This window comes from Williamsia sp. Y712, from assembly GCF_059445525.1.
The window spans coordinates 112,723-222,938 of record NZ_JCAIUN010000001.1 but is presented as its reverse complement, the minus strand read 5'-3'; the positions used below and the strand labels follow the sequence as shown (position 1 = coordinate 222,938).

Sequence of the window (110,216 nt, the reverse complement as noted above, 5' to 3'; positions counted from 1 at the left end):
CGTTTTCACCCTCGGGTGTGGCGTGACGGCAAACCCGAGCTCGGTCCGCGGGTCTGGCTGCGGTGGGAACCGTTGCTGATCATCGAGGGCGTGTCGAGTGCTCGGGTGCCGGTTCGCAGCCATCTCAAACGTGCGCTCTGGCTCGACGGTGGCACGGAAGAGCAGCGACTGGAACGTGGGGTCGCGCGTGACGGCGAGGCGCAGCGTGAAAACCTACGCCGCTGGCAGGATTTCGAGCGCGGCTGGTTTGCCGTCGACCGCACCCGCGACTATTGCGAGGTCGTTCCCGAGTGCGTGCTGGGGTCTGCGACGAGCTGAGCGGGGCTCAGGCGGCTGTCACGGCCGACGACCGGGAGCGGCCTGATCATCAGCTCGCCGGGGCTCCGGTGTTGTCCTCGGCCAGGCACACTGATCGAAGTACGTTGTGGTACACGATGAGTCCGTAGGTGTTCGGTGCGTTGATCAGACTGCCCGGGTTCGGTATCAGCTGCGTCAACTGCTCCGTGGTCAGCGTGGGAAGCAGTAGCTGCAACACCGAGGCCGTGGCCGGCTTGCTCTGGGTGTAGGCCAGGCTGAAGACGTGGGTGCTCAGCGCGTAGGCGTAATAGCCCGCGGTCATGGATTTGGTGACGGTGAGGTCCGATAGCGGGACGGTCTCGGACATATCTGCACCGCCGAGGTAGTTGCCCACCAGGCCGGTGATGGCCTGGGTCGGCGCACCGCCCACATAGGGGACGAGACCGAGTCCGAAGTCCATCAGTGTCTCGATGGTTCCGAAGTCCGCAGGATCTTCCGGGATGAGGTTGTGCGGCACCTGCGCCCGGCTCATGAAGTCCCGCAGCCGCGCGGTCTGGTCGGTAACCTGCGCTCCGGTCTTTGCATCGGTGGTGGCCTGCAGATAATGGGAGGTGCGGTCGACGATCCGGGACAGCGGCAGCGATCCCACCGAGGGGCAGGTCTTGTCTTCGGCGATCAGTACCTGTCCGGCGATGTCGGTGAGTATCTGTGGCACTCGATTCGGGAAGCGGAGGTCTTTCACGGGCTGACCGGCCCGGTCCTTCTGGTCCTGGGTGACCGAGACGATGCAGGCATCGAGGAGCGCGGCGCTCAACGCTTCTTTGACCACGTTGATCGCCATCGAACCAAGGCTCAGCGGCAGAGAGATCAACAGTCCGAGGCTGACGGGGCCGATAGGCATGATCGGCGGAATGGTCCCTGCCACCAGCGTCATCGGGATGATGACGGTGATGTAGAGGTAGAGGTACACGGTCTCGACGGCCTGCGACAAGGTCATGTTCTCGAGGGTGATCGCTTCGTACTCGGTGCCGTTCCGGATGTTCATCAGCTGCGTCAGGATGTACTGCGACAGCGGGTCCCGGTATTGGAGACTCGGGGAATCCTCGGACGCGCCGAGCCCGACCGGGTGGTTCGAGATCGCCAGCGACGACACGCGCAGGCCGTCCATGTCACGGTGGGCGTCGGCCTTGATCGAGGCGGCGTCCCGCTTCACCTGCTCGGGCATCTGGGGTAGCAGCGAGTCGAAGACGGCATCGTAGATTCCGCCGAGGGTCGCAAAATTCGAGCCGACACACTCTGTCGGAGCGGCGCTCGGAGGGGATGTCGACGGTTGCACCGGCGCGGCGGTCGCCGAACCCACCTGGCCGATCACACCGCTGCTGCCGAAGGTCACGAGCGTCAAACTCAGGACCAACGTCGCGACGCCGGCGTGGAGAAGACGTCGCAACGGCTTGTGTGGCCGAGCTGACAAGACGGTCCCCGATCTGTTGACGCCCGCACAAGCGCGCACGCGGCATAAGCGTTGAATTCATCACTGGATGCAAAGCCAGCATAAGAATCGCACAGCCTGGCGAAAGTGTGGAGTGGCGCACCGAAATTCACGATGCGCAACCATGATTCGGTGAACTCTAGATTTGTCTCGACATCCATACCCCGCATCGACGCCCGGTTCCGGGCTGTAGCGGGTCTGTCAGGCAGTTGGACGGGCCAACAGCTTGCATACGGTGGCGTCGGAGACCTGCTCGAAACGTTGGTACCACTGGCCAACGGCCCGGAAATCGGCGGGCGTGCTCACGCAGACGAGGTCGTCGACCAGCGGTGTGATCTCGGAGATGGCCGACTGCGGTGCGACACCCACAGCGACGATCAATCGTGCGGGCTCCAGCAACCGGGCGGCCTCTATCGCCGCCCGCATGCTCGCTCCGGTGGCGAGTCCGTCGTCGACCAGGATGGCGATCCGGTCGGCCATGGCGATCGGAGGCCGGCCGGCGCGGTACTTCTGCTCACGTCTGGCGAGCTCGTGGGTCTCGGCATCGACGATGTCGCGAAGTTGCTGGTCGGTGACGCCGAAATCGGAGACCACGCGTCGGCTGATGGCCGGAGTACCGCCGAAGGCCACCGCGCCCAACGCCAACTCCGGATTGCTGGGGACACCGAGCTTGCGGATGATGCAGGCGTCGAGTGATGCGTGCAGTGCAGCGGCGACCTCCCACGCGACCGGTACCCCACCGCGGGCGAGGCCGAAGACGGTGACCGCGGGATTGTCGACAAGACCGGCATCGCGGGCGATCAGCGCTGTGGCCAGCATCTGACCGGCCTCGCTGCGATCTCGCAACGTATGACCCCGGTCGCTCCATGGTTGTCGCGTGACCGGTCACCTCCGCCGGCTATTACAGGAACTGTGCCTTCGTGATGCAGGTCTTTCCATTCTGCACGATCACCTCGTACACGATGCGGGATTGGTTCACGGCGTCACCGGATTGCCAGGACGCTGCGACCAGAACCTGCGCCGATGGCGAGCTCGGGATGTGAGGTGTTACAGCGAGTGCTTCGAATGTGACTGTGCTGGTGCGGTTCTGGGTCCTCAGCTCGTCGGTGAACGAGATCAGATTGGGTAGCGCCGAATCTGCGAACTCGCCGCAGGTGTTGTCCTTGAACGTTGCGATTTGGGTGTCACTGGTCGCCGGGCTGATCTCGAACATGCTGCGGGTGACCGTCTCGGCGATGTCGCGGGCCTGCTGATCGTCGATCACCGGGACGGGTGGGGCGGGCGGTGCGGCATCGGAGTCGTTGTCCGGCGCGGTCAGGGTGGCCAGCGCAATGGTCAGGGCCACGACGGCAACGACGACCACCGCCAGGATGATCGCGGTGCGAATGTGATGGCCGGAACGCTCGGGGCGCTGGGGTGTGGGCGATTCGGTCATCACAGCACCTCCATCGCGCTGATACATGCCGGGACGGCAGTGCGGTCCACGGTGAACTCGATGGCCGTGGTGGCAGGCGCGGCCGGGATGTTGTTCTCGGTGGTGTCGAGGATGAAGAAGGCGAGCACCGTGGCGGTGTTCTCATCCTGCTCGACGATCCCGTAATGGGCATTGGAGGTCACCACACTGCGATTGGTGTCGGCGACGATGCGGGGCAACGTCTTTGCGGTCTCGTTCCACTGCTCGAGGGCATCTCCGCAGAGTGATGCCTGTGCTGATTTCACCGTCGCGTTGATGGTGTCCGGTGTGAAGTTGTAGAGCGATTCGGTGGTTGCCCGAACGGTGTCGACTGCTGAGGCCTGGGGCGCGGCCTCGGTCGTGGTGGGCGTCGCCGAGGCGGCATCGTCATTGCCGGTCACCGACCAGGTGATCGCCCAGGTGGCGGTCACGACCACGGCGAGAACGACAAGTCCCAGCGCGAACACCAGCGGGGCCTTTGTGGGGACACGGTTCTGTGGTGTCGTGCCACCCCGTTGTGGCGCAGTCGATTTCGGCATCGGTGTCAGCCTCGGCGGCCGGCGGCCAGACGCTCACGACGCAGACGCTCGACCTCGGGTAGGTCCAGGGGCGCGAGCTTGTCCACGCCGAGCGCCCGGGACAGCAGCAGGTCGGCGAGTTCCGGATTGCGGGCCAACGCCGGACCGTGCAGATAGGTACTGATCACCGAACCCTGTACGGCGCCTTCGATTCTTTCGCCGCCGCCGTTGCCGACGCCGTGCTTGACGCGGGCCAGCGGTCGGGCGTCGGGGCCGAGGGTGGTGCCGCCGCGGTGGTTCTCGAACCCGGTCAGAGGGGCGGTCAAGCCGGACTCCGGGAGCGGATCGGTGATGAGTTCGCCGATGCTGCGGGTCTTTTGCGGTGTGGTGGTCAGGTCGAGCATCGAGATACCGTCCACCCGTTCACCGGCCGACGTCTCGTACCAGTGTCCCAGCACCTGGATGGCCGCGCAGATCGCCAGTACCGGCCGTCCGGCTTCGGCGGCTCGTTGCAGCCCTGGGTATTTCGTCAGATGCCGGGTCGCCAGGCGCTGTGCGTAGTCCTCGGCACCGCCGAGGGTGTAGACGTCGAGGGACTCGGGCACCGGGTCGGCGAGCGTGATCTGGATGACCTCGGCGTCGATGCCGCGCATCCGGGCGCGCTGCCGCAGGATCAGGGCGTTGCCGCCGTCGCCGTAGGTGCCCATCACGTCGGGCAGTACCAGGCCGATACGCAAGGTCGATTCGCTCATGTCAGCGGATACCCTTCTCCGCGCGGTCCATTGCGATACCGAGGTCGCGGAATGCGGTGTAGTTGGCGAGCACTTCCACACGCCCCGGTGGGCAGGACGCGATCGCCGCCATCGGGTCGGCGATCGTGGTGTGTTCGGCGCCGGCGTAGAGAAGTCGCACACCGAGATCGGTGGCCCGTTCCCCGGCGGCAACCACCGCGATGTTCTCGAACTCCTCGAAACGCACATCCCAGAGCCAGCTCAGGTCCTCACCGTCGGGCACCTGGCCGTTGACCGCGATGACCAGTCCCTCGGCGTCGCGGTCGATCATCGACATGGCCTCCTGCCAGCCGGCGGGGTTCTTGGCCAGTAGTACGCGCACGCGATGCGGTCCGATCTGGTGCACGCCGTACCGGCCTGCCACCTCGCCGACCGTGCCCGCCGCTGCGGTCGCCGCTGCGGGGTCGGCGCCCATCGCCGTGGCCGCGGCGATCGCCTGTGTGGCGTTTCCGCGGTTCGCCTTGCCGGGCACGGCGAGTTCCATCGGGTGAGAGAAGCCGTTGGGTCCGTACACGTGGGTCTCGTCGAACCACCAATCAGGTTGGGGCCGTGCGAAATCGATGCCGGGGGAGTACCAGTGGTCGCCTTCGCGGACGATCGGCTCTCCGGAGCGCGGGCAGCTGACCGAGTCATTGGCCCAGCCCGCACCCGCGGCGACCCACACCACATTCGGGGCGTCGTAGGCGGCGGACGAGACGAGCACGTCGTCGCAGTTGGCGATGACGGTGGCCTGCGGATGCCGGGCGATGCCCTCGCGCAGACGGCGTTCGATCATGTTGATCTCGCCGACGCGGTCGAGCTGATCCCGGGAGAGGTTCAGCAGGACGATCGCCTCGGGTTCGACGGCGTCGCCGACGTGGGGGACGTGCAGTTCGTCGACCTCGAGGGCGGCGAGCTTCGCATTCGGGTGCAGCGAGAGCGCTGCCACGATGCCGGCGTCCATGTTGGCGCCGTCGGCCTGCGATGCGACCTCCCCGAGTGACGCGAGCGCTGCGGCGGTCATCCGGGTGGTTGTGGACTTGCCGTTGGTGCCGGTGATGATCACGCTGCGCTTGCCGCGACCCAACTCGCCGAGCAGGTCCGGATCGATCTTGAGGGCCACCAGGCCACCGATCATGGAGCCTTTGCCGCGGCCGGTCTTCTGCGAGGCCCAGCGGGCGGCTGCCGCTGCGCGCAGGGCCAGCTTGGCGCGTGGGCGGAGCCGGGTGGAAGGGCGTGGGCGGTCGTCGTCGAGCATGGCAGCGAGTTTGTCACAGGTCCCGGTGTGACCCGTGTCGAGAGTGGTCACGGCCTGGTGAGGCACTCCAAAGAGATCAGGATCGAACCAGCCGGGCGATGGCGGCGGATGCTTCGGCGAGTTTGCGTTCGGCTTCCTCACCGCCGGTCTTGGCGGCATCGACCACACAGTGCCGCAGGTGGTCATCGAGCAAACCAAGGGCGACGCTTTCGACCGCCTTGGTCAAGGCGGAGATCTGGGTGAGGATGTCGATGCAGTACTGCTCTTCGTCGACCATGCGGTGGATACCCCGGGCCTGACCCTCGATGCGCTTGAGACGGGCGAGGTACTTCTTCTTGTCGTTGATGTACCCGTGTGGGGCCGAGTGGTCGGCGTCGGTGGTCGGGATGGCAGTCATGGTGAAGATCCTAGGGTTCGCGGGCGTTGGGAGTGCGGGTGCGCAAGGCCGGTGGATCAGGCCAGTGCGCTGCCGGCAACCCATTGATCCCACGGCACGCTCCAGTCGCCGTTCTGCCACAGCTCCAGCGGTGGCCCGCCGGTGTTGCGCACCTCGACGATGTCACCGGGTACCGAGAAGTCGTAGAACCATTTGGCGTTGTCGGGGTTGAGGTTGAGGCAACCGGACGACACGTTGGTGTTGCCCTGCTGCGCGATGGTGTCGGCGAGCTCGTGCAGGTAGATGCCGTCGTTGCTGATCCGCGTGGCGTTGTAGATGGTTTCGCGGTAGCCGAGGCGGGAGTTGACCGGCAGGCCGTAGGTCGACGAGTCCATGATGACCGGGCTGGCCTTGTCCAGCACCGTATAGGTGCCCGATTGGGTCCAGAAGTGGATGGTCTGGCCGTTGACCGTTTCGGTACCGCCGCGGCCCATCGAGGTCGGCATGGTGCGTACCAGCTCACCGTTGTTGTAGACGCTGACCTGCTTGGTGGTGTCGTCGGCGATCGATACGTGAGCGTCCCCGATGGTGAACGAGGTGCTCACGTCTTCCTGACCGAACAGGTTGTCCCCGAGCTGGATTCCGTAGACATCCGCGCTGACGGTGACGGTGGTCCCCGGGGTGTAGTACTCCTGTGGTCGCCAGTGTGCGTTCTGGTCGTCGACCCAGTTCCAGGAGCCGGTGACCGGCGGGTCGGTGCGCACTGACAGCGTGCGCTGCGCGGCAGCGAGGTCGGTGATGGGTTCGTCGAAATGCGCGACGATCACCGTGCCCACGCCGTAGGTGGCGCCGTCGGCGAGCAGATTTCCGCCGGTGGTCACGAACGTCGGTTTGGTCTGGTTGCCCGGCGTGATCGTCGCGAACGAGGCGGTCTCTTCGGTGCGCTGACCGTCGTTGATCGCGCTGGCCACGATGGTGTAGTCGCGGCTGTATCCCAGTGACTCAGCGGGTTTCCAGGCAACCCGGTCGGGAGTGAAGATGCCGTCGATGACGGTCCCGTCCTCGTTGGTCATGACCACCGACTCCAAGGTGCCAAGTGAGGACTCCACCGTGACGGGGTCGGTGGGGTTGAACGAGACTTCGCCGTCACCGGGAGTGAAGGTGATGACGGGAGCGGCGGCTGCCGCTTCGGAAGACGGCCCGCCGGTTGATTCCGAGGGCGAGGTGGATGAGGAGCAGGCCGCGAGCATCACAACGATGAGCGGCAGCAACAACACCCGCAGTAGGGAGCGGATATGCATGAGACCTCCAGATAACAGGAAGGGCGGCACGCCAGAGTTCACGGAACGCGGCGTGGGGGGATGGAAGTGCTGTTTGTTCAGGGCTGTGTCTGCATCGCCTTCATGGTGTCGATCTCGGCTCGCTGGGTTGCCACGATGGTGTTGGCCATCTGGTCGACCTCTGGGCTGAGTCCGTCGGCGATCACGGTGTCGGCCATCTCGATCGCACCGATGTGGTGCTCGATCATCATCGACAGCCAGGTCTGTTCGAAATCGGCACCGTTTTTGGCGGCCAGGTCGGTCATGTCCTGATCGGTCATCAGTCCACTCATCCCGCCGGCGCCGTGGTCCATGTCGGTGCTGGGGGCCGGCTGACCCCACTGCGCCAGCCATTGCTGTAGCTGCGTCATTTCCGGTCCCTGCGCATTCTCGATGGCCGTGGCCAGCTCGATCAGCTGCGTGTTGGTGCTGCGGCCGTCGACGAGCCCGGCCATCTCCACAGCCTGCGCGTGATGCGGATACATCATCTGCGCGAACATGACGTCCGCTTGGTTGAACTGGGCCATGTTCGCTGTTGACCCGGCGCTACCCGGAGCGTTGGACATCGACGATTGCGACATCGAATCCATGTCATGGTGATCGTCGTTGTTGTCGCCGCAGCCGGCCAGCACGAGTGCGGCAACACCGAGACCGGAAACGGCGAGTTTGATACGGGTGGAATGGTTTTTGGGCGGGATGGAATGGGTCAAAGACATCGGGGATCTCCTCAGGAAAATTGTTCACGAAATCGGATGGACTGATGCGTACCTGACGGCACGCCGAAGGACGGTCACCGCAGCAGGGCGGTGAGATGCCCATCAGATCCGCAGAATCGACAATTTCTCCAAAGTGGTTGTTGCCCAGGGTGGTGCCCGGGAAGCATGCCTGCCGAACAGGCCGATGCCTGACTGGCGGGCACGTGCTCCGAAACGGTGTTTCAACAGTCGTCGAATGAGAAGCAACCCCGAGGCGATGGTGATGACAGCCATGCACATCGCCATCCCGGTATGTCCGGAGCAATTGGCGGTGCAGCTCTCCACAATCTGCGATATGCCCGACGCGGTCGGCGTCGAATGCTCGGTCATCGATCCGGCCGTCACCAGGTGTCCACCGGGGGGATGCACCATCGGTACCGAGTGCATCAGCAGCACACCGACGAGTACGGCGAACGCCGCACCGGCCATCATCAAGCCGCGGCTGTGATCGCGCCACCGGAAAGGTGCGGCGACGAGAGGTCGCGAGTCCGCGTCCACGGCCGTCGACATGCGCACCTCCCATTCTGCCGTACTTCCACGACTATTTTACCCCCCACGGGTATACCTCAATCGTGGATGAATTCCCACCATGAGCGTGATTTGTGACCCAGTCCATGCTGGTTCTGCTTGTGGCTCAGTTCATTGCATGAGTCATTCATGCAGAGCGGACCGATCCCTGCAGAGCCCCGGGAAGGGCGACTAATGCAGGGTTCCGGTCACCAGGGGTGCGATCGTGCGGCGTGCGATGTCGCGCGCGACGGCTTTGTCGTTGAGGTCGAAGCGACCGTCCGGTACCACGAGATACCCGAGGGTCAGCCGGACGATGGCGTCGGCCTGGATGGCGGGATCAGAGGGCGGGAGCAGGCAGTCTGCCTGCGCCATCGCGATGCGCGCGGCGATGAACTGGCGGCCCAACTCGATGGGCGAGGGGTCGCCGCTGGACAGGATCGCCAGGACCTCGCCACCGTGTCCCGGTTTCGGGTTGTCGCCGAGGAACCGCTTGCGCATCTGTAGGCAGGCCACGAAGGCCTCCACGATGCGCTCGGTGGGATCGGTGACCCGCAGGAAGGTGGCGGTGATCTCGGTGAGGAAAGTGCGGAGCAGCTGTGCGATCGCTGCCTCGAACACCGCGTCCTTGCTTCCGAAACGCCGGAACAGGGTCGCGCGGCTGACGCCGGACCGCGCCGCCACGTCGTCCATCGTCGCTGCCTGTGTCCCGAGCTCGGCGAGAACGCTCAAGGCGGCGTCGAACACGTCGCCATCAGCGGAATCGGCGGGTTTGTCGGATATGGCCGCGATGGCGGCTCGTTCGAACAATCGGGGCAGGGGTGCGCCGGGACGTGGCATCGGAGCAGTATCGCACTTGAGACTTATCTGTTAGTAATAGACTCATGTCCGAGCCGGCGAGTGATTCAGGTACCCGAACAGGCAATCGATGGGTCCGCTCCGCTGGGGCCCGGTTCGGTCGCCTGGACCGTATTTGGGGACCTGACATTCGTCTTGGGTGCGTCCCGCCGTCTGTTGATCGACGTGGCACATCCGGTTGTCGCCGCGGGGGTGCGCGAGTTCTCTGTATTCGAATCAGATCCGTACGGCCGTGCCGAGCGCACTCTCGACATGATCATGGGCGTTGTCTACGGGCGCGACGAGTCGTTGGCGACGGCTCGCCGGCTGCGCGATCTACATCAGAACTTCAAGGGCGCAAACTCGGACGGGTCGCGGTGGAGTGCGCTGAACCCGGAGGCCTTCCACTGGGTGCACGCCAGTCTGGTCCACGGTGTCTACACCCAGCAGAAAGTGCTCGGGCGAGGCTGGCGGCCTGGTGAGGTCGAGCAGTTCTATCTCGAAATGCGACAGGTCGGGCGTCTCTACGGCGTACGCGATCAGGACATGCCGGAGGATTGGGTGGGGTTCTGTCGCTGGTTTGACCAGATGACCGCAACGCGACTCCCTCGGCTGGTCCGACTCGTTCCGCAGGCCCGCCAGGCGATCCGGCAGGCCGAGCGCGATCTCGCCCGGAATTCCTGAGGCGTGAGCGTGGAGGTTCTTGATGTCCGTAGCGCCGACGGCACCCGGCTGCACACCGAGATCTACGGCCCGTCGGATGCGCCGATCATCGTGCTGACACATGGGATCGCGTGCGCAATAGGATTCTGGCGCAACCAGATAGAGGAACTCAGTTCCGACTTCCGGGTAGTCGCGTTCGACCATCGCGGTCACGGGAAGAGTGAGGCGCCGCGTTCGGGCAGCTACAGCCTCGATCATCTCGCCGACGATCTGCACGCCGTGCTCACCGCGACCGTTCCAGTCGGTCGCCGAGCGGTGATTGCTGGGCATTCGATGGGTGGAATCGCGGTGATGGCGTGGGCCGAAAGGTACCCCGACGACGTTCCGGCCCGAGCTCAGGCTGTTGCGCTGGTGAACACGACCTCGGGTGAGATCTTGGACAACGTGCGGTTCCTGCGGGGCCCGGCGCGGCTGATCAAGATTCGTCGACAGCTCGCGGCCGCGGTCGTACCCCTGGCCCGGCTGCCCATGCCGCGGCGAATACCGTTGCGGCGCAAGTTGTTGGCGCATGTGTCGGTCGGGATCGGTGCCGATGTGGCGATCGGTGTCGAAGTTGATGGGATGTTCGGATCCACCTCGGCTCGCGGGCGTGGTGGATACGGTGCGCTGTTGGTGGGCATGGTCGACCATGTTGATGCCGGTGCCGTGAACGTGCCGACGCTGGTCATCGCCAGCCGCGGCGACAAGATCGCGCCCATCGAACGGTCGCGTCTGATCGCCTCCCGGCTTCCGCAACTGATCGAACTCGTCGAACTCGCCGGCGGCCACTGCGGACCGCTCGAATACCCGGACGCGGTCACCGAAGCGCTGCGCGGATTGGCCCTGAGGGCGTCGCGTCCCCGGGCTGGGTGAGAACTGACGGTTGACGAACCTCAACCTACGGTCACGTAACTTACGGTACCGTAGGTTCGGTGAACATCGATATCGCAGAGGCCGACCAGGTGTATGCCCACTATCTGGACCATCAGCAGGATCGCCGCAACGCGTTGATGAAATACGGCTTCCTTGCGCTGAAGTACCGTCCACGGGTTCGCTTCGATGAAGCCGGTGCGAAGGCAACGCTGACCGGGCTGATCGAGTCCGGCGTGCGGTTGGTGATCTCCGTCAATCACATCAGCGAGGTTGATCCGTACACGGTTGCGGCAGCGGCATTTCGGTCTCCGTTGCGTTCGCTGATCGGCCGCACGCGCATCCTGGCCAAGGATGAGTTGTTCGTCGACGAGGAACTCCGTCGGAAGATCGATTCCATGGGAGGCATTCCGGTGTTCCGGGCGAAGAACCATGGAACCCGGGTCGCAGCCGAGGCGGGCCTGAAGATGATCGACACCTGCGTCGAGCGGATGTCCCGTGGGGACAGCATTGCGGTGTTTCCGGAGGGCACGTGCAATCTCGACGACCCCGCCACGGTGGCGCCGATCGGTAGCGGAGTCGCCCACATCGCGGTACGGGCAAGAAATGCCGGTTGCCGAGTCGCCCTGGTCAACATGGGACTGTCCTATCAGGGGGCAGGAAACCGAAAGCCTCTGGTGGTCATGGGAACTCCCACAGAGTTGGAACCGAAAGCGCGTCCCGCCGCCGTCGCGCGGCAGATCCGACTCGATCTGCAACGCGTCGTCAACCTCGCAAACGCCTGACTCACTGCGCAGGCGTCTACTTCCTACGGCGCCCGAATGTCTGGAAGCGGTAGAGGTAGGGCGCGATGCGGTAGAGGGGGACCGCGCGTGGCCACTCGTTGGTCCGGAAGTATGCGTCGGTGCCGCCGTCGACGAATATGACGCTGCCGCACAGGAAGTCGGCGGCGTCCGACAGCATGAAGATCACCCAGTCGGCGAGCTTGCCGGGATCGCCGAATCCGCCGACGGGGACAGGGAACTTCTTGACCGCCTTGGATTCCGTGGGCGAGGCGAGCTGCGCTTCGAGTAGGGGTGTCATGATCGCGCCCGGCGCCAGCGCGTTGAGTCGGATGCCCGCGCCTGCCCATTGTGGTGAGACCGCCTGTTGTCGCACCCAGCGGCTCACCGCGATCTTCGATGCGGCATAGGCCATCACCGAGGCGGCCTTGCCGAACATCCGAACCGATCGCACGGCCTTGTCGCTGTCACCGGCCAGGAACGCTCTGATGGCGCGACGCGGTACCGCCGGCACCGTAGTTGTGGAATTGCTCGAGAAGACAATCACTTTCGCGGCGTCAGTGGTCGCCAGTGCCTCTCGCCAGCCCTGCAATAAGTCCACAACACCGAAGTAGTTGACCTCGGCGATCAAGCGCGGGCGGTCTTTGCCCGGGCCGGGGCCGAGCCCGGCGGCGAGCACCGCACCGTTGAGTTCGCCCTCCGACCTCGCGAGAACCTCCTTGACGGCGCTCTGGCGACCAGCGGCCGTCGACAGATCGGCGATCACGTCGGCGTCCTTGAGGTCGACCCCGATGACGGTGTGGCCGGCTTCGGCAAGCTTGGTGGCCACTTCGCGGCCCATTCCCGATGCGGCTCCGGTTACGGCATACACGCCCATGGCATTACTTCCTCGACGGTCGGGGGTTGGGATTCTCGCATTAGTGGTCCAGCGGAACAGTAATGTACGCGGTGTACGCCGTCGGGGAGGCTGTTCGGCGTGAAAGGAGTGGTTACATGCTGGTCGCTGTCACCGGGGGAACCGGCTACCTCGGGGCCCACCTGGTTCGTGCGGTCCTGGAAGCCGGGCATCAGGTCCGTCTGCTGGTCACGCCCGACGAGAAGATCGATGAGTTGCTCGCGGTCCTGACTGCAGCCGGGTCCGTCGAAACCCTGGTCGGTGACGTTCGTAGCGCCGATACGGTGGACGCGCTGTTGTCCGGGACGGACGCCGTCATCCATGCCGCCGGGGTGGTCGGGACGGATGACCGGCGCGCCGAGCTGATGTGGGAGGTCAACGCGTATGCCGCAGAGGCGGTGATGCGGTCGGCCGTCGAGCGGGGGCTCGATCCGGTGGTGCTGGTGAGCAGCTACGCGGTGCTGACCCCGACCACTGATCCGATCGTCACCCTCGACACCCCGACAGCGCAGGCGCGCAGTGCCTACGGCAAGAGCAAGGGATATGCCGAACGTGCGGCCCGGGTACTGCAGGAAAGCGGTGCTCCGGTGGTGGTCACCTATCCGAGCAGTGTGGTCGGGCCTGCGCTGCACACCGCTCCGGGTGTCACCGAGCAGGGCTGGGGCACCATCGTGCGTTCCCGCTGGGCACCGCGGGTGCGTGGCGGCATGCAGATGATCGATGTCCGAGATGTCGCCGATGTGCACGCAGGCATCATCGATGCCGGACCCGGACAGGGGCCGCGCCGCTACCTCTGTGGCGGCCAGATGCTGACGTTTGACGGCATGGTTGATGCGGTCGAGGTGGGGATGGGCCGTAAGGTCCGACGGATCCCGCTGCAGCCGAACATATTTCGCCGACTGGGCAAGATGGTCGATGCCATCGGTCGATGGATTCCGGTCAGCGGCGGCTTCAGTGGTGAAGCGGCCGAGTTCCTGACCGCTGCGGTCCCCACCGACGACACCGTCACGTTGAACGATCTCGGAATGAAGTGGCGTTCCCCGGCGGATGCGATTGTCGCCACCTTCCGTCCGTAACCCCGATGATGTGCGGTTCTGGCGAACAAACGCCCAGGTAACGCCCGCCAAAACAGCACATCATCGGGGTTTGAGGTCGGCGGCCAGGGTCAGCAGTCCGGTGATCCGCGTACGCAGCGCTGCGGTGTCATCTTGGGCGGCAATGGTTGTCGAGAAGAGTGCGGCACCGGCGGCCATGATCAATATGGCCCGGGCATCATCGCGGGCGGTTCGATCACCTTCGGTGAACAGGTCGATCGCCGGATCACTGAAATGGCGCCAGAGTGACGCCCGCAGGTCGGGGTCACTCTGCAATGCGACGAGCAACCCCGGCAAGGCCGCCTGCACCTCGTCCCGTGCGAACAACAGGTGGCTGCCTTCCACCACCCACGCGATCCAGCCGCTCTGATCGGTGCCGGTGAAGGGCGCGAGGTCGGGTGCCTGGCCGAGGATCGCATGCAACACCAACTCGGCCTTGGATGACCACCGCAGTTGGACGCTGGTGCGGCTCACCCCCGCTCGAGCGGCGACCTGGCGCAGACTCATTCGGTCCCAGCCGGACTCGAGGAGGAGTTCGAGACAGGCGGCAAAGACCCGATCGTCGATCGAGTCATCGCGTGGGCGGCCGACATGCTGTCCATCGTGTTCCGCCGACCCGGTCATGTCCCAGATTCAACCAGGCCGACCGGGATTCTTCGGTGAGCTTCGCGCTATGCGGGGATCGGGGTCTCGGCCGCCGGCCGGGTCTCGGTTGTCGACTCCGGTGCGCGTCGCGCGCTCAACCCCGCGAAGCAGCCGATGATTACGACGGCGGCACCGATGATTTCCCAGGGCCTCGGTGTTTCGTCGAGGAAGATCCAGGCGGCGGTGATGCCGACCACCGGGACCAGCAATGAAAACGGCGCAACTCGTGACGCCGGGTACCGCGACATCAGGTAGGTCCACAGACCCGAACCGACCGCGGTTCCGAGCACCACCACGTAGGCGAGACCAGCGACGGCGACGAGTCCGGTGTGCGAACCCACCGTGGTGATCGCGTCGAAACCGGCCTGCGGTCCCTCGACCGCCAGGCTGAGCGCGTACAGCGGAATCGGTGGGATGACGCACATCCACAGGGTCAGGTGCAGCGCGTTGTCCGGGCGGGCCAGGCGTGACCCGATGTTGCCGAACGCCCAGCCGAGGCCCGCCACCAGAGTCAGGAGGACCGGCAGCAGGGCTGCGCTGGCGCCGTGGCTGGTTCGGTCGACGCCGATGATCACCATGCCTGCGACCGCAACACTGATGCCAAGCACCTGACGCCTGCTCATTCTTTCGCCGAGCAGCAGTACGCAGAGCAGCACGGTGAACGGTGCCGACGACTGCAGGACCAGCGAGGCGAGGCCGGTGGGCATGCCCTCGTCCATCGCGAGGAAGAGGAACGCGAACTGGACTGTGCCGAAACCGATTCCGTAGAGCAGGAGCCACCGCAACGGCACGTTGGGGCGCGGGACGAACAGGACCACCGGCACCGCCATCACAGCAAAGCGCAGGGCCGCGAAGAACAGCGGAGGGAAATGTTCGAGGCCGACGTGGATCGCCAGGAAATTCAGTCCCCACAGCAGCACAACGGTCAGGCCCAGCATGCGGTCGCGAGTAGTCACCCGTCCATGTTTAGTGGGCGGAACAGTTCAGTTCAATCTAATTATTGTGGACTAATAATGTAGAAGGACTTCACTGTTCAGGCGATTCGCACTGCCCGGAGCACCGTGTCGTTGATATGGCCGGCCCCAGCCGACGACGGGTCGACGTGACGCGGTTGGGTTCGGTCGACAAGGATCTTCCAGTTGTCATCGAGGAATGCCGCGAACTCGTGGGAGGTGTAGTAGTCGAGCGGATTGAAATCCGCTTCGCCCGAATGTGCTTCCACGTGCTTCCTGGCGTGGTCCTCGGAGAAATCGTGGCTGACCACGAACAGTGTTCCGCCGGGGGCGACCGCGTCGACGAATCGGCGGGCGGCATCATCGCCGGGCGTGCGAAGCAGTGGGAAGTAGTGCAACGACACCAGATCGAACGCGGATGATTCTGGCGGATTGCGCACCGGATCGGCATGGGTCCAGGTGATGGACGGGTGATCGTTCAGTTCTTTTGCCCGCGCGAGTGCGGCGGATGAGATGTCGACGGCGGTCACCGTCCAGCCGTGCTCGGCCAGCCACCGCGCGTCGGCGCCCTCCCCGCATCCGACGTCAAGTGCCGTACCTGGTGTGAGGTCGGCGAGCTCGCCTTCGAGTGCATGGTTCGGGTTGTTGCTCCAGACGCGATCGGTGGTGGTGTACCGGGCGTCCCAATAGGCTTCATCCATGGTTCCCAGTGTTCCTGATGGTGCAGATCGTGGCAAAGTATCTTGCCATTTCGGCAAATCCCGACCTCCCGACAAAACGGCTACGAGGTAGGCTCAGGCATGCTCGAGATGAAGAGTCAGTGTGAACTGTGTTCAGCAGCACTGGGTTTGGATGCAGCGGCGTGGATTTGCTCATTCGAATGCACGTACTGCGCGGACTGTCGCTCCCGCCTCGACGCCTGCCCCAACTGTGCCGGGGAGCTCTCCCCGCGTCCTCGGCGCGCCACCGGCTGACGCGGAATGCGGGTTGTCGGTTTGTCAGTTGGCCGGTCCCAACAGCGCAAAGCAGGCTCGCAATGCAGTGTCTTCGATGGTGGCGACGGGGCGGCCGTTCTCGACGGCGTTGGCGGTCAGCTCGTGGAGTCCGCCGAGCAGCATGATGGCCATCTCCGGGGTCACCGGATCGACTCCGGCGGCGCGCATCTGCGGGGTGTCGGTGAGGGCGATGATGGTGCGGACGAAGTCATTGATGGCTTGCTGCTGGATCGGCCGTGCGTCTTCTCCCAGTGCAGGCAACTCCCGGATCCAGCACAGTGTCATCGCCGGATGCGAATCCATCGACCGGATGTAGGCGCCGATGGCTTGCCGGATCTGATCGGTCCAATCGGCATCGGGATCGACCGAGGCCACGATGGCATCGATGTTCTGACTGTTGGTCACGTGCAGGAGCTCGACGAAGCAGCTCTCCTTCGACGTGAACTCCTGGTAGAAGGTGCGCCGCGACGTTTTTGCGTGGCGCACGATGTCGGCGACCGTGGTCGCGCGGTAACCGCGTTCGGTGATGGACTCGCCGAGGCCCTCGAGCAATCGGAGTCGGAACTCGCTGTTGCCTGCGGGGCTCGTCGGGGCCGGGGTTGCGGCGGGGTTCGGCACATCGCCACGATACGGCGCTCCGGACCCTTGCGACCTCTGGTACGTCGGCGTACCGTCTTTGTGAAACGTGACTCAGAACACTGGCGGGGAGTGGTTCGGCATGAGTGCAGTTCGACACGAGGCGACCATCGACCAAGATCGTGCCGGAGTCGCACATCTCCCGCCCGGGCTTCGGTTACCGCGGGCACTGCAGGCGCTGCCGTTCGTGATTTCCAGACGTCAGTCGATGGCATTGGCGGCCAAGCGATTTGGTCCGGTGTTCACCATCGACATACCGGTGTTCGGCAAATCGGTGGTGGTCGCCGATCCGCAGTTGGCGAAGCAGGTGTTCACCACGCCCTCGGACGTCCTGTGCAACGTCCAGCCGAACCTCAGCCGGATCCTGGGCGAGGGTTCGATGTTCGCCCTGGAAGGTGAGGAGCATCGCAACCGGCGCAAACTGCTCACGCCACCGCTACACGGCAAGGCGATCAAGGTCTATGAGCAGATCGTGGCCGAGGAGCTGGCGAAGGAGACCGCCACCTGGCCCGAGGGTGAGGAGTTCGCAACAGTCGACCCGATGATGAGGGTCACGTTGAATGCGATCCTGCGAGCCGTCTTCGGTGCCCAGGGAGAGCATTTCGACTCGCTGCGCGAGGTCATTCCGCCGATGGTCGAGACCGGATCGCGGTGTGCGACCATTCCCGACTCCGTGCAGAAGGGCCGCATCGGGCCCTGGGCTCGGTTCGGGAAATTGCGGCCCGAGTACGACTCGATCATCGCGGAGATGGTCGCCACGGCGCGGCGGGACCCGGATCTCGAAAACCGCACGGACATCATGGCTTTGATGATGCGCAGTTCGTACGACGACGGGTCGGCGATGACCACCAAAGAGATGGCCGACGAATTGGCCACACTCCTGGCCGCCGGACACGAGACCACCGCCAACACCCTCGCCTGGGCGTTTGAACGGCTGACCCGGCACCCGGAATTGGTGGCGCGCCTGACCGCCGAGGTCGCGGAGGGTGGATCCGAGCTGCGGCAGGCCACCATCCTGGAAGTACAACGCAGCCGTCCGGTGATCGACTTCGCCGGCCGGCACGTCCTGGCTGCGGAATATGAACTGGGGCAATGGCAAATCCCTAAGGGCACCACCATTCTCGTGGCGATCTCGCTGATGCACGACGACAGCGAACAGTTCCGGAACCCGAAGATCTTCGATCCGCAACGATTCGTCGGCAATCGGCCATCGGCTGCGTGGATACCGTTCGGTGGCGGTACCCGGCGCTGCATCGGAGCGGCATTCGCGAACATGGAGATGGACGTGGTGCTGCGCGATGTCCTGCGTGACTTCGAGATCGTCGGCACCGATGCCCGTTCAGAACGCTGGCACGGACGCGGAGTGGCCTATGCGCCGCGGCGCGGCGGGCGCATGGCGGTCCGGCGCCGTTAGTACCGGCACCGCGGCTAGCGTTGCGGGTATGGACCTGCAGCGCTTACGGATACTGCGAGAATTTGCCGACCGCGGCACGGTCGGCGCCGTCGCGCATGCGTTGAACATGACACCGTCGGCGGTCTCGCAGCAGCTCAAGGTCCTCGGCCGGGAGGCAGGCATCGCGTTGCTCGAGCAGGATGGCCGGCGGGTGAGACTGACCGAGGCCGGTCGGGCCCTGGTCCTGCGGGCGGACGAGGTCGTCCTGGCGGTCGATCGTGCGGCCGAAGAGATGGCGTCGTATCGCGACGATGCGGTCGGTTCCGTGCGGATCTCGATGTTCCCGTCGGGTGCCGCCCTGCTCCTGCCCGGACTCATGGAGCGGATGGGTGAGGCCGGTATTGCGTTGATCGCCCGCGATGAGGATGTGCGATACCAGGAGGCGCCGGCGTTGCTGTCCGATTCGGATGTGGTTCTCACACATCGTGACGAGCGGGCGCCGCAGGTGGTCTCGGCCCGCGTTGCAACCACGTTTGTGATGCGTGAACCCATCGACCTGGTGGTCGGTCCCGCCCATCGTCATGCCGGACGCACCGAGGTCACGCTCGGTGAACTCGCCGACGAGGACTGGATCAGTGTCCGCGATGGATTCCCCGTCGACGACGTGCTGCTGTCGCTGGCCGCGATCACCGGAGTTCAACCCCGGGTGATGCACCGGATCAACGACTTTCGGGCGATCGAGGCGCTGGTGGCGCGAGGGCACGGGATTGCCCTGATGCCGCGGTATTCCGTCTTCGACCCCAACGTTGTCCGTCTGGTGCTCACCGGCGTCCGGGCGGCGCGGGTGTACGAGGCGCTCAGTCGTCCGGGGGCGCAGGACCGCGGCGCCGTGCGTCAACTCGTCAGTGCCCTGGTCGCCGAGGCGCGCGAACTCGATTAGAGCCCTACCTGAATTTGCGCCGTCCAGCAGTGATCACTGCTGGACGGCGCAAAAAATTGCTACTGGGTGTTGGTCCGCGGTTACGGGGCCCAGGTCCGAGGTGCCTGCTCGCTGTCCTCGGCGACCTCTGCACCACCGGCAGCGCGCACCGAGCGGTTCACGGCGGAGACAACGGCCCGCAGCGATGCGGTGGTGATCGACGGCGCGATGCCGCAGCCCCACACGGTCTCACCGTTGATCTCGACCTCGACGTAGGCGGCGGCGTTCGAATCGTCACCCGAGGTGAGCGCATGCTCCGAGTAATCCAGGACCTGGATCTGATAGCCGACGGTCGACAGCGCATCGACAAAGGCAGCCAGCGGACCGTTGCCGGCTCCGGAGATCTCCTTCTCTTTGCCGTCGATCTTGACCGTGGCGGTGATCTGATCTTCGCCGCCGTCGATCTCGGCTGCATCGACACGCTGCTTGATGCGCTCGAGCGGGCGGACCGGCTGCAGGTACTCCTCGGCGAAGACGTCCCACATCTCCTTGGGCGACACCTCGCCACCCTCGCCGTCGGTGATCTTCTGGATCTCGCGACTGAACTCGATCTGCAGACGCCGGGGCAGCTGCAGGCCGTGGTCGGCCTTCATGATGTAGGCGACGCCGCCCTTGCCCGACTGGCTGTTGACCCGGATGACCGCTTCGTAGTTGCGGCCGACATCCTTCGGGTCGATCGGCAGGTAGGGGACTGCCCACGTGATGTCGTCGATGTCGGAATCTGCTGCGTCCGCATCGAATTTCATCTGGTCCAGGCCCTTGTTGATGGCGTCCTGATGGCTTCCGGAGAAGGCCGTGTAGACCAGATCGCCACCGTACGGGTGCCGCTCGTGCACACCGAGCTGGTTGCAGTATTCGACGGTCCGGCGGATCTCGTCGATGTCGGAGAAGTTGATCTGCGGGTCCACACCCCGGCTGAACATGTTCATGCCCAGCGTCACCAGACAGACGTTGCCGGTGCGCTCACCGTTGCCGAACAGGCAGCCCTCGATCCGGTCGGCGCCGGCCTGGTAGCCCAATTCTGCTGCGGCGACGCCGGTTCCGCGGTCGTTGTGCGGGTGCAGACTCAGGATCACCGAATCGCGGCGGGCCAGGTTGCGGTGCATCCACTCGATCGAGTCGGCGTACACGTTGGGTGTTGCCATCTCGACGGTGGCAGGCAGGTTGAGGATGATCGGCTTCTGCGGTGTGGGGTCGATGACCTCGGTGACCGCGTCGCAGACCTCTTTGGCGAACGAGAGCTCGGTGCCGGTGTACGACTCCGGTGAATACTCGTAGCGCCAGTTGGTGTCCGGGTACTTGAGCTCTTCGGTCTTGGCCTTGTGCGCGGCGTCGGTTGCGATCTTCTTGATCGCGTCCTTGTCGGCGCGGAAGACCACGCGGCGCTGCAGGATGGACGTCGAATTGTAGAAGTGCACAATCACATTCGCGGCACCACGGCAGGCGTCGAAGGTGCGCTCGATGAGTTCACCGCGGCTCTGCGTCAGCACCTGGATCGTGACGTCGTCCGGGATGGCGCCGTCCTCGATGATCTCGCGGACGAAGTCGTAGTCGGTCTGGCTGGCCGAGGGGAAACCGACCTCGATCTCCTTGTAGCCCATCCGCACCAGCAGGTCGAACATGCGGCGCTTGCGGGCCGGGCTCATCGGGTCGATCAGGGCCTGGTTGCCGTCGCGCAGATCCACGGCACACCACATGGGTGCGCGGTCGATGACCTTGTCGGGCCAGGTGCGGTCGGGGAGGGTTACCGGCTCGACCTCGTCGGCGAACGGACGGTATCGGTGCGCGGGCATCGCTGAGTTGCGCTGGGGATTCCATGCGGGCTGATCAGCGGGAATGGGTCCGGCCGGTTCTACGATTCGGCTGGCATTGGAAGTGAAAGCATCTGCGGCAGGCATTGGGTCAATCTCCGAGGGTGGTGGGTGGCAAGACCGGCGCGTCACAAATCCCGCGACGGGAAGCCGGTCTGGATCAGACCCCGCCGCGGCAAAGGAGAAGGAGCACGCGCTGCATGTTTGGCACTCTACTCCCGTCGTTGTCGAACTCCAAAGAGGGTCCCGTCACTGCTCGGGACCATACGAATTGCCCCAGATGTCGCTGAAGGCGACATCACTCATCGGCAACCTCGTGCGCTCGCGCCGGTCACGTTCTGCGACATCGGGGGCCAATGTGTCCGGGGCGGCGAGCTTGCCGATGGCCACCATCAGCAGTGGTCGATGGCCCGGCGGTATCGCAAACCTCTCGATCATCGCCTCGGCGCGGAACCCGCCCATCGGATGAGCATTCCATTCGCCTGCCTGCGCTTGCGTGATCATCTGCGACGCAGCCAGACCGACGTCCATGGTTGCGTAGTCCTGCATCTTCGGTTCGTCCGGAATGTCCGTAGTGCACAACAGGATCAACGCGGCCGCGGCCGGGGCCCAGGACTGGTTGCCGCGCTTGAGTCCGTCGACAAGACCCGCGAAGGTGTTGTCACCGCGCACCCCGACCAGGAAACGAACCGGCTGGTTGCCGCCGCCGGTGGGTGCCCATCGACCGGCCTCGAGGATTTCTTCGAGCTGCTTTTCGGAGATCACCGCGGCATTGTCGTAGCCGCGGGCGCTCCACCGTCCGGCCAGGATCGGATGTAGGGGCACGGTTGTAACTCCTTGTGATGGAGCCGCTTTGGCTCCTACTCGACCGGTTGCGCGGCCGGTGTGCGGGTGCGCAGCAAGACCGCGACGATGACGGCCATCGCAGCCAAGAGTGCCACGTTGACCACCGCTGTGACGTGAAGGCCGTCGACAAATGCGCTGCGTGCGGTATCTGCGAGCGTGGTCTGGGCGGACGGGTCGAGGTCCTGCGCATGATCGAGGGTTTCCGACAAGGTGTCCTTGGCCCCGGTGTTCTCGGTGTTGCGACGGAACACCATGGTGGCGACCGAACCCAGGATGGCCAGGCCGAACGCGGTCCCGAGCTCGAAGCTGGTCTCGGAGATGCCGACGGCCGCACCGCTGCGTTCGGTCGGAACCGACGACACCGCGACGTTGGAGACCAGCGAGAAGATCATGCCGTAACCGATACCGGCGATCGCCGAGCTGGCCAGATACACCCCGACACCTTCGGAGACACCGAGCCAGATCATCCCGGCGTTACCGATGGCGGCGAACGCGATGCCGATCACAAAGGCCCAGCGGACCGTGACAAGCGCCGCGATCCGGGAGGCGCTCATCGAGAAGACCGCGACGGCGATGGCCATCGGAAGACCGAGGAGGGCCGCGGTGATCACATCTCGTCCAAGCACCGACTGCAGGTAGATGCCGGTGAGGTAGCTCAAGGCGCCGAGCGTCATCATGCCCGTCAGTGCACTGCCGATCGCTGCCGAGAACCGCGCGTTGCGGAACAGTTTCAGCTCAAGCAGCGGGAACGGGGTGCGACGTTCATGCCGGATGAACAGCCACATGCCGACGATTCCGATCGCCGCAAAGACCAGCGTGGTGTTGTCGAGGCCTTCTGCCGCACCATGTTTGATCGCGTACACGAGCGGCAGGATGCCGAGCATCGACAGTGCGATGCCGAGCACGTCGAACGGGTCGGTACTGCCCGAGCGGTACTCGGGGACCAGGCGGGGAGCGAGTGCGAGGAGGATCAGCAGGACCGGCACGTTGATGAGGAACACCGAGCCCCACCAGAAGTGGTGCAGCAGAACGCCGCCGATGACCGGACCCAGTGCGGATCCGCCGGCAAAGGCCGCGGTCCAGACACCGATCGCTTTGGCGCGGGTCACGGCATTCGGGAACATGTTGCCGATCAGCGACAGGCTCGACGGGAGCAGCGTTGCGCCGCCGATACCCATGATGGCGCGGGCGGCGATCAACGATGAGGCATCCGGCGCGAAGGCGGCGACTGCGGACGCGACGCCGAAGAGTGTCGCGCCGACCAGGAGTAGTCGCCGTCGACCGAAACGGTCACCGAGGTTGCCCATCGTGATGAGCAGACCCGCGATCAGGAAGCCGTAGATGTCGACGATCCAGAGTTGCTGTGCCGCCGAGGGCGCCAGTTCGGCGCTCAGGGTGGGGATGGCGAGGTATAGGACCGAGAAGTCCATCGAGACCAGGAACACGGGCAGCGTGAGGACGGCGAGCCCGAACCACGCGCGGCGGTCGGGGCGATGATCTTTCGCCTCGGCTCCGCTGTTGGCCGGGCGGTCCGTGATGCTCACTGCACTACTCCTGGTCGATAGGGTTGGGTACAACGTACGCATATGGGTACGTTGTACGCAAAGCATTTATTCCCTGGTTCCGGAACCATCGGGAGAATGGTCAAGCGAAGGAGGTCTGCCCGATGAGTGTTGCTGATCCCGAACAGGGCTCCGAAGGGGTCAAACTGACCCGCGCCGCAGTGGTCAATGCTGCGATCGAACTCGCGGATGCCGACGGCTTCGGCGCGGTCACGATGCGCAAGATCGCCGACCGGCTCGGCGTCGGGACGATGTCGCTCTACCGGCATGTGTCCGACAAGGATGCCCTGCTCATGGCCATGTCCGACGAGATCGGTGTCCGCTTTCCCTATCCGCCTCCCGGTGACGCGAACTGGCGTCGGCGGGCATTGATCGCGGCCGACGTCGACTGGAACCTCTACCAACGCCATCCCTGGGTCCTGCTGGCGTTTGCCTCACCGCGCAGCAGCATGGGGCCGCAGAGTCTGAACTGCCTGGACTGGCTGGTGGACGCCTTCCTGGAGTTGGAGATCACCACCGCGGAGGCGACCGAGATGGCGTTGTCGCTCTGGAATCTCATCGCAGGCACGGTCCTCAGTACTGTCGCCGAGCGTCTGCTGCACGACCGGGCCGACGAGAACGGCGGACAAAGCGGATTCATGCGATTGCTGGCCGGCAGACCCGACGGCACGCCGCCGCCGCATCTGGCAGAACTCGTGGGAACCGGCAACCCGCAACTGACCGATCCGCGGTATCTCCTCGATCAAGGCATCGAGGCACTGTGCGACGGCTTCGAAGCCAGGGCCCAGCGCACCCGCTGATCCCGTCGACCTCACAAATTCGCGCCACCTACTGACGTTCGCGCCGGTTGCAACCGGCGCGAACGCAGGTAGGTGGCGCGAATTCGTGGGGGTTGGATGGCCGGTCACATGGCGTGCGGATAGACCGTCAACATGTGGGCGCCGAACCAGGAACTGGAGGTGATCACGATGATGGCGACAATCACCTGAGTCGATGTCCGGCGTTTGGCCAGACCGATGGCGAACGGGATCAGCAGAACAAAGGCGGGAAGCAGGAGTCGGGGCCGACTCATCATCAGTCCGCTCGAGGCCACGATCGAGACGACAACGAGTGCGCCGTACACCGACACCGGCCAGGGCACCCGATCCACAAAGCTGTAGACAGCCAACGCGATGGTGATGACGATGATCCACGCGGTCGCCACCGGCGCGATTTCGGGGGAGTTCACCAGCGCGAAATTCACGAAGTCGAAAGCGGCTTTGCCGTAATCGATCTCGGTGTTCCACCCCTGCGTCTGGATGCGGAACCAGCCCAGCGGCTCACCGGTCTTGTGCCACACCACCGCCAGATAGCCCAGATAACCCAGTGGGCTGATCGCGATCGCGACCCAGGCGCGCCAGCCGTCGCGATGCCGCAGTGCCGCGGCCAGGATGACAACACCGATCAGGACCACCGCGGTCGGACGACTGAGCCCGGCCAGCATCGCGCAGGTACCGGCCAGCAGCCAACGCTGCTGCAGGACACCCACCAGCGTCCATGCGGCCAGCGCGCAGAAGAGCGCCTCGGTGTAGGCCATCGACAACACGATGCCCATCGGGGCCGCGGCAAAAAACACCGAGAGCAGCAGGCCCGCCCGTGCCGGATCGGCCTTGGAGAGGCGGGATTCACCGGACTCGTCGCGTTCCTCGGTGAACCAACTGGTGATTCGGGCCGGGATCCACCGTGGTGGGTTCGGCCGATTCTGCATCTGCTCGCAACAGATGGTGCCGATCCGTGCCACACCCACCGCGGCAAGTGCCCCGAGGAACACATTGACGGTGAGCGCAGCACCGAGCGTGCTGAAACCGGGGATCTTGTCGACCGCACCGGCGAGCATCGGGTACCCAGGAAAGAAGGCGTAGGGCGTATCGGAGTCGCGCATTCCCTGCGCGTCGGTCTGGGTGAGAGGAACGCCACCATAGCCGTGCTCTGCGATGGCCAACATCCATTTGCCGTCCCAGGCCGACAACACCGACCCGAGCCCGCCGCCGCTGCGGAGCTGATCGAACCGCTGCAAGGTCAGCAGTCCGATAAGGCGAATCACCAGGAAGGCCGCTATCGGTTCGATCCAGCTGCGGTGCTTGTACAGCCGGTCGCTGACGGTTTCGATTGTCGCTCGGCTCAGCACCTCACGGATCCTAGTGTGGACCGGCCGCAGGCATCGACCGAGTGGCCGCGTCCGATGCGTCGGCGCACGTGAAGATGCAGGTGGCTATCCTTGCACGGGGCAGTAGCGGTCCTGTGTTCTTCCCGCTGTCTGATTTTGGCAGCTCGATGCAAGCGAGAGAAAGGAAACTGCGTGGCTCTGGTCGTGCAGAAGTACGGTGGCTCGTCAGTGGGCGACGCCGAACGCATTCGTCGCGTGGCGGAGCGCATTGTCGCGACGCGCAAAGCCGGCAATGACGTTGTGGTTGTCGTGTCCGCGATGGGTGACACCACCGATGAACTCCTCGACCTGGCGGAGCAGGTTTGCCCATCACCCCCACCGCGGGAAATGGACATGCTGCTCACCTCCGGTGAGCGGATCTCCAATGCCCTGGTGGCGATGGCGATCAGTTCCCTGGGCGCCGAGGCGCAGTCGTTCACCGGGTCTCAAGCAGGCGTGATCACCACCAGCAGCCACGGCAAGGCGAAGATCATCGACGTCACGCCCGGCCGCGTTCGGTCGGCGCTCGACGAAGGCAAGATCGTCCTGGTCGCCGGTTTCCAGGGTGTCTCGCAAGACACCAAGGACATCACCACGCTCGGACGCGGTGGTTCGGACACCACCGCGGTTGCTCTCGCGGCCGCCCTCAAGGCCGATGTCTGCGAGATCTACACCGACGTCGACGGTATCTACACCGCCGATCCGCGGATCGTTCCGAACGCCAAGCATCTGGCCACCGTCTCCTTCGAGGAGATGCTCGAGATGGCGGCCTGTGGCGCAAAGGTCCTGATGCTGCGCTGTGTGGAATACGCCCGCCGCTACAACGTTCCCGTTCACGTGCGCTCGTCGTACTCAAACAAGCCCGGCACCATGGTGTCCGGATCGATGGAGGACATTCCCGTGGAAGAAGCCATCCTCACCGGCGTTGCCCACGACCGCAGCGAGGCCAAGGTGACCATCGTCGGGCTCGACGACAAGCCCGGCTATGCCGCCAAGGTGTTCCGCGCAGTCGCCGACGCCGAGATCAACATCGACATGGTTCTGCAGAACGTGTCCGAGGTTGCGACCGGAAAGACGGACATCACCTTTACGTGTCCGAAGGAAGTCGGACCGCTGGCCGTCGAGAAGTTGACGAAGCTCAAGGACGAAATCGGCTTCAGCTCCATCCTCTACGACGATCTCATCGGCAAGGTGTCGCTGGTCGGTGCCGGCATGAAGTCGCACCCGGGCGTCACCGCGACGTTCTGTGAAGCGTTGTCGGAGGCCGGGATCAACATCGAACTCATCTCGACGTCGGAGATCCGCATCTCGGTGCTGTGCCGCGACACCGAACTCGACGAGGCTGTTCGCGTGCTGCATGCCGCCTTCGATCTCGGTGGCGAAGAAGAAGCCACTGTCTACGGCGGAACGGGGCGATAACCATGGGTGTACGTGTTGGTGTTGTCGGTGCCACCGGTCAGGTCGGCGCCGTCATGCGAAAGTTGTTGGAAGAGCGTAATTTTCCCGCCGACGAGATCCGGTTCTTTGCATCGCCGCGGTCGGCGGGCAAGAAGCTGCCGTGGCGTGGTGGCGAGATCGTGGTGGAAGATGCCGCAACGGCAGATCCCACCGGGCTCGACATCGCGCTGTTCTCGGCCGGTGCCACCATGTCCCGCGAGCAGGCACCGCGTTTTGCCGCCGCCGGTGTCACGGTGATCGACAACTCGTCGGCGTGGCGCAAGGATCCCGATGTGCCGCTGGTGGTTTCAGAGGTCAACGGTGAGGAGGCGCGCAATCCCAAGAAGGGCATCATCGCCAACCCGAACTGCACCACGATGGCCGCGATGCCGGTCCTCAAGCCTCTGCACGAGGCAGCCGGTCTGCAGCGTCTGATCATCTCCTCGTACCAGGCGGTGTCGGGCAGCGGACTGGCCGGCGTCGAAGAGCTGGTCTCGCAGTTGCGTGCCGGCATCGACGATGCCGAGAAGCTGGTCCACGACGGATCCGCGGTCTCGTTGCCTGCTCCGGTGAAATACGTTGCGCCCATTGCCTTCAACGTGTTGCCGTTGGCCGGCGAGCTGGTCGACGACGGCTCCGGTGAGACGGACGAGGATCAGAAGCTGCGCAACGAATCGCGCAAGATCCTCGGACTTCCTGATTTGCTGGTCAGCGGAACCTGCGTACGGGTTCCGGTGTTCACCGGGCACTCTCTGTCGATCAATGCCGAGTTCGAACGGCCGCTGTCCGTCGAGGAAGCCACCAAGCTCCTTGAGGGCGCGCCCGGCGTCACCGTGACCGAGGTTCCGACCCCGCTCGATGCTGCCGGTAAAGACAACTCCCTGGTCGGACGTATTCGTCAGGATCCGGGTGCGCCGGAAGGCCGTGGGTTGGCACTGTTCGTCTCGGGCGACAACCTTCGTAAAGGCGCGGCACTCAACACCATTCAGATCGCCGAACTCCTGGTCTAGTCGGGTCTGACACCCTGAAAACTGTCAAATAGCAGGACTCCGAGGGCAAATAGCCCTCGGAGTTCCTCTATTTGGCAGACTTCAGGGCCGTGGGGGCGTGCGGTGGCGATCGGGCCGGGTGATCGCCCGGATGTCGGCGAGCACCCCGTCCCAGCCGTAGAGCACGTCGTCGTAGGTGATGCGCATGGTCAGCCAGCCATCGACCAACGCGCGACGGTCGCGACGACGATCATTGCGGTAGTTGTCCAAGCTGGTGTGATGCCGAACGCTGTCGCACTCGAGAAGTAGCCGCCCGACCCCTAGGTCCACCCGGCCGACGCCCGGGATCTGAGGCTGAACGACAACCGCGAACCCAACCGCCCGCAGTCGTACGCGGACGATCGATTCGGTGCCCGACTGGGATGCCGGATCGCATTTGTCCAGGAGCCCGGCGACCCGCCGGGACGACGTGCCCATCTCCGACGCCATTTGAGCCACTGTCAGCTCGGCTGTGTTCAGTGCGGAATCGCAGGTGGCGATCCAGTGCTCGGTGCTCATGCATCGTGCCGCAGCGAGCAGTGCGGTGGGATTGGGTCAACAGCGGTCCGGGCAGGGGGAGGCCGCCCGAATCCTCTGCACGTCCGGTTGCTGGTCAGTTCGCCGTGCCGGGTCGGTCGGGTGTGGACCCGCCGGTATCCGGGCGGCACCCACAGCCCCTGTTTGCTCAGTGCCGACACGCAGCCGAGCACACCGCCGGCCCGGACCGCTTCGACCACGTCCGGATCAGCTGTCGGCGTCGCATACCAACCCTGCCGCAGTCCGATCAGTCCACCGGCGTCGGTCTCGCGCCTGATCTGCCAGGCGCTCAGCCCGTGCCGGTGCAGCTCTTTGGTCGAATAGACACCGAAATCCATGGTGATCAGACGGATTCGGGTGAGTTCAGGTTCGATCACCCTGAAAACTGTGAAATACCAGTGCGCCGAGGGCATATAGCCCTCGGCATCCCGATATTTGCCAGTTTTCGGGGCGAGTAGGCCGCGCCATGTTTGGATATGCGGGTGACGCGCTCTGGGAGTCGGTTGGTGTTGTTTCTCGCGGTGGTCCTGTCGTTGGTGATGACAGCGCCGGTCGCGCAGGCTGATCCGGGTGCCCCTGACGTCGGCCCGGCCGGAACCGCACTCATCCACGGAGATCTGGCGTCGACCGATTCGACGCCCAACGCCGGACCCGGAGCCGGTGGAAAGCTGCTCGCGTCATCACTGCCCGGCGGTGCCTGCGCGGCGACCTTCATCGGGAGCGATGGTCTGCCGGTCGCGCTCTGTACCGGCTACGTCGGTGTGAATCCGCCAGGATTCGCCGTCCCGACCGTGGCGCTCTTCGACCCCGCGACAGCCCAACCGATCGCGTCGTTGCAGCTCACCAAAGGTGGACTGCTCGGCGGGGTGTACGGCTATCTCGACAGCCGCAACCGGGTCGTGATGGCGGACGGTTCGGGTTCGATCCTCAAGATCGCCCACCGTAAGAACCCGGACGGGCGGTGGCAACTGTTCGTCGACGAGCGCCTGGATGTCGGTGAACAGATCCCATCCGGCGACGCGATCACCGGACTCGCGCCGGACTTCGACGGGCGTATCTGGTTTGCGACCACGGGCGGTGTCATCGGCACCGTCGATGACAGTGGTCATGTCGGGTCCACACAATTGCCGGCAGGCGAGAAGCTCACCAACGGTCTGACCATCCGCCGGGGCGGGGCGTCGATCCTGACCAGCCGGGCGTTGTACGAGATGCGGGCTGATCAGCAGGGGATACCACTGATCAGCTGGCGGGCCACGTACGAGACCGAAGGTGTTCGACGACCAGGCCAGCTGGCACCGGGATCGGGCACCACGCCAACCTATTTCGGACCGAACGGCGACGAGTGGGTGGCAATCGTCGACGATGCTCCGCGGCCCAAGTTGCTGGTCTACCGTTCCGCCGACGGTTCGCCGGTGTGCAGCACCGATGCGTTCGGAACATCCGGTCAGGGAACCGAGAACTCGCCGATGGCGTGGGGCAACTCGATCGTCATCCCGAGTACCTATGGTTTCGGATATCCCCCGTTTGCCACCTCCGGACCGAGTGACCCACCGGCAGCGGCATTTACCGGTGGGATGACGCGTATCGATGTGTCCGACAACGGATGCCATCGGGTCTGGGAAAGCGACGACCGCATGGCCACCCTGCCCAAGCTCTCCCGCGCCGACGGCCTGATCTATGCGCTGAGCTACGGGCCGCTCGCACCTGGTGGGGGAGTGCAGCAGGTCGGCCCGGTCTACTACACCGCCGTCGACTTCCACACCGGGCAGCGTCGGGCGCGTACCCAGGTGGGGATCGCACCCGTCGACGAACCCATGCAGCTCACCGGGACCATCAGCGCCGACGGCGCGCTGTGGCAGGCAACGATCGGCCGGATGCTGAAGATCGGCTGATCGCCGCCTGGCCTCGTTGTTTCCCGTGAAACCAAATTCGCTTCATTTTGTGGACATGGCCTGCGGAGGGGCAGGACTTCGCGAGTGCAACAATCGACAGTGTGACGCAGGACCCAGGCGATCAGCCGACCGAACCGAAGCGCGACCGCCCGAACCTCGAGAAATCAGAGGCCGGGCCGGACGACTCGGTGATCGTGCCGCCTGATCTGGAAGGGATGCCGTCGCTGGCGGAACTCGACGCGGCCGACATGGCCAGGATCGCGCAGGGCCGAACATCCAAGGACAAGGACCACGCCGACCTCGAAGACGACACCCCACCGCCTGCGTCGTTGTACCACGCCTGGTTGTTGTGGCTCGGTGCCGCAGCAGCGGCGTTGATCGGTGTGATCTACGGGTTCGCGAATCTGGGTTCGACCACCGATCTGTTGAAAGACCGTCTTCACGAGGGTGTCCGGGACGACCCCAGCAACGCCGCACCGGCTGACCAGATCGATTCGATTGCCGGGTTCTTCCCGCCTGCGATGCTGATCACCACCCTCGTCCTGCTGGCCGTCCAGTACCCGCTGCTGGTTGCGGTCGGTCGTCGCCGCAGTCGCGGTGCGCGCAACATCTACGTGACGATGGCTCTGGTGATGCTCCTGTGCATCCCGATGGGCATCGACCTGCTCTTCGACTACCCGTCGGTGCCTGCGGCGATTCGGATCATCGGATGGCTGCAATTCGTGCTGCTGCTGTTCTCTGCGCTGTTCGCGTTGCGCCGGGGTGTCAATGAGTGGTTGCCGTCGTCGCAGCGGATGAAGCCGTCGCAGATCTTCCGGCCCGGGAACCGTTACTGAGCGCTGTCCGGGTCGGAAACGGCGGCCGCGGCCTCGACGATGATCTCGCGCATGGCCCGTTCCGCATCTGCCGGATCCCGGAGCCGAACGGCCCGCGCCACCTGATCGTGGAGGTCGATCGCGGCGGGGTTGGGGCGCGTGGGCATCATGCCGTGATGGGTCCGTCCCGTGAGGACCTCATTGACCACATCGCTGAGCGCCCGGAACATCTCATTGCCGCTTGCCTCGAGCAGGGTGCGATGAAAGATCATGTCCGCGAGTAGATATTGGTCGAGGTCGCCGGAGCGTCCGTGCACCACCATGTCCGACACCGCGGCCGCCAAAATGCGGCACTGATGCTCGTCGGCGCGCTCGGCAGCGAGCGCCGCGGCGATCGGTTCGAACCCGCGGCGCAATTCTGAGAGCGTCAGCAGGAACTCTGTTCGCTCGCCGGCGTCGAGGCGCCAGCGGATCAGTTGCGGGTCGAAGACGTTCCACATCTCTTTGGGCTGAACGGTGATCCCCACCCTGCGGCGGGAGGCCACCATGCCCATGGATTCCAGCACTCGGATGGCCTCGCGTGCGACCGTCCGCGACACCCCGTAGTGCTTGCCGACGCCGTCGAGTGTCAGCACATCTCCGGCGGAGTGGTCGTCGGACACGATCCGAATTCCGAGATCGGTCACAACACTGCTGTGCAATTCACCCGCGGTTGTGTCAGATGCCACGCAATTATCTTCTCATTCGCTTGCTCGTGTACCAAAGAAATGGTTTTATGACGGACACGCTTGCAAAAGTATGACTATTGAACTGATCTGCGGTAAGTCAGCAGAACGTGGCGAGGAGAAGGCATGCGATCAGCTCTGGTTGTGATGGGGGTGTCGGGTTCGGGCAAGTCGACGGTCGGCGCCGCACTCGCGCAACGGCTCCGCGTCCCGTTTGCCGACGCCGACGACTTTCACCCGGCTGCCAACATCGCGAAGATGTCGGCAGGCCACCCGCTCGACGACGCCGACAGGTATCCCTGGCTCGAGACGATCGGTGGATGGCTCGCCGAGCACGGCAATGGGGGCGTGATGAGCTGTTCGGCTCTCAAGCACAAATACCGCGACCAACTCCGTGCGCACTGCCCGACGGTGCGATTCGTGCACTTGTCCGGCACGCCCGAGGTGATCGGACGACGGCAGGCCAGCCGGCCCGGACATTTCATGCCGCCGTCCCTGCTCGCCTCACAGTTCGAGACCCTCGAGCCCCTCGGGGCCGATGAGCACGGTTACGAGATCAATATCGACCAGACCATCGACGAGATCGTCGAGGCCTATGTCGCCGCCGCAGGCGCCGACCCGAGCATCACGGAGGAGAACTGATGAACGCCGCATCTGTGGCTGTGCTGGCAGCCGATACGGAGTTGCCTGAACCCGTAGCGCCCGGATGGCAACTGATCCTGGCGGCGCTGGCCGGTATCGCGGTGATCGTCGTCCTCATCACCGTCGCGAAGTTCCATCCCTTCCTCGCACTGGTCGGCGGTGGCCTCACCGTGGGAATTGTTGCCGGTGAAGCGATTCCGGACGTGCTCGACTCATTCACCAAAGGATTCGGATCCACGGCCGCCGGCGTCGGCATCCTGATCGCACTCGGCGCGATGTTCGCCAAGCTGCTCGCCGATTCCGGTGGCGCGGACGAGATCGTGGACACGATCGTCGGACATGCCTCACCGCGCATGCTGCCGTGGGCGATGGCGCTGGTCGGCGCGATCATCGGCCTGCCGATGTTCTTCGAGATCGGCCTGGTCCTGCTGATGCCGGTCATCTACCTCGTCGCGCGACGTTCCGGACTGTCGCTGGTCACCGTCGGCATCCCGGCATTGGCCGGTCTGTCGGCGATGCACGGTTTTGTTCCGCCGCATCCGGGTCCGCTGGTCGCCATCGATGTCATCGGTGCCGACCTGGGCACCACGCTCGCCCTGGGTGTTGCGGTCGCTGTCCCGACGATCATCGTCGCCGGACCGCTCTTCGGAAAACTGGCAGGCCGCTGGGTTGTGCTGCCGGTCCCGACCACGTTCGACGCCGACCCGTCCGATGGTGAAACCACCAAACGGCCGTCCTTCGGCATCACCATCTTCAGCGTGCTGCTCCCGGTTGTCCTGATGCTGGGCAAGGCGATTGCCGAGATCTTCATCGAGAACGACGACCAGATCGTTCGGCAGGTACTCGACGTGATGGGCACGCCGGTCATCGCGTTGCTGATCGCCGTGGTGGTTGCGATGTTCACCCTCGGCCGGGGTTCCGGCATGGATCGCGACACCATCGCGAAGTGCACGGGCGCAGCGCTTCCGGCCATCGCCGGCATCCTGCTGATCGTCTCTGCGGGTGGCGGATTCAAACAGGTGCTCGTCGACAGTGGCATCGGCACACTCCTGGCCGACTGGGCCAAAGAGGCCAACATCTCGGTCATCCTGCTGGCCTGGGTCCTTGCCGCACTGATCAGGTTGGCGACCGGTTCGGCGACCATCGCGACCATCACCGCGTCGTCGCTGATCCTTGGACTCCTCGACGGACTCAGCGGTGGCGAACTCTCCCTGGTGGTGCTGGCCATCGGCGCCGGTTCGGTGTTCTTCTCGCACGTCAACGACGCCGGCTTCTGGCTGGTCAAGGAATACTTCGGGATGTCCGTCGGCCAGACCATCAAGACCTGGTCGATCATGGAAACCGTTCTCTCGGTCTCCGGTTTGATCGTGGTCCTGCTGCTCGGTCTGGTGGTCTAGTGCGCGACGATCAGGGCCGTCGCGGACGGCGTGGCCCTGATCGTCACGGCTGGTTCGTCGTCTCCACTGCCGCCACCGGCGTGCCCGCCGGTGTTCGCGGGATCCGGCCGGTCGCGAAGAGTGCGGCGACGGCGAGTAGGGCGGCCAGTGCAAACGCCGCCCGCAACGCCGCGAGACGGGCATCGGAGTTCACGTCGATCACCGCAGAGGCCGTGTCTGCGGGCACGCCTGCCTTCGCCAACGATTCCTGGAGTTGGGTGTTGGACACGAACGGCACTCCGGACGCGAGTTCGGTTGACGCCTGTTGCGCGACGGACGCGGGGACGTCGGGGTTGTCCTCGAGGCCCGAAATGGCGGACGTGGTGAGCGTGGCGATGAGGATCGAGCCGATCAGTGCGGTACCGAGCGATGCGCCGAGATTGGTTGCGGTGTTCTGAAGGCCGCCGACCTCGGCGCTCTGCGAATCGGGAACCGCGGATACCGTCACCGCGCCCAACTGCGAGGACAGTGAGCCCAGCCCGAATCCCATGAAGAGCATCGGGATCATGACGACGGCGGCATTGGCCCCGGGATCCATTCCGGCAACGAGGATTCCGATGCCGCTGATCATCGACGTCAATCCGATCCGGATGACCCGGCGTGGGTTCGCCTTCGGCCAGATCTTCGGTATCCCGATGGCGGCGATTATCAAAGCGATCGACAGCGGCAAGATGCGGACGCCGGTCTGCAGAGCACTCAATTCGAGAACCACCGACAGGAACAGTGGGACCGCGAAGAACACGCCGGCCTGGACGAGGAACTGCGCGAAGAACATCGACAACCCGCCGGTGAGTTGCCGATTGCGGAGCATAGCCGGATCGATCAGTGGTTCGCCATCGGTCTCGGCGAGATGGGTCTCCCAGCGCAGGAAGCCGTAGAGGACGAGCAGGCCGCCCAGGAGCAGCCAGATCACCGGCGACAGTCCGGCGAGTTCGGTGCCGCCCGGCTTGGCCTGCACCCAACCCCATTCGCTCGAGCGCAGGACGCCGTAGACGAACATGCCCAGGCCCGCGACGGACAGCAAGGACCCGACGACGTCGAGCCGGATGCTGACCGGTGGTACGTCGTTGATCTTGCGCAATACCAACAGGATTGCGACAACGATCACGACCTCGCCGACGAAGACGTAACGCCATGAGGCGAATGTCGTGACCGCGCCGCCGAGCAGCGGTCCCACCGCGACGGCCATTGCGCCGGCCGCCGCCACCAACCCGTATGCGCCTGCGCGACCGTCGGGCGGGAAGTTGGCGGCCACCAAGGCGACGATTGCAGGCATGATGAGCGCCGCGCCGATGCCCTCGAGCAGAGACCACCCGATGAGCAGCACCGGCAGGTTCGGGGCCAGGGCGGTGATCGTCGATCCGACGCCGTAGATGATCAGCCCGATCGCGAAAGCGCGGCGCCGTCCGAGCATGGTCCCGATCTTGCTGCCGGTGATCATCAGACTCGCCATCACAAGCGTGTACATCGTGATCGCTGTCTGGATTCCGGTGATCGTGGTACCGATGTCGTCCGCCACCGTTGCCATCGAGACGTTCATGACCGAACTGTCGAGTGTCATCAGGAACTGCCCTGATGCCAATACCGCGAGGACCAACCCAGAGCCTGTTTTTGCCGCCACCGCAGAGCCCCTTCTCGACTGGTTGAGGTCACCCTATATCCGTCAGACCTGCAAACTCCCACGCTTTCGGATGATCACGCGAGACCTTTCACCGTCGTCGCACGGTTGGCAGCACGGTGTCGTCGACGTGATCGGAGCCTGCGGGGCGGGCGCCGGCTCCCGGCAGCACCACGTACCGCACGTACCAGAACAGCATGAGTCCGGTGCTCAACGTGTGGAACAGGTGCAGCACCAGAACCGGTCCGAGTGGGAGATGCAGGACGTAGACGAGATAGATCAGATTGCCGATGTTGGCCAAGGCGATGTTGCCTGGACTGTAGGAGTTCACGTCCTTGGTGCGCCATGCCTTGGTCAACATCGGCAGTGTGCTGAAGGCGAACACCGCGGTGGCGACGGCGCCTGCGACAACCGGGATGTCCATGTCGGCCTCTCTGGGTGGGTGGGGTCTCGGTGATGGAACGGGTCAGGGACGGATTTCGTAGACGTTGTTGAATGCGGTCTGCGCGGCCAACCGGAACCTGGTGAATCCGGCCTCGCCCACGATCTGACGTAGTGCCGATTCGGGAGCCTGCGCGCCGAGTGCGTAACCACCCGTTTGGGACAGGGCGTTGGGGACGCAGAGGAACGTCGATCCGCTGTAGTAAAGGCGCCCAACCGGATTGAATGTGTCCTCGACCTTCTCGGCCGTGATCGGTTCGACCAGGAGCCACGTGCCGTCGGCTGCGATGGCCTTGCGAACCTGCCGGGCCGCACCAAGTGGATCGCCCATGTCGTGTAGGCAGTCGAACATCGTGATCAGATCGTAGTCGCGACCCGAAAAGTCCTGTGCTGTGCCGACTTCAAACGTGGCACGATCTCCGACCCCGGCATCGGCGGCGTGCTTGCGCGCGAGATCGATGGACTCGTCGTGGTAGTCCACACCGACGAATGTGCTGTGCGGAAACGACTGCGCCATCAAGACCGATGACGAACCGAGACCGCAACCGATATCGGCGATCGATGCTCCCGCAGTGAGTTTCGCTTCCACCCCGTCGAGGGCGGGAATCCAATTCGGGATCAGCTCGGCGGCATAGCCGGGACGATAGAAGGCGTCGATACCGGTGAACACGCTGTGATCGTGCTCGTGCCACCCGACACCTGCACCGGTGCGAAATGCTTCGGTGATGGCAGGTTCGGCTCGCAAGTAGCCGAGAACGCCCACAAATGCCGCTGATACGTTCGGTCCGTTCGGGTCGGCGAGGCAGAATGCCTGCTCGTCGGTCATCGAGAACTCGCCGGTGGACGGCTCGTACCCCACGTATCCGCCGGCGGCCTGACCGCGCAACCACTCCGTGAGGTACCGCTCGTCGTAGCCGGTCCGCTGTGCGAATGCTTCTGCAGTGGCCGGGCCCTGTGCGAGGGCACGGTAAAGACCGAGGCGGTTGCCAACGGTGATCGAACCGGCGGCGCCGGCAGCGCCCATGTCGGTGACGACTCGGCCGAGAAACTCCATGATCTTGTTTTCATCCATCTCAACTGCTCCTTCAAGTGACTAACTGATGCGGTGGACCGGTTCAACCGGTCACACTGAACAGCGTCGATGCGGTGGCAGACACGCCGCTGACAGCGGCAGGCACGGCACTGACAGGAGGTGGGCGATGGTCGGCGATGCGATGTCGCCACCGGTCCGGGTGGAGGTTCTCGGGCCGCTCCGACTCGTTGTCGATGGCGCGGCCGTGGATGTGAAGGGTCCGAAACGCCGGGCGGTTCTCGCGATGCTCGCGTTTGCAGCGGGCAGGACGGTGCCGGTCGGTCAGTTGGTGGACGCGCTGTGGTCATCGGAGGCGCCTGCGTCGGGACGATCGGCGCTCCAGGCGCACATTTCGCGACTGCGGGGACATCTCGGTCCGGCGTCGGCGCGGCTACAGGCTATCGCCGCCGGCTATCGCCTCGATCTGTCATCGGAGGAGCTGGATGTTTCGCACGCGCGACAGCTGTTGTCGCAGGCCAGAAGTCGAATGGATCGCGACCCGGCCGGGGCCCTGGATCTGTTGCGGAAGGCAGACGACCTCTGGCGTGGACCACTGCTCACCGATCTGACCGACATCACGGATATCGCAGTCGCGGTCGAGGAATGCCGTCAGTTGCACCGCGAGGTGACCGACACCCTGATCCACTGTGCGATCGAAGCCGGAGCCGCAGGGCAGACCGTGGGACTGGCCACCTCCTGGCTGGCCACCGATCCGCTGCGGGAGCCTGCGGTGTTGCTGGCGATGCGTGCCCTGGCGGCCACCGGCGAGTCGTCGGAGGCACTTTCGGTCGGACGACGATTCCGTGCCCGGTTGGCCGACGATATGGGCCTGGATCCGTCGCCGGCGTTGTCGACGCTCGAACGTGAGATCGCCGGAGGCGCCGCGGGACCGTCCACGGTGATGTCGACGAGCCCCCGATTGCCGCGGACGCGACTGATCGGCCGTGATCAGCAGGTCGCCGAGTTGCGGGAACTGCTCAAAAAGGAACGGCTTGTCACACTGGTCGGTCCCGGGGGTGTGGGGAAGACGAGTATTGCGCTGGAGATCGCTCGCAGTGCGCCGGAGGTGACGGTCCTGCTGCTTGCGCCGCTGACCGACCCTGCAGCCGTCCCGCACGCGCTGGCGGCGGCGTTGAACGTCAACGTGATTCGAGGAGATGTGGTCAGTGCATGTGCCGCGGTGCTCGGCGATCGCGAGCAGATGGTGCTGGTGGACAACTGTGAACACCTGCTCGACGCGGCCCGCGATGTGGTCGTAAGCCTCCTCGATGCCTGCCCTCGCCTGACCATCTTCGCGACGTCCCGTGAATCACTGGGACTTCCGATAGAACTCGCGTGGCGCCTGTGGCCCCTACCCCTGCCCACCGGTGATCACGACGGTTCCACGGCTCCGTCGGTGGAGTTGTTCGTCGAACGCGGTCGCCGTGTCCACCCGGATCTTGAACCGACGGCCCGTCAATTGGACACTGTCGGCGAGATCGTCAGCCGACTCGACGGGATACCGCTGGCCATCGAGTTGGCCGCGGGACGGTTGTCGACCTTCACGCTGACGGACCTGCATGACCGGCTGGACCGCTCGCTGGACCTGCTCGGTGGCGGACGCCCGACCGGAGACCTGCGGCATCGCACCCTGCGTTCGACGATCGAGTGGTCGTATGACCTGCTCGATCCCGATGAACAACGACTGTTCCGGCACCTGACGGTCTTTGCCGACGGCATCGACCTGGCGGCAGCGGAACGACTCTCGGCAGACCTGGACATACCTGGCGACCCTGGCGCGATTCTGGCTCGGCTTGTCGATGCCTCGATGATCATCGTCGACGTCTCCGGAGGCACCGCCCGATACCGGATCCTGGAGACGATTCGTACCTTCGGCGGCGATCGGCTGGTCGCTGCGAACGAAAGAGTGTCGGCGGAGAACTTGTTGCTGGACTGGGCAATCGAACGCTCTCGAGACATCGGCGCGGCCATGATGACCGATCGCGAACCGGAGGCGGATGCGGATCTGCGCCGTGAGCTGGGCAATGTGCGAGCCGCATGGCGACTGGCCCGGAGTCATGGGTCGATGGACGCGGCGGTATCGATGATCAACTCACTCTTCGACGCGATCTCGTATCGCGACCTCATCGAGTTGCGCGGGTGGGCCCAGGAATTGGCCGCCGATCCGGGCCTGCTCACGCACCCCGGGGCGACGTTCACCTTCGGTGTGGCCGCTGAGGCGGCGTACCACAGCGGGGATCACGCACGCGCCGAGGAGCTTTCACGCATCGGGCTGAGCTGTGCCACACATTCATCCGAGACCTGGACGTGCCTGGCCACCCTGTCGGTGACGGCGCTGGCGCGTGGCGACTACCCGGAGGTTCTCGAATACTGCCTGGCCGCAGAAAAAGTGACACCGCGGCCTGCTGAGCCGCTGGGAATCGCGGCGCTCGCGGCGGTCTATTCGGGAGACATCGAGGCGGCCCGGACTTTGAACAGTCGAGGCCGCGCCGGCGCGAACTTCCCCTCGATGATTGCCTGGAACGAGTACGTGGACGGCGAGATCGAGAACTTCGCAGGCAACGGCCTGATCGCCGAAGGGCACTACCTCCGCACGATCGAACTGGCCCGGGCCACCGGTGCCACGTTCCTGATCGGCGTGGCCACCGTCGGATTGCTGACCGTGCGGTCCCGTAGCGGTCGCATTCGAGAAGCACTTGGTGGATACCGCGAGGTGATCGACTACTTTGCGGGCACCGGCAATTGGACGCACCTCTGGGCCGCATTGCGCAATCTCGCCGATCTGCTCGACGAACTCGGCGACCACGAGTGCTCGATGTTGCTGCACGCCGCCGCTGACCAGGCACCCGATGCACCCGTCATCGATCGCCGACCGGCGCCGGTTGCGGACGTGCCTGATAGAACCGCCCTGCTGGCGTCAGCCCGAGCCGCCATCGACCAACAACTCCGTTGACCGTGCCCGGCACGATTACGGCGCTATCGGCGCTATCGGCGCTATCGGCGCGGTCCGGGGTTACGGCGCTGCGGTGCTCGCGTTGGGATCGAAGGCGCCGGGGATCTCGTAGATGTTGCCGTCGAAGCCGGCCCTGAAGAGCCGTCCGTTGGAGAACCCGGAGTCGCCACGGCCGTAGGAGACCACGCTCGACGCCGGTAGTCCGGATGCCAGGGCGCAGAACCTGTTCGGTCCGTCGACCCGCAAGATCTCGCCACTGATGTCGGTGGGCACGATCGGCCGGTTCTGGGAGTCCAGCGTCAGACCATCTGCCGCCACGATCACATCGGCGCCGCCGAACGTGACCAAAGACTGTGGTGCGCCGGGGTTGTTGACCGGGATCCGGCTGACACCCGGATTGACGAATGTGCGTGAGACGTAAAGATATCCGTCATCGTTGCCGAGTACCGCACCGTTGGCGCTCGGCAGGCTCGCCCAATCCGGCTGCACGGCTCCGTTGGGGAACACCCGCCCGATCAGTGCGCCGAAATCGTTGGTGGCGTAGATGGTCCCGTTGCCCGCCACGGCCAAACCGTTCGCCGCGCTCAGCCCGGTGACAAACGGCGTCAATTGTCCGGTGGAGGGCGAGAACTTCGCGATGGAGGCTGCGCGCAACACATCGCCGACAAGAACCCGTACGTCGGCGCCATAGCCGACCAGAAGCGTGCCGTCCGGGGTCCAGGCCAGGGCTCCACCGCCGCCGTTGGGGACGGTCGCCACCGGTACGGCACCGGCTCCCGGGCGATCTATGCGGAACAGGCGGCCGCTGATCAGATCTGTGGTGTAGAGACGACCAGCGGGATCGACGGTGAGCCCCTCGAGCGCGGCACCGGGAACCTGGGCGACCAGTACCGGCGCTTGCCCGGCGCCTGGACAGGTCGCCGCGGCCTGTGCCGCCGGGGCTCCCACCACGGATATCGTTGCCGTGATCAGTGCGGCGCTCGCAATCAGACGTACTGCAGCACGCAGTGAGAAGTTCGACATCATGGCCTCCCAGCCCAGTCGGATGTTCCCAGCTTAGGTGCTCACCGACGCCGTTGGTGGCGATGTCCGACTTGAGGTCAATGTCCGGATCGCAGAGCCGGACATGGGCCGCGTGATCACCGTTCCCGCAACACGCCTGCGCTCTGGGCGTACGAGAGGTGCCCACCCAGCGCACCCGAGACACCGGAGACGGCAAGTCCCGCCATCGACCAGATCGATCCGCGTACTGCGTTGCCGCGCCGACGCTTTCGCCAGGATCGGGCGAAGCAGGCCAGGCCGATCGTGTTCGTCGCCATGTGGAACACCGCGACACGGCGCTGAGGTGCGTCGAGCGTGGTGTATTCGACGAGGCCGGTGACGCCTGCGGGAACAGCGGCCATGAGCCCGAATGCGACCAGGCGCTGGGCGGCGGCGCGTTGGCCGGTCGCATCGAGCAGCGGCACGGCCATCCAGGCACCGATGGGGACGGTCACGAGGATGGGGTGAAGCGGATGCCCCAGCCACTGCCCGCGCAGGAATGTCAGGGCTGCCGGAGGAAATTTGGCGTCAAGGAGTCCGGCGAGCGCGTTCGCCGGTCCATCGACGGCTTTTACATTCTCGACTGCCAGCAGTGCGCGTGCGATCGGACGCGCCCCGTCTGGTCGGACGGCATCGGTCAGCGAGATGGTGCTGTCCGGTTGCCCGCGGTCTCCGGTCTCGCTCGGTGAGTTTTCGGTGGGGTCGTTCGATGAGGTGGTCACCACGGAGTTGTTCCCCGTTTACCGGTCTTCCAATCAGGCCCGTGGACACGTTCTGGGCCCGCTAGCTGCCGATTCGAGATTTCCGGAGAGACTTGGGAGATTATCTGGACTGATTCCAGAAAAGGCGGTATGGTCAGTGTCATGAGTTTCCAGCAGCCCCCCAGCGATCCGCAGCAACAGCTGCGTGCGGTGGGTCTTCGGGTGACAGCGCCACGCGTGGCTGTGCTCGGGCTGTTGGAGACCCATCCGCATTCCACGGCCGACTTCGTTGCTGCCCGCGTCCGTGAGCAACTCGGGGGCGTGTCCACGCAGACCGTGTACGACGTGCTGCGGGTCTGTTCCGAACGGGGACTGCTGCGCCGCATCGAACCGGCCGGTTCTTCCGTTCGGTACGAGAGCCGGACCGGCGACAACCATCATCATCTCGTGTGTCGGAGTTGCGGCGATGTCCGCGACGTCGATTGTGTGGTGGGGATGGCGCCGTGCCTGCAGCCGAATGTCGACAACGGTTTCATGATCGACGAGGCCGAAGTGACGTTCTGGGGTCTGTGCTCGCAATGCCAGGCAAGGCCTGAGTCGGAGTAAATTCTCGAACCCCTGTCGCCGGCCATTGGGGTCGGCGCCGACATCTTCATATCTTCTTGAATTGCAACACCTTTCAATACGCATTGAGCAGCCCTCGGCGCGAACTCAACAGGAGGTAAATAAATGACCCCACGGACCACCACCAATGCTGGGATCCCGGTGTCGAGCGACAATGAGTCGCTGACCGCAGGAACTCAGGGACCGATCCTGCTCCATGACCACTACCTGATCGAGAAGCTCGCCCAGTTCAACCGCGAGCGGGTCCCGGAGCGTGTTGTACATGCCAAGGGCGGCGGTGCATTTGGTGAATTGACGATCACCGGAGACGTGTCGAAGTACACCAAGGCCAAGTTTCTGCAGCCGGGCAAGAAGACAGAATCGCTGGTCCGCTTCTCGACGGTCGCCGGAGAGCAGGGCAGTCCTGACACCTGGCGCGACCCGCGCGGCTTCGCGATGAAGTTCTACACCGAGGACGGCAACTACGACCTCGTCGGCAACAACACGCCGATCTTCTTCATCAAGGACCCCATCAAGTTCCCCGACTTCATCCGCAGTCAAAAGCGCTTGCCCGGTTCGGGTTTGCGTGACCACAACATGCAGTGGGATTTCTGGACATTGCGTCCGGAGACTGCGCATCAGGTGACCTGGTTGATGGGTGACCGGGGCATCCCGAAGAGCTGGCGGAACATGGACGGCTTCGGTTCGCACACCTACCAGTGGGTGAACGCCGCAGGTGAGCGCTTCTGGGTGAAGTACCACTTCAAGTCCGATCAGGGGATCGAGTTCCTGACCCAGGCCGAAGCCGACACACTTGCCGGTACCGATCCCGACTACCACCGCCAGGATCTCTATGAGGCCATCGAGCGTGGCGAGTTCCCGACGTGGACCATGAAGGTCCAGGTCATGCCGGTCGCAGAGGCAGAGGCATACCGGTTCAATCCGTTTGACCTGACCAAGGTCTGGTCGCAGAAGGACTACCCGCTGATCGAGGTCGGCAAGTGGACGCTGAACCGGAATCCGGAGAACTTCTTCTCCGAGATCGAGCTGGCGTCGTTTGGGCCGTCGAATGTGGTTCCGGGAATCGGCTTTTCGCCCGACAAGATGCTGCTCGGCCGGGTCTTCAGCTACGCCGACGCTCATCGGCACCGCATCGGGACCAACTTTGCGCAACTGCCGGTGAACGCGGCGAAGGCCGCCACGGTCAACACGTACTCGAAGGAAGGCGCGATGGCCTACACCTTCAGTGACCCGAACACCCCTGTGTATGCACCGAATTCATTCGGCGGACCGCACGCTGATCCAGAGGCGGCCGGCGACGAAGGACTGTGGGAGTTCGACGGACGGGCAATTCGTGCCGGCTACATCGAACATGCCGAAGACGGTGACTTCACGCAGGCGGGAATCCTGTATCGCGAGGTGCTCGACGATGAGGCCCGGGAACGACTGGTGGGCAACATCGTTGGACACGTGCTCGGTGGCGTTCGGGAGCCGGTTCTCTCGCGTGTGTTCGAGTACTGGAAGAACGTGGATGCAGACCTGGGCAAGCGGGTCGAAGAGGGCGTCCGAAACGGGGAATAGGCGTCTGTCGGCCAGGGTTGAACCCAACAGACTCAATCGCATTTTTGCGCGCACAGGAGGTAGCGGAATGACCAATCCCATCACCAGCACACTGAGCAAAGACCAGCAGGCTGTGGCAGGTAAGGCGCTGCAGGAGACCGTTGTCGACATGATCGACCTGTCGCTGATCGCCAAGCAGGCGCACTGGAACGTCGTCGGCCAGCAGTTCCGTTCGGTTCACCTCGAACTGGATGAACTGGTCACGGCTGCGCGTGACTTCACCGACGCCGCGGCAGAGCGTGCCACCGCGATCGGTGTCAGCCCGGACGGTCGGGCCGAGACCGTGGCAAAGACTGCCGGTACCAAGGGTTTCGGCGATGGCTGGACCAAGGACGTCGATGTGGTGAAGGCGATCGTCGCCAACATCAAGACCGTTGTCGACGGACTGCGGTCCCGTATCGAGGCCACCGAAAAGGCCGATCCGGTCACCCAGGATCTGCTGATCGGTTTTGCCGCACGACTCGAGCAACTGCACTGGATGTGGCAGGCGCAGGTCGCCTGACCCGAGACCGCAGGTGATGCGCAGCCCGCATCGCCTGGCGTAAAGCCCCCCACGGCCATCCCCCCGGCCGTGGGGGGCTTTTGCGTGTGATATCGCCTGTACCGCTTGCGGGCGGTAGATTCGTACAGATGTCCGACCGCCCGTTGCATCTGCGCCGCAGTGCGCTGGTCCCGATCTTCGTCGGCGGCCTGTTGGGTACCGGAGCCCGCTACCTGCTCGAGAAGGCGTACCCCTTTGACCCATCCGGATGGCCTTGGACCACGTTTCTGATCAACCTGGCCGGAGCATTCGTATTGGGTGTGGTGTTGGAGGCGCTGGTTCGCACGGGCTCCGATATCGGGTGGCGTCAGCGCACGCGGTTGTTCCTGGGGACCGGTTTCTGTGGCACCTTCACGACCTACAGCGCGTTTTCCCTGGAGTCGACGCGGCTCTTTCGTGACGGCAATCTCGGTACGGCAGTGGGATATATGGCGACGACGGTTGTCGTGGGAGGTCTGATGGCCTGGGCCGGGATATCGGCGGCCGCAGCGGTTCACCGCAGTACCGTGCGGCACCGATGATCTTTTGGGTGGCGCTGGCAGGGGCGCTGGGTGCCGTCCTCCGGTTTGTGGTCGATTCGGAGGCCAAGCGCAGGATCTCGGTGACGTTCCCGTGGGGCACCGGGGTCATCAACGTGACCGGCTCCCTGATCATCGGTGTGGTCTCCGGGTTGGTGATGTTCCACGCGGGAGCCACGGAGCTGCAGTCGATCGTCGGTACCGGATTCTGCGGTGGTTTCACCACATTCAGCACGGCGAGTGTCGAGACCGTTCAACTGCTCCAACAAGAGCGACGTGGTGCGGCAATGGTCTACGCTGCCGGTTCGTTGGTTCTCTCTGTGGCCGCTTGTGCGGCCGGGCTCGCGCTGGTCTACCTGCTGTGAACCCGGCCGTTCATCGGATGTACCCGAATATTGCTCGGGCTCAGTAGCTTTGTTGTTGCTGAGCCATCTGTGACTGGATCTTCTGGTTCAGCCGGGTGAGGCCCACCGACGACAGGCCCGGGATCTGACTTTCCAGGCTTCGCACCAGATTGTGATCGTTGATGACCTTCTCGCTGGACTGGATCAGGACCGTGCCGGATCCGGTGAAGTCGAACTGCTGCTCTTCTCCACTGGCCGCACCCATCATGGCCGCGCCCGCGGCCATGAACCCAGTGACCCAGCTTTGGTCGTAATGATGGCTGGGGGAGGGGCAGTCGGCCCATCCGACAAGGGCTTCGGGGTCGACGCGAAGCGGTGGTTCGGCGAACATGACCGGTCCGTTCGACGATGCCAGGAACTTACCGCTGCCGATGAGCGTGAGGTATCCGGGGACGATCGACTGGTTGAGCTGCAGTCCCGGCTCGAACGCGAGGAGATTCGCGGCCCGCACCGTGAGGTTGCCGTCTTCGAGGTCGTAGGAGTTGATGTCATATCCGCGGTCGCCGATGATGAGCGTGCCCTGTCCCTGGGCAATGATGAAGTCGCCCATGTACAGCGGGGCGCTGATGGTGCCGGCGAGTTGCTGCATCATCGTGGTCTGCATGCCCTGGATGAGGGCCTGGAACTGCATCTGCCCGTAGTAGGCGATCATCGCGCCCTTGGACATGATCCAGGGCTTGGTCATCTGCATGTAGTACGCGTAGCTGTTGCCGGGAATGTTGTCATCGCCCTGCAGCATTGACGGATTGAGTATGTCGCTCATCGTTTTTCCCCTACAGCTTCTCTTCGGACGCTTGTACGAACACAGTTCCTTGCCCCTGGCACAGCAACTGCATCGCCTCGCCGGCTCCACGTCCGACGGCATCGCGCCAGCCCGCGGTCGACTTCAGCTGGGTCTGAACATTTCCGAACGTGCCGACAAACGCCTGCGGATCGACGATGACCGGGTACTGACCACCGACCTGGATCTCCAGCACCTCACCGTGGGCCAGCAAGACCACCGAACCCATCCCTTGCAGCTGAGTGGTGAACATGCCGTCGCCGGTCAGTGCGCCGGTCGCAGCTCCGCGGAGCGCTCCCATCAGCCCTCCGCCGCGTCCACCGCCGCTGCCGTTGCCCTGGGACGTCATCGATACGATGGAGGCCTGCAGACCCGCGGTATAACCCAGTGTTCTGGATGCATCGGCGGTGACGGTGCCGCCCTGGGGCATGTCGATGACATGCACTGCCAGCCCGCCGAATCCATAGTGGATCTGGCCGTGACCCTGCGCCATCATGGTGGCCTCGTGTTCACCGCGCATCATCCGGCCTGCCATACCGGCGACGGCACCCATACCGCCAAGGCCGGGCATCCCGCCTGCCCCGGGGATCTGGTGCGGAGAGAAATGGATCTGGCCGGTGTAGAAGAGCATGGCACCTTTTCGGGCGACCACACCACCGGCCTGGCCGACGTCGACCTTGACAACCTTCGAGTTGATCTTCTCAAAAACCATGTCGCTCACCGCTCCGCAGGTTGGATGGACACGACACCCTGACCCTGCCAACGCAGCGAAAAGGCCTCCCCGCCGTCTTGGCCGATCATTGAACGCCAGCTGACGTCGGTCACAAAGGACTGTTGTAGTTGGCCTTTGGCAGAGACGAATGCGTCTGGATCGACCACCAACGGGAGGTTGGGGTTGACCTCGAGATGGATCAGCGGTCCGCCTGCCGACAACAGCGCGACCTGGCCGCTGCCGGTCACGGTGGTGGTGAAAAGTCCTTGACCGCTGGACATCCCACCAATTCCGGCAAATTGGACATTGGTCTGCAAATTGCCCGCCATGGCCAGGAGTTGCCGTGACTCGACCTGGATGGTCTCGTTGTTGAGTTGCAGAACGGTCGTGTACTGCGCGTTGATCGCCAGATGCACGATGCCGTTTCCGGTGCACTCCATCAACTTCAGCGACTCGCCGGTCGCCTTTTGTTTGAGCCCGGCGAGAACGCCTGATCCGCCACCGAATCCGGCCGATTTGAACTCGACCTGTCCCTGGTACGAGATCATCGATCCGCTCACTGCCTTGACTGACGTGTTGTTCAGTCGTGCTTCGACAACGCGCTTGGTCAATCCGATCAACTCGGCCATCTGACCCATTTTCCTATGAGTTCGAAACTTGCACTTTTGATACCGCGTTATCGTAGGCATCGGCGGACCCGGTGAACAGACCCATACACAGTTCAAATGATCACCGGTGTCGTCCGCGGCCTTCGGCGCACTGGCGTGATAGGACGCTTTCTGTAACGTGTGTCAGGTGAATGACACATCGTGGGCGGCAGTGGGTGTAGGGATTTTCGTTCTGGCGGTGGTCATCGGGGTGGGCCTGTACGTCTTTTATCGGCAGACCGAGGCGCAGCGCCTCGACAGGGACGTCGATCTGGCGGTGAAGTTGCGGACGGTCGCCGGGGACGATCCGGTGCGGGCGGCCGCTGTCGACGAGTTCGAGACCGCCATCTACGAGCGGTTGTTCTTTGTATCAACCGTGGGTCCGCGGGCCAGAGGAGCCGCCTGGGCGTTACTGGGTACCGTGCTCTCGGCGTTTGCCTCCTTGTGGGTGTCGGGCGAGGGCATCATCGAGCAAGCCGTCCATTACGGATTTGCGGTTGTGGCAGCCGGTTTCGCGCTCACCTTCGTGGTTTTCCTGGCGCTGACGGTATACGCGGCGACCACGCTGCCGCGGATCTCATTCGCCGATTCCTATGAGCCGGAGCCGTCTGACGCCTGAGAGAGTTGCGGCAGGTGCTCACACTGCGGTGGCGGCTCTTGTTGCGAGCTGGTCTCGTCGATGACGGGACAGCGCACGCCGACGGCCGGTGAGCGTCAGAATCCGGGATATCGGCCGTAACCGACTGGTGCAGCAGGTTCCGGGTTGATCGTTTTGCGACCCAGAACGATTCCCGCGATGCTCGTCCCGATCATGACCACCAACGTCACGGTTGCCAGGATGGCGCCGGGCCCTGTCGAGAAGTTGTTCAGCCCTTCGAACAGGATCGAATCCTCTTCGTTGTCGAAGATGATGCACGTGCTGGGCACGGCAAGAAATGCCAGTGCCGCGAACAGGTGCAGGGCCGACAGGACGAGGATCGCGATCGAGTTGCCGAAACGGCCGATGTTGCACATGACGAGCAGCGCCAAAATGACCACCGGAAGTACCAAGAACGGGATGAAGACTGCCGCGAAGGGTGTCCCGGTTGTTCCCGGATCCATGATGAGCTGCGAACCATCCTGGAACACCTGGCCCCAGCCGTTGACGGAACCCTTTGCTGCATCGGTGTATTTCGGCTCGAACGAAGCCCAGGTCAACCAGCCGTATGCGATGAACAGCAATGCGCCCACCATTGCCACGGCCCCGAGGGCGCGAGTTGCTGCGACCGCGGCGGGTTGGAGCCGTACCGCCGGAGGGCCACCCATCGCAGACCCGGGCTCAGGATACTGCGGTGCCGGGTATTGCTGCGCCGGGTTGAGATGCGTCGGGTATTGGGGTGTCGGGTACTGCTGTGGCTGCGGCGGATATTGCTGGGAGGGGTATTGCGTCTGAAGTGGATCCCCGTACTGCGGCGGGGTATACGGCGCGAACTGATCGGACGGCGACGGCGGGTACGTCGGCTGCTCAGGGTAGGGATTGACCGGGGGCGTAAACGATTGCGTCGCTTCGGTGTTGTCCGGATACTTGTTCAGATCTGGACGGTTGTCACCTGAATCGCCTGAGTTGCTGGTCATCGTCTTCGCTGCTTCCGGTCGGGGGTCGGACCCATCGTAGAGGCACGCCGGAGTCAGCCGACGCAGCCGAAACGGGTCCGGAACGCGGTGGGTGTGATGCCCACAGCCGTCGAGAAGTGGTGACGCAGCAGTGTTGCCGAACCGAATCCCACCTGCCGTGCGATCTCCTCGATGCCGTGATCACTCGACTCCAGCAATCCCTGCGCGGCCAGCACCCGTTGTTCCGTGAGCCATCGAAGCGGACTGGTGCCCACCTCGTCGCGGAATCTGCGGGCAAATGTGCGCGGCGACATATGTGCCTTTGCGGCCATGTCGGCGATGGCTATGTCGGTGTCGAGATTGGTCAGCATCCAACCGAGGACCTGCCCGAATCCATCGTTGTCACATTCGGGGACAGGCTCTTTCACGAATTGACGTTGCCCGCCATCGCGGTGCGGAGGTACCACCATCCGCCGGGCGATCTTGTTTGCCGCGACCGGACCGTGTTCGGTCCGGATCAGATGCAGGCTGGCATCGATACCGGCGGCCGTGCCTGCACTGGTGATGATGTTGTCCTCTTGGACGTAGAGGACATCGGTGTTGATGTGGACCTCGGGGAACAGTTCGGCCATCTGCGTGCCGTACCGCCAGTGGGTGGTGGCTGACTTTCCGTTGAGTAGTCCGGCGGCGGCGAGCACAAAAGCTCCGGTGCACACCGACAGGATGTAGGCGCCCCGCTTGTCGGCCGCGCGGAGGACATCGAGTACCTCTTCGGGGTAGTCGGCGCTGAGCCGGCCGGCCGGGATCGCCACGAGATCGGCGTCGGCGCAGGCGTCGAGTCCGTAGGTCGGGACGATCTGGGCGCCGGTGGTGAAGTTCAGTGGTTTGCCCGGTTCTATCCCGCACACCCGAAGATCCATCCGGGGTACGCCCTCGTCAGTTCGATCGACACCGAAGACCTCGCACACGACGCCGTACTCGAACGCTGCCACCGGTTCTTGCAGGATGATCGCGACTGATTTCAACACGAAACCATTATGGCAGAAAATTTGCGATAGCCGTCAAATTGGCCACTGTTGGCTTGATCTTTTCGGGCGCATAGTTTCGGACATGGAAATCGAAGCCGTGATAATCGCAGCCCTACTCGGCGTGGCACTGGTCGCGGCCTTTGTCGCGATCTACCGGAACGCAATGAAAACCGCCCACCTGCCACGGGCTCCCTTCGGTGCCGATACCGAGATCGGGTTGGGGAGGCCGCAGAGGTGGGCGGAATCTGAAAGTTCGTGACCGCCAGAGGTCAGACGACCCGGAAGTCCGTGACGCCGCGCTGGCGCATGTCGTCGAGGATCGGCTTGATGTTGGTGCCGGTCTCCGGGCCGATGCAGCCGAAGAAGTAGTAAGCGTTGACCATGCCGACCAGGCGGTCGCCGACGACCACGGGGCTACCGGAATCGCCCTCGACAACGCAGATCTGACTGAAGTGCGCAAAACCGTCCGAGAACCAGGTGACGCCGCAGGTATTGCCGGTGGTGCGGCCTTCCTTGCACATGAGTTCGAGGAATTGCGGCTCCTGCGTGCGGAGTCCGCGAATCGTCACGCCGCCGACTCGCTGGACGGGATTGACCTTGGCGGCATCGAACCGGATGATCGCGTAGTCGAGGACGTCGTTCGTGTAGGTGATCTGGCCGATGTGCCCTGCGGATCTGGCTGATTCTGCGAGAACCGGCGTGCCGGCATCGCCGCAATGTCCGGCGGTCAGGCCGACCAGGGCATTGTTCTGATCGTGTCCGATGGCGGTCAGTGTGCAGGCGCTGAATCCGCCCCGAGCTTCCGGGAACAGGAGACCGGACCCACCACCGAGGTCGACCTTCGCCGGGGCCGCCGTTGCGGTCGACACCCCCAGGCTGGTGAGTGCGAGTAGTGCGCACAGGGCTGCGATGACCGTGCCGACCTTCTTGAACATCAATTCCTCACGTGAACCATGGCCAAGACACGAGGACCCGGTATCAGGCCCTCGTGTCATAGCCTTTGGAGCCGAGGGTAGTCGCAGAGCATGGGTGCGTCGAAGTCGCCTCGGCGACCTACATGCGACCGCCCCGGATCACTTCGGAGGGCGTGCCACGCACTGCGCGAGATAGAGTGCCTCGCCGAGCGTGTCCATCAACTCCAGTTGGGTGTCGAGATAGTCGAGATGTGTTTCCTCGTCGGCCAGAATCCCTTCCAGCAGAATTGCACTGGTGGTGTCGTGTTTTTCACGGCACATCGCGATTCCCGGCTTCAGTCGGTTGATGACGTCGACCTCGATGGCCCGGTCGCTGACGAATTGCTCGCGCAGTGTCTGGCCTACTTTCAGCGAGAACAACCGCTGGTAGTTGGGCAGTCCGTCGAGCAGCAGGATCCGGTTGGTGAGCGCTTCGGCATGGTTCATTTCGTCGAAGGACTCGGCGCGGGTGGTTGCGGCTATTTCGGTGAATCCCCAGTGTTCCTGCATTTTCGAATGCAGAAAGTACTGGTTGATGGCCGTCAGTTCACTGGTCAACTGTTCGTTGAGCAGTTTGAGAACCTCGGGATCTCCTTGCATGGTTTCTCCTCACGTCAAAAGAAGCGGGTGTTTTCAGACACCGGGAGGGCTGGTCCTGGTGGGGCTGTATGAACCCACGCGCTGAATTCAATTTACCCGGTAGCATGGCGATTCGACCGGCAATGACAGACCTCAGACACCAGGGACGGGCTCAAATGACCCAGCATTCGCGAATTCTGGCCGCGGACTTTTCCGTGTCCGACGAAGCCGGGATCCTGGAACGCCTTGCGGTGAACAATGATTCGCTGGCTCGTCTCGGTGCCCACCACCTCGTTGTCTACCGGGCGCTTCATGATCCCAAACGCGTGTTCGCCACGCTGGGACTGCGTGATCGGGGATCGATCGACAAACTCTTGCGCAGCCCCGCGGTGATGGATTGGTACGACGCGGCCGGGGTCGAAGAAATTCCACCGATGTTCGCAGGCGATGTCGTCGAAAAAATCGAACTCGAATCGCCTGCGTCCGGGGATTCGGGGGTGATCGTCGCAGCCATCGCGCCGGTGGACGACGTGACGACTCTGCTGGACAGGGTGCGCGTCAGTTTGCGGCGTTTCATTGCCGCCGGGGTGCGCAGGGTCTGGATCTACCAGGCCTTCGACGATCGCCAAGAAGTGATGATCCTGGTGGAACTGGACACCGAAGAAAATGCCATCGCCTGGGTCGAGCGGCCTGACGCGGCCGCGGAATGGATGCAAGGCGCCGGTGTCGGCGTGTACCCGCCGCTGTTCGTCGGAAAGCTGGAGCGGGTCATGGAACTACAGATGATCGGTTAGTCGCAGGTACCCGCGATGTATGTCTGTCTGTGCCAAGGGGTTACGAGTCACGTCGTCGAGCAGGCCGTGATCGATGGGGCGCGCACGTCCAAAGAGGTCGCGAACGCCTGTGGTGCCGGCCGCGACTGTGGTCGCTGCCGGCACACCGTCCGGGCAATCATCGAGGCGCACTTCGCCCAGTCGCCCACCGCACCCCGATAGTGTGGGGTTCTGGCGGCGTCCACCTGGGAAAACGTGCGCCAAAAGGGCACATTATCGGGTTTGGGAAGTGGTCCACTTCGCGATCTCGGTCTGATCGGCTCCGGGACCGAGATCTTTGTCGGCGGTAGCCCAGACCTCGACAGCTCGTTCGCCGAGCGGGGTGGGGACACCGATCGCCGATGCGAGTCCGGTGGCGATCCGCATGTCCTTCAGCATCAGTTCCATCCGGAAGCCCGAGTTGTAGGTCTCGGGAATGACGAACCGGGGGAACTTCACATCCGTGGCCGCATTCTGGCCGCTCGACGAGTTCAGCATCGAGACCATCAGCTCTTGGTCGAGACCGAAGCGCCGTCCGATGGCCACGCCTTCGGAGGTGACGAGGAGCCCAACCGCAGCCATCAGGTTGTTGATCGATTTGAGGGCGTGACCTGCGCCGGTGTCGCCGACACGGGTCATCGTTCCCATCGGCGCCATCACATCGGAGATCGCGGCGACGGATTCTGCGGTGCCGCCGGCCATGATCGTCAGCTTCCCGCCCTGCGCACCGGCAACTCCGCCGGAGACCGGCGCGTCGACCAGGACTGCTCCGGTCTTCTCGACCGCCTTGGCGAGTTCGACCGTTGATAGTGGCTCCGATGAGCTCATGTCGATGACGGTGGTGCCGGGAGTCAGTGCGGCCAGTACCGCCTCGTCGCCGAGTACGGCCTCGACGACACGTGAACTCGGCAGCATGAGGATGACGTATTCGGCACCGTCGACGGCTTCGGCCGCGGTGGTGGCGGACTTGCCGCCCGCGGTGACGAGGGCTTCGCGAGCTGCTTCGGTCGGGTCGAATCCGATGACGTCGTAACCGGCGTCGAGCAGCCGGATCGACATCTGGGCGCCCATGTTGCCCAGGCCGACGAACGCGACCTTGTTCTTTTCACTGGTGCTCATGCGAGGTGCTCCGCAACGATTTCGTTTGCCACTCGGAAGGATTCGAGCGCAGCCGGGACTCCGACATAGATCGCGGTCTGCAACAGGACCTCCTGGATTTCTTCCGGCGTCACCCCGTTGGTGAGCGCGCCGCGGACGTGGGCGGCGAGTTCGGTCGGCTTGCCGAGTGCGGTGAGCATCGCCAGGTTGATCATCGAGCGCTCGCGGCGCCCGAGTCCGGGGCGGGTCCACACCGCGCCCCAGCAATACTCGGTCACCAGCTCTTGCATCGGTCGGGTGAAGTCGGTGGTGGCGGCGACCGCGCGTGCGACGTACTCGGCCCCGACCACCTCCTCGCGAACCTTCATACCTGCGTCATAGGTCTCGCGGCGGGTGGCGTCGGTGGTCATCTGGTGTGCGGTCCTCTCTCCGATTGGTCCGTGCCACTGCGTTGAGCAGCAGCTCAAGGACCATTCACGATAAATGGTATTGGCATTCTCATTTTTTGCAAGTACGGTATTCAACAATGAACGAGAACGTGGAAACCTCCTCTGGCATCCCTCTTGACTCGGTGTACGGACCGAATCCTGATGGGGCGTCCCCGCCTGCTCCCGGCGAATTTCCCTTCACCCGCGGCAACTTTCCGTCGGGATATCGCGGACGGCTCTGGACCTTCCGGCAGTACTCCGGTTTCGGAACCGCCGAAGAGTCCAATGAGCGGTACAAGTACCTGCTCGGACAGGGCGGCACCGGACTTTCGGTGGCGCTCGATCTTCCGACCCAGTGCGGTTACGACTCCGACGATCCCGAGTTCACCGACGAGGTCGGCCGGGTGGGTTGTGCGGTCGACACCCTCGCGGACGCAGAGATCCTGTTCGCCGACATCCCGCTGGACAAGATCAGTACCAGCTTCACGATCAACGGCACGGCCGCGATTCTGCTGGCCCTCTATGTCGCTGCCGCCGAGAAGAAGGGTGTGCCCCGCGAAAAGCTCACGGGCACAATCCAGAATGACGTGCTCAAGGAGTACGCCTCGCGTGGCACCTGGATCTGGCCGCCGGAGCCGTCGCTGCGACTGATCGCCGACACCATCGAGTTCTGTGCCGCCGAGGTCCCGCGTTTCAACGCGATCTCCGTCGCCGGCGCGCATTTCCGTGACGCGGGCGCAAATGCCGTGCAGGAGATGGCCTTCACGCTCGCCGACGGTGTCACCTATTGCGACACGGTTGTCGAGCGCGGTCGGATGACCATCGATCAGTTCGCGCCGCAGATCTCCTTCTTCTTCTACACACATGGCGACTTCTTCGAGGAGATCGCCAAGTACCGGGCCGGTCGCCGCCGCTGGGCGACGATCGTGCGGGAACGGTACGGCGCCAAGACGGAGAAGGCCGCGATGTTCCGCTTCGGCTGTGTTGCAGGCGGTGCCTCGCTGTACGCACCGCAGGCCCAGAACAACCTGGTCCGCGTGGCCTATGAGGCGATGGCCTCGGTTCTCGGTGGTGTGCAGTCGATGTTCACCGCTGCCTGGGATGAGCCCTTCGCGCTTCCCAGCGAGGAGTCGGCGACGATGGCGCTGCGCACCCAGCAGATCCTGGCTCTCGAAACCGGCGTCACCCGCGTCGCCGATCCCCTCGGTGGCTCGTACTTCGTGGAGGCTCTCACCGACGCCACCGAGAAGAAGATCATCGAGATCATGAGCGACCTGGAGAACCACGGTGGCATGGTCGCCGCGATCGAGGACGGCTACCTGCAGGGTCTGATCGCCGACGAGGCATACAAGATCCATCAGGACATCGAGCAGGGAGTACGCCCCGTCGTGGGTGTCAACCGCTTTGCATCCGAAGAAGCAGCACCGGACATCGCGACCTACGAACTCGACGCCGAAGGGCGCGAGTTGCAGCTCAAGCGTTTGGCGAAGGTCAAGGCCGAGCGTGATGACGAGGCCGTGAAGAACACGCTGGCGCAGCTGTCGCGAGCCGCGGAAGGAACGGAAAACCTCATGCAACCCTTGATTGATTGTGCGAACGCATATTGCACCGTCGGAGAGATGACCACCGCGCTCAAAGACGTGTGGGGCGAGTTCTCGCAGCCGGTGGTGTTCTGATGACCGCCCGTATTCTCGTCGCCAAGCCCGGTCTCGACGGCCACGACAAAGGCGCCAAGATCGTTGCCCGCACCCTGCGTGATGCGGGATTCGAGGTGATCTACACCGGTATCCGGCAACGGATCGAGGACATCGTCTCGATCGCACTGCAGGAGGACTGCACCGTTGTGGGTCTGAGCATTCTCTCGGGCGCCCATGTCGGTCTGACCAAGCGCGTGGTTGACGCCCTGCGCGAGGCCGGCGCCGGAGACATCAAAGTGATTGTCGGTGGGACGATTCCGCAGTCCGATGTGCAGAAGTTGCTCGACATCGGTGCGGCGGCCGTGTTCCCCACGGCAACCCCGCTCGACAAGCTCGTCAGCGGTATGCGGGAACTGACGGGTACCACGGCACCGAGCTAGGCCGCCCGAGGAGAACCAGGACCAAACTGCCACATGAGTCAGCAAGCCATGTGGGAGAACTAATTTCGTAAACTTGGAGGTATCGTGCGCGTTGGGGTGATGATCGGTCCGGAGCGGGGTGACGCGGCCAAGAAGGTCGACCGGATGATGGCCGACATCGTCTGGGCCGAAGAAGCCGGGATGGACACGGCCTGGGTGCCGCAGATCCCCACCGACTTCGACGCGCTGATCACCGTTGCGTTGATGGGTACCAAGACCTCTCGCATCGAGATCGGTACGGCTGTGGTGCCGCTACAGGCACAGCATCCGATTGCCCTTGCCCGACAGGCATTGTCGGCACATGCGGCAACCGGGGGTCGGCTTGCGCTCGGCGTCGGACCGTCGCACCACTGGATCATCGAGGACATGCTCGGCCTCCCGTACGAGAAGCCGGCCAGGCTCACGCGTGACTATCTCGAGGTTCTCAACGCCGCGCAAAAAGCGCCGGGTGATGTGAACGTCGTCAACTCGACGTACAACGTGCACAACCCACTCGATCTCGGACCGGTGGCCCCGCTGCCGATCTTGATCGCGGCCCTCGGGCCGGTCATGCTCGACATCGCCGGCCAGCACGCCGACGGCACCATCCTGTGGATGGCCGACGAGCGCGCGGTGGCCGATCACGTGGTTCCGAAGATCACCGCTGCCGCCGAAAAGGCCGGGCGTGGTGCCCCGCGCATCGTGGCCGGTATTCCGGTCTGTCTGTGTGCGCCCTCGCAGGTCGAGGTGGCCAAGGAAAGGGCCAACCGTATCCTGGCCGAAGCCGAGGTCTCTCCGAACTATCAGCGACTGCTCGACCAGGGCAATGCGAAAGACGTCGGCGACCTGTGTGCGGTTGGCGACGAAGAGGCGATCATGAAGCGCTTCAAGCAGTTCGAGGACGCAGGCGTGACGGACCTGTCGATGCGCCTGCTGCCCATCGGTGACACCCGGGACGAGTTGATCGCTTCCAAGTACCGCACCCGGGACGTGATTGCCGGGCTCGTTGCGGATCTGCGATGAGTTCTGGACCCCTGGCGGGGATCCGCATCCTCGAGGTCGGGCACATTCTGGCCGGCCCCTACGCGACCATGATGCTCGCCGATCTCGGCGCCGAGGTCACCAAGATCGAACCGACCACCGGCGATCTGTCCAGGCAGGTGAGCGACGCCTATTTCGCGAGCCTCAACCGCGGCAAGCGCAGCATCTGTCTCGATCTCACGACTGATGCGGGTCAAGCCCGACTCGGCGAACTCGCCGCTCAATCGCAGGCGCTGATCGTCAATCTGAAGCCGTCGGCGATCCGGAAGTTCGGATTGACCTATGAGGCACTGCGGAAGTGGAACGACAAGATTGTCTGCGTCGCACTGACCGGTTACGGCCTCGATCAGGGAGACGACCCGGCGTTCGACTACGTCATCCAGGCGGTCACCGGCGTTGCATCGCTGACCGGTGATCCCGATGGACCGCCGACCCTGCCCGGATACTCTGCCGCCGACAATTCGACGGGACTGACTGCAGCACTTGGCTTGCTGGCCCAGATCATCTCCGGCCGAGGCGGACAGGTGGACGTGTCGCTGCGCGACGTGATGCTCTCGCAGCTCAACTATCGGGCATCGGCATACCTGAACGAGGGCACCGAGCCGCGCCGGATGCCCAATGGCGCGCACTCGTACTACGTTCCGGCACAGCTCTTTCCGACCGCTGACGGATACCTGGCACTGTTCATCACGCACGACGGATTCTGGCGGACCTTCTCCATCGAAGCCGGGATCGAGGGCTTCGCCACGATGGCCGAGCGGGCCGCGAACCGCGATGAGGTTCTCGCCGTCGTATCTGCGGCCCTTGCCACCGACACCGCGAAGTCCTGGGAGGCGCGGCTTCGTCCGTTGCAGGTTCCGGCCGCGGCGATCCGCACCCTGCCCGAAGCATTGGCAGAAAATCCCGGAATGGTGGTGAAAGCCGGGCAATTCAGTTTGGTCGGCAGTCCGATCCGGATCACCGGGTATGAACCCGAATACGGCGCGCCACCTGCATTGGGAGAGCACGGCTAGTTTCCTTATCGCGTTGCCGGGTGACGTTGAGCGGTATTGCCAGTAGCGAATTTCTTTGAAAACGCACAATTCTCATGTTGTGAGTATTAGATTCTGCTCCATGGTGAAACTACGTTCTACGTCATGCAGGCGATATGCATTCGTCGCTGCCGCGGTGTTGGGTTCCCGTAGCGAATCGTTCGATATTGCGTCGGTGTGCGCCTCATGATCCCGGTGCCCGACACCCTTGACGTAGCCCTGTCCCCGGAGTGGCTCACGTCTGCGCTCGCCCCCCGATTCCCTGGAATCGAAGTGACCGGCGTGGCCCGGGGGCCGGTCGTGGACCGGATCTCCACCAACGCTCGATTCACCATCGAATGCGTCGGAGGCGTCCCGGATGGCCTCCCTGCGGCGCTCTGCGTCAAGGGGTATTTCAACGAGGAGGGTCGGGACCGGCGATTCGTCGGCGAACCCGAGGCTTGTTTCTATCGTGACGTCGCCGGCGAGGTCGATATCCGGACGCTGCGAAGTGTCTATGCCGATCTCGACCCGGTGACGCGCCACGGCGTGGTGATCACCGAGGACATCGTCGAGCAGGGCGCAGTATTTCTCGATGCGGCAGCCGAGTTCACCCCTGACCAGACTGCGCAGAGCCTGGCCCAGTTCGCCCGGCTTCATGCTGCGACCTGGGGGAAGTCGCAGTGGGCCGACGTTCCGTGGCTGGCACCACGATTGAAGGGTGCGATGCGCGCGTGGGGGGTTGACGGGGTGACCGCCAACATCGAAAAGAACTTCGCCGGGCCGAATGGTGTTGGTGTTCCCGAAACAGTGCGCGATGCCGAGGGGTTGGTCGCGGCGTACATAGGCCTCGCCGACGCTCTGGACGCTGAGCACGCGTCGTCGGACTGGTGCGTGATCCATGGCGATGCCCACGTCGGGAACCTGTTCTTGGACGCCGAGGGTGCGCCGAGTCTGTTGGACTGGCAACTGGTGCAACGGGGGATGTGGTACATGGACGTCGGTACCCATATCGCGACCGCGTTGTCCGTCGACGACCGGCGGAACAATGAGCGAGAACTCCTGGCGCACTACCTCGATTGCCTTCGCGGTCAGGGCGTGGAGCCGCCCACATTCGATGTGGCGTGGCGCGCGGTCAGGCGGGGGATCGTCCGTGGTTTCTATTTGTGGGGCATCACGACCAAGGTCGAACCGCGGTTGATCGAGATACTTCTGAGACGGCTCGGTACCGCCGCCGCCGACCACGACGCGTTGACACCGGACCTGTTCGTGGCACCGGTTTGAGGATGCAAAATACCCGCTACTGCAATCGATTTCGATCGGAACGGAGCAACCGTGCCACACGCGAAGCCTGATGAACTGCCCAATGCCGGAGGCGGCCGCTGGCCGGCGGCCAAAGATCATTTCTACTCAGTTCAATGGGGAGATCTCGAGGTCGGCTACACCGCCACCGAGGGCGCACGCGACTGCACAGACCTGTATCGCGTGGCGGGCCTGCCCGGCGGTGTGTGCATGTGCCCCCACTACGGATTTGTGCTCGAAGGTGCGGTCACCGCGACCTACCCGAACACCGACTGGCCCGACGAGACAGCTGGACCGGGAGAGGTCTACTTCTTCCCCGCCGGACACATTCTGAAGTATTCCGAGGCGACCAAGCACCTCGAGTTCAACCCCGCATACGCCTTGCAGCAGCTCATGGACGCGATCCAGCGCATTTCGGCCGTTGACCTCAGAGTTGCCCCGGCCGAGACGGAGGGTGGCCGATGACAGTCGGTGAAGGCGCCGGGAACGGTGCGTTCGAGGGGATACGGGTCGTGGAACTGGCGCAATGGGTGTTCGTTCCCGTCGCCGGTGCATTGCTGGCCGACGGTGGCGCCGAGGTGGTCCGGGTGGAGCGACTGGACGGCGACCCCTATCGGGGCCTGGCCACACAGGGGATCGGGAGTGAACGCGGCGGTGTGAATCTATCGATGGCACTTGCCAATCGAGGTAAGCGATCGGTTGCGCTCGATCTGCATCGCGAAGAGGGACTGAAGGTTCTGCACGAACTGCTCGCGACGGCTGACGTCTTTCTGACCAGTCTTCGACCGGGCGCTCTGGCGCGTCTCGGGCTCGATGCGGACACACTGCGCAGTCGCTATCCCGGGTTGGTCTACGCGCGCGGACACGGTTTCGGGGTGCGTGGACCAGATGCAGATCAGCCCGGCTATGACAGTTCGGCATTCTGGGCCCGCGGCGGGGTCGGGCACACCCTCACACCCACCGAACGCGACTATCCCATCAGTCAGCGAGGTGCGATGGGGGACCGAAACGGGGCCATGGCATTGGCTTTCGGCATCGCATCGGCCCTTGTGGAGCGCAACCGGACCGGAACCGGTTCGGTGGTCGACGTCTCGTTGCTCGCGACCGCGATGTGGATGTTGTCGTCTGACCTGCTGGCAGCACTCAACGGCGGTGATGTCCAAGCCGTGAGTGGGCGTGGGCCACAGGTCAACCCGTTGACCGGGACCTACCGGACCAAGGACATGCGCCACATCCAGCTGATGTTCCTGCAGGGCGATCGCTATTGGCCGGGTTTTGCCCGGCTCATCGGCCGGGGCGACCTGGTCGATGACCCGCGGTTTGCCGACATGGCGGCGCGGCGTGCCAACAGTGCCGCCTGCATCGCCGAGCTGGACGAGGTGTTCGCCACGCACACTCTCGAGGAATGGAAAGGCATTCTGGCGGACCTGGACGCGCCATGGGCGCCCGTGCAATCAGTGCACGATGTGATCGATGATCCGCAGGTCATCGCCAATGACTATGTCGGAGAAGTGAAACTCGATGACGGGCAGGTCTATCGCCTGCCTGCCGTCCCCATCCAGTTCAACGAACGGGCTCCGCAATTGCGGCGAGCACCCGAGCACGGCGAACACACCGAGATGGTGTTGCTCGAACTCGGATATGACTGGAGCCAGATCGGCGGTCTGAGCGGCGCAGGCGTCATACCGTGAAAACCGGGCGCCCGCTACCGATCCCGGATGCATCGTCAGCGCCGTATTGGGCGGCGGCGGCCGAGCACCGTCTTGTCATGGCCAGGTGCCGAGCATGTCAGATGTTCGCGCTCCCGCCGGACAGTGTCTGTCCGCATTGCGGATCGACAGAACCGCACTTCGAGTTCACCGAGGTCAGTGGCGCCGGGACCATCCGATCGTGGACGGTGGCTCGGCAGTCCTTCCTGCCAGGGTTTGCCGATCTGCTTCCGATGGTGCTCGTCGACGTCGAACTCGTCGAACAATCCGAGTTGCGGATGGTCGGTCGGCTGCGGGATGGTGTCGCCGATCAGCTCCGGGTCGGAACGGCTGTCGTCGTTGCCTTCGAGGACCTGGCGCCCGGTATCGCCGTTCCGGAATTCGAGCTCGCCGATGATTGATGAGCAGTTGGCGCGCAACAAGATTGCGATCGCAGGCTTCGCGCACAGCCCCATTGTGCGACATGCGGATCGGCCGCTCGGAGCGATCGCCGTCGACACGGTGCGGGCCGCGATCGCCGATGCCGGTCTGCGGGTCGACCAGGTCGACGGTTACGTCAGCGCCAGTCTGCTGCCGAGTTCGGGTGGGCGCGGGCCGGAAGATGGTGTCAGCGTTGTCTCGTCGGCATGGCTGGCCCAACGCCTCGGCGTCGAACCGCACTACGTCGCAGGCTTCGACGGGATCGGTCAGCTGACCGGCTCGATGGCCATCGCGGTCAATGCGCTGATCAGCGGCGCCGCCGAGTACGTGGTCGTCCACCGTGCGCTGCACAATCCCGCGGGTGTCTATCACGGCAACCCGATGCAGGAGGTTCGCGGCATCCAGCAGTGGACGGCGCCACAGGGATTCTTCGGGCCGCTTGCCATGATCGCGTTGCCGTACAACGAATATCTGCAGCGGTACGGTGCCGATGCGAAGTCGATGGCGGCCGTGGTCACCGAGGCGCGGAAGAACGGCGCGAGAATTCCTTGGTCGCACTGGTATGACCGGCCGCTGAGCAAGGACGAATATCTCTCGGCGCCAGAGCTGTTCGACCCGGTACGTCGCTTCGACTGCGACATCCCGGTCGACGGTGTCGCCGCGTTCGTGCTGACCTCCGCCGACCGGGCGCGCGATCTTCCCAATCGGCCGGTCTACATCACCGGCTGGTCCGGTGGAACTCCGCGCAGGCGGCGTCTCCCGTCGCACTGGCCCCTCGACGACATCCTCGACGGCGGCGCTGCGATGGTCGGTCGACTGCGCGAGAAGATCGGTATCCCGATTGCCGAAATCGATCTACCGCAGGTCTACGACGGGTTTTCGCCATTCGTGTGGTTCTGGCTCGAAGTTCTCGGATTGTGTCCGCCCGGAGAAGCCCATCGATTTGTCGAGTCCGGGGGAATCGACAGCGACGATCCCGGAGCGGTACCGGCGTTGTCAGGTGGTGGCGCGTTGGGAAACGGTCGGATGCACGGTATTCCGCAGATGCTCGAGTGTTACCTGCAACTTGCCGGCCGAGCCGGCGACCGGCAGCGCGACGGGGTCACAACAGCTCTCGCCTGCCATTCCTCACCGCATTTCGGTGGGGCGGTTGCATATTCGAATCACCAATTCTGACGGTATCCAGGGATTTGAGAATTAACCTCTCGCCCGCACGAGAACTATGTTCTACTGCTACCAGCGAATAAGGAGTCACATTGAGCATTATTTCTGAACAGCGGACCTATATCGCCGGCCACTGGGTTGTGGGGGATGAGGCGCTCGCCGTGCAGAATCCGGCAGACGAGAGCCACGTCGCCGACGTCACCATCACACCCATCGGGCAAGTGGAACGTGCGATCGACGAGGCGCGACGCGCTTTCGACGAGGGGACGTGGGCGCACCGCACATCTGACGACAGGGCCGACGTCCTGCACTCCTTCATCGATCACATCGAGGCGAGCAGAGAAGCGCTCGTCGACACCCTGGTTGCCGAGGCCGGACAACCCACCCGCTTCGCGGATGAAACCCAATGTCGCGCCGGGGTTGCCATGGCACGGCAGACCATCGACCTCTATCGGTCGATGTCGCATGAAGAGGCGAGTCCGGTCCCGGTGGACGACCTCGTCCGTGGCCGGGTCGCTCTCAGCGTTCGGCGGCACGAGCCGGTCGGCGTGGTCGCCGCCATCACGCCCTACAACGCGGCACTCATCATGGGCCTGCAGAAGCTGATCCCAGCACTGATGGCAGGCAATTCGGTGATTGTCCGGCCGAGCCCGCTGACGCCGATCTCATCGCTCATCTTCGGCCTGGCCGCAGATGCCGCGGAGTTGCCGCCCGGTGTCTTGAGCGTGGTAGTGGAAGAGGGGACCGCCGGCGCGCAATTGATGACCAGTCACCCTGCGGTCGACATGGTTTCGTTCACCGGGTCGACGGTGGCCGGCCGCAACATCATCGCGCAGGCTGCGCCGACGGTGAAGCGCCTTTCTCTCGAACTCGGAGGCAAATCGGCTCAGATCTACCTGCCCGACGCGATCGGTCGCACGGCTATCGGCGCGATGGCGGTGGTCGCACGCACGGCCGGCCAGGCGTGTGTGGCGGCGACGAGGATGCTGGTTCCGGCCGAACACAAGGAGGAGGTTCTCGAAAAGGTCTCGGCTGCATATGGATCCATTGCTGTCGGCGATCCAACTGATCCGAGGGTGCTGATGGGGCCGGTCATCAGCGCGGCGCAGCGGGAAAAGTGCGAGCGATTTGTCGCACTGGCCGAAGAGCAGGGGGCCAAGGTGCGGTTCGGCGGCCGCAGGCCGGCGGGTCTCGACGCCGGATACTACTTCGAACCGACCGTGCTCGACCTGCCGAACAACGCCAATCCTGCTGCCCAGGAAGAGATTTTCGGACCTGTCATCGGCATCCTCGGCTACCGCGACATCGATGAGGCGGTGCAGATGGCGAACGACAGCGTGTACGGACTCTCCGCACAGGTATATGGCGGTGACACCAGTGCTGCTGTGGGTATCGCACGAAGGCTGCGCGCAGGCGCCGTGAACGTCAACACCACAGTCTTCAGTGCCTACGCGCCCAGCGGCGGCTACAAGCAGAGTGGTCTGGGCCGAGAACGCGGTCCAGACGGGATCAGAGAGTTTCAGGAAGTCAAACACATGTCGATTGGAGAGCTGGCCAAATGAACACAACCAACGGAACCGGTGGTAGCTATAATCTGGATTGGCTTGTCTCGGTGGATGATCACATCCTCGAACCGCCGAACCTGTGGCTGGACCGGGTCGCGAAGAAGGACCGCGACCGAGCGCCACGCCTGATCAAGGACGACAAGGGAATCGACGTCTGGCTGTATGACGGCAAGCGGATGCCGAGTAGCGGCCTCAGCGCCGTGGCAGGCAAGACCAAAGAAGAGTTCAGTCCCGAACCCCTCAACTATGACGAGATGCGGCCGGGCTGCTACGACCCCCTCGCCCGCGTCGAGGACATGAACCGCGCAGGCATCCTGGCATCGCTGTCGTTCCCGACCGTCACCCGATTCTGTGGCCAACTCTTCTATGAGGCCGGTGACCGGGAGTTCGGATTCACCTGTCTGCAGGCCTACAACGACTGGCACCTCGAAGAGTGGGCAGGCGCGGCACCGGGACGCTTCATCCCGCTGATCCTGATCCCATTGTGGGATCCTGCGCTCGCCGCCAAGGAGATGGAGCGTTGCGCCGCGAAGGGTGCGACCTCGTTCGCATTCTCCGAGAACCCCGAACCTCTTGGGCTGCCGACGATTCACGACAAGGATCGTTACTGGGAGCCGGTCATGGCCGCCGCCAACGATCTGGAGATGGTGGTGTCGATGCACGTCGGTTCGTCGTCGACGGTGCCGCAGATCTCGAAGGATTCGCCGTTCATGGCCAACCTGGCCTGGGGTGCCACCCGGACCTCCGGCGCCATGCTCACCTGGCTCTTCAGTAGCTTCCTGCAGCGCTACCCGAATCTCAAGATCTCGCTGTCCGAGGGCGAGATCGGGTGGATGCCGTACTTCCTCGAGCGTGCGGAGCAGGTGCTGGACAAGCAGCGTTACTGGGTTCAGCGTGGTGCGAGGTGGGGTGGCCATGCGGGCACCGACGTCGACCTCGATCAGCTCGACATCCGAGAGACGTTCCGCAAGCACATCTTCGGCTGCTTCATCGACGATGTTCACGGACTGGCGAGCCTCGACGAGATCGGGGAGGACAACGTCATGTGCGAGACCGACTACCCGCATTCTGACTCGACGTGGCCGAACTGCATCACTGTGGTGAAGGATCGGATTTCGCATTTCACCCCTGAATTGCAGTACAAGATCCTGCGGGGTAATGCCGAGCGGCTGTACCGTTTCACCCCGGCATCGCCTCCGGTGTTGACCAATGTCTGACTTTCGCGGCAAGGCCGCAATAGTCACCGGCGCCGGATCCGGTGTGGGACGGGCCATCGCGCTGCGCCTGGCCGAAGAAGGCGCGAAAGTGGTTGCGGCAGATATCGGTCTCGATCAGGCCAAAGAGACCGTGCGGATGATCGAGGCCGCCGACGGCACCGCAATCGCAGTCGATGTCGATGTCTCGGTGGAGCAGCAGGTGGAGGCCATGGTTGCCGCCGCTGTTGAGCACTTCGGGAGCCTCGACATCCTGATCAACAATGCCGGGATCCCGACCCCCAGACTCGGGGCACTTCTCGAAGATCACACCGTCGAGGATTTCGGCCGACTTGTCGGTGTGAACCTCGGCGGCGTGTTCTTCGGGTGCAAGCACGCGGTGCTGCAATTCAAGAAGCAGGGCGACGGTGGAGTCATCGTCAACACCGGTTCGGTGGCCGGCCTGGTCGCCTGCGGCGGCTCGGTATATGGCGCGACCAAGGCGGGGGTGCTCTCGCTGACCCGCTCGGTGGCGATCGAGGGTGCACCCCACGGGATCCGGGCGAACGCGATATGTCCGTCGGCGATGCCCTTGACCGGGTTCATGGCCGCCGGAGGGCTGGACCCGGCCGCCACGGCCACGCCCGAAATGGCCGAACGGTTTGGTGCGCAACATCCTCTGGGTCGCTTCATCACCGCGCAGGACTGTGCCGAGGCGTCCGTGTACCTGGCTTCGGACCGGGCCCGGAACATCACCGGCGTGGCGTTGCCCATCGACGGAGGATTGGTTGCCCGATGACCACCGCGATCCCGGACCGGGAGAAATTGCGAGAACTCTTCGACCTGCGTAGCTCGTACAACGCGCTGACCGGCGGGTTGTACGACGGCGATCCGTACCCGGCCTGGCATCGCCTGCGAGAGGAAGGCCCGGTCCATCTCGGGACCGTCCACGAACTCACCGGACATTCCGAGGCCCTGTACTTCCAGGGGCTTCCGTTTCCGGATCGCCCGCACTACTCGGCATTCGGTTACGACGCGTGTTTCGAGGCCTTTCGGGATCCGGAGTTGTTCGCCTCGTCGCCTGAGCCGGTGGATACGCGCTCAGGCGGCTTCGGGACGAGCACCAGCATGATTTCGATGGGTGGTGCACAGCACAAGCGTTACCGGGGCCTGGTTCAGCCGTCCTTCTTGCCCAACAACGTCAGGTGGTGGATCGAGAACTGGATCGAAGAATGCGTCGGGGATCTGATCGACGGATTCATCGGGCAGGGACATGCCGAACTGAACGTCGACTTCTGCGCCGCGATCCCCGTGCTGACGATCACCGGCAGCTTCGGCGTCCCGGTGGAGCAGGCCCTGGAGATCCGCGCCTGCCTGAACACGAATCAGCAACGCGTGGTGGACATCCTCGAACCCATCGTCGCTGCGCGGCGTGAGAATCCGGCCGATGATCTGATCAGTGTGCTGGCCGCGGCCGAGCTCACCGACGAAAACGGTGTGACCCAACGTCTTTCCGACAACGAGATCTACTCGTTCTCGTTGCTCTTGCTGACCGCGGGATCGGGTACGACGTGGAAGCAGATGGGATTGACCCTCACCGCGCTCCTGGAGCGCCCCGAAGTTCTCGAACAGGTGCGAGGCGACCGGAAACTGCTGAAAACCGCCATCGACGAGACGTTGCGGTGGATCCCCACCGATCCGATGTTCTCTCGTTTTGTCACCGAGGATGTCGAGTTCTTCGGTGTCGACATCCCGAAAGGTGCTGTCTTGCACCTATGTGTGGGTGCCGCGAACCGCGACCCGGCTCGGTGGGATGACCCGGACACCTACGACATCACCCGGCCGACACGTCCGACGTTGGCATTCGGTCAGGGGTCGCACATGTGCCTGGGTATGCATGTGGCGCGCGCAGAGATGACGGTCGGCATCAATGCGCTGCTCGACCGGCTCCCGAATCTGAGGCTTGACCCGAACGCCGAGCAACCCAGATACATCGGGATGTACGAGCGCGGCGCGACGGCGATACCTGTCCTGTTCGACGCACAGTGAGGTGAACATGTCCACATCAGAATCTGGCTACTCGGCACCTGACCTGAGCCTTCGGGGCGAAGAACACGTTCGTGTGTATCGAGAAACCGGTGGGGACGCCGGCTATCTGTGGAATGGGGTTCCGACACTTCTGCTCACCGTCACCGGCCGGAAGTCCGGGCGCGATCTGACGTCGGCTCTGATCTTCGGCCGGGATGGTGATGACCTGCTGGTCGTGGCATCGAAGGGAGGGGCACCACATGACCCCCAGTGGTACCTGAATCTGAGCGCCAACCCACAGGTCCAGCTCCAGGTCAAAGCGACCACGATGACGGCAATTGCTCGCACCGCGACCGAGGCCGAGAAGCCTCGGCTGTGGAAGATCTTGACTGATGTGTGGCCGAACTACGACGTCTACCAATCCCGAACCGACAGAAGTATTCCAGTCGTGGTGCTGACACCCGGGTGACGCCCACTAGTATTCCGGATATGTCATGGGCTGAGGAGCGCGCCGTCGAACGTTCTGCGGCGGTTCAACGGTCACGGACGCGTATCGCAGAACAGGTGCGCCTGATGCTCGATGCCGCGGGCCGACTCATCGAGGTCAAGGGTGACGCCTTCACCACCCAGGAGTTGGTCAAGGAAGCAGGGGTCGCGCTTCAGACGTTCTATCGCTACTTCTCGAGCAAAGACGAGCTGCTTCTCGCAGTGATCAGTGACGCGATGACCGAGGCGTGCTCTCGGTGGGAACGCGGTGCGAGCGGGATTCCCGACCCTCTCGATCGGGTACGCTACTTCATCACTTCGATCCTGGGTGGCGCCGATCAGGAGCCACGGCGTGATGCGCTCGCCCAGTTCATGGTCGCGACACACTGGCGACTACACCGGGTCTTCCCTGACGAACTGGCAGCTGCCGAGAAGCCCTTGGTCGATCTGCTCTGCAAGGAGATCCAGACCGCTGTTGACACGGGACAGCTGACGTCTGAAACACCCGAAGTCGACGCCTGGTTCGTGGCGGAATTGGTGCGGTCTGTTTTCCACCACTACGCATTTGCATCAGATGACGCGGGCGACGTGAAGGACCGGCTCTGGATCTTCTGCCTGAGGGCCCTCGGGGGCAGCACCAGCGCTTGACCCATCGTCTCGGTGCGATGGTGAAAAGAACTGCACGCCAAACATTCTCTGGACCCCGGGTCCATTTCTGAAAAGTTCTTCCGATTCTTTCGATTCAGCCCACACGCGGCGAAATGCAAACTAGGTTCTAGTGAAACAAAGAACGTAGTTCTATCCAATCCGGATCGTCATTCTGTCTCTGAAGGCCCATCCGGGTACTCCCTGTATCTCATCTGAGAGGCCGACGATGTTTCGACGAAAACGCTCTTATGCCGCAGCGGTCGCTGCGCTGAGTTCGCTCATGCTGGTCCTGACCGCTTGCGGGACAACCTCCGATAACGGCGGGACGGCAACCGATTTCGGTGATCCGGTGGCCGGTGGCCAAGGCCGTTTCATCCAGCTGAGCGAGCCGAGGACGATGGATCCGGCAGGCCTCGGCAACGTGTGGGCCAGTCAACCGGTGTTGGGGAATGCGCTGTACGGCACGTTGATGATCAACAAGCCTGGCTCACTCGACATCGAATACAAGATGGCAGAGGACTTTTCGTCGACTGACAGCGGAAGTACCTTCACGCTCGAACTCCGTCCCGGCCTTCAGTTCTCCGACGGCACACCACTGGATGCAGAAGCGGTCAAATACAATTGGGACCGCCTACGTGACCCGACACTCGGCTCAGGCGCGAGTAAGTTCGCCCCACAGATTGCCTCGACCGAGGTTGTCGACCCCACCACGCTGACGGTTGCCATGGTCGCACCCAATCTGTTCTTCGGCCAGGCTGTGGTGACGTCCGCATTGAACTGGATCGCATCTCCCGCTGCTCTGGAGAAGGGGCGCGAGGCCTTCGACGCGGCCCCGATCGGTGCCGGCCCCTTCACTCTCACCGAGTGGACGCGACAGGATGAGATTGTCCTGCAGAAGAATCCGAAGTATTGGGATGCGCCAAAGCCTTACCTGGAGACGTTGACGATCAAGTCCGTTCCCGACGGCGCTCAGCGGTTCAATGCCGTCACCACCGTTGGCACGGATTTCTCCTCGGAGTCGGACTCGGAGAACATGGGCAAAGCCGACGCGGCCGGTTTCCAGACCGATCTCGTCGTGTCCGGCGGTGGCCAGTACCTCGCGATGAACTTTCGGCGCGCGCCTTTCGATGACATTCGCGCTCGCCGGGCAGTATCGCTCGCATTGGACGTGGACGCCCTCAACACGATCGTCTACAACGGGGCCGGAGATGTCCCCCATACACTCTTCACGGAATCCTCACCCTTCTATGTCGACATGCCCCTTCGCGAGGCGAATCGGGATGAAGCGCAAGCACTTTTCGACGAACTCGCCGCCGAGGGAAAGCCGGTCACGTTCGAGTTCATTGCGTACTCGACCACTGAGAACAAGCAAACTGCCGAAGGTGTGCAGACCCAGTTGAGCGCGTTCGACAACGTCGAAGTCAACATCAAACAGGTTGACTCGTCGATGATCCAGAAGGTTATCGGCAGCCGTGATTTCCAGATGGTGATCACGTCATCGAATGTCCTCGACCCTGACACCGAACTCTGGACCGGCTTCCATTCCCAGTCGAAAGGCAACATGACGGGGATCAGTGACCCCGAACTCGACGCTGCTCTTGACGCCGGGCGAATCGAAACCGACGTCGCCGCGCGCAAGGAGGCCTACACGGTGGTCCAAGAGCGGCTCGCTGAAGTGGTTCCCGGAGTGTTCTACATCCGATCGACGCCAGGGGCGATGTTCGGCAAGAAGACGGCGGGCGTCCAGCTGTACGGTCTGGGATCGCCTTTGCCAGAGGAGATGTGGCTGGCGAAGTAGTAGATTCAGATCGGTTCCACAAGAAAGGGCCCCGCTTTCGCGGGGCCCTTTCTCATGCGGGCGTCTTTGTCGCGGCCTCGGAAGGAGGTCGGCCCTTGTCCAGCACGGTCAGTGGGAAGTGGCAGGCCGCGAACTGGCCGGGCCGAACCTCCCGCATCACGGGTTCTTCTGTCACACAGCGATCTTCGACCTTGGGGCAACGGGTGCGGAACCGGCAGCCCGTCGGTGGCGACAGGGGTGAGGGAACGTCACCTTCGAGTGCCGGCCCGGCAAAAGCCCGGTCCGGATCGGTCAAAGGTACCGAGTCGAGCAGTGCCCTGGTGTACGGGTGGGTGGGGTTGTCGTACACCTCCGCCGAATCCCCGAACTCGCAGACCTTGCCGAGATACATGACCATCACGTTGTCACTGACGGTGCGTACCACTCCGAGGTCGTGGGCGATGAAGACAACCGTGAGATCGAACTCGGCCTTGAGTTCCTCGATGAGGTTGAGGATCTGGGCCTGCACGGACACATCGAGCGCGGAGACCGGTTCGTCACAGATCAGCAGTCGAGGGTTCAGTGCCAGCGCTCTGGCAATGGCGACACGCTGGGCTTGACCACCCGACAGGGCACGTGGCAGGACGTCGGAAAAGCGTTCCGGTGGTAGGCCAACCGATTCGAGGACCTTGGTCGATGTCGCAGCACGTTCGGCCTTTGGGACACCTGCCACCGCCATGCCTTCGACAACGATGTCCTTGACCGCACGCCGGGGGTTGAGTGAACTGACCGGATCCTGGAAAATCATCTGCATGTCGCGCCGCAGGCCGCGCATCTGTTTCTCGTCGGCCTTCTCGATCCAGTCGGTGCCGAACCTGATCTGGCCGTCGGTGACCCGGTCGAGGCGCAGGACTGCTCGCCCGGTGGTCGACTTGCCGCAACCGGATTCGCCGACGATTCCGAGCGTTTCGCCGGGCAGGACGTCGAAACTGATCTTCGAGACGGCCTGAACCGTTCCACTCTGGGTGGGGTATTCGACAACGAGGTCTTGAACACTGAGCAGTGCTTCCTCGCCGCGTAGGTGTGCGTTTCCGCTGCCTGCCATGTGATTACCTTCCGGAGGACGTGAGTGTCTTGGACGATTCGCGGGTGACCGGGTGTAGACACGCAACGTCGTGATCGTCGCCAACGGAGGTCAGTTCGGGGCCCGGAGTGACGCAATTGGCCTGGACCGCGCTGCAGCGCGGTGCAAATCGGCAACCCTCCGGCGGTGACGTCGGGTCGGGCAGGGATCCGGTGATCACGTTGAGTGGTGCATGGCGAGGGTGGTCGATGGATGGGGTCGCGCCGAGGAGGGCATGGGTATACCGGTGCCGCGGTGCGTCGAATACCTCGCGCGTGGAACCTGTTTCGGCCAGTCGTCCGGCATACATCACCGACACGCGGTCGGTGCGGCCTGCGACAACGGCGAGATCGTGGCTGATCAGCATCATGCCCATGTCCCGTTCGACCTGGACGCGACGCAGCAGGTCGAGGATCTGTCGCTGGATGGTGACGTCGAGTGCGGTGGTCGGTTCGTCGGCGATGAGAAGATCTGGTTCGCAGGCAAGAGCGATCGCGATCATCACACGCTGACGCATGCCACCGGACATTTCGTGCGGGTAGTTCTTCAGCCGCCGCTCAGGATCGGGCACCCCTACTTCTTGGAGAAGTTTCAGTGCCCGATCGTGAGCTTCGCTTCGGCTGACACCGAGGTGCTTTCGCATACCTTCGGTGAGTTGGCGTTCGACCCGGACGACCGGATTCAGTGATCGTCCCGGGTCTTGGAACACCATGGCGATCTGTTTTCCCCAGATGTCCTTGGTCTCCTTTGTGTTCAGGGCCAACAGATCTCGACCCTGAAAGGAGACCTCACCTGATCGTGCGGAACGAGCGGGCATCAGGCCCATGATGGCGCGGGCCATCACGGACTTACCCGAGCCGGACTCGCCGACGATCCCCAGAGCCTGCCCGGTGTCCAGGGTCAGGGAGACGTCGTCCACGGCGCGGACTGTGCCGCGTGCGGTTCCGATGTATGCCCGAAGATTGTTGACCTCGAGGAGAGGTGCCTTCTTCAGAAGCGTCGTTCCACTGCTCTGGGGATCGTCGTGAGTGTTCATGCTCGGTATGCCCTTTCGCTTCGCTCGGTCAGCTGATCCAGAAGTTCTCGGGCATCGGCGAACCGAGGGTGTAGAGCTCGACGCCCTTGATCTTGGTGCTGTAGACAACCGCCGGAACAGCCTTCGTGTACCAGATGCCCGGAACAATCTCGACAAGACGTTCCTGCACGGTCTTGTAGGCCGCTTTCCGGTCCGCGTCGCTGGTGGCGAGTCGTCCGGCATCAAGCGCAGCGTCGAGTTGGGCGTCGTTGGTGCCGACGAAGTTGCCGGTCGACTTGGAGTGGAACGCGGTCCAGAGCGGGTAGTCCGGATCCTGGATGACTGCGGACGAGATCAACATCTGGAAATCACGCTGTCCGGCCCGTGCCGTGAGGGCGGCGAAGTCGAGGACCTCGACCTTGACGTCCAGGTTCTTGAAGGTGCTGAGCTGCGTCTGCAGGCCCTCGGCAAGTACTTTGCTCTCGGTGGTGGGGTAAGAGAGGAACGTGAACGAGACCGGCTTGCCTTCGGCGGCAAGCTCATCGAGAAGCTTCTGGGCTTCTTCTTTGTTGGTCTCCTGCAGCGAGATGTTCTCGTGGAACGGTGAGCCCTCGGGGAACAGCGTCTCCGGGATCTCGTTCTCGCCGTTGTAGACAACGGTGTTCAGTGCATCCACATCGGTGGCCAGCGCGATCGCACGGCGAGCACGGATGTCGTCGAAGGGCGCCTGGCGCTCGTTCATGGCCATGTACTGACCGCCGCCGGTCGGTACGATCTCGCTGTTCATGCCTGCCGCGTTGATCTTGTTGATGCTTTCGAGGTTGGTCTCTGAAGCGATATCTGCGGCGCCGGTGCTGATGGCGTTGAAACGCTGATTGCTGTCGGCAACCGTCTTGATCGTCAGCTTGTCGAGGTAAGGCTTGGGCGCGTCGTAGAAATCGGGGTTCTTGGTCAGTTCCACGGAATCCTGCCGGGTCCAGTTGACCAATGTGAACGGGCCTGCACCGATCGGCGCTTCGTCGAATGCCTGTGTGCCCTTTTGCAATGCGGTCGGAGAGGCGATCCAGTTCAGCGCACCGGACAGCAGTGACTGCGCGAAGTGGGGGTTGGGCGCGGCCATCGTGACCTTGAGCGTGGTCGGGTCGACAACCTCGGTGTCTGCGATCTGAACGGCCTGGCGGATCGAGGTCGAGGCCAGGGTGGGGTCCTTGAGGCGATCCCAGTTGAACTTGACCGCCGCGGCGTCATACGGGGTGCCGTCGGTGAACGTCAGGCCCGGACGCAGCACCAGGTTGAAGGTGGCGCCGTTGTCGGTGGTGGAGAAGTCAGTGGCCATCTTGTACTCGACTTCAAAGGTGTTGATGTTGTTGATCATCAACGATCCGTAGAGAGCGTTGCCGAGCGTGGGCTGGTGGGCCCAGGTATTCGACAGTGCGGCCGGATCAAGCGAGCGGGGCTCGCCACTCTGCAGCACAACTGCAGATCCACCGGCTACCGGATCGCCTTCGTCCTGGGCCGAGTTGCTTCCACCGGAGCTGTTGCTACTGCCTCCGCCGCAGGCGGCGACAAAAGCAAGTGCGAACAGCGATAGAAGTGCCGCCAGAAGCTTCGGTAAGCGTCTGTGTTGGAACATGATTGACCTCTCGTGATGGTGGACCGGGTGGGAATTCCGGGCCGGATTATCCGACGTGCCTCAGTGCTGCAGGGTCTTGTCGAACTTGGTGCGAAGGTGGTCGCCGAGCTGGTTGAGGGCAAACACGGTGAAGAAGATCGCCAGGGCGGGTACGAAGACGAGGTGCGGCGAGGTGGACAGGGCGTCCTTGCCTTCGCTGATCATGCCGCCCCAGCTGGGGGTCGGTGGGGGGATGCCGAGTCCGAGGAAGCTCAGCGATCCCTCGGCGACGATGAGGGCAGCCATGACGATGGGGAGGTAGGACGCCAGCGGGGCCAGCACGTTGGGGAGGATTTCTTTGAACAGGATTCTCGGGTGGGTGGCGCCCATATTGCGTGCCGCGCGGACGAATTCGCGTGACGACCACGCCATCGTGTTCGCTCGGGAGAGGCGGATGAACGCCGGGATCACCACAAGTGACAGTCCGAGTAGCAACGTCTGGGCACTCGGTTTGAAGATCGAGGCCAGAGCCAGGAGCAGGATCAGAGGCGGGAAGGCGAGCATCGCGTCGGTGAGCAATGAGACGCCTGTGTCGAGTTTGCGTCCGAAGTATCCGCCGACCAGACCGATCAGGGACCCGATCGTGAATCCGATGATCCCGGCGACGGTTCCGACCACCAGTGAGACCCGCGCACCGTAGATGATCCGAGACAGTTCGGATCGTCCGTAGTTGTCGGTGCCGAGCCACAGGTCCACAGACTCGAATGAGGGTCCGAGTCGCGGTGCGCCGACGGGTATTTCATAGGACGCGATGGGAAGCAGGCCGGCAAATATTGCGGCCAGGACCAAGGCTGCGAGCCAAAAGATCGACAGGTAGACCAGTATCGATCGGGGCTTTCGGACCGTCGGGACGTCCGGCAGTGTCTGCGCGATGGGCACTTCCGGGGAGACCGGGGTCTCGTCATGTGCGGTTTTCGAGATGATGCCGGTCATGCTGTTGCCGTCACCTTTCTGACCCGAGGATCGATGAGCCCGTAGCTGAGGTCGACCAATGTGTTGATCGCGACGTAGACAACGGCGATGAACACGACGATGCCCTGGACCATGATCAGGTCGCGGTTGGTGATCGACACCGCGATGAGCTGTCCGAGTCCCGGTAGGCCGAACAGGGTTTCGACGATCACGGTGCCACCGATCAGTCGACCGAGATTCATGCCGGCCAGCGTGATCAGAGAGAAGGATGACGGCCGGAATGCATGACGGAACATGACGTACGTGCGACCCATGCCCTTCGCCCGGGCAGCGGCGATGTAGTCCTCGTTGAGTGTGGAGATGAGGTCGGTGCGCAGCAACCGGTGGAAGGACGCGATTTCGGTGAGCGCGATGGCGATCACCGGAAGCATCGCGTAGCGAAGGTTTTCGATGAGCCCGTCGCTGATGTCGGACCAGCCCAGAACCGGGAAGACCTGCATCTGGATGGCAAAGAAGTAGATGAGGATCGGTCCGGCGATGAAGGCAGGCACCGACAGGAACACCGCCGAGAGGGCATTGATCCCGCGGTCGAGTGCCGAACCCGGACGGGAGGCCGACACGACGCCCATGATGATGGCGATCGCCAGTGCGAGGATCAAACCCAGCGCGGCGAGCTCGAGGGTCACCGGGAGCCGTTCGATGATCGCGTCTGTCACCGATTGGTTTGTGATGGGCGAGGTTCCGAGATCTCCGGTGACGGCGTTGCCGAGCCAGTCGACATACTGGCGCCATGCGGGCTGGTCGAGGCCGAGCTTCTCGTCGAGTTCGGCCACGGCCTCTGGCGTTGCGTTCTCGCCGAGTATGACCTGAGAGGCCGATCCGGGTGCGAGGCTCAGCAGGCTCACCACGGCGATGGTCACCAGCAGTACCACCGCGATGCTGCGCGCGAGACGCAAAGCGATCGTTTGGAGCATGAGTGTCAACTTTCGTCCAGCACAGGGCGGAAGGCGGAGTCGAGATGCCATGGTTATGTGGTTCGCGACTGCCGCGGAACGGGCTGTGCCCGCGGCCGGCGATGCGTCGTCGCCGTCAGCTCGCGCTGTGATTCGTGCCGCATTGACTAGCGGCTGTGATGTACATCCTAGTGAAATACGGACCTAAATGGCAAGTTATGGCCGTACATTTGCCGAACCAAAAGGCACTTGGCGATCAATCGTATGTGGCGCCTGGTGGGAGCGGCAGTGAAAGCCGGACAGTTGCGACGTCGTAGGTCGGGGCTCGTTTGTTCGGACCTTCCGAAAAGTTGGTTGCAGCAACCATTTTGGGTTTAGGTCGACTGGTGAAACCACAACGCCCGGTGGGCCGACACGGATGTGTCGGCCCACCGGGCGTCGGCTTATGGAGCGTGGGGGTGGCTAGTCCTCGTACCGCACTTTGATCGTCGGGGTATCCGGCACGGCCTGGCATGTCAGTACAAATCCGTCGGCGACCTCGTCGTCGTCGAGTGCGTTGTTGGCGCGCATGGTGGCGCTACCTTCGAGGACCTCGCCGATGCAGGTGGCGCAGTTGCCCGACTCGCACGAAAACGGCGGGGACAGGCCGGCACGGCGGGCGCTTTCGAGGATGGTCTCGCCGGCCTTGCGCTCGATCTCGACCTTTTTGCGGCCGAGCTGGATGAACGCGGTGCCGAGTTCGACGGGGGCTGTGGTGGTCTCGACTTCGAGTTCTGCTTCGGGGATGGTCTGGGCCGACGCGCCGAACTCCTCGGCGATGACCCGGCCGGGCCCGGGCAATGCGGATTTGATGACCGCCATGAAGGGGTCGGGGCCGCACAGGTAGCTGTCGGCATCGGCGTCGTCACCGACGAACTCGAGAACCTTTGCCGCGTCGAGAAATCCGTGCTCGACATCGAAGCTGCGGACCACAGACAGGCGATCGGGGTACTGGGCGGCAAGTTCGTCGATGGCGGTGTGGAAGATCGCCGACCCGGGGTCCCGGTCGGCGCACAGGAGCCGGACGCGGCGGTCGGTGGTCGCCAGGGCGCTCTTGGTCAGCGACAGAATCGGTGTGATGCCGCTGCCGCCTGCGAAGCCGAGTAGGGGAACAGTGGTGTCGCTCAGGCAGAACAGGCCCGCGGCTCGGGTGATCTCGACCTCGTCGCCCTCGCTGATGTTGTCGTGCATCCAATTCGAGGCCTTGCCGCCGGGGACCCGCTTGACGGTGGTCATCAGCTCGGAATCGGTCTCCGGTGCGCTGGACATCGAATACGAACGGAACAGCTCTTCGCCCTCGACGTGGAGCTTGAAAGTGATGAACTGCCCGGCGCGGTACGGGATCGGCGCCTCGTGTGGTGCAAGTACGTATGTGCGGGCGTCAGCGGTCTCCTTGACGATCCTCGTCACGGTTGCGCGCTGAAATAACGGGGGCCTCGCCATGAGCCACCTCCTTCGTGTCGTGTCGATCCTACCGAGATTGATACGTAGATTCTACTAGATGAGAATAGTATTCTCGCCAGTGAGCTAGGATCCTCTCAAGTTGATTCAGTAGAAGGTGGATCGGTGGGTACCTGCCGATCGACGCCGGTTAGGACAAGGACATGAACGGGCCCGCCGCCCTGGCATTCGAGGGGCGCAGCTATACGTTGCCGCAGCTCGATGCGCTGACGGCTGGTCTGGCAACCACGCTTGCCGACCGCGGCGTTGCCCCGGGCGAGCGTGTCGCCCTGATGTCGTCGAACCGGCCGGAGTTCGTGGTCGCGGTGCGCGCGATCTGGCAGGTCGGAGCCGCTGTGGCGCTGATCAGTCCTGCGTACAAGCGCGCCGAGGTCGAGCACGCGCTGGCGGTCACCGGCGTCGCGCATGCGGTCGGCGACAACGCGGTGCTGGCCGGCCTGATGCCGATGCTGCACCTCGACGAGCGGATCGAACCCGTCGAGTCCGGCGTCGGCGAGGTCACCTGGCCGGACAAAGACCCCGACGCCGATGCGGTGCTGGTATTCAGCTCGGGCACCACCGGGATGCCCAAGGCCGTCCGTCATACGCACCGGTCGTTCGGTGTGGCCGTCCGGCAGTGGCGTGATGCGCTTGAGCTGACCGCCGCTGACCGCCTGCAGATCCTCACCCCGCCGTCACACATTCTGGGCATCCTCAACGTCATCACCGCACTCGATTCCGGTGCCTGGGTTCGGTTGCACCGTCGCTTCGACCTGGGCGTGATGCTGCGTCACATCGAATCCGATCGGATCACCATCGAGATGGCGGTCGCTCCGATCGCATTGGCGCTTGCCTCGGACCCGGATCTCGAGAAGCACGATCTGTCGTCGCTGCGCTACATCATGTGGGGCGCCACCCCGGTGACCCCGAGCATCGCCGAGATCGTGACGAGCCGAACCGGCGTGCGGTGGGTGCCTGCCTACGGGGCCAGTGAACTGCCGGTCATCACCTGCAACCCGATCGAGGGTGCGCGTCTGGACAGCGTGGGACGCGCCGCCGCCGGCGTGACGCTCCGGGTGATGTCCACCGAGACCGGAAAGATCCTCGGTCCCGGTGAGGCCGGCGAGATTCAGGCCCGGTCCGAGTCGGTGATGGCCGGATACCTTCCTGACGAGGCCAACTCGGATGCTTTCTGTGATGGCTGGTACCGGACCGGCGACATCGGAACCGTCGACGCCGACGGGTGGGTCCGGCTGACCGATCGTTCGAAAGAGATGATCAAGGTCAAGGGCTTTCAGGTCGCACCGGCCGAGGTCGAGGCGGTGTTGCACGCCCACCGGGCGGTCGCCGATTGTGCGGTGTTCGGAGTTCCCGACGCAGTCTCCGGTGAGGCGATCGTCGTGGCGGTGGCCCTGGTGAATGGTGCCGAACCTGTCGAGGCCGCAGAACTCATCGAATTGGTTGGTGAGCGGCTGGCGAAGTACAAGCGACCCAGCGAGGTCATTTTCGTGTCTGATATTCCGCGCCTGCCATCCGGCAAGGTGCTGCGCAGAGTGCTGAAGGAGCGCTATGGACGTTCGTCTGACGAGTGAGCAGCGGCAATTGCGTGATGCTGCTTCGAAATTGGCCGATGATCTGGGACCGTCCGCGGTCTCCGATCTCGATGACGAGAGCCGCATTGCGCGGTTGGAGAAAGTGGTCGACAGCACCGGGTGGCGTGATCTGCGTTCCGACGGAGCCTCGGCGGTGGAGGTCGCCATCGTCGCCGAGGAGTTCGGGCGCGGTCTGGTGGACGTTCCCTTCCTGGGTCCGGTGCTCGCCGATGACGCCCTGCGTCACCTCGTAGAAGGGCCACATCGGTTCACCGCTGTGGTCGGCGGTGAGGCGATCGACGCCCGTGGCTTCGATCGGGGTGTGGTGCGCGGCGAGAACAAGGTCAGCACAGTCGATCTCGGGCCAACCCGCGATGGTGTCGACCTGACCAGGCTCCGCGCCGATGTCACGGGCGAACCGGCCGCGGTCGGCGAGCTGACATCGGAGCAGGCGCAGCGGAACCTGGCCTTGGCGCTGGTCGCCACCACCGCAGACCTGGTCGGCTGCTCACGTGGGGCACACGCCACCGCGGTCGACTACGCCAAACTGCGCGAGCAGTACGGCGCGACAATCGGTTCGTACCAGGCGGTTGGGCATCTGCTGGCCGAAGGTCTGGCGCTGATCGAGGGCTCGATCAGCGTGCTCAGGCACGCGGCCTGGGCCGTCGACGAACTACCGACCGACGAAGCGTTGCAGGCTGCGCGAATCGCAAAGCTCTACTGTGCGCGCACCGCCCGGACGGTCTGTGAGACCTCGATACAGGTGCATGGCGGCATCGGCAATACGTGGGAATGCGTGGTGCACCTCTACCTTCGCCGCGCACTGACATCCACCGAACTGTTCCCAGTGAGTCTGGAGGAGATCCAAATTGGACTTTCGTGACACCACCGAAGAGGCCGCGTTCCGCGAGCGGATGCGCGCGTGGCTGGAGGAGCGCAAGGGGACGTTCGCGACCTCGGGTGACGAATACTTTTCGCGTATGGGCGAATGGCACCGGGCGCTGTACGAGGCCGGTTTCTTCGGCCTGAGCTGGCCGGAAGAGTATGGCGGACAAGGGCTGCCAGCGGTCTACGACGTCATCCTCGACGAGGAACTGGCGCGCGCGGCCTTCCCCGCACGGCCGAGCCTGGGATACCTGGTCTTCGGCCTGGGTCACCACGGCAGCGAAGAGATCCGAAAGCGCTTCGTACCCGGGATGATCAACGGCACCGAACGCTGGTGCCAGGGGTTCTCGGAACCCGGTGCCGGTTCGGACCTCGCCTCGCTCACCACCACGGCCACCCTCGACGGTGACGAGTACGTCCTCCACGGCCACAAGATCTGGACCAGCTACTCCGACAACGCCGACTGGTGTCTGCTGCTGGCCCGGACCGACAAGAATGTGCCACGGCACAAGGGCATCTCGGGTTTCATCGTGCCGATGAACCAACCGGGTGTCGAGCAGCGACCCCTGAAGATGATCAGCGGTGTCACCACCGAATTCGGGCAGGTGCTCTTCGACGGTGCCCGGGTTCCGGCAGAGAACATGGTCGGCGCTCCCGGAGACGGCTGGAAGCTGGCGATGACTGTCGTCGGGCATGAGCGGGAACCGTCGACACTTGGCTTCGCCGCGCGGTACAGCAAGCTGGTCAACCAGATCGCCAAGAAGTCGGAAGGCAAGCATTCCGCTGACTTGACCTGGGCTGCAATCGAAACCGAGATGTTGAGACTGCATGTGCGACGCCGACTCTCGGAACAGCTCGATGGCGTCCAGCACAACTCGGAAGGTTCGCTCGACAAGCTGTTGATGACGTGGGTCGAACAGGCGGTGGGACATGCCGCGCTGGATGTGGTCGGTACCACCGATCCCGAACTACTCGGCGCCTACCTCTACAGCCGGGCGCAGAGCGTCATGGGCGGCACGTCGCAGATTCAGAAAAACATCATCGCATCGCGAATTCTAGGATTGGGAGTTTGACCATGTACGACATGCCCGACGAGATCGACGTCCAGGCCGACGGGTCTCTGCGCATCATCACGCTGAACCGCCCGGATGCGCTCAACGCGGTGAATCATGAGCTGCACGTGGGACTTGCGCGGTTGTGGCCGCAGCTGAGCGCCGACCGCGGTGCGCGCGCCGCGGTTTTGACCGGAGCGGGCAAGGCCTTTTCGGCAGGCGGCGATTTCGCGTACCTCGCGGAACTGGCCAAGGACGACGAACTACGCGCGCAGACCATTGCCGACGGCCGGGAGATCGTGCTCGGAATGGCGAGGTGCCGGGTGCCGGTCGTCGCGGCGGTCAACGGCCCCGCGGTCGGCCTGGGCTGCAGCCTCGTCTCGCTCAGCGACATGGCCTACATCGGCGAGAATGCCTACCTCGCCGACCCGCATGTCCAGGTGGGGCTGGTTGCCGCAGACGGCGGGCCGGTCACCTGGCCGTTGCACACCAGCCTCATGCTGGCCAAGGAATACGCGATCACCGGAGCGCGGATCACCGCAGAGCGTGCCCGCGAGATGGGACTGGTGAACCACATCGTCGCCGATCCGCTCACGGAGGCACTGGCGTGTGCGAAGCGGATCTCTGAGCAACCGCAGCAGGCCGTGGAAGCGACCAAGCGACTACTCAACCTGCACCTCGAGCGCGCGGTGCTGGCGACCCTCGACTTCGCGATGAGCGCCGAGCATCAGTCGTTCACCACCGACGACTTCCAAGCGAACATCGCACGATTGACCGCCAAGAAGAACTGAGGACATTGCTGGGCCTGCGGCCCGCGGAGGACCCGAGCGATCGGTTCTCCGCGGGCCGCGGGCGTTTCACAGATAGGAATGTGTGATCAATTCCAGATAGTGACCGGCGGGGTCGAGTAGATAGACACCGCGGCCGCCGTGTCCGTGGTTGATCTCGCCGGGCCGGGTCTGCTGGGGATCTGCCCAGTGATCTCGACCGCGGTCGGTGATCTTCGCGTAGGCCCGATCGAAGTGTGCGTCGTCGACCAGGTACGCGTAGTGCTGTGGCGAAAAATCCGTCGGCGCAGTGGCGAACTGTAGTAGTACGCCGTCTGCGATCTGCACGTTGGTGAACGGACCCCATGAAGGGGCTTCGTCGGCTTCGAGCAGATCGCGATAGAACCCGGCCATCTCGGCCGGATCTGTCGAGGCAATGATCGTGTGATTGAAACGTGCTGTCATGAGTCTCCTTTGAGTCGCGAGTGATGGAACTGAGGTCACTCGGACTCAAGGGAGGAGCACGGATCAGGCCACGACCAGATTGCCGTCCCGGGAGCGGCCAACGGAGGCCTGACTGGTCATCATCGCGACCACCCTATCGCAGCCGACGTTGATCTGAAATGCCCTCGCCGACTACGAGAGTTTGGATACGTACTTCTCGGCGAACGCTTCGAGTGGAGCGCGGTACTGCTCGGCGGGTGCGCGGAGATCGTCGTGGTCCCCGGAATGCGTACGCTCCCAATTGGCCCAGGGATTCACCATGATCGCGCCGATCCCGAGATCTTCGGCTTGCTTGTAGGTGTCGAGTGACGGGGCATCGCGCAGCCCGATGATGATCTCGAACGGCTCGTTCTCGCGACCGTATTCGCGACGCAGACCGTTGATCCGGTCGATCCACGGCTTGGCGTCCTCCAGCGTGTACGCGGTGCCCACCCACCCGTCGCAGTGCTGCGCGGCGCGGCGCAGGGCCGGGCCGGACTCGCCGCCACACAGAATGGGAACGGGCTCCGGCGGATGAGGTTCGATCATCATTTCAGGGATGTCGTAGTACTCACCCTTCCAGGAGACCCAACCGCCTTTCCACAGCACTCGCAACGCCTCGATCATCTCGTTGAGCCGAGGCCCGCGATTGTCGAAATCCTGTCCGAGAAGCTCGAATTCCTGACGATTCCAGCCCGCGGAGAGTCCGATCGAGACGCGTCCGCCTGCGATTGCGGCGGCGGTGCCGACGACCTTGGCCACATCGATGATGGGACGCGCGGGTGCGATGTACACGTTGTTGCCGAAATGGAGATTGGTGGTGACCGCTGCCATCGCGCCGGTGAGAACCCACGGATCGGGCCACTCTGTCTCCGGGTGCCAGAACGGTTTTCCGTCAGGGGTGGCCGGATAGGGGGTCTTGGGCTCTCGTGGATAGACCAGATGGTCGGAGACGAGCATGCCGTGGTAGCCAGCTTCGTCCATCATCTTTGCCACAGAGGGCATTTCGATTGTGTTCATGAATGCAGTGCCGCACCAGAATTTCATGCTCACAGGTTATGCGAGGATGATTCCCAATGTCGCACAATCCAATTCTCAATTGTGTTAAATCCGATAGTCTGCACTCATGACTGATGATTTGGGAGCCGGCGGCCTGAAGTTCGAACGCGAAGGACCGATCGGATGGTGCACGATCGATCGTCCCGCGGCGCGCAACGCCTTCACCCCCGCGATGTACTACGGATTGAAACGAGCTGTGCGTCTGGTGAATTCGGATCCCGACCTGGCCGCGCTCATCATCACCGGTACCGGTGACGTGTTCGCACCAGGCGGTGATCTCGGCGGTCGGGCCGAACCGGGTGACAATCTCCCGGACGGCATCGGCCATGATGTGCTGCCATTCTTGACGATTCGGGACAGCCGGGCGCCGGTCATCTCGGCGGTCAACGGCATCTGTCAGGCCGGTGGACTGCTGGTGGCCATGATGTCCGACATCGCCGTGGCGAGCGACCGGGCGACGTTCCGGGTCCCCGAACTGCTACGCGGAATCCCCGATGCCACCTATGCCGCAGCACTTCCCGCCCATGTGGGCCTGGCGGCGGCACGCGATCTTCTCTTGTCCGCCCGTAAGTTCGACGCGGCGGAGGCCTTACGCCTCGGCGTGATCTCCCGGGTCGTGCCTCACGAGGACCTCCGGTCGGCGGCGCTGACCGCGGCCCGTGAGATCTTGCAGACCGCTCCCGAGGCGCGGGCTCAGGTCAAGCGCATGCTCAACGAGCGTTACGGGCTCATCGACTACCAGACGATGTTCGGGGCACTCGAGACCTCGCCCGAACCCCGAGAAGGCATGCGCGCCTTCATGGAGAAGCGTGATCCGAGCTGGATTCCGTCCAATATCCCTAACTGACAGCAAAATTCGCGCCACCTACCGCCATTCGCGCCCGTTGCAACAGGTGCGAATCGCGGCAGGTGGCGCGAATTTCTGTGTGTCAGGACCGGGGGATCAGTGTTTCGGAACGCTGGATCGTCCCGGTGATCCCGGTCGAATCCTGCTGTGCGAGCAACAATGCTGCCCGACCCATGGTCTCCGGAGGTTCGATGGCCTCCGGCGGGATCTTCTGTCCGCCACCGGCGGCGGCCCACCCTTCGGTGAGCACCACCCGGGACGGGCTCAGGCAGTTGACCGCGATGTTGTCCGTCTTCAGGTCGGATGCGAGCCCGAGATAGAGCCGCTCCACCGCCGCCTTGGAAACCCAGTAGGCATTCGAGCCGCGATCGATCATGTCGACACCGGTGGTGGTGACGGCGATCAGTGATCCGCCGCCCCGCGCCCGCAGATGCGGGATGACGGCCTGGGTCATCAGGAAGACGCCGGTCAGGTTGACGTCGAGGCACAGCTGCCACCGCTTGAGTGGAGTCTTCTCGATCGGTCCGAGCCAGAGCACGCCGGCGTTGGCGATCAGGATGTCGATGCCGCCGAACTCCGAGACGGTCTGATCGACTGCGGCACCGACCGATTCTTCGGAGGTGACGTCACAGGGCACCGGGATCGCCCGGCCACCGGCAGAAGTGATCTTCTCCGCCACCGATCCGATCGTGCCCGGTACCCGGCCTTCTGTCTCGGACCGCGCCGCAACGGCCACGGAGGCGCCCGCGTCTGCGAGCGCCACCGCGATGGCCGCACCGATGCCCCGGCTCGCGCCGGCCACAAATGCGACCTTTCCGTCGAGCGGCTTGCTGTCGGTCACTTCGGCGGGAACCGCAGAGCACCGTCGAGGCGGATGACATCACCGTTGAGGTAGTCGTTTTCGACGATGGCAGCGACCAGGGCGGCGTACTCGGTGGAACGGCCCATGCGCTTGGGGTGCGGAACCTGCGGGCCCCAGTAGGCCTCCAGCTGATCAGCGGCCTTGCCATAAGCCGGGGTGTTGATCGTGCCGGGGGCGATGGCCATCACGCGGATGCCGAGGGGCGAGAGGTCGCGAGCGGCGACCAGCGTCATGCCGATCACGCCACCCTTGGCCGCAGCGTAGGGGAGCTGGCCGATCTGGCCCTCGTAGCCGGCGATCGAGGCGGTGTTGATGATGACGCCACGGGTGCCCTCGTCGAGCGGCTCCTGCCGGGCGATCGCGGCCGCGGCGAGGCGGGTCACGTTGAAAGTCCAGGTCAGGTACGAGGCAATGGTCTTCGTGAAGGCCTCGAGCTCCATCGGGCTGCCGTCTTTGCCGACCAGCCGGCCGCCACCGGCCGGGCCGCCATGGCAGTCCACCGATACGCGTAGTGGTCCCAGGGATTCGGCTTCGGCGATGGCCGCGTTGACCGAGGCCTCATCGCTGGCGTCCGTGTGGACGTAGCGGATGCCCAGTTCGCTCTCGAGTGCTTTGCCCTTTTCGTCGGCCACGTCGGCCACGACAACTTTCGCGCCTGCGGCATGCAGGCGGCGAACGGTTGCCTCACCGAGCCCACCGGTGCCTCCGACGACGATGGCGGAACTGCCACTGATTTCCATGGGGTTTCCCTTCTTGCAATTGACGATCTCAGTCTGAGAGAATCATGTTCTCATGAATATCACGATGATCTTGGAAATGGCAGCGTCGGCGGACGATCGAGCCGTCGTGACAGCCGGTGGTCGAACGAGTACCGCCGGGCAGATGTTGGACCTCGCACGCCGGGCGGCGACGGGATTCACCGAGTACCCGGCGGTCTTGTACTCCGGGATCAACCACTTGGCTTATCCGGTTGCCCTGTTCGGCGCCGCGATGGCCGGTGTCCCGTTCGTGCCGCTCAACTACCGGCTCGGACAGGCTCAGTTGACAGCGCTCCACGAGCGACATCCCGGTGCGTTGGTGCTCGGCCAGGAAGATCTCGATTCCTGGATCGACTCCCTCGAGGGCAACGTCCCCATGGACGACGCCGACCGGCCCGCTGCGCACTACGACGGAGACGCCGTCGCGGTGATCATCTACACCAGCGGCACCACCGCGGCGCCCAAGGCCGCAATCCTGCGCCACCGGCACCTGCTGGCCTACGTGCTCAACACGATCGAGTTCTCCTCTGCCGCACCGCAGGACGCGACCGTGGTCGCCGTGCCGCCGTACCACATCGCGGGTCTGACGAATCTGCTGTCGAATCTCTACAGCGGACGGCGGATCGTCTACATCGACGCCTTCGAGCCGCGGGCCTGGATCGACACGGTCCGGCGCGAAAAGGTCACCCATGCGATGGTCGTGCCGACGATGCTGGCGCGGATCGTGGACGCCACGACGGAAGCCGATGCCGGCCAACCGTTCCTGAAGAGTCTGGCCTACGGGGGCGCGCGTACTCCGCGGCCGGTTCTGGAACGGGCGCTCGCGCTGTTCCCCGACACCAACTTCGTCAACGCCTACGGCCTGACCGAGACCGCCTCGTCGATCGCGGTCCTCGGGCCCGACGACCATCGGACCGCTTTTGCCTCTACCGATCCCGAGGTCAGGGATCGGCTCGGTTCGGTCGGTCAGCCGTTGCCCGGTATCGAGATCGCGATCCGCGACGAAGAGGGCAACCCGACGGCCGATGGCCAGACCGGCCTGGTATTCGTTCGCGGCGAACAGATCTCGGGCGAGTACGGCGGCCAGAGTGTGCTGGACGACGAGGGCTGGTTCGCAACCCGAGATCTCGGTCATCTCGATTCGGGTGGCTATCTGTTCATCGAGGGACGTTCGGACGACACGATCATCCGCGGTGGTGAGAACATCGCACCCGCCGAGATCGAGGACGTCCTGCATGATCATCCCGGCATCAGCGAGGCCGCGGTCATCGGTGTGCCTGACCCCGAATGGGGACAACGCCTTGTTGCCGTTGTGGTCGGTACCGGTGACGCAGACGAGATCAAGCAGTTCGTCAGGGACCGGCTCCGTTCGTCCAAGACCCCGGACGTGATCGTGTTCCAGAACGAACTCCCACGTACCGAGACCGGAAAGCTATTGCGCCGCAACCTTGTGGCAGAACTGGAGAACAACAATGCCTGAAGCCGTCATCGTATCGGCGTTGCGCACCCCGATCGGCACTGCTGTCAAGGGAAGTCTGCGCGACACCGATGCCTACGATCTGGCCCACCATGTGGTCGACGCAGCGGTCAGCACCCTGGATCCGGAGCTGATCGACGATGTGGTCCTCGCCGAGGGTCTCTACGGCGGTGGCGTGATCGCCCGCCACGCGGCGATCACCGCAGGCCTGACCGGGGTGCCCGGACTAGCTGTCAACCGGCATTGCGCGGCCAGCCTGTCGGCTGTGACCACGGCTGCCGGAAGCATCAAGTCCGGCATGGACCAGCTGGTCCTGGCCGGTGGCGTGAACTCCGCCTCGACCTCACCGAAGTCGCGGTTTCGCGTGGGGGAGGACTGGATCGACCCGTGGATGTCGCCGTCGCACCCCGACCGTCCGGATGCCCCGAACAAGGACATGTCGATCACTGTGGGCTGGAACGCGGCGCAGAAGGCCGGCGTCACCCGCGAAGAGATGGATGCCTGGGCATACCGTTCGCACATGAACGCGATCGCCGCCATCGACGAGGGCCGGTTCGACGACGAGATCGTGCCGATCAAGACGGTGCACGGACTCTTCTCGGTCGACGAGCACCCGCGTCGCGGTTCGACCATGGAAAAGCTTGCCTCCCTGAAGGTTCTGCACCCCGAGATCGAGGGATTCTCGATCACCGCGGGCAACTCCAGCGGCGGCAACGATGCGGCTGCGATCCTCACGGTCGCCAGCAGCGACCTCGGATTGCCTGCGCTGGCGACCGTACGTTCCTGGGCCTCGGTCGGTATCGACCCGGCATTCACGGGTCTGGCCCCGGTCGAAGCAATCCCCAAAGCACTTGCGCGAGCGGGCCTGAAGATCGAAGACGTCGATCTGTTCGAGATCAACGAGGCATTCGCCGCGATGTGTGTCGCGACCATCAAGTTGCTCGACCTCAACCCCGACCTGGTCAACACCAGCGGTAGCGGTTGCTCTTTGGGTCACCCGGTGGCTGCCAGTGGTGCCCGCATGCTGACCACCATCATCCACGAACTGCGCCGCCGTGGTGGCGGCATCGGTGTGGCGGCCATGTGTGCAGGCGGCGGCATGGGTTCTGCCGTGGTCGTCGAGGTCCACGCGTGAGTTGGCGGAATCACAATCACTGCCTCGCATGACAATTGATGAGCTGATCATCGCGGCGCGGGCCGGATCGGAGCGGGCGACGGGCAAGTTGCTCACTCTGGTCGAGGGCCCGCGTCGCGATGAGGTGCTGGCGGTGATCGGGTCGGCAAGGCCGCGTGTTGTCGGCCTGACCGGCCCGCCCGGCGCCGGAAAGTCCACCACCGTCGCAGCCCTGGTCACCGCCTATCGCCGGCGTGGTCTGAAGGTTGCGGTGCTGGCGGTGGACCCGTCGTCGCCCTATTCCGGTGGTGCGTTGCTCGGTGACCGCATCCGGATGGCCGCTCATATCAACGACACCGGAGTGCTGATCCGTTCGATGGCCACCCGTGGCCATCTGGGTGGCTTGTCGGCCGCCGTTCCGGCGGCGATCCGGCTCCTGGGTGCGATCTCCTACGATCTGATCGTCCTGGAGACGGTCGGGGTCGGACAGTCCGAGGTCGAGGTGGCGGCGATCGCCGACCCGACCGTCGTTGTTCTCAATCCCGGTGCCGGAGATGCCATTCAGGCCGCCAAGGCCGGTCTGCTGGAAGTCGCCGACGTGCTGGTGGTGAACAAGGCCGACCGCGACGGTGCCGACCAGACCGTCCGTGATCTGCGGGCCGAATCGGGTGTGCCGATCCTCAAACTCGTCGCGGTGCGCGGCGAGGGGATCGATGAGCTGGTGGATGTCATAGATGCACACCACCGCGACGACAACGCCGGCCGGAAATCAGCACGGGCCCGGGTGCAGATCCTGTCGCTGGCCCAGACGCTGCTGCAGATGCATCCGGATCTGGGACGTTTGGCCGACGCGGTGGCCGCGGGCGAGATCGACCCCTACGGCGCGGCGGAGCAATTGATCGCCGCGCCCGCAGAGGTCAGCCCAATCTAGCGATGATCTGAGGTAATTCCGGCGTCGTCCGGATTCCGGCGGCTGCCGCGCACACGTAGGGGATCGCGTTCACGGCGCGATTGGCCGTGTATCCGGGCGTGGTTGCCGCCATCTCGTCGAGCGAGATCGGCATCTTGACCTCCACCTCGAGTGGCGCATCGCCCTCGACCGTGACCCGCCAGCCGGTGGCCAGCAGATCCCACTCGGCGTCGAAGTCGGTGGTGCAGAACCAGTTTGCCCGGAACTGGATCACCGCTTCGCCATCGCGCATGCAGGTCGCGCTGATCCGTTGGGCGGCAACAGTTCCCGCCTTCAGGACACCGGCGGCGATGACGGTGTCGTGGGGGGTCACGGCGATCTCGCCGGCCGCCTCGATCGAGTCGATGCGGATGCCGAGTGCGTCGGCCAGCTGCGCCAGCGACGGGCCGAAGCTGGTCCGGGCGTGCTCGAGGCGCAGGTCACTGAACTCGGTGGGTGCCTGGCCGAAACCCATGATCCCGAACAGCAGATCTGGTGAATCACGCTGGGACAGATCGGCGTACTCGTCGATCGTGATCTTGTCCAGGCGCCGCTGGATCGACGACAACACCAGCGGGACCGCCTCGGTGATGAACCCGGGACTGCTGCCGGTGCTGTGGATCGAGCTGTTCCCGGTCCGGCAGGCCTCCTCCACGGCGGCGCGCACTTCCGGTTCCATGCGGGCCGGATGATGGAACTCGCCGCGGGTGGTGACGATGTTGATGCCCGCGGAGAGCAGTTGGCAGACCTCGTCGACGTCGAGCGCGGCCGGCATGTACAGCACGCAATCGGGATGGAGGTCGATCACATCGTCGATGCTGTTGGTCGCGATGAGGCCCACCGGTGCCAGACCGCAGAGTTCACCGGCGTCGGTCCCCGCCTTTTTGTCGCTGTGGACGTAGACCCCGGCCAGGGTCAGTGTCGGATGTTCGATGATCCCGCGTAGTGCTTTGGTGCCGATATTGCCGGTTGCCCATTGGACAACGCGGTTCGGTGCCGCATTGATCGCCATGTGTGCCCTCAGATCTGTTGTGCTTCTGCGTTTTTGGACCAGACGTGGTCAGGACCTGATGCGTACCATGGCTTCTTGTGCAAATGAGGCAACAAGCTGCCCGCTCTCGGTGAGGATGTCACCGCGGCCGAAGGTTCGGGCGTGTGCCACCAGTGGGCTGTGCTGACGCAGCAGCAGCCACTCGTCGGTTCGGAACGGCCGGTGGAACCAGATGGTGTGCGAGGTGACCGCGGAATGGAACGCGGTGCCGTTGCCGATCTGACTGTAACCCTCCAGTGGGAGCAGGGCGGTGCCGATCAGCGTCAGATCGGTGGCATACGCCGCCAGTGCGGGTGCGAGAGCGGGATCCACTGTGGGTGTGCGCATCCAGAACTCGAACTCGGGAGCCGAGACCGCGGTGGAGTTCAGGTCGCCCGCGGTCCGGGTCTCCCACGGGATGAGGTTGAAGTCGATGTAGTGGTCGGCCGAGAGCAGTGGCGACGGTGCGCCGATTTCCTGGAGTTCAGGTCCGTCCTCGGAGACGTGCATCGAGACCGCCGCCGACGCGATCACGCCGCGTGATTGGTGTGCGGTGATCAGCAGGCTGGCGAACGTACGTCCCTCTTGCTGACGCACCACGTCGTAGGTGACGGGCTCGTCCGCGTGGCCTTCTTTGCTGAAGACGGAGTGTATCGATTTGATCGTTTTGCCTGGTGACGTCGCCAGCGCGGCCGAGATGAACTGGCCGAGGAGCTGACCGCCGAAGAGGCGGTGGTATTCGAGATTCTGGTTCTGCCCTTCGAAGACCGCAGCGGTGTTTCCGGGGCCCTGTGCAGGGGTTTCGGAACTGTTGGCTGGGGTCAGCGGGCGTAGTTCGAGACAACTGAGAAGGTCACTCCACATATCGGCCATTTACCGATTGTAAGCAGAATTCTTGAACGGGAGAACAGCATTCTCACTTTTCGGAAGCTGAGAATCCCTTGGCGCAGAACTGCCAGACCTCGTCGGACGTGATCGGTTGCACCGTGGTGTCGTCGGTGGCAGCGCTCGATTGCGCGATGAACATGACGGTTTGCATCGTCATTGCGGCGGTTCGCTTGGGGTGGGCGTCGGGACGCAACTCGCCGGCCTCGTGTGCGAGTTCCATCAATTCGGTGAACAACGCGAGCAGTGGTGCGTGCGCGATCTTGACCTCGGCGGGATGCGTCAGCAGCAGCTGGGGCGCGAAGTCATTGAACAGTGGGCGCTTGGCATTGGGGTCGGGGCGGCAGAGCTCGAAGAGCAGCTGAACAGCAACTTGCAAGCGTGCCAAGGGATCGGTCTGCCCGGCGGCGGCGGCCCGGATCTGATCGGCGGACCGGCCGAGTGCGTCTTCGAACAGGGCGAGTAGGAGTTCGTGCTTGCCGTCGAACTGTAGGTAGAAGCTCCGCAGCGACTGGCGCGATCGGTCGACAACTTCCTGAACCGTGAACTCCGTTGTGCCCTTCTCGGTGATGATCGCTTGTGCGGCGTCGAGAAACTTCTGGACGCGCTGCTCGGCGCGCAGCTTCGCGGTCTTGATCGAGCGTTCGACCGCGCGCTGCTTCCATGCCGGCTCTTCGCTGGGACTGGTCACTAGCTGATCGCTCCTGGGCCTTTGTCGGACGCTGGTCCGCGGCGAATTGTGGAGAACATGGCTGGCACTCTACCGGACCTGGGCTCGGAAAAGTCCGTTCGGGACGCAAGTCACCAACACTTCCGAGATCGATACTAACCGTATGTGAGAATGATATTCTCATAATGTCGTGGAAACACGACGGAGAAGGAGGCCTGTCGGCATGTTGTTGGAGTTCGACTCGGACCAACGTCTATGGCGCGACACCATCCGCGACGTGGTCGCGAAAGAGTGTTCACCCGCTTTCATTCGAAGTGTCGTCGACGGCGGGGTTGATCCGGCGCCGCTGTGGAAGCTCTACAACAAACTCGGGTGGACGGAACTTTCCGACCGCGCCGATGCCGTCGAACTGGCGATCGTCCTCGAGGAGCTGGGCCGGGCGACCGACCCAACCCCGTACCTGGCCACGATGACGCAGTTCGCCCCACTTGCTCCCGGCCACGCGCTCGACGGCGGAGCCGGCACAGCAGTCTTCGGTGGTGTCAACGCCCGCCGTGACGGAGCCGGATGGGTGCTAGACGGCACCGCCAAGCACATCCTCGACGGCGATCGAGCCGACCGGATCGCGGTGGTGACCCCGGCCGGGACGTTTGTTGTCCGGGGCGATCAGGTGGTGGCCACCCGTAGTGAGGTCTTCGATCCCGCGCTGCACATCGCCGAGGTCTCGTTCACCGGAGTTCGGGCGCAGGCTGGTGATCGTGCCGATGTCGATGTGTCCCTGGCGATGCCGGTGGCGTTGACCGGGCTTGCGCTGACGACAGTTGGTGCCTGCCAACGTGTTCTGGACATGGTGCTCGAGCACGTGAAATCGCGGCAGCAGTTCGGTGTTCCGATCGGTTCGTTCCAGGCGGTCAAACACAAGGCCGCGGACATGCACGTGGCCATCGAACGTGCGCGCGCCCTGGCCTATTTTGCGGCTCAGACCATCGCGTCCGGCGACGACCGCACCGCTTCGGTGGCGGCGTCGATGGCAAAGGCCTCGGCAGGCGAATGCCAATCCCTGGTCTTTCGGCATGGCCTGCAGTTGTTCGGCGCGATGGGTTTCACGTGGGAGAACGACCTGCAGTTCGCGCTGAAACGGGCGAAGTCCGGCGAACTGTTACTCGGTGGTGCCGCGCATCACCGTGCCCGCATCTTCGAGGAGCGACATGCAGTTGACATTTGATCCCGAGCTGGAGGCTTTCCGGCAGGAGTTCGTCGCCTTCCTCGACGAGCACGTGCCGGCAGAGGCAGAGACCACCGAGCGGTCACATTCGAGTGCGGACATGCCGCAGTGGGCTCGGCGCTGGCAGCGCGTGCAGTTCGATCACGGATGGCTGTTGCCCGGAAACCCGCCGGAGTTCGGTGGTCGGAACGCAACGATCCTGCAGCAGTACGTCCATCTGCGCGAGCTGTCGCGCCGACGGATCTACCACAGCTTCAATCCCCAGGGTCTCGGCATCATCGCGGCATCGATCCTGTCGTTCGGTACCGATGAGCAGAAGAACCATTGGGCGGCAAGGATTCTGCGGGCCGAGATCACCGCTGCACTCGGAATGAGTGAACCGGGCGCGGGATCTGATCTGGCGTCGCTGCGCACCCGCGCCGTGCGCGACGGAGACCACTTCGTCGTCAACGGGCAGAAGATCTGGACGTCCGGCGCCCACCACGCGGATGTACTGCTGACGTTCGTTCGGACCGATCCAGATGTGCCAAAGCACAAGGGGATCAGCGTTCTGCTGATACCGACCGACCTGCCGGGCGTCACGCGACGTCCGTTCGCCTCGGTCTGCCGGGCGGACGACACCGACTTCAACGAAGTCTTCTTCGATGACGTGCGAGTGCCTGCCGAGAATCTCATCGGTCCGCTCAACGGTGGTTGGGGCGTGGCGTCCGGATCGTTGGGTCACGAGCGCAATCTGCTGTGGATGGGTTTTGCCGACCGCCTGCAAGATCTCATCGGCGACTTCGTGCCCACCACGCCACTGGACCGCGACCGCTACGCCACCCTGCTCATGGACGCCAAGGCCCTGAGCCTGCTCGGCTCGGCGGCGTTGGCCCGCACGGCGCGCGGTGAAGAGGACGTTGCCGCATTGTCGGTGCTGAAAGTGCTTGGATCCGAGGCGGTTCAGACGGCATCCGAGGTGGCGCTGAACGCGGCCGGGGTCGACGGTCTCATCCATCCCGCAGTCAGCTCACCCCACATGCCCTTGAACAATGACGATTTCAGCGGGAGCTGGTTCGACCGGTACGCGCGGAGCTTCGCAGGCACCATCGCCGGCGGTACATCTGAGGTGCAACGCAACATCATTGCCGAGCGTGTGCTCGGACTACCGAGGGGATGAGACCAATGACGTACATCGACTACGAGGTTGCTGACAAGATCGCGACCATCACGCTCAATCGTCCGGAGGCGGCCAACGCGCAGAACGCCGCTTTGCTCGACGAACTGGACGCGGCGTGGATGCGTGCGGCCAACGACCCCGAGGTCGTTGTCATCGTCCTGCGTGCCGAGGGCAAGCACTTCTCGGCCGGTCACGATCTCAAGGGCGGCGGTCCGGTCCCGGACAAGATCACCCTGGAGTTGATCTATCAGAACGAAAGCCGCCGTTACCTGGAGTACTCACTACGGTGGCGCAACATCCCCAAGCCGTCGATCGCGGCGGTTCAGGGTCGTTGCATCTCCGGTGGTCTGCTGCTGTGCTGGCCGTGCGATCTGATCGTCGCCGCCGATGACGCGCAGTTCTCGGACCCGGTGGTGCTGATGGGTATCGGCGGGGTCGAATACCACGGTCACACATGGGAACTCGGCCCGCGTAAGGCCAAGGAGATCCTCTTCACGGGCCGTCCGGTCACCGCAGTGGAGGCGGAGCAGGTCGGCATGGTCAACAAGGTGGTGGCACGTGCCGACCTCGACGACGAGACGATGAAACTTGCACGGCACATCGCGTCCATGCCCCCATTCGGTCTGCGTCAGGCCAAACGGGCGGTCAACCAGACATTGGACGTACAGGGCTTCTACGCGGCGATCCAGTCGGTGTTCGACATACATCAGACCGGGCACGGAAATGCGCTGAGTGTCAACGGATATCCGGTTCTCGCCCGCCTCGACGAAATGAAGGCGAAGATCACTTAAGAGCGTAACGATCATTGCAGGTGAGGCCGGTCAAATCTCCTCGACGATACTGGTCCGTGGATTTCTTCGAATCCCTTCAGGGGCATCCGAGAATGTCGTACGATCCATCCGAGAATGCAATTATCAGTCTCAGTCGTCGTAGCGGGTGAGTGGGCGCACATGCGAAATCGCAAGTGCCCATTGATCGGCCGGAGACTTCAGCTTTGATTTCAGTGGCCGGAACCTCTGTCCACGAGAAAGGACTCACGCCATGCGTAATTCGATCGTCCGTAGGGCTCTCACGGCGGGCGCCTGCGCTGCTGTTCTGGTCGGCCTCGTTGCCGGCTGTAGCGATGACAGCGACGACAGCTCGTCATCGTCCGCCGCCGCGTCCTCGGCCGCCGCCACCTCGAGTGCCGCCGCAGCCACCGCCGACCCGGCAACCACCGAGGCGATCACCGTCGCGTACGAGACCTTCTTCAACGGCCAGGCGCCGATCGAGGAGCGGACCAAGTACGTCGAGAACTCCGCGGTCTTCGGACCGGTGCTGCAGGGCATGGTCGCAAACCCCCAGGCCGCCAACACCGGAGCTGTCGTCCAGGACGTCACCCTCGACGGCGAAGACAAGGCACTCGTCACCTGGGATCTGACCATGGACGGCAACCCCGTGTTGCCCGGCCAGAGTGGCGAGGCCGTGCTGGTCGACGGCACCTGGGTCGTTGCAGGCGTCACCTTCTGCACCGTCCTGGCCGTGCAGGGCTCCGGAGAAGCCATCCCGGGCTGCTGATCGGACGAACTGAAACAAGAAGGGCCGGTATCTCTTACGAGATACCGGCCCTTCTTGTTTGGCGTGTTGCCTCTACAGGTCGACGAGGCGGGGTGCGTGACCCTGTGCGCGAATGATGGCGCCGGCCTCACGGGTCAGCTCCCGGGCGCTGCCGAACAGACCGTCGAGAACCAGTGCGCGTTTGATGTGGCGCTGCAGGTCGTGTTCCTCGGTGAACCCGATGCCGCCGAGGATCTGCTGGCAGTGCTTGCTCGCGGTCAGCGCCGCCTGCCCGGCTGCAGCTTTCGCCAGAATGGACCCCAGTTCGTCGGTATTCGATGGTCGAGCTCCGCTCCGCTGCGTCTCCGTGGCCACAGTCAGGGCCGCCTCGGCGCCCTCGATGGCGACGTAGGTCTCGGCGAGCTTGTGGCGGATCGACTGGAATCCGGCAACAGGCTTTCCGAACTGGGTGCGACTGAGTGCATGTTCGCGGGCCAGCGACAGCATCGTCCGGCTGGTCCCGACGAGCCACCATCCGATCGCGCGTTGGGCGGCGGCCAGCGTGGCGACGGGCAGTGGTGTCCCGCTGCATGATCCGACAACCTCCAGTGGCAACTCCGGATCGAGCGTGCTCGAGGTGGCACTGCTCTTGCGGTGCCAGACCACCCAGGAACCGCCCGCAAACGGCAGTGGGATGTACTCGCCGATCACGTCGTTGATCACCGATGCGTGCGCACCGGTCTCGCCGAGGAGCCGAAACACCATCGGCACCGCGACTTCCGGGATCTCGGCGAGCATCTCGTTCCAGCCGAGTGCGACCAGTGCGGCATCCAGATCAGGGCCTGATGCACCGGTCATCGCCTTGCGGAAAGTCTCTGTGAGCAAAAGGAGTTCGTCGTCGTCCATCTTCACTCCTTGCCGAGATCGAGTAGTCGTCGCGCGATGATGTTGCGCTGGATCTCCGCGGTGCCGCCGTAGATCGTCGCGGCACGCGAATAGAGGTATTCGATCCGCCATTCCGACTCCGAGAGCTCGATGGCCCCTGGCAGGAGGTCACGTGCGGTGTTGAACAGTTGCTGTTCGGCGGTGGCCAGCAGCACCTTGTCGACAGATGTCTCGGGCCCGAGTTGGGCTCCGTCGGCCAGTCGTTGCTGGGTCATCCGCGAACGGCAGCGAATCGTGTGCAATGCCAGGTAGGCGGAGCCGAGTTCGGCGTCGTCCGCGGCCGTGGTGATGGGTGCGGACTGGGTCAGCAAACGGTCCAGCCGGGTGAACAGGTAAGCGATGCGGTGCCAGAAACACGTCGACCGTTCATGGGGGAGGAGATCCATCGCCACACCCCAGCCGTCGCCGGGCCTGCCGAGCATCCGGTTGGCCGGGACGACGACATTGTCGAAATAGACCTCGGCGAACTCGTCGACCCCGTGCATCGTGCGCAGCGGCCGAACGGTGATACCGGGTGTGTCCATGTCGACGAAGAACGCGGTGATCCCGTTGTGGCCGGGACCTGTTCGGGTCAATAGAACGCAACGGGAGGCGTACTGGGCCAGGCTGGTCCAGACCTTTTGCCCGGAGATGACCCAGTTATCGCCCTGTTGTACGGCTTTGGTCGTCAGTGATGCGAGGTCGCTGCCCGAACCGGGCTCGGAGAATCCTTGGCACCACTGCTCGGCGCCGCTGAGCATCAGCGGAACCATCTCTGCTGCCAGTTCCGGTGTCGCATAGGACATCATCGTCGGCACGAGGACTTCGATCATGGAATACAGGCCCGGCTCGGCGAGGTCGCGGATCGCGACCTCTTCGCCGAGGACCGCACGCAGTTCTGCGGGTCCACCGAGACCACCGACCTCGGCGGGCCACCCGTAGCGCATCCACCCCGCATCGAAAAGGGCCCGACGCACCCGATTCAACTGCTCGACCTGACCATCCAGAGAATGGTCGGGACCGGGAGTCAGATCATTGGCGTCGAGCCATTCTCGAACAGCCGAGCGGAATTGCCCGGTGTCCATGTGTCCGGTGTCCATATGACCGCTACTCATGCACCCGGACGTTCGAACGCGTGCGGGATACCCGAATCATGTTCGCCGCTGCGGCGGATGAACGTCATCTTGCGGGTCCTGATACGCCAGCCGGCCTCGGTGCGGACGTAGGTGTCGTTGTAGTAGCCGATTCGCATGTCGTGAGTTGCGTCGTGGACGAAACACAATGGCTGCGTACCGGTTCCGGTATCACCGTCGATTTCGATCAACGGCATACCGGTCATGAACAGGCCCTTGGGCGCTGCGGCGACCAGGTCTGGGAATTGATCGAGGGGAAAGGCGTCACCAAAAGCGCTGTAGGTGCCGTCGGGGGTGAAGACACTCACGACGCCTTCGACGTCGTTCTGGGTCATCCGCACCGCGTACCGGGCCAGCAGTTGCTGAAGCTCCAGCAGATCATCATTTGTTGACATAGATCTTGCCGCCTTTCATCACGAACTTCACGTTCTGAGTAACGGTGATGTCGTCCAAGGGGTTTCCGGGCAGACCGACGATGTCGGCGAGCAGACCCTCGGCCAACCGGCCGCGGTCGGTGACGTTGATCAGGTCGGCGGCCACGGTGGTGGCGGCACGCAACACGGCCAGGGGGCTCATGCCGCGGTCGACCAGGGCGACCAGTTCGTCGGCGTTCTTGCCGTGGGGGATTGCGGGAGCATCGGTTCCGACGGCGATCTTCACGCCGGCGTCGTAGGCCTTCTTCACGGAGATGCGGGCCTGCGGGAACATGATGGCCGCTTTGTCTTTGAGTTCATCGGGGGCATGGGAGATGTCCATGCCGTCGATCAACCGGGTCGTGGGGACCAGGAACGTCCCGTTGTCCACCATCATCTGAATCGCTTCGTCATCGACGAGGAATCCGTGCTCGATGCAGTCGATTCCGGCCTTGATGGCCTGTTTGACCGCTTCGGCGCCGTGGGTGTGCGAGGCGACCCGTAGCCCGCGGCGATGGGCCTCGTCGACGATCGCGCAGAGTTCGTCGAACGAATAGTGCTGAGCGCCCGCAGTTCCGGTGTGCGACATGACGCCGCCGGAGACACAGACCTTGATCAGTTGCGCACCGTGCTTGATCTGGTACCGAACGGCCTTCTGGACCTCGGCGACACCGTTGGCGATGCCCTCTTCGATGGTCAGATCGAGGACGCCGGGCATGAATGCCGCGAACATCGTCGGGTCGAGGTGACCGCCGGTGGGTGTGATCGCATGCCCGGCGGGAATGATCCGGGGGCCGTCGACCCAGCCGGCGTCAATGGCCTTGCCGAGAGCGACGTCGAGGAGATACCCGCCGGTCTTCACGAACAGACCGAGGTTGCGGACGGTGGTGAAACCGGCCCGCAGCGTGCGGCGGGAGTTACCCACCGCACGCAACATTCGTAGCGGCGGATCATCCTGGACCATGGATGCGACGGGCTTTTCGCCACGTCCTCCCATGAGCAGGTTGACTTCCATGTCCATGAAGCCAGGGACCAGGATCAGGTCACCGAGATCGGTGATTTCGCCTTCTGGAGTACCTCCTATTCCAACTATCCGTTCACCGTCTATCCGGATGACTCCGGGTCGGACGATTTCGCCGGAATCGATGTCGAGAAGGCCCGCCGCTACGAGTGTTTGCATGTCAGAACACCGGCTGCTTCACGGTCTCGACCCAGGCCGCACCGCTGTCGAGCACGCGGGGCTGCTTCCAGACCTCGATCGGGAACGACACCATGATCAGCGACGACAACAGGTGCATGAGGGCGCGGACGTCCTCGGGCAGGTCGTCGAGCTGGAACTTGTCGCAGTAATCAAGCGCGGCTTCGATGCGGTCCATGCCGGCGTCGTAAAACACCTGCATCTCGTCCATCGTGGAGTCGAGACGCTTGGCGTAACGCTCCTGCTCGGTGGCCAGAATCCAGTCCGAGAACTTCTCTAGATCAGCGAAGTCACTTGGTAGCTGTGGCATTTTTGTGCTCCCTTACTTCATCTTTGACCACCTTGTGCAGGTGGCGGAGGAGGATTTCCTGATCGCAGAGCGGGAAGTCGCTGACCGTCTTGGTGGCGAGCATCGTCTGCGTTGCTTCGAGGGTGTTGGCGTCCTGGAACGCGTACTCCTTGAAGGTGACCGCGGCGAGTTCCTGAGCCAGGCGCTCCCGTGGGGTCTTCGCGGGTACGAAGTAGAGATTGGCCTCGAAGACGTGCTGGTTCACCGCGGTGGGCCAGTAGTGGTACGTGAGGTACCAGCCCGGAGCCCAGAACAGCAGCGACATGTTCGGGAAGAACTCGAACTCGTCGATGCCCCAGGGCTTTGCCTTGCCGGGGTTGATGCCCGGGGGCAGCGGATCGAGGCCCTCGATGTCGGGACGATCCCACGGTCCGAACAGGCCACTTCGCAGAGCGCGCTCGATCGGCTTGACCATGTTCAGGTCCTTGGGCGGCGACATGCCTCCCCAGGTGGAGATCATCGAGTGCGGGGTGTCGATGTCGTAGTGCAGAGCCTCGAAGCCGTGGTGCAGCAACTTCTCGGCTTCTTCTTTGGTTGCCTGCTTCTGATGCAGCACCGGCGCGTGGTAGAACTCCGCGAACGCGTCGATGAACAGCTTCCAGTTGGCGTTGATCGTCGACTTGTAGCTGTAGACCTCGGTCATCTCGTGGTACGGGTAGCCCTCGACACCTTCGGCGAGCCGGCCGAGGTATTCCTTCAGCGGCTGGGCGTTGTCATCCATGTTGACCCAGATGAAACCTTCCCAGACGTCGCAGTTGACCGAGACCAGGCCGTAGTCGTTCTTGTCCAGGTCGAAGAACTCGCCCTCCTGCTGGACGAAGGTCAGGTCGCCTTCGAGGCTGTAGCGCCAGGCGTGGTACTTGCAGGTGAACTGGCGGCAGGTACCCGAGGTCTCTTCGTTCGGGAAGTCGTTCCAGACCAGCTTGTTGCCGCGGTGACGACAGACGTTGTGGAAGGCGCGGACCTTGCCCTCGGTATCGCGCACGATGATGAGCGAGGTTCCGAGAGCGGCGATCTCGCGGGTGAAGTAGTTGCCCTTGCGGGGAATGCGCTCCACGCGACCGATGTTGACCCACTTCTTCTTGAAGATGGCGTCAATTTCCCCCTGGTAGAACTCGGGGTCGGTCGAATCCGAGTAATCAACCGGTGCGGTGCCGAGTTCCGGCCAGTTCTCGGTCCAGCTGCCTGCAGCTGGTTTTTCAAAGTGGGCCATGATTTACCTTTCCTGTTCGAGCTGTACGTCAAAAGTGTTGATGGCCATTGCGAGCATCCGATAGGACCCGACTGTGAAGACGAGATCCATCCGCTGCTTTTCGTCGAGGTGGTCGGACAATTCCGTCCAGGTCTCGTCGGAGATTCGAGAGTGCTGATTTAGTTCATCGACTGAGCGCAGGGCCACGCTGTCGAAGTCATTGAGTCCCTCGCCGCGGGCTGCTGCGGAGATCTCCTCCTCGGACAACCCTGCCTGTTTGCCGAGTTCAATATGGTGGTGCGCTTCGTAGTCGCAGTTCGCGACGTGTGCAATCCGCAGGACCATCAGTTCGCGAAGACGCGCCGGCAGGGTCGAGTTGAACAAGATATAAACATTGAAGCCGAGGTACGCCTGTGTCAGAGCTGGATGACGGACCAGTGTGGCGAGGATTGTCCCGGCGTTCTCCGGATTCCTACGCCACCTCGGCAGCATGCCTTTCAGGGCAGTGTCGACGGTCTCATCCCATTGGTCCGCGGGTAGCGGGGGCAGACGCATCCACCACCTCCTCTCGTTCGGTCGGAGAATCACGTTCTCACTTTCGAATACCTAGATTTCCATGAACCGCTCGGTTAGTCAATCCTGCTGGAAAATTCCTCGACTTTGATGCCGTGGGCGACTGTGGCGCGTAGTTCGGTCTCATCCTGGGTCCTTGACTTGGCCTCTCCGATGAGGGTCGCGGTCATCGGGCCGCTCACCTGGATAAACGAGCGGGCCGGCGCTGCGCCGTGCACGTATGTTGTCCGGTTTGCCGATGGTCACTTTTTCAGTAAGGTGTGATCTGCATCCTACAAAATCTTGATTCTTCAAATGGGAGAAGCTAGTTTCCTACTAGCGGAAGCGCCACAGCCCACAGCGTGCAATCCATCCGCAGTGGGCAGGGTCCACAACCCGTCTCGGATCTCCCCATCCGCAGACGGACGGACGTAGTCGAAAGGAACAATGTGAAACCACAACGCATGCTGATCGCCTTGATGGCGATCACGGTGCTCGTTGCCGGCTGTAGCGGCCGAGACAGCGGTGACACCGGGACCGAAGAAGGCGGTGGAGGCGGCACCACCGCGGCGGCCAGTGCGTCGAGCGATTTCGGCGACCTGTCCGACGTCTGCTCGTCGGGGCCGTCGAAGGGGTCCACCGCGCAGGGGGTCACGGACTCGGAGATCCAGGTCGGGGTCTTCTCCGATGTGGGCTTCACGAAGAACTCGGAGTTCGTCGACACGGCCAAGGTGTTCACCTCCTGGTGCAACGACCTCGGTGGTATCAACGGGCGCAAGATCGTTGCCAACACCCGTGACAGCAAGCTCATGGAGGTGCGCCAGCAGATGATTGCCGCGTGCCGTGATGACTTCGCCCTCGTCGGCGGCGGTAGTGCGCTCGACGGACTCGGTGTGAAAGAACGCCTGGGTTGCACACTTCCGAGCTTCCCGGCTCAGGTTGCCCAGACTCAGTCGGCAGGCGCTGACCTCGAGATCTCCGCCGATCCGAGCATGACAGCGGGCTATGACCCGTACTACGGCTTCCGGAAATGGCTCATCAATGAGGCGTATCCCGATTCCAAGGGCGCGGTCGGCATCATCAACGGCGACTCGCCTGTGACAAAGATACTCGGCGCGCAGGCGGTCGAATCCACCACCGCAGCCGGTGCCACATTCGTCTACGACGATCTGTACCCGGCCATGGGTGTGTCGGACTGGACGCCTTACGCACAGTCCATGAAGAGCAAGGGCGTCAAAGGGCTCATCTACTACGGCGATTTCAAGCAACTCGCCAAGCTCGAGAGTGTGCTGACGAGCATCGACTACAAGCTCGACTGGATCGACACCAACAACAACGCATACGGCGATCAGTTCGTCGAACTGGCAGGCACCTCGGCCACCGAGCAGAACAATTACCTCGATCTCGGGGGCAACGCACCCTTCGGAAGCGATGTCCCGGCGATGCAGCAGTTCGAAGAGCTGTGGGCCAAGTACTCCCCGGACACCGAGATGACTCTGCCTGCGGTTCGTGCCATGTCGTCCTGGTTGCTGTTCGCCAAGTCTGCTGCGGCCTGTGGTGACGATCTGACCCGTGCCTGCCTGGTGGAGAACGCGAAGAGCGAAACCGCTTGGACGGGTGGAGGATTGCATGCTCCGACGAACCTTTCGGCACCCGTTCCCCCGAACGGCTGCTTCAACGTCGAGAAGACAACCGCTGATGGCTGGGAATCCGTGGACATCGGTAGCGCCGACGGTGAGTTCTACAGCTGCAGCGAGCCTTACAAGTACACCAAGGATTACGGAGCCCCGATGACCCTGGCCGATGTGGGTAAGAGCATGAGTGATGTGAAGTAATGGACCAATTCCTCACCTTCGGAATCGTTGGACTGACGACCGCTGCGATCTATGCAGTGATCGGCAGTGGTCTGGTACTCACGTACACGACCACCGGTGTCTTCAACTTCGCGCATGGCGCGGCAGGCATGTTTGCCGCGTTCACGTTCTGGCAGATCTCCATCGGATGGGGTTTGCCGGTATGGCTCTCGCTGGTAATTATCCTCGGTGTCCTGGCTCCGGGGTTTGCGATCCTTGTCGAACTGGCGATGCGCCCGGTCCAACGATTGGGTGAGGCAGAGAAAATGGTGATGACGATCGCTCTGTTGAGCGGTCTGATCGCCCTGGCACGGTGGATCTGGAATCCGAACGACGCCAAGTCGATTCCCCGGTTCTTTGCCGACCAGTCTCCGATACACATCGGTTCGGCCACCATCACCTGGCATCAGATGGTGACGATGCTGGTGGCGATTGCAGTGGCAATCGGCCTGCGGCTGTTGATGTTCAACACCCGTATCGGCACCGAGATGCGGGCAACCGTGGACGACAGGGGACTGGTCGGCCTCACCGGAGCAAATCCGGTGCGTGCCAACCGCGTGGCGTGGATCCTGGGCACCGAACTGGCCGCGATCGGCGGCATCTTGATCGCCTCGATGGTGGCCCTCGATGCGATGCAGCTGTCATTGCTCATCATCAGTGCCTATGCCGCAGCAATTTTCGGGCGGCTCAAGAGTTTGCCGATGACCTTTGTCGGCGCGATCGTGGTCGGTTGCATGGAGGCGTACCTCGCCGGCTACCTGCCACAGAACGAGTACCTTCCGGGTCTGCGTCTCGCGGCGCCTGCGCTCCTGCTGCTGTTGGCCCTGCTGTTGTTCCCGCATGGCCGTCTGCGTGGTCGCGACCGGCGTCTGACCAAGGTTCCGTTGCCGACAGTGCGTGGCACCGTGATCTTCGGTGTGGCAATCGTCGTGTTCGCGGTGGTGCTGACGACCGTCCTCAGCGAGGGTGATCTGATCAGCTTCGGATTGATCTTCCCGATGAGTATCATCGCGCTCTCGTTTGTCCCGCTTGCGGGCTTTGCCGGTCAGATCTCGCTGTGCCAGTTGACGATGGCCGGTATCGGCGCGGCTGCGTGCGCCTACTTCGGAGGCAGCGGGCAGTGGTGGGCACTGATCGCCACGGTGTTGGTGTCGGCGATCGCTGGTGCGATCGTCGCCATCCCGGCGCTACGGCTCTCGGGGGTGTATCTGGCACTGGGAACCGCCGCGTTCGCGGTCATCATGGATCGCTGGATCTTCACCCTCCCGGCGTTCAACGTCTTCGGTGCAGAGATCACGATCTTCGATCAGGGATCGGTCGAGTTGGTGGGGCCCAACCTGTTCGGGTTCCATTTCGACACCACGGCCAGGATCACGATCCTCTCGGCGATATTCCTCGCCCTGGCAACACTCGTCGTGGCACTGGTTCGCCGAAGCAAGTACGGGCGCAGGCTCATCGCGCAACGTGACAGCGAGGCGGCCTACGCCACGCTCGGCGGCAATCTGCTGACGGCGAAGGTTGCGGTCTTCGCGCTCGGGGCCGGTATCGCCGGCCTCGGTGGTGCCCTGTACGGAATGCAACTGCAGTCGGTCACCGCCGATCAGTTCAATTTTGTTGCCGGACTGCCGTTGTTCCTGATCGCGACCATCGCGGGTCTGGGCTCGGTGGGTGCCGGGTTCTTCACCGGATTCATGCTGGCCGGTCCGTTTGTCGCAGTGGTGATGATCTGGCCCGATTCCGCCGATCTCGTCCAGGTGATCCCGGGTCTGGCGGGTATCGCCTTCGCAGGCGGAGTCCTGAGTTCGGGTGCGATCCCGCAGATGCGCAAGCAGTGGGATCCGATCTTCGCCGACCGCATTGCGGTGTCGGCATTCCTGAGCTGGTTCGTGTTGCTCTGGGCACTGCGCCTCGGCGACGTGTTCGATGGCTGGATCTTCTTCTTCGGCATCGTCGCCGGAGTGGTTGCCCTGCAGGTCTGGGCGGCGCTCAAGCCCGCCCCGATCATCGATCCGGACGATCCGGATTTCCCGAACTCGGACACTTTGGGCTCCGATGGGTCGATTGTTGATGAGGACATCCCGGTCGAGTGGTGGGGGCTCAAGCGCCCGTGGCGCGCCGAGGACGAGGAGGTGTTGGACCATGCCATTGCAACTCGAGGTTAGTGGTGTGACGGTGGCCTTTGGTGGCCACCGGGCACTCGAAGACGTTGCACTGTCCGCGGAGGCAGGCAAGATCACCGGCCTGATCGGGCCCAACGGCGCAGGCAAGAGCACGCTGTTCGACGTTGTCACCGGATTGCGCAAGCCGGTGACGGGCACCGTGGTGATGGATGGCCATGACGTGACGCGAGAAGGGCCCTCCAAGAGGGCCCGGCGTGGTCTGGCCCGGACATTTCAGCGACTGGAACTGTTCGGCCGCTTGAGTGTTCGCGACAACCTACTGGTTGCCGCGGAACTCGGTCCGCATCGTCGCAACGCGGCAGAGGTCGTCGACGAGATCATCGAGCGACTCGGTCTCAGTGACATCGCCGACGTGAGTTCGGACGAGTTGCCAACGGGCATGGGACGTTTGGTGGAGGTGGCGCGAGCCCTGGCCGTCAAGCCCAGCCTGTTGCTGCTGGACGAACCGGCGGCAGGCCAGGATCCCGAGGAAACGGAACGCTTTGCGCTCCTGCTCCGCACGATCGCCGACCGTGGCGCTGCGATCCTGCTGGTCGAACACGACATGGAACTGGTGATGGAAGTCTGTGACCAGGTGTTCGTGCTCGACCTCGGCAAGATCATCGCATCGGGTCCGCCCGATGTGATCCGTAAAAACGAGAAAGTTCTGGCGGCATACCTGGGGACGGAAGCATGACTCCAATGTTGGAACTGAGAGACGTCCGTGCGGCTTACGACGCCATCTCGGTGCTACACGGCATCAATCTGAGCGTCTCCGCCGGACAGGTCGTCGCGCTGCTCGGGCCGAACGGTGCAGGCAAGACCACGACGCTGAACGTGGCGGCAGGCAATCACCCGGTCAAATCGGGGCAGCTGGTGCTCGGTGGGCGAGACGCCACCGGAATGGCGCTCGGCGATGTGGCCCGTGCGGGTGTCTGCCTGATTCCCGAAGGCCGCGGCGTCTTCCCGAACCTGACGGTCCGGGAGAACCTGCAGATGATGACCTTCACCGGGCGTTCGCGCGCGGAGATCGAAGAGATCGCGTTCAGTCGCTTCCCGATTCTGGGTAAGCGGGCAACGCAGACCGCCGGCACGATGTCCGGTGGTGAGCAGCAGATGTTGGCCCTGTCCCGGGGTCTGGCAACCGATCCCGCGGTGCTGTTGCTCGACGAGTTGTCGATGGGGCTGGCGCCCCTGATCGTCGCCGAGCTCTATGAGCAGGTGGCGGAGATCGCCCGGCAGGGTGTCGCCGTACTGGTTGTCGAGCAGTTCGCGGCGGCCGTTCTCGACTATGCAGACCATGCCGCGGTGCTAGTCCGCGGACGGGTCGAACACCAGGGTCGTCCCGACGACGAATTCCGAAAAGAACTGGCAGCCCTCTACCTAGGAAGTTCCTCATGACCTCATCCGAATCCCGCGCCGATCGCTTCACCCGCGAGTTGTCCGAGCTGAAGATCGCCGATCCGGCGACCGGGCGGTCGCAGCTCTGGCTGCGCATCGGCCTCGCTTTGATGGTGATCGGCCCGGTGCTGGCAATCATCGCGTACTTCATGTCGCATGGCACCGCGAATCCCCTCGAGCAGCGCGACGCAATCGTCATCGCACTCATCGGTATCTCGCTGGCCGTCGTGGGGTCTGCGGTGTTCCTGCGCTACTCGCTCACCGAGTTCCTGCGATTCTGGTTGGCGCGGCAGGCATTTGACTTCAGCAACCTCTCCGAGCAGCTGTCTCCCAACGATAAGATTCTCGTCGAAAAGGATGTTCACGATGACACAGCAAAGCACGCCGTTGCGCCCCGGTGATCAGCTGGCCAGTACCAGCTGCGCCACTCGCGTAGTGGTGGTGAAGGCGCCGGCAGGCGACGTCGTGGTTGCCTGCGGCGGCGCACCGATGGTTCCGGCCGCCACCGCGGCGAAGATCGCCGGTGACGGTGGCTCTCCGGCAACACTTCTCGGAAAACGCTATGTTGACGCAGGCGAGACGATCGAACTGCTCTGCACGTCCGCAGGCACCGGATCGTTGAGCGTCGATGGTGCCGAGCTGAGTATCAAGAGCCCAAAGCCGCTGCCCGCCTCTGACTGATCGGGTATTCGAGCGCTGAAGGTCGTCGTCGCGGGGGGTCGGAATCCGGCCTCCCGCAGCGGCGAATTCTTCTGCTTTCACGTCGCAGACGTGGTGACTCGACATGGAAATCGGCTCGACACGGAAGAATCGGAAGGAATGCGTTGTGTCCACCGGAATGAACTTTGATTTGACCGAGGATCAGGAGCTGATCCGCAAGTCGGTATCCGAGCTGGCAAGTCGTTTTGATGACCAGTATTGGATGGAAAAGGATCTCGCGCACGAGTTTCCGAAAGAATTCTACAAAGCGATCGCCGATGGTGGCTGGCTGGGAATGACCATGCCGGAGGAGTACGGCGGTCATGGCCTCGGCATCACCGAGGCGACGCTGTTACTGGAGGCGGTCTCGCGTTCCGGCGGTGCGATGAATGCCGCGAGTTCGATCCACCTGTCGATCTTCGGTATGCATCCGGTGGTCGTACACGGATCCGACGAGTTGAAGGCGCGCACGCTACCCCGAATCGTCAACGGCGACCTGCACGTCTGCTTCGGTGTGACCGAACCCGGTGCCGGCCTTGATACTTCGCGGATCACCACGTTCGCCAAGCGCGACGGCGACAGCTATGTCGTCAACGGTCGCAAGGTGTGGATCTCCAAGGCGATGGAGTCGGAGAAGATCCTGCTGCTGACCCGAACGACGAAGTACGAAGACGTCGAGAAGAAGACCGACGGCATGACGCTGTTCCTCACCGATCTCGACCGCAGCAAGGTGACGATCCGGCCGATCCCCAAGATGGGACGAAACGCGGTGACCTCCAACGAGTTGTTCATCGACGACCTCCGGATCCCGATCGAGGATCGGGTCGGAGAAGAGGGCCAGGGCTTCAAGTACCTGCTCGACGGCCTCAATCCCGAACGGATGCTGATCGCCTCGGAGGCCCTCGGTATCGGCCGCGTGGCCCTCGACAAGGCCGTCAAGTACGGCGGCGAGCGGGTCGTGTTCAATCGGCCGATCGGCATGAACCAGGGTATCCAGTTCCCGCTGGCCGACGCGCTGGCCCACCTGGATGCCGCAGAACTGGTGCTGCGCAAGGCAACCTGGCTCTACGACAACAAAAAGCCCTGTGGCCGTGAGGCGAACACCGCAAAGTATCTTTGTGCTGAAGCCGGTTTCAATGCGGCCGACCGGGCCCTGCAGACGCACGGCGGTATGGGCTACTCGGAGGAGTATCACGTCGCGCGGTACTTCCGCGAGGCCCGGCTGATGAAGATCGCCCCGATCAGCCAGGAAATGATTCTGAACTATCTGGGTTCACATACTTTGGGAATGCCGAGGAGCTACTGATGAGTGTCAAGAGTGGGATGTTTGATCTGACCGGACGGTCGGCCCTGGTCACCGGCGCTGCCGGTGGCATCGGTTCGGCTGTGGCAGAGGCGTTTGCCGCTGCCGGTGCCGCTGTTCTGGTCACCGACATCAATGGCGAGGCGGCCACGTTGGTTGCCAAGCGCATCGTCGAATCCGGTGGCAAGGCAGAGGGTTTCGAGCTCGATGTCAGTGATCGCGAAGGTGCCGATGCGGCTGCGTCGGCTGCGGCCGCGCTCGCCGACGGTGTCCTGCACATCGTTGTCAACAATGCCGGGGTCACCGCGCCTGCGATGTTCAAGGACACCACCGGAGAGTCGTTCCAGCGCATGCTCGACATCCACCTCAAGGGCGCGTTCAACTGCTCCCAGGCGGCGCTGCGGTTCCTCCCGACCGACGGCACCGGCCGAATCATCAACGTGACATCGTCCGCCGGTATCACCGGGACGCTGGGGCAGGTCAACTATTCGGCGGCAAAGGCCGGGATCATCGGTC

The 110,216-nt window shown here is 63.6% G+C and carries 118 protein-coding genes (2 of these 118 only partly in view); 61 read left to right on the top strand and 57 right to left on the bottom strand.

What is annotated here, in order from left to right; translation table 11 throughout:
• On the top strand, window positions 1-318 hold the 3' portion of the coding sequence (locus AC1D75_RS01150; RefSeq protein WP_495513505.1) for a uridine kinase family protein. Its footprint begins 246 nt before the window's first position; only the last 318 of its 564 coding nucleotides appear in the window; its start codon lies off the left edge, out of view; it ends in the stop codon at window positions 316-318.
• Between the two features lie 49 nt (window positions 319-367).
• On the opposite strand, the gene AC1D75_RS01145 is transcribed toward AC1D75_RS01150, so the two are convergent.
• The 11 genes from AC1D75_RS01145 to AC1D75_RS01095 form a co-directional block, all read right to left on the bottom strand.
• Complete coding sequence (locus AC1D75_RS01145; protein ID WP_495513504.1) at window positions 368-1,744, bottom strand: hypothetical protein; 1,377 nt, start codon at window positions 1,742-1,744, stop codon at window positions 368-370.
• A gap of 243 nt (window positions 1,745-1,987) precedes the next feature.
• Window positions 1,988-2,632 (bottom strand): phosphoribosyltransferase, encoded by a 645-nt coding sequence (locus tag AC1D75_RS01140; RefSeq protein WP_495513503.1) that lies wholly within the window; start codon window positions 2,630-2,632, stop codon window positions 1,988-1,990.
• A gap of 55 nt (window positions 2,633-2,687) precedes the next feature.
• On the bottom strand, window positions 2,688-3,221 hold the full coding sequence (locus tag AC1D75_RS01135; protein WP_495513502.1) for a hypothetical protein: 534 nt from the start codon (window positions 3,219-3,221) through the stop codon (window positions 2,688-2,690).
• Window positions 3,221-3,778, bottom strand: coding sequence for a hypothetical protein (locus AC1D75_RS01130; RefSeq protein WP_495513501.1), 558 nt, complete (start codon window positions 3,776-3,778; stop codon window positions 3,221-3,223). The genes AC1D75_RS01135 and AC1D75_RS01130 overlap by 1 nt, the downstream gene beginning before the upstream one ends.
• 5 nt (window positions 3,779-3,783) lie before the next feature.
• Window positions 3,784-4,509, bottom strand: a complete 726-nt coding sequence (locus tag AC1D75_RS01125; protein WP_495513500.1) for a type 1 glutamine amidotransferase — start codon at window positions 4,507-4,509, stop codon at window positions 3,784-3,786.
• Between the two features lies 1 nt (window position 4,510).
• A complete protein-coding gene (locus AC1D75_RS01120; RefSeq protein ID WP_495515938.1) occupies window positions 4,511-5,785 on the bottom strand; it encodes a Mur ligase family protein in 1,275 nt (424 codons plus the stop codon).
• A gap of 76 nt (window positions 5,786-5,861) precedes the next feature.
• A complete protein-coding gene (locus tag AC1D75_RS01115) occupies window positions 5,862-6,182 on the bottom strand; it encodes a metal-sensitive transcriptional regulator (RefSeq protein ID WP_495513499.1) in 321 nt (106 codons plus the stop codon).
• 56 nt (window positions 6,183-6,238) lie between these two features.
• Window positions 6,239-7,462: a L,D-transpeptidase gene (locus AC1D75_RS01110; RefSeq protein WP_495513498.1), complete on the bottom strand. Its 1,224-nt coding sequence runs from the start codon at window positions 7,460-7,462 to the stop codon at window positions 6,239-6,241.
• Between the two features lie 77 nt (window positions 7,463-7,539).
• Window positions 7,540-8,196 (bottom strand): DUF305 domain-containing protein, encoded by a 657-nt coding sequence (locus AC1D75_RS01105; protein ID WP_495513497.1) that lies wholly within the window; start codon window positions 8,194-8,196, stop codon window positions 7,540-7,542.
• Between the two features lie 102 nt (window positions 8,197-8,298).
• On the bottom strand, window positions 8,299-8,745 hold the full coding sequence (locus AC1D75_RS01100; RefSeq protein ID WP_495513496.1) for a DUF6153 family protein: 447 nt from the start codon (window positions 8,743-8,745) through the stop codon (window positions 8,299-8,301).
• 189 nt (window positions 8,746-8,934) lie between these two features.
• Window positions 8,935-9,582 (bottom strand): TetR/AcrR family transcriptional regulator, encoded by a 648-nt coding sequence (locus AC1D75_RS01095; RefSeq protein ID WP_495513495.1) that lies wholly within the window; start codon window positions 9,580-9,582, stop codon window positions 8,935-8,937.
• A 60-nt stretch (window positions 9,583-9,642) separates the two neighbouring features.
• Here AC1D75_RS01095 and AC1D75_RS01090 point away from each other — a divergent pair, with 60 nt between their 5' ends.
• The 3 genes from AC1D75_RS01090 to AC1D75_RS01080 are packed head-to-tail and all read left to right on the top strand — an operon-like array spanning window position 9,643 to window position 11,936.
• Window positions 9,643-10,263, top strand: coding sequence for an oxygenase MpaB family protein (locus AC1D75_RS01090; RefSeq protein ID WP_495513494.1), 621 nt, complete (start codon window positions 9,643-9,645; stop codon window positions 10,261-10,263).
• Window positions 10,264-10,272: 9 nt separating this feature from the next.
• On the top strand, window positions 10,273-11,154 hold the full coding sequence (locus tag AC1D75_RS01085) for an alpha/beta fold hydrolase (RefSeq protein ID WP_495513493.1): 882 nt from the start codon (window positions 10,273-10,275) through the stop codon (window positions 11,152-11,154).
• A gap of 59 nt (window positions 11,155-11,213) precedes the next feature.
• Window positions 11,214-11,936, top strand: coding sequence for a lysophospholipid acyltransferase family protein (locus AC1D75_RS01080; RefSeq protein ID WP_495513492.1), 723 nt, complete (start codon window positions 11,214-11,216; stop codon window positions 11,934-11,936).
• Between the two features lie 16 nt (window positions 11,937-11,952).
• On the opposite strand, the gene AC1D75_RS01075 is transcribed toward AC1D75_RS01080, so the two are convergent.
• Entirely contained in the window at window positions 11,953-12,810 is an 858-nt protein-coding gene (locus AC1D75_RS01075; RefSeq protein WP_495513491.1) for an SDR family oxidoreductase, read from the bottom strand.
• 116 nt (window positions 12,811-12,926) lie between these two features.
• Between AC1D75_RS01075 and AC1D75_RS01070 the strand changes: the two genes are divergently transcribed.
• Window positions 12,927-13,904: an NAD-dependent epimerase/dehydratase family protein gene (locus AC1D75_RS01070; RefSeq protein ID WP_495513490.1), complete on the top strand. Its 978-nt coding sequence runs from the start codon at window positions 12,927-12,929 to the stop codon at window positions 13,902-13,904.
• A 60-nt stretch (window positions 13,905-13,964) separates the two neighbouring features.
• On the opposite strand, the gene AC1D75_RS01065 is transcribed toward AC1D75_RS01070, so the two are convergent.
• From AC1D75_RS01065 to AC1D75_RS01055, 3 genes are all read right to left on the bottom strand, one after another.
• Entirely contained in the window at window positions 13,965-14,546 is a 582-nt protein-coding gene (locus AC1D75_RS01065) for a TetR/AcrR family transcriptional regulator (RefSeq protein ID WP_495513489.1), read from the bottom strand.
• 47 nt (window positions 14,547-14,593) lie between these two features.
• On the bottom strand, window positions 14,594-15,523 hold the full coding sequence (locus tag AC1D75_RS01060; protein WP_495513488.1) for an EamA family transporter: 930 nt from the start codon (window positions 15,521-15,523) through the stop codon (window positions 14,594-14,596).
• Between the two features lie 77 nt (window positions 15,524-15,600).
• A complete protein-coding gene (locus AC1D75_RS01055; protein ID WP_495513487.1) occupies window positions 15,601-16,221 on the bottom strand; it encodes a class I SAM-dependent methyltransferase in 621 nt (206 codons plus the stop codon).
• Window positions 16,222-16,320: 99 nt separating this feature from the next.
• On the opposite strand from AC1D75_RS01055, the gene AC1D75_RS01050 reads away from it, so the two are divergent.
• Window positions 16,321-16,494: a DUF1272 domain-containing protein gene (locus AC1D75_RS01050; protein ID WP_495513486.1), complete on the top strand. Its 174-nt coding sequence runs from the start codon at window positions 16,321-16,323 to the stop codon at window positions 16,492-16,494.
• A gap of 24 nt (window positions 16,495-16,518) precedes the next feature.
• On the opposite strand, the gene AC1D75_RS01045 is transcribed toward AC1D75_RS01050, so the two are convergent.
• On the bottom strand, window positions 16,519-17,133 hold the full coding sequence (locus AC1D75_RS01045) for a TetR/AcrR family transcriptional regulator (protein ID WP_495513485.1): 615 nt from the start codon (window positions 17,131-17,133) through the stop codon (window positions 16,519-16,521).
• 100 nt (window positions 17,134-17,233) lie between these two features.
• On the opposite strand from AC1D75_RS01045, the gene AC1D75_RS01040 reads away from it, so the two are divergent.
• Together AC1D75_RS01040 and AC1D75_RS01035 are read left to right on the top strand one after the other, a co-directional pair.
• Window positions 17,234-18,565, top strand: a complete 1,332-nt coding sequence (locus tag AC1D75_RS01040) for a cytochrome P450 (RefSeq protein ID WP_495513484.1) — start codon at window positions 17,234-17,236, stop codon at window positions 18,563-18,565.
• Between the two features lie 28 nt (window positions 18,566-18,593).
• Window positions 18,594-19,484, top strand: coding sequence for a LysR family transcriptional regulator (locus tag AC1D75_RS01035; RefSeq protein ID WP_495513483.1), 891 nt, complete (start codon window positions 18,594-18,596; stop codon window positions 19,482-19,484).
• 80 nt (window positions 19,485-19,564) lie between these two features.
• Here the strand turns inward: AC1D75_RS01035 and leuA are convergent, their stop codons facing one another.
• The 3 genes from leuA to AC1D75_RS01020 all read right to left on the bottom strand — a co-directional run bounded on the left by leuA (window position 19,565) and on the right by AC1D75_RS01020 (window position 23,724).
• The gene (gene leuA / locus AC1D75_RS01030) at window positions 19,565-21,421 is read right to left on the bottom strand and encodes a 2-isopropylmalate synthase (RefSeq protein WP_495513482.1); all 1,857 of its coding nucleotides are present in this window, start codon (window positions 21,419-21,421) and stop codon (window positions 19,565-19,567) included.
• 162 nt (window positions 21,422-21,583) lie between these two features.
• Window positions 21,584-22,159, bottom strand: coding sequence for a nitroreductase family protein (locus tag AC1D75_RS01025; RefSeq protein WP_495513481.1), 576 nt, complete (start codon window positions 22,157-22,159; stop codon window positions 21,584-21,586).
• A 35-nt stretch (window positions 22,160-22,194) separates the two neighbouring features.
• On the bottom strand, window positions 22,195-23,724 hold the full coding sequence (locus AC1D75_RS01020) for an MFS transporter (RefSeq protein ID WP_495513480.1): 1,530 nt from the start codon (window positions 23,722-23,724) through the stop codon (window positions 22,195-22,197).
• Window positions 23,725-23,846: 122 nt separating this feature from the next.
• Here AC1D75_RS01020 and AC1D75_RS01015 point away from each other — a divergent pair, with 122 nt between their 5' ends.
• Window positions 23,847-24,542, top strand: coding sequence for a TetR/AcrR family transcriptional regulator (locus tag AC1D75_RS01015; protein ID WP_495513479.1), 696 nt, complete (start codon window positions 23,847-23,849; stop codon window positions 24,540-24,542).
• Between the two features lie 104 nt (window positions 24,543-24,646).
• On the opposite strand, the gene AC1D75_RS01010 is transcribed toward AC1D75_RS01015, so the two are convergent.
• A complete protein-coding gene (locus tag AC1D75_RS01010) occupies window positions 24,647-25,909 on the bottom strand; it encodes a putative hexosyltransferase (RefSeq protein ID WP_495513478.1) in 1,263 nt (420 codons plus the stop codon).
• A gap of 171 nt (window positions 25,910-26,080) precedes the next feature.
• Between AC1D75_RS01010 and AC1D75_RS01005 the strand changes: the two genes are divergently transcribed.
• Together AC1D75_RS01005 and AC1D75_RS01000 are read left to right on the top strand one after the other, a co-directional pair.
• Window positions 26,081-27,346, top strand: a complete 1,266-nt coding sequence (locus AC1D75_RS01005; RefSeq protein WP_495513477.1) for an aspartate kinase — start codon at window positions 26,081-26,083, stop codon at window positions 27,344-27,346.
• Window positions 27,347-27,348: 2 nt separating this feature from the next.
• Complete coding sequence (locus tag AC1D75_RS01000) at window positions 27,349-28,374, top strand: aspartate-semialdehyde dehydrogenase (RefSeq protein WP_495513476.1); 1,026 nt, start codon at window positions 27,349-27,351, stop codon at window positions 28,372-28,374.
• A gap of 81 nt (window positions 28,375-28,455) precedes the next feature.
• Here the strand turns inward: AC1D75_RS01000 and AC1D75_RS00995 are convergent, their stop codons facing one another.
• On the bottom strand, window positions 28,456-28,911 hold the full coding sequence (locus AC1D75_RS00995) for a putative endonuclease domain-containing protein (protein ID WP_495513475.1): 456 nt from the start codon (window positions 28,909-28,911) through the stop codon (window positions 28,456-28,458).
• Window positions 28,908-29,306, bottom strand: coding sequence for a hypothetical protein (locus AC1D75_RS00990; protein ID WP_495513474.1), 399 nt, complete (start codon window positions 29,304-29,306; stop codon window positions 28,908-28,910). Before AC1D75_RS00990 ends, AC1D75_RS00995 begins: the two co-directional genes overlap by 4 nt.
• Window positions 29,307-29,405: 99 nt before the next feature.
• Between AC1D75_RS00990 and AC1D75_RS00985 the strand changes: the two genes are divergently transcribed.
• Together AC1D75_RS00985 and AC1D75_RS00980 are read left to right on the top strand one after the other, a co-directional pair.
• Complete coding sequence (locus AC1D75_RS00985) at window positions 29,406-30,821, top strand: hypothetical protein (RefSeq protein ID WP_495513473.1); 1,416 nt, start codon at window positions 29,406-29,408, stop codon at window positions 30,819-30,821.
• A 101-nt stretch (window positions 30,822-30,922) separates the two neighbouring features.
• A complete protein-coding gene (locus tag AC1D75_RS00980; protein ID WP_495513472.1) occupies window positions 30,923-31,657 on the top strand; it encodes a hypothetical protein in 735 nt (244 codons plus the stop codon).
• Here the strand turns inward: AC1D75_RS00980 and AC1D75_RS00975 are convergent.
• Window positions 31,651-32,364 (bottom strand): FadR/GntR family transcriptional regulator, encoded by a 714-nt coding sequence (locus AC1D75_RS00975; protein ID WP_495513471.1) that lies wholly within the window; start codon window positions 32,362-32,364, stop codon window positions 31,651-31,653. The genes AC1D75_RS00980 and AC1D75_RS00975 overlap by 7 nt on opposite strands.
• Before the next feature lie 123 nt (window positions 32,365-32,487).
• Here AC1D75_RS00975 and AC1D75_RS00970 point away from each other — a divergent pair, with 123 nt between their 5' ends.
• Together AC1D75_RS00970 and AC1D75_RS00965 are read left to right on the top strand one after the other, a co-directional pair.
• Window positions 32,488-33,003, top strand: a complete 516-nt coding sequence (locus AC1D75_RS00970) for a gluconokinase (RefSeq protein ID WP_495513470.1) — start codon at window positions 32,488-32,490, stop codon at window positions 33,001-33,003.
• Entirely contained in the window at window positions 33,003-34,400 is a 1,398-nt protein-coding gene (locus AC1D75_RS00965; RefSeq protein ID WP_495513469.1) for a GntT/GntP/DsdX family permease, read from the top strand. The genes AC1D75_RS00970 and AC1D75_RS00965 overlap by 1 nt, the downstream gene beginning before the upstream one ends.
• 43 nt (window positions 34,401-34,443) lie before the next feature.
• Here AC1D75_RS00965 and AC1D75_RS00960 read toward each other — a convergent pair whose 3' ends face one another.
• From AC1D75_RS00960 to AC1D75_RS00950, 3 genes are all read right to left on the bottom strand, one after another.
• Complete coding sequence (locus AC1D75_RS00960; protein ID WP_495513468.1) at window positions 34,444-36,060, bottom strand: MFS transporter; 1,617 nt, start codon at window positions 36,058-36,060, stop codon at window positions 34,444-34,446.
• A gap of 88 nt (window positions 36,061-36,148) precedes the next feature.
• Complete coding sequence (locus AC1D75_RS00955; RefSeq protein WP_495513467.1) at window positions 36,149-36,481, bottom strand: PQ-loop domain-containing transporter; 333 nt, start codon at window positions 36,479-36,481, stop codon at window positions 36,149-36,151.
• A gap of 42 nt (window positions 36,482-36,523) precedes the next feature.
• Complete coding sequence (locus tag AC1D75_RS00950) at window positions 36,524-37,570, bottom strand: class I SAM-dependent methyltransferase (protein ID WP_495513466.1); 1,047 nt, start codon at window positions 37,568-37,570, stop codon at window positions 36,524-36,526.
• 127 nt (window positions 37,571-37,697) lie between these two features.
• Between AC1D75_RS00950 and AC1D75_RS00945 the strand changes: the two genes are divergently transcribed.
• A complete protein-coding gene (locus tag AC1D75_RS00945; protein ID WP_495513465.1) occupies window positions 37,698-40,523 on the top strand; it encodes an AfsR/SARP family transcriptional regulator in 2,826 nt (941 codons plus the stop codon).
• A 60-nt stretch (window positions 40,524-40,583) separates the two neighbouring features.
• Here the strand turns inward: AC1D75_RS00945 and AC1D75_RS00940 are convergent, their stop codons facing one another.
• Entirely contained in the window at window positions 40,584-41,546 is a 963-nt protein-coding gene (locus AC1D75_RS00940) for an SMP-30/gluconolactonase/LRE family protein (protein ID WP_495513464.1), read from the bottom strand.
• Between the two features lie 116 nt (window positions 41,547-41,662).
• On the bottom strand, window positions 41,663-42,286 hold the full coding sequence (locus tag AC1D75_RS00935) for a DUF2231 domain-containing protein (protein WP_495513463.1): 624 nt from the start codon (window positions 42,284-42,286) through the stop codon (window positions 41,663-41,665).
• 141 nt (window positions 42,287-42,427) lie between these two features.
• On the opposite strand from AC1D75_RS00935, the gene AC1D75_RS00930 reads away from it, so the two are divergent.
• The 5 genes from AC1D75_RS00930 (at window position 42,428) to crcB (ending at window position 45,912) form a co-directional block, all read left to right on the top strand.
• Complete coding sequence (locus AC1D75_RS00930; protein ID WP_495513462.1) at window positions 42,428-42,871, top strand: Fur family transcriptional regulator; 444 nt, start codon at window positions 42,428-42,430, stop codon at window positions 42,869-42,871.
• A gap of 123 nt (window positions 42,872-42,994) precedes the next feature.
• Entirely contained in the window at window positions 42,995-44,449 is a 1,455-nt protein-coding gene (locus AC1D75_RS00925; RefSeq protein ID WP_495513461.1) for a catalase, read from the top strand.
• Window positions 44,450-44,516: 67 nt separating this feature from the next.
• A complete protein-coding gene (locus AC1D75_RS00920; RefSeq protein ID WP_495513460.1) occupies window positions 44,517-44,990 on the top strand; it encodes a Dps family protein in 474 nt (157 codons plus the stop codon).
• A gap of 128 nt (window positions 44,991-45,118) precedes the next feature.
• Window positions 45,119-45,550, top strand: coding sequence for a fluoride efflux transporter FluC (locus AC1D75_RS00915; RefSeq protein ID WP_495513459.1), 432 nt, complete (start codon window positions 45,119-45,121; stop codon window positions 45,548-45,550).
• Window positions 45,547-45,912, top strand: coding sequence for a fluoride efflux transporter CrcB (crcB, locus tag AC1D75_RS00910; RefSeq protein ID WP_495513458.1), 366 nt, complete (start codon window positions 45,547-45,549; stop codon window positions 45,910-45,912). Before AC1D75_RS00915 ends, crcB begins: the two co-directional genes overlap by 4 nt.
• Before the next feature lie 40 nt (window positions 45,913-45,952).
• Here crcB and AC1D75_RS00905 read toward each other — a convergent pair whose 3' ends face one another.
• Genes AC1D75_RS00905 through AC1D75_RS00895 form a run of 3 tightly spaced genes read right to left on the bottom strand, consistent with a single transcriptional unit; the run spans window position 45,953 to window position 48,073 of the window.
• Entirely contained in the window at window positions 45,953-46,714 is a 762-nt protein-coding gene (locus tag AC1D75_RS00905) for an AIM24 family protein (RefSeq protein WP_495513457.1), read from the bottom strand.
• A 10-nt stretch (window positions 46,715-46,724) separates the two neighbouring features.
• A complete protein-coding gene (locus tag AC1D75_RS00900; RefSeq protein WP_495513456.1) occupies window positions 46,725-47,444 on the bottom strand; it encodes an AIM24 family protein in 720 nt (239 codons plus the stop codon).
• 5 nt (window positions 47,445-47,449) lie between these two features.
• Entirely contained in the window at window positions 47,450-48,073 is a 624-nt protein-coding gene (locus AC1D75_RS00895) for an AIM24 family protein (protein WP_495513455.1), read from the bottom strand.
• Window positions 48,074-48,239: 166 nt separating this feature from the next.
• Between AC1D75_RS00895 and AC1D75_RS00890 the strand changes: the two genes are divergently transcribed.
• Window positions 48,240-48,710, top strand: coding sequence for a hypothetical protein (locus AC1D75_RS00890; protein ID WP_495513454.1), 471 nt, complete (start codon window positions 48,240-48,242; stop codon window positions 48,708-48,710).
• 95 nt (window positions 48,711-48,805) lie between these two features.
• Here the strand turns inward: AC1D75_RS00890 and AC1D75_RS00885 are convergent, their stop codons facing one another.
• Together AC1D75_RS00885 and AC1D75_RS00880 are read right to left on the bottom strand one after the other, a co-directional pair.
• Window positions 48,806-49,705: a hypothetical protein gene (locus AC1D75_RS00885; protein ID WP_495513453.1), complete on the bottom strand. Its 900-nt coding sequence runs from the start codon at window positions 49,703-49,705 to the stop codon at window positions 48,806-48,808.
• Between the two features lie 53 nt (window positions 49,706-49,758).
• Complete coding sequence (locus tag AC1D75_RS00880; RefSeq protein ID WP_495513452.1) at window positions 49,759-50,712, bottom strand: GlxA family transcriptional regulator; 954 nt, start codon at window positions 50,710-50,712, stop codon at window positions 49,759-49,761.
• A gap of 82 nt (window positions 50,713-50,794) precedes the next feature.
• On the opposite strand from AC1D75_RS00880, the gene AC1D75_RS00875 reads away from it, so the two are divergent.
• The gene (locus AC1D75_RS00875; RefSeq protein WP_495513451.1) at window positions 50,795-50,971 is read left to right on the top strand and encodes a hypothetical protein; all 177 of its coding nucleotides are present in this window, start codon (window positions 50,795-50,797) and stop codon (window positions 50,969-50,971) included.
• A gap of 10 nt (window positions 50,972-50,981) precedes the next feature.
• On the opposite strand, the gene AC1D75_RS00870 is transcribed toward AC1D75_RS00875, so the two are convergent.
• Both AC1D75_RS00870 and bfr read right to left on the bottom strand, forming a co-directional pair.
• Window positions 50,982-51,647 carry a chymotrypsin family serine protease gene (locus AC1D75_RS00870; RefSeq protein WP_495513450.1) on the bottom strand — a complete coding sequence of 222 codons (666 nt, stop codon included), beginning with the start codon at window positions 51,645-51,647 and terminating at the stop codon, window positions 50,982-50,984.
• A gap of 138 nt (window positions 51,648-51,785) precedes the next feature.
• Window positions 51,786-52,265 (bottom strand): bacterioferritin, encoded by a 480-nt coding sequence (gene bfr, locus AC1D75_RS00865; protein ID WP_495513449.1) that lies wholly within the window; start codon window positions 52,263-52,265, stop codon window positions 51,786-51,788.
• Between the two features lie 155 nt (window positions 52,266-52,420).
• Between bfr and AC1D75_RS00860 the strand changes: the two genes are divergently transcribed.
• Together AC1D75_RS00860 and AC1D75_RS00855 are read left to right on the top strand one after the other, a co-directional pair.
• Window positions 52,421-53,038: a fatty-acid--CoA ligase gene (locus tag AC1D75_RS00860; protein WP_495513448.1), complete on the top strand. Its 618-nt coding sequence runs from the start codon at window positions 52,421-52,423 to the stop codon at window positions 53,036-53,038.
• A 15-nt stretch (window positions 53,039-53,053) separates the two neighbouring features.
• Complete coding sequence (locus tag AC1D75_RS00855) at window positions 53,054-53,239, top strand: (2Fe-2S)-binding protein (RefSeq protein WP_482137058.1); 186 nt, start codon at window positions 53,054-53,056, stop codon at window positions 53,237-53,239.
• Window positions 53,240-53,290: 51 nt separating this feature from the next.
• Here the strand turns inward: AC1D75_RS00855 and AC1D75_RS00850 are convergent, their stop codons facing one another.
• Complete coding sequence (locus AC1D75_RS00850; RefSeq protein WP_495513447.1) at window positions 53,291-54,175, bottom strand: NAD(P)-dependent oxidoreductase; 885 nt, start codon at window positions 54,173-54,175, stop codon at window positions 53,291-53,293.
• A complete protein-coding gene (gene pcaC / locus AC1D75_RS00845) occupies window positions 54,172-54,564 on the bottom strand; it encodes a 4-carboxymuconolactone decarboxylase (protein WP_482137060.1) in 393 nt (130 codons plus the stop codon). Before pcaC ends, AC1D75_RS00850 begins: the two co-directional genes overlap by 4 nt.
• Before the next feature lie 116 nt (window positions 54,565-54,680).
• On the opposite strand from pcaC, the gene AC1D75_RS00840 reads away from it, so the two are divergent.
• The 16 genes from AC1D75_RS00840 to AC1D75_RS00765 all read left to right on the top strand — a co-directional run bounded on the left by AC1D75_RS00840 (window position 54,681) and on the right by AC1D75_RS00765 (window position 71,041).
• Window positions 54,681-56,258 (top strand): methylmalonyl-CoA mutase family protein, encoded by a 1,578-nt coding sequence (locus tag AC1D75_RS00840; RefSeq protein ID WP_495513446.1) that lies wholly within the window; start codon window positions 54,681-54,683, stop codon window positions 56,256-56,258.
• The gene (locus AC1D75_RS00835) at window positions 56,258-56,659 is read left to right on the top strand and encodes a cobalamin B12-binding domain-containing protein (RefSeq protein ID WP_495513445.1); all 402 of its coding nucleotides are present in this window, start codon (window positions 56,258-56,260) and stop codon (window positions 56,657-56,659) included. The genes AC1D75_RS00840 and AC1D75_RS00835 overlap by 1 nt, the downstream gene beginning before the upstream one ends.
• Before the next feature lie 84 nt (window positions 56,660-56,743).
• Window positions 56,744-57,700: a TIGR03564 family F420-dependent LLM class oxidoreductase gene (locus AC1D75_RS00830; protein WP_495513444.1), complete on the top strand. Its 957-nt coding sequence runs from the start codon at window positions 56,744-56,746 to the stop codon at window positions 57,698-57,700.
• On the top strand, window positions 57,697-58,731 hold the full coding sequence (locus AC1D75_RS00825) for a CaiB/BaiF CoA transferase family protein (RefSeq protein ID WP_495513443.1): 1,035 nt from the start codon (window positions 57,697-57,699) through the stop codon (window positions 58,729-58,731). The genes AC1D75_RS00830 and AC1D75_RS00825 overlap by 4 nt, the downstream gene beginning before the upstream one ends.
• Window positions 58,732-58,935: 204 nt before the next feature.
• Window positions 58,936-60,012, top strand: a complete 1,077-nt coding sequence (locus AC1D75_RS00820; RefSeq protein WP_495515937.1) for a phosphotransferase — start codon at window positions 58,936-58,938, stop codon at window positions 60,010-60,012.
• A 51-nt stretch (window positions 60,013-60,063) separates the two neighbouring features.
• On the top strand, window positions 60,064-60,495 hold the full coding sequence (locus AC1D75_RS00815; RefSeq protein WP_495513442.1) for a cupin domain-containing protein: 432 nt from the start codon (window positions 60,064-60,066) through the stop codon (window positions 60,493-60,495).
• Entirely contained in the window at window positions 60,492-61,721 is a 1,230-nt protein-coding gene (locus AC1D75_RS00810) for a CaiB/BaiF CoA transferase family protein (RefSeq protein ID WP_495513441.1), read from the top strand. The genes AC1D75_RS00815 and AC1D75_RS00810 overlap by 4 nt, the downstream gene beginning before the upstream one ends.
• Complete coding sequence (locus AC1D75_RS00805) at window positions 61,718-62,140, top strand: Zn-ribbon domain-containing OB-fold protein (protein WP_495513440.1); 423 nt, start codon at window positions 61,718-61,720, stop codon at window positions 62,138-62,140. Before AC1D75_RS00810 ends, AC1D75_RS00805 begins: the two co-directional genes overlap by 4 nt.
• Complete coding sequence (locus AC1D75_RS00800; protein WP_495513439.1) at window positions 62,133-63,335, top strand: thiolase family protein; 1,203 nt, start codon at window positions 62,133-62,135, stop codon at window positions 63,333-63,335. The genes AC1D75_RS00805 and AC1D75_RS00800 overlap by 8 nt, the downstream gene beginning before the upstream one ends.
• Before the next feature lie 80 nt (window positions 63,336-63,415).
• Window positions 63,416-64,885, top strand: a complete 1,470-nt coding sequence (locus AC1D75_RS00795; RefSeq protein ID WP_495513438.1) for an aldehyde dehydrogenase family protein — start codon at window positions 63,416-63,418, stop codon at window positions 64,883-64,885.
• A complete protein-coding gene (locus AC1D75_RS00790; protein ID WP_495513437.1) occupies window positions 64,882-66,105 on the top strand; it encodes an amidohydrolase family protein in 1,224 nt (407 codons plus the stop codon). Before AC1D75_RS00795 ends, AC1D75_RS00790 begins: the two co-directional genes overlap by 4 nt.
• Entirely contained in the window at window positions 66,098-66,880 is a 783-nt protein-coding gene (locus tag AC1D75_RS00785; RefSeq protein WP_495513436.1) for an SDR family NAD(P)-dependent oxidoreductase, read from the top strand. Before AC1D75_RS00790 ends, AC1D75_RS00785 begins: the two co-directional genes overlap by 8 nt.
• A complete protein-coding gene (locus tag AC1D75_RS00780) occupies window positions 66,877-68,130 on the top strand; it encodes a cytochrome P450 (protein ID WP_495513435.1) in 1,254 nt (417 codons plus the stop codon). Before AC1D75_RS00785 ends, AC1D75_RS00780 begins: the two co-directional genes overlap by 4 nt.
• 7 nt (window positions 68,131-68,137) lie before the next feature.
• Window positions 68,138-68,578: a nitroreductase family deazaflavin-dependent oxidoreductase gene (locus tag AC1D75_RS00775; protein ID WP_495513434.1), complete on the top strand. Its 441-nt coding sequence runs from the start codon at window positions 68,138-68,140 to the stop codon at window positions 68,576-68,578.
• 20 nt (window positions 68,579-68,598) lie between these two features.
• Window positions 68,599-69,243 (top strand): TetR/AcrR family transcriptional regulator, encoded by a 645-nt coding sequence (locus tag AC1D75_RS00770; protein ID WP_495513433.1) that lies wholly within the window; start codon window positions 68,599-68,601, stop codon window positions 69,241-69,243.
• Between the two features lie 226 nt (window positions 69,244-69,469).
• Window positions 69,470-71,041: an ABC transporter substrate-binding protein gene (locus AC1D75_RS00765; protein WP_495513432.1), complete on the top strand. Its 1,572-nt coding sequence runs from the start codon at window positions 69,470-69,472 to the stop codon at window positions 71,039-71,041.
• Window positions 71,042-71,093: 52 nt separating this feature from the next.
• Here the strand turns inward: AC1D75_RS00765 and AC1D75_RS00760 are convergent, their stop codons facing one another.
• The 6 genes from AC1D75_RS00760 to AC1D75_RS00735 form a co-directional block, all read right to left on the bottom strand.
• Window positions 71,094-72,125 (bottom strand): ABC transporter ATP-binding protein, encoded by a 1,032-nt coding sequence (locus AC1D75_RS00760; protein WP_495513431.1) that lies wholly within the window; start codon window positions 72,123-72,125, stop codon window positions 71,094-71,096.
• Window positions 72,126-72,129: 4 nt separating this feature from the next.
• Window positions 72,130-73,179 carry an ABC transporter ATP-binding protein gene (locus tag AC1D75_RS00755; RefSeq protein WP_495513430.1) on the bottom strand — a complete coding sequence of 350 codons (1,050 nt, stop codon included), beginning with the start codon at window positions 73,177-73,179 and terminating at the stop codon, window positions 72,130-72,132.
• 28 nt (window positions 73,180-73,207) lie between these two features.
• Complete coding sequence (locus AC1D75_RS00750) at window positions 73,208-74,791, bottom strand: ABC transporter substrate-binding protein (RefSeq protein WP_495513429.1); 1,584 nt, start codon at window positions 74,789-74,791, stop codon at window positions 73,208-73,210.
• Window positions 74,792-74,851: 60 nt separating this feature from the next.
• The gene (locus tag AC1D75_RS00745) at window positions 74,852-75,763 is read right to left on the bottom strand and encodes an ABC transporter permease (RefSeq protein ID WP_495513428.1); all 912 of its coding nucleotides are present in this window, start codon (window positions 75,761-75,763) and stop codon (window positions 74,852-74,854) included.
• Window positions 75,760-76,716 carry an ABC transporter permease gene (locus AC1D75_RS00740; RefSeq protein ID WP_495513427.1) on the bottom strand — a complete coding sequence of 319 codons (957 nt, stop codon included), beginning with the start codon at window positions 76,714-76,716 and terminating at the stop codon, window positions 75,760-75,762. The genes AC1D75_RS00745 and AC1D75_RS00740 overlap by 4 nt, the downstream gene beginning before the upstream one ends.
• 441 nt (window positions 76,717-77,157) lie before the next feature.
• A complete protein-coding gene (locus AC1D75_RS00735) occupies window positions 77,158-78,177 on the bottom strand; it encodes a 2Fe-2S iron-sulfur cluster-binding protein (protein ID WP_495513426.1) in 1,020 nt (339 codons plus the stop codon).
• A gap of 161 nt (window positions 78,178-78,338) precedes the next feature.
• Between AC1D75_RS00735 and AC1D75_RS00730 the strand changes: the two genes are divergently transcribed.
• From AC1D75_RS00730 to AC1D75_RS00715, 4 genes are read left to right on the top strand one after another with little or no spacing between them, the layout of a single operon-like run.
• Window positions 78,339-79,766: a class I adenylate-forming enzyme family protein gene (locus tag AC1D75_RS00730; protein ID WP_495513425.1), complete on the top strand. Its 1,428-nt coding sequence runs from the start codon at window positions 78,339-78,341 to the stop codon at window positions 79,764-79,766.
• Window positions 79,744-80,649 (top strand): acyl-CoA dehydrogenase family protein, encoded by a 906-nt coding sequence (locus tag AC1D75_RS00725; protein ID WP_495513424.1) that lies wholly within the window; start codon window positions 79,744-79,746, stop codon window positions 80,647-80,649. Before AC1D75_RS00730 ends, AC1D75_RS00725 begins: the two co-directional genes overlap by 23 nt.
• Window positions 80,636-81,724, top strand: coding sequence for an acyl-CoA dehydrogenase family protein (locus AC1D75_RS00720; RefSeq protein ID WP_495513423.1), 1,089 nt, complete (start codon window positions 80,636-80,638; stop codon window positions 81,722-81,724). The genes AC1D75_RS00725 and AC1D75_RS00720 overlap by 14 nt, the downstream gene beginning before the upstream one ends.
• Window positions 81,725-81,726: 2 nt before the next feature.
• Window positions 81,727-82,494: an enoyl-CoA hydratase/isomerase family protein gene (locus tag AC1D75_RS00715; RefSeq protein ID WP_495515936.1), complete on the top strand. Its 768-nt coding sequence runs from the start codon at window positions 81,727-81,729 to the stop codon at window positions 82,492-82,494.
• Between the two features lie 66 nt (window positions 82,495-82,560).
• Here the strand turns inward: AC1D75_RS00715 and AC1D75_RS00710 are convergent, their stop codons facing one another.
• Both AC1D75_RS00710 and AC1D75_RS00705 read right to left on the bottom strand, forming a co-directional pair.
• The gene (locus tag AC1D75_RS00710) at window positions 82,561-82,935 is read right to left on the bottom strand and encodes a VOC family protein (protein ID WP_495513422.1); all 375 of its coding nucleotides are present in this window, start codon (window positions 82,933-82,935) and stop codon (window positions 82,561-82,563) included.
• Between the two features lie 171 nt (window positions 82,936-83,106).
• Window positions 83,107-84,000: a TIGR03619 family F420-dependent LLM class oxidoreductase gene (locus tag AC1D75_RS00705; protein WP_495513421.1), complete on the bottom strand. Its 894-nt coding sequence runs from the start codon at window positions 83,998-84,000 to the stop codon at window positions 83,107-83,109.
• Window positions 84,001-84,079: 79 nt separating this feature from the next.
• Between AC1D75_RS00705 and AC1D75_RS00700 the strand changes: the two genes are divergently transcribed.
• Complete coding sequence (locus AC1D75_RS00700; protein ID WP_495513420.1) at window positions 84,080-84,859, top strand: enoyl-CoA hydratase/isomerase family protein; 780 nt, start codon at window positions 84,080-84,082, stop codon at window positions 84,857-84,859.
• Window positions 84,860-84,941: 82 nt separating this feature from the next.
• Here AC1D75_RS00700 and AC1D75_RS00695 read toward each other — a convergent pair whose 3' ends face one another.
• Window positions 84,942-85,700, bottom strand: a complete 759-nt coding sequence (locus AC1D75_RS00695; RefSeq protein ID WP_495513419.1) for an SDR family NAD(P)-dependent oxidoreductase — start codon at window positions 85,698-85,700, stop codon at window positions 84,942-84,944.
• Entirely contained in the window at window positions 85,697-86,461 is a 765-nt protein-coding gene (locus AC1D75_RS00690; RefSeq protein ID WP_482137089.1) for an SDR family NAD(P)-dependent oxidoreductase, read from the bottom strand. The genes AC1D75_RS00695 and AC1D75_RS00690 overlap by 4 nt, the downstream gene beginning before the upstream one ends.
• Window positions 86,462-86,513: 52 nt before the next feature.
• Here AC1D75_RS00690 and AC1D75_RS00685 point away from each other — a divergent pair, with 52 nt between their 5' ends.
• From AC1D75_RS00685 to meaB, 3 genes are read left to right on the top strand one after another with little or no spacing between them, the layout of a single operon-like run.
• Window positions 86,514-87,959, top strand: coding sequence for a class I adenylate-forming enzyme family protein (locus AC1D75_RS00685; RefSeq protein WP_495513418.1), 1,446 nt, complete (start codon window positions 86,514-86,516; stop codon window positions 87,957-87,959).
• Window positions 87,952-89,091, top strand: coding sequence for a thiolase family protein (locus tag AC1D75_RS00680; protein ID WP_495513417.1), 1,140 nt, complete (start codon window positions 87,952-87,954; stop codon window positions 89,089-89,091). Before AC1D75_RS00685 ends, AC1D75_RS00680 begins: the two co-directional genes overlap by 8 nt.
• Window positions 89,092-89,119: 28 nt before the next feature.
• Complete coding sequence (gene meaB, locus AC1D75_RS00675; protein WP_495513416.1) at window positions 89,120-90,001, top strand: methylmalonyl Co-A mutase-associated GTPase MeaB; 882 nt, start codon at window positions 89,120-89,122, stop codon at window positions 89,999-90,001.
• On the opposite strand, the gene AC1D75_RS00670 is transcribed toward meaB, so the two are convergent.
• From AC1D75_RS00670 to AC1D75_RS00660, 3 genes are read right to left on the bottom strand one after another with little or no spacing between them, the layout of a single operon-like run.
• Window positions 89,988-91,031: an NAD(P)H-dependent amine dehydrogenase family protein gene (locus AC1D75_RS00670; RefSeq protein ID WP_495513415.1), complete on the bottom strand. Its 1,044-nt coding sequence runs from the start codon at window positions 91,029-91,031 to the stop codon at window positions 89,988-89,990. The genes meaB and AC1D75_RS00670 overlap by 14 nt on opposite strands.
• A gap of 48 nt (window positions 91,032-91,079) precedes the next feature.
• Window positions 91,080-91,922, bottom strand: coding sequence for an acyl-CoA thioesterase (locus AC1D75_RS00665; protein WP_495513414.1), 843 nt, complete (start codon window positions 91,920-91,922; stop codon window positions 91,080-91,082).
• 43 nt (window positions 91,923-91,965) lie between these two features.
• A complete protein-coding gene (locus AC1D75_RS00660; RefSeq protein ID WP_495513413.1) occupies window positions 91,966-92,625 on the bottom strand; it encodes a TetR/AcrR family transcriptional regulator in 660 nt (219 codons plus the stop codon).
• 202 nt (window positions 92,626-92,827) lie between these two features.
• On the opposite strand from AC1D75_RS00660, the gene AC1D75_RS00655 reads away from it, so the two are divergent.
• From AC1D75_RS00655 to AC1D75_RS00640, 4 genes are all read left to right on the top strand, one after another.
• Window positions 92,828-93,829, top strand: coding sequence for an acyl-CoA dehydrogenase family protein (locus AC1D75_RS00655; protein ID WP_495513412.1), 1,002 nt, complete (start codon window positions 92,828-92,830; stop codon window positions 93,827-93,829).
• The gene (locus AC1D75_RS00650) at window positions 93,813-94,988 is read left to right on the top strand and encodes an acyl-CoA dehydrogenase family protein (RefSeq protein WP_495513411.1); all 1,176 of its coding nucleotides are present in this window, start codon (window positions 93,813-93,815) and stop codon (window positions 94,986-94,988) included. Before AC1D75_RS00655 ends, AC1D75_RS00650 begins: the two co-directional genes overlap by 17 nt.
• Before the next feature lie 5 nt (window positions 94,989-94,993).
• Window positions 94,994-95,779 carry an enoyl-CoA hydratase gene (locus AC1D75_RS00645; protein ID WP_495513410.1) on the top strand — a complete coding sequence of 262 codons (786 nt, stop codon included), beginning with the start codon at window positions 94,994-94,996 and terminating at the stop codon, window positions 95,777-95,779.
• Window positions 95,780-96,029: 250 nt separating this feature from the next.
• Window positions 96,030-96,545: an MTB12 C-terminal domain-containing protein gene (locus tag AC1D75_RS00640; RefSeq protein ID WP_495513409.1), complete on the top strand. Its 516-nt coding sequence runs from the start codon at window positions 96,030-96,032 to the stop codon at window positions 96,543-96,545.
• A gap of 72 nt (window positions 96,546-96,617) precedes the next feature.
• On the opposite strand, the gene AC1D75_RS00635 is transcribed toward AC1D75_RS00640, so the two are convergent.
• Genes AC1D75_RS00635 through AC1D75_RS00605 form a run of 7 tightly spaced genes read right to left on the bottom strand, consistent with a single transcriptional unit; the run spans window position 96,618 to window position 102,288 of the window.
• On the bottom strand, window positions 96,618-97,430 hold the full coding sequence (locus AC1D75_RS00635; RefSeq protein ID WP_495513408.1) for an acyl-CoA dehydrogenase family protein: 813 nt from the start codon (window positions 97,428-97,430) through the stop codon (window positions 96,618-96,620).
• 2 nt (window positions 97,431-97,432) lie between these two features.
• Window positions 97,433-98,533 (bottom strand): acyl-CoA dehydrogenase family protein, encoded by a 1,101-nt coding sequence (locus AC1D75_RS00630; RefSeq protein WP_495515935.1) that lies wholly within the window; start codon window positions 98,531-98,533, stop codon window positions 97,433-97,435.
• Between the two features lie 26 nt (window positions 98,534-98,559).
• Window positions 98,560-98,976 (bottom strand): nuclear transport factor 2 family protein, encoded by a 417-nt coding sequence (locus tag AC1D75_RS00625; RefSeq protein WP_495513407.1) that lies wholly within the window; start codon window positions 98,974-98,976, stop codon window positions 98,560-98,562.
• Window positions 98,963-100,174, bottom strand: a complete 1,212-nt coding sequence (locus tag AC1D75_RS00620) for a metal-dependent hydrolase family protein (protein WP_495513406.1) — start codon at window positions 100,172-100,174, stop codon at window positions 98,963-98,965. Before AC1D75_RS00620 ends, AC1D75_RS00625 begins: the two co-directional genes overlap by 14 nt.
• Before the next feature lies 1 nt (window position 100,175).
• A complete protein-coding gene (locus AC1D75_RS00615) occupies window positions 100,176-100,502 on the bottom strand; it encodes a hypothetical protein (RefSeq protein ID WP_482137103.1) in 327 nt (108 codons plus the stop codon).
• On the bottom strand, window positions 100,483-101,754 hold the full coding sequence (locus tag AC1D75_RS00610) for an aromatic ring-hydroxylating oxygenase subunit alpha (RefSeq protein ID WP_495513405.1): 1,272 nt from the start codon (window positions 101,752-101,754) through the stop codon (window positions 100,483-100,485). The genes AC1D75_RS00615 and AC1D75_RS00610 overlap by 20 nt, the downstream gene beginning before the upstream one ends.
• A gap of 3 nt (window positions 101,755-101,757) precedes the next feature.
• Entirely contained in the window at window positions 101,758-102,288 is a 531-nt protein-coding gene (locus AC1D75_RS00605; RefSeq protein WP_495513404.1) for a carboxymuconolactone decarboxylase family protein, read from the bottom strand.
• A 461-nt stretch (window positions 102,289-102,749) separates the two neighbouring features.
• Between AC1D75_RS00605 and AC1D75_RS00600 the strand changes: the two genes are divergently transcribed.
• The 8 genes from AC1D75_RS00600 to AC1D75_RS00565 form a co-directional block, all read left to right on the top strand.
• On the top strand, window positions 102,750-104,120 hold the full coding sequence (locus tag AC1D75_RS00600) for an ABC transporter substrate-binding protein (protein WP_495515934.1): 1,371 nt from the start codon (window positions 102,750-102,752) through the stop codon (window positions 104,118-104,120).
• Window positions 104,120-106,300, top strand: a complete 2,181-nt coding sequence (locus AC1D75_RS00595; protein WP_495513403.1) for a branched-chain amino acid ABC transporter permease — start codon at window positions 104,120-104,122, stop codon at window positions 106,298-106,300. Before AC1D75_RS00600 ends, AC1D75_RS00595 begins: the two co-directional genes overlap by 1 nt.
• Complete coding sequence (locus AC1D75_RS00590) at window positions 106,278-106,994, top strand: ABC transporter ATP-binding protein (RefSeq protein ID WP_495513402.1); 717 nt, start codon at window positions 106,278-106,280, stop codon at window positions 106,992-106,994. Before AC1D75_RS00595 ends, AC1D75_RS00590 begins: the two co-directional genes overlap by 23 nt.
• The gene (locus tag AC1D75_RS00585) at window positions 106,991-107,698 is read left to right on the top strand and encodes an ABC transporter ATP-binding protein (protein ID WP_495513401.1); all 708 of its coding nucleotides are present in this window, start codon (window positions 106,991-106,993) and stop codon (window positions 107,696-107,698) included. Before AC1D75_RS00590 ends, AC1D75_RS00585 begins: the two co-directional genes overlap by 4 nt.
• On the top strand, window positions 107,695-108,099 hold the full coding sequence (locus AC1D75_RS00580; protein WP_495513400.1) for a hypothetical protein: 405 nt from the start codon (window positions 107,695-107,697) through the stop codon (window positions 108,097-108,099). Before AC1D75_RS00585 ends, AC1D75_RS00580 begins: the two co-directional genes overlap by 4 nt.
• Window positions 108,065-108,379, top strand: a complete 315-nt coding sequence (locus AC1D75_RS00575) for a hypothetical protein (protein WP_495513399.1) — start codon at window positions 108,065-108,067, stop codon at window positions 108,377-108,379. The genes AC1D75_RS00580 and AC1D75_RS00575 overlap by 35 nt, the downstream gene beginning before the upstream one ends.
• Window positions 108,380-108,536: 157 nt before the next feature.
• Entirely contained in the window at window positions 108,537-109,703 is a 1,167-nt protein-coding gene (locus tag AC1D75_RS00570; RefSeq protein WP_495515933.1) for an acyl-CoA dehydrogenase family protein, read from the top strand.
• Window positions 109,703-110,216 carry the 5' portion of an SDR family NAD(P)-dependent oxidoreductase gene (locus AC1D75_RS00565; RefSeq protein ID WP_495513398.1) on the top strand. Its footprint extends 254 nt past the window's final position, so only the first 514 of its 768 coding nucleotides appear in the window; the start codon lies at window positions 109,703-109,705; its stop codon lies beyond the right edge, outside the window. Before AC1D75_RS00570 ends, AC1D75_RS00565 begins: the two co-directional genes overlap by 1 nt.

What these genes read in the sequence shown, in the direction of transcription:
- AC1D75_RS00950 (WP_495513466.1), bottom strand. Translation starts at nt 37,570, where the DNA reads ATGGATGAAAACAAGATCATGGAGTTTCTCGGCCGAGTCGTCACCGAC.
- AC1D75_RS00840 (WP_495513446.1), top strand. Translation starts at nt 54,681, where the DNA reads ATGAACGAGAACGTGGAAACCTCCTCTGGCATCCCTCTTGACTCGGTG.
- AC1D75_RS00905 (WP_495513457.1), bottom strand. Translation starts at nt 46,714, where the DNA reads ATGAGCGACATACTCAATCCGTCAATGCTGCAGGGCGATGACAACATT.
- pcaC (WP_482137060.1), bottom strand. Translation starts at nt 54,564, where the DNA reads ATGACCACCGACGCCACCCGCCGCGAGACCTATGACGCAGGTATGAAG.
- AC1D75_RS00955 (WP_495513467.1), bottom strand. Translation starts at nt 36,481, where the DNA reads ATGGACATCCCGGTTGTCGCAGGCGCCGTCGCCACCGCGGTGTTCGCC.
- AC1D75_RS00970 (WP_495513470.1), top strand. Translation starts at nt 32,488, where the DNA reads ATGCGATCAGCTCTGGTTGTGATGGGGGTGTCGGGTTCGGGCAAGTCG.
- AC1D75_RS00750 (WP_495513429.1), bottom strand. Translation starts at nt 74,791, where the DNA reads ATGTTCCAACACAGACGCTTACCGAAGCTTCTGGCGGCACTTCTATCG.
- AC1D75_RS00740 (WP_495513427.1), bottom strand. Translation starts at nt 76,716, where the DNA reads ATGCTCCAAACGATCGCTTTGCGTCTCGCGCGCAGCATCGCGGTGGTA.
- AC1D75_RS01095 (WP_495513495.1), bottom strand. Translation starts at nt 9,582, where the DNA reads ATGCCACGTCCCGGCGCACCCCTGCCCCGATTGTTCGAACGAGCCGCC.
- AC1D75_RS01050 (WP_495513486.1), top strand. Translation starts at nt 16,321, where the DNA reads ATGCTCGAGATGAAGAGTCAGTGTGAACTGTGTTCAGCAGCACTGGGT.
- AC1D75_RS00745 (WP_495513428.1), bottom strand. Translation starts at nt 75,763, where the DNA reads ATGACCGGCATCATCTCGAAAACCGCACATGACGAGACCCCGGTCTCC.
- AC1D75_RS00605 (WP_495513404.1), bottom strand. Translation starts at nt 102,288, where the DNA reads ATGCGTCTGCCCCCGCTACCCGCGGACCAATGGGATGAGACCGTCGAC.
- AC1D75_RS00710 (WP_495513422.1), bottom strand. Translation starts at nt 82,935, where the DNA reads ATGACAGCACGTTTCAATCACACGATCATTGCCTCGACAGATCCGGCC.
- AC1D75_RS00870 (WP_495513450.1), bottom strand. Translation starts at nt 51,647, where the DNA reads ATGTTCAAGAAGGTCGGCACGGTCATCGCAGCCCTGTGCGCACTACTC.
- AC1D75_RS00640 (WP_495513409.1), top strand. Translation starts at nt 96,030, where the DNA reads ATGCGTAATTCGATCGTCCGTAGGGCTCTCACGGCGGGCGCCTGCGCT.
- AC1D75_RS01100 (WP_495513496.1), bottom strand. Translation starts at nt 8,745, where the DNA reads ATGTCGACGGCCGTGGACGCGGACTCGCGACCTCTCGTCGCCGCACCT.
- AC1D75_RS00680 (WP_495513417.1), top strand. Translation starts at nt 87,952, where the DNA reads ATGCCTGAAGCCGTCATCGTATCGGCGTTGCGCACCCCGATCGGCACT.
- AC1D75_RS00615 (WP_482137103.1), bottom strand. Translation starts at nt 100,502, where the DNA reads ATGCCACAGCTACCAAGTGACTTCGCTGATCTAGAGAAGTTCTCGGAC.
- AC1D75_RS00585 (WP_495513401.1), top strand. Translation starts at nt 106,991, where the DNA reads ATGACTCCAATGTTGGAACTGAGAGACGTCCGTGCGGCTTACGACGCC.
- AC1D75_RS01105 (WP_495513497.1), bottom strand. Translation starts at nt 8,196, where the DNA reads ATGTCTTTGACCCATTCCATCCCGCCCAAAAACCATTCCACCCGTATC.
- AC1D75_RS00790 (WP_495513437.1), top strand. Translation starts at nt 64,882, where the DNA reads ATGAACACAACCAACGGAACCGGTGGTAGCTATAATCTGGATTGGCTT.
- AC1D75_RS01130 (WP_495513501.1), bottom strand. Translation starts at nt 3,778, where the DNA reads ATGCCGAAATCGACTGCGCCACAACGGGGTGGCACGACACCACAGAAC.
- AC1D75_RS00670 (WP_495513415.1), bottom strand. Translation starts at nt 91,031, where the DNA reads ATGGCGATCAATGCGGCACCGAACCGCGTTGTCCAATGGGCAACCGGC.
- AC1D75_RS00715 (WP_495515936.1), top strand. Translation starts at nt 81,727, where the DNA reads ATGTACGACATGCCCGACGAGATCGACGTCCAGGCCGACGGGTCTCTG.
- AC1D75_RS00780 (WP_495513435.1), top strand. Translation starts at nt 66,877, where the DNA reads ATGACCACCGCGATCCCGGACCGGGAGAAATTGCGAGAACTCTTCGAC.
- AC1D75_RS00800 (WP_495513439.1), top strand. Translation starts at nt 62,133, where the DNA reads ATGATTGATGAGCAGTTGGCGCGCAACAAGATTGCGATCGCAGGCTTC.
- AC1D75_RS00610 (WP_495513405.1), bottom strand. Translation starts at nt 101,754, where the DNA reads ATGGCCCACTTTGAAAAACCAGCTGCAGGCAGCTGGACCGAGAACTGG.
- AC1D75_RS00785 (WP_495513436.1), top strand. Translation starts at nt 66,098, where the DNA reads ATGTCTGACTTTCGCGGCAAGGCCGCAATAGTCACCGGCGCCGGATCC.
- AC1D75_RS00940 (WP_495513464.1), bottom strand. Translation starts at nt 41,546, where the DNA reads ATGTCGAACTTCTCACTGCGTGCTGCAGTACGTCTGATTGCGAGCGCC.
- AC1D75_RS00625 (WP_495513407.1), bottom strand. Translation starts at nt 98,976, where the DNA reads ATGTCAACAAATGATGATCTGCTGGAGCTTCAGCAACTGCTGGCCCGG.
- AC1D75_RS00770 (WP_495513433.1), top strand. Translation starts at nt 68,599, where the DNA reads ATGTCATGGGCTGAGGAGCGCGCCGTCGAACGTTCTGCGGCGGTTCAA.
- AC1D75_RS00600 (WP_495515934.1), top strand. Translation starts at nt 102,750, where the DNA reads ATGCTGATCGCCTTGATGGCGATCACGGTGCTCGTTGCCGGCTGTAGC.
- AC1D75_RS00775 (WP_495513434.1), top strand. Translation starts at nt 68,138, where the DNA reads ATGTCCACATCAGAATCTGGCTACTCGGCACCTGACCTGAGCCTTCGG.
- AC1D75_RS00925 (WP_495513461.1), top strand. Translation starts at nt 42,995, where the DNA reads ATGACCCCACGGACCACCACCAATGCTGGGATCCCGGTGTCGAGCGAC.
- AC1D75_RS01055 (WP_495513487.1), bottom strand. Translation starts at nt 16,221, where the DNA reads ATGGATGAAGCCTATTGGGACGCCCGGTACACCACCACCGATCGCGTC.
- AC1D75_RS00635 (WP_495513408.1), bottom strand. Translation starts at nt 97,430, where the DNA reads ATGGACGACGACGAACTCCTTTTGCTCACAGAGACTTTCCGCAAGGCG.
- AC1D75_RS00920 (WP_495513460.1), top strand. Translation starts at nt 44,517, where the DNA reads ATGACCAATCCCATCACCAGCACACTGAGCAAAGACCAGCAGGCTGTG.
- AC1D75_RS00690 (WP_482137089.1), bottom strand. Translation starts at nt 86,461, where the DNA reads ATGGAAATCAGTGGCAGTTCCGCCATCGTCGTCGGAGGCACCGGTGGG.
- crcB (WP_495513458.1), top strand. Translation starts at nt 45,547, where the DNA reads ATGATCTTTTGGGTGGCGCTGGCAGGGGCGCTGGGTGCCGTCCTCCGG.
- AC1D75_RS00810 (WP_495513441.1), top strand. Translation starts at nt 60,492, where the DNA reads ATGACAGTCGGTGAAGGCGCCGGGAACGGTGCGTTCGAGGGGATACGG.
- AC1D75_RS01015 (WP_495513479.1), top strand. Translation starts at nt 23,847, where the DNA reads ATGAGTGTTGCTGATCCCGAACAGGGCTCCGAAGGGGTCAAACTGACC.
- AC1D75_RS00825 (WP_495513443.1), top strand. Translation starts at nt 57,697, where the DNA reads ATGAGTTCTGGACCCCTGGCGGGGATCCGCATCCTCGAGGTCGGGCAC.
- AC1D75_RS00725 (WP_495513424.1), top strand. Translation starts at nt 79,744, where the DNA reads ATGGACGTTCGTCTGACGAGTGAGCAGCGGCAATTGCGTGATGCTGCT.
- AC1D75_RS00755 (WP_495513430.1), bottom strand. Translation starts at nt 73,179, where the DNA reads ATGAACACTCACGACGATCCCCAGAGCAGTGGAACGACGCTTCTGAAG.
- AC1D75_RS01110 (WP_495513498.1), bottom strand. Translation starts at nt 7,462, where the DNA reads ATGCATATCCGCTCCCTACTGCGGGTGTTGTTGCTGCCGCTCATCGTT.
- AC1D75_RS00645 (WP_495513410.1), top strand. Translation starts at nt 94,994, where the DNA reads ATGACGTACATCGACTACGAGGTTGCTGACAAGATCGCGACCATCACG.
- AC1D75_RS00700 (WP_495513420.1), top strand. Translation starts at nt 84,080, where the DNA reads ATGACTGATGATTTGGGAGCCGGCGGCCTGAAGTTCGAACGCGAAGGA.
- bfr (WP_495513449.1), bottom strand. Translation starts at nt 52,265, where the DNA reads ATGCAAGGAGATCCCGAGGTTCTCAAACTGCTCAACGAACAGTTGACC.
- AC1D75_RS00985 (WP_495513473.1), top strand. Translation starts at nt 29,406, where the DNA reads ATGCGGGTGACGCGCTCTGGGAGTCGGTTGGTGTTGTTTCTCGCGGTG.
- AC1D75_RS00945 (WP_495513465.1), top strand. Translation starts at nt 37,698, where the DNA reads ATGGTCGGCGATGCGATGTCGCCACCGGTCCGGGTGGAGGTTCTCGGG.
- AC1D75_RS00855 (WP_482137058.1), top strand. Translation starts at nt 53,054, where the DNA reads ATGTATGTCTGTCTGTGCCAAGGGGTTACGAGTCACGTCGTCGAGCAG.
- AC1D75_RS00620 (WP_495513406.1), bottom strand. Translation starts at nt 100,174, where the DNA reads ATGCAAACACTCGTAGCGGCGGGCCTTCTCGACATCGATTCCGGCGAA.
- AC1D75_RS01070 (WP_495513490.1), top strand. Translation starts at nt 12,927, where the DNA reads ATGCTGGTCGCTGTCACCGGGGGAACCGGCTACCTCGGGGCCCACCTG.
- AC1D75_RS00860 (WP_495513448.1), top strand. Translation starts at nt 52,421, where the DNA reads ATGACCCAGCATTCGCGAATTCTGGCCGCGGACTTTTCCGTGTCCGAC.
- AC1D75_RS00665 (WP_495513414.1), bottom strand. Translation starts at nt 91,922, where the DNA reads ATGGCCGATATGTGGAGTGACCTTCTCAGTTGTCTCGAACTACGCCCG.
- AC1D75_RS01135 (WP_495513502.1), bottom strand. Translation starts at nt 3,221, where the DNA reads ATGACCGAATCGCCCACACCCCAGCGCCCCGAGCGTTCCGGCCATCAC.
- AC1D75_RS00595 (WP_495513403.1), top strand. Translation starts at nt 104,120, where the DNA reads ATGGACCAATTCCTCACCTTCGGAATCGTTGGACTGACGACCGCTGCG.
- AC1D75_RS00820 (WP_495515937.1), top strand. Translation starts at nt 58,936, where the DNA reads ATGATCCCGGTGCCCGACACCCTTGACGTAGCCCTGTCCCCGGAGTGG.
- AC1D75_RS00630 (WP_495515935.1), bottom strand. Translation starts at nt 98,533, where the DNA reads ATGGACACCGGGCAATTCCGCTCGGCTGTTCGAGAATGGCTCGACGCC.
- AC1D75_RS00590 (WP_495513402.1), top strand. Translation starts at nt 106,278, where the DNA reads ATGCCATTGCAACTCGAGGTTAGTGGTGTGACGGTGGCCTTTGGTGGC.
- AC1D75_RS01120 (WP_495515938.1), bottom strand. Translation starts at nt 5,785, where the DNA reads ATGCTCGACGACGACCGCCCACGCCCTTCCACCCGGCTCCGCCCACGC.
- AC1D75_RS00685 (WP_495513418.1), top strand. Translation starts at nt 86,514, where the DNA reads ATGAATATCACGATGATCTTGGAAATGGCAGCGTCGGCGGACGATCGA.
- AC1D75_RS00965 (WP_495513469.1), top strand. Translation starts at nt 33,003, where the DNA reads ATGAACGCCGCATCTGTGGCTGTGCTGGCAGCCGATACGGAGTTGCCT.
- leuA (WP_495513482.1), bottom strand. Translation starts at nt 21,421, where the DNA reads ATGCCTGCCGCAGATGCTTTCACTTCCAATGCCAGCCGAATCGTAGAA.
- AC1D75_RS01065 (WP_495513489.1), bottom strand. Translation starts at nt 14,546, where the DNA reads ATGACCGGGTCGGCGGAACACGATGGACAGCATGTCGGCCGCCCACGC.
- AC1D75_RS00900 (WP_495513456.1), bottom strand. Translation starts at nt 47,444, where the DNA reads ATGGTTTTTGAGAAGATCAACTCGAAGGTTGTCAAGGTCGACGTCGGC.
- AC1D75_RS00835 (WP_495513445.1), top strand. Translation starts at nt 56,258, where the DNA reads ATGACCGCCCGTATTCTCGTCGCCAAGCCCGGTCTCGACGGCCACGAC.
- AC1D75_RS00895 (WP_495513455.1), bottom strand. Translation starts at nt 48,073, where the DNA reads ATGGCCGAGTTGATCGGATTGACCAAGCGCGTTGTCGAAGCACGACTG.
- AC1D75_RS01115 (WP_495513499.1), bottom strand. Translation starts at nt 6,182, where the DNA reads ATGACTGCCATCCCGACCACCGACGCCGACCACTCGGCCCCACACGGG.
- AC1D75_RS00735 (WP_495513426.1), bottom strand. Translation starts at nt 78,177, where the DNA reads ATGGCGAGGCCCCCGTTATTTCAGCGCGCAACCGTGACGAGGATCGTC.
- AC1D75_RS00575 (WP_495513399.1), top strand. Translation starts at nt 108,065, where the DNA reads ATGACACAGCAAAGCACGCCGTTGCGCCCCGGTGATCAGCTGGCCAGT.
- AC1D75_RS00915 (WP_495513459.1), top strand. Translation starts at nt 45,119, where the DNA reads ATGTCCGACCGCCCGTTGCATCTGCGCCGCAGTGCGCTGGTCCCGATC.
- AC1D75_RS00995 (WP_495513475.1), bottom strand. Translation starts at nt 28,911, where the DNA reads ATGAGCACCGAGCACTGGATCGCCACCTGCGATTCCGCACTGAACACA.
- AC1D75_RS00650 (WP_495513411.1), top strand. Translation starts at nt 93,813, where the DNA reads ATGCAGTTGACATTTGATCCCGAGCTGGAGGCTTTCCGGCAGGAGTTC.
- AC1D75_RS00930 (WP_495513462.1), top strand. Translation starts at nt 42,428, where the DNA reads ATGAGTTTCCAGCAGCCCCCCAGCGATCCGCAGCAACAGCTGCGTGCG.
- AC1D75_RS00765 (WP_495513432.1), top strand. Translation starts at nt 69,470, where the DNA reads ATGTTTCGACGAAAACGCTCTTATGCCGCAGCGGTCGCTGCGCTGAGT.
- AC1D75_RS00705 (WP_495513421.1), bottom strand. Translation starts at nt 84,000, where the DNA reads ATGAAATTCTGGTGCGGCACTGCATTCATGAACACAATCGAAATGCCC.
- AC1D75_RS00875 (WP_495513451.1), top strand. Translation starts at nt 50,795, where the DNA reads ATGGAAATCGAAGCCGTGATAATCGCAGCCCTACTCGGCGTGGCACTG.
- AC1D75_RS01125 (WP_495513500.1), bottom strand. Translation starts at nt 4,509, where the DNA reads ATGAGCGAATCGACCTTGCGTATCGGCCTGGTACTGCCCGACGTGATG.
- AC1D75_RS00655 (WP_495513412.1), top strand. Translation starts at nt 92,828, where the DNA reads ATGTTGTTGGAGTTCGACTCGGACCAACGTCTATGGCGCGACACCATC.
- AC1D75_RS00885 (WP_495513453.1), bottom strand. Translation starts at nt 49,705, where the DNA reads ATGACCAGCAACTCAGGCGATTCAGGTGACAACCGTCCAGATCTGAAC.
- AC1D75_RS00730 (WP_495513425.1), top strand. Translation starts at nt 78,339, where the DNA reads ATGAACGGGCCCGCCGCCCTGGCATTCGAGGGGCGCAGCTATACGTTG.
- AC1D75_RS01035 (WP_495513483.1), top strand. Translation starts at nt 18,594, where the DNA reads ATGGACCTGCAGCGCTTACGGATACTGCGAGAATTTGCCGACCGCGGC.
- AC1D75_RS00850 (WP_495513447.1), bottom strand. Translation starts at nt 54,175, where the DNA reads ATGAGCACCAGTGAAAAGAACAAGGTCGCGTTCGTCGGCCTGGGCAAC.
- AC1D75_RS01075 (WP_495513491.1), bottom strand. Translation starts at nt 12,810, where the DNA reads ATGGGCGTGTATGCCGTAACCGGAGCCGCATCGGGAATGGGCCGCGAA.
- AC1D75_RS01000 (WP_495513476.1), top strand. Translation starts at nt 27,349, where the DNA reads ATGGGTGTACGTGTTGGTGTTGTCGGTGCCACCGGTCAGGTCGGCGCC.
- meaB (WP_495513416.1), top strand. Translation starts at nt 89,120, where the DNA reads ATGACAATTGATGAGCTGATCATCGCGGCGCGGGCCGGATCGGAGCGG.
- AC1D75_RS00570 (WP_495515933.1), top strand. Translation starts at nt 108,537, where the DNA reads ATGAACTTTGATTTGACCGAGGATCAGGAGCTGATCCGCAAGTCGGTA.
- AC1D75_RS01040 (WP_495513484.1), top strand. Translation starts at nt 17,234, where the DNA reads ATGAGTGCAGTTCGACACGAGGCGACCATCGACCAAGATCGTGCCGGA.
- AC1D75_RS00580 (WP_495513400.1), top strand. Translation starts at nt 107,695, where the DNA reads ATGACCTCATCCGAATCCCGCGCCGATCGCTTCACCCGCGAGTTGTCC.
- AC1D75_RS00760 (WP_495513431.1), bottom strand. Translation starts at nt 72,125, where the DNA reads ATGGCAGGCAGCGGAAACGCACACCTACGCGGCGAGGAAGCACTGCTC.